Origin of the sequence: Carboxylicivirga caseinilyticus (assembly GCF_050589785.1) — a bacterium.
GTDB classification, from domain to species: Bacteria; Bacteroidota; Bacteroidia; order Bacteroidales; family Marinilabiliaceae; genus Carboxylicivirga; species Carboxylicivirga caseinilyticus.
The window spans coordinates 1-115,343 of record NZ_JBNGOX010000003.1; the positions used below are offsets into that span (position 1 = coordinate 1).

At 35.9% G+C, this 115,343-nt stretch carries 71 protein-coding genes and 1 tRNA gene (1 of these 72 running past the window's edge); 39 read left to right on the plus strand and 33 right to left on the minus strand.

Annotation, left to right across the window (positions count from 1 at the left end):
• The 3 genes from ACRD62_RS02035 to ACRD62_RS02045 all read left to right on the plus strand — a co-directional run.
• Positions 1-598 (plus strand): hypothetical protein (locus tag ACRD62_RS02035; RefSeq protein WP_430818451.1); only part of this gene is annotated, 598 nt, incomplete at its 5' end.
• Between the two features lie 127 nt (positions 599-725).
• Positions 726-1,844, plus strand: coding sequence for a glycoside hydrolase family 26 protein (locus ACRD62_RS02040; protein WP_430818452.1), 1,119 nt, complete (start codon positions 726-728; stop codon positions 1,842-1,844).
• 466 nt (positions 1,845-2,310) lie between these two features.
• On the plus strand, positions 2,311-4,596 hold the full coding sequence (locus ACRD62_RS02045) for an NADP-dependent malic enzyme (protein WP_430818453.1): 2,286 nt from the start codon (positions 2,311-2,313) through the stop codon (positions 4,594-4,596).
• Positions 4,597-4,665: 69 nt separating this feature from the next.
• Here the strand turns inward: ACRD62_RS02045 and ACRD62_RS02050 are convergent, their stop codons facing one another.
• Both ACRD62_RS02050 and ACRD62_RS02055 read right to left on the minus strand, forming a co-directional pair.
• Complete coding sequence (locus ACRD62_RS02050; RefSeq protein WP_430818454.1) at positions 4,666-6,621, minus strand: CotH kinase family protein; 1,956 nt, start codon at positions 6,619-6,621, stop codon at positions 4,666-4,668.
• A 263-nt stretch (positions 6,622-6,884) separates the two neighbouring features.
• Positions 6,885-10,955 carry a hybrid sensor histidine kinase/response regulator transcription factor gene (locus ACRD62_RS02055; RefSeq protein WP_430818455.1) on the minus strand — a complete coding sequence of 1,357 codons (4,071 nt, stop codon included), beginning with the start codon at positions 10,953-10,955 and terminating at the stop codon, positions 6,885-6,887.
• A gap of 236 nt (positions 10,956-11,191) precedes the next feature.
• On the opposite strand from ACRD62_RS02055, the gene ACRD62_RS02060 reads away from it, so the two are divergent.
• The 12 genes from ACRD62_RS02060 (at position 11,192) to ACRD62_RS02115 (ending at position 32,821) form a co-directional block, all read left to right on the plus strand.
• Positions 11,192-13,837, plus strand: coding sequence for a glycoside hydrolase family 3 C-terminal domain-containing protein (locus ACRD62_RS02060; protein WP_430818456.1), 2,646 nt, complete (start codon positions 11,192-11,194; stop codon positions 13,835-13,837).
• Between the two features lie 4 nt (positions 13,838-13,841).
• Complete coding sequence (locus ACRD62_RS02065) at positions 13,842-15,974, plus strand: alpha-glucuronidase family glycosyl hydrolase (protein WP_430818457.1); 2,133 nt, start codon at positions 13,842-13,844, stop codon at positions 15,972-15,974.
• 106 nt (positions 15,975-16,080) lie between these two features.
• Positions 16,081-17,550, plus strand: a complete 1,470-nt coding sequence (locus ACRD62_RS02070) for an MFS transporter (protein WP_430818458.1) — start codon at positions 16,081-16,083, stop codon at positions 17,548-17,550.
• 14 nt (positions 17,551-17,564) lie between these two features.
• Positions 17,565-18,698, plus strand: coding sequence for an endo-1,4-beta-xylanase (locus tag ACRD62_RS02075; protein ID WP_430818459.1), 1,134 nt, complete (start codon positions 17,565-17,567; stop codon positions 18,696-18,698).
• A 10-nt stretch (positions 18,699-18,708) separates the two neighbouring features.
• Positions 18,709-19,680 (plus strand): glycoside hydrolase family 43 protein, encoded by a 972-nt coding sequence (locus tag ACRD62_RS02080; protein WP_430818460.1) that lies wholly within the window; start codon positions 18,709-18,711, stop codon positions 19,678-19,680.
• 274 nt (positions 19,681-19,954) lie between these two features.
• Complete coding sequence (locus ACRD62_RS02085) at positions 19,955-21,118, plus strand: iron-containing alcohol dehydrogenase (RefSeq protein WP_430818461.1); 1,164 nt, start codon at positions 19,955-19,957, stop codon at positions 21,116-21,118.
• 294 nt (positions 21,119-21,412) lie between these two features.
• Complete coding sequence (locus ACRD62_RS02090; RefSeq protein ID WP_430818462.1) at positions 21,413-22,423, plus strand: T9SS type A sorting domain-containing protein; 1,011 nt, start codon at positions 21,413-21,415, stop codon at positions 22,421-22,423.
• A gap of 157 nt (positions 22,424-22,580) precedes the next feature.
• On the plus strand, positions 22,581-25,739 hold the full coding sequence (locus ACRD62_RS02095; protein ID WP_430818463.1) for a SusC/RagA family TonB-linked outer membrane protein: 3,159 nt from the start codon (positions 22,581-22,583) through the stop codon (positions 25,737-25,739).
• A gap of 19 nt (positions 25,740-25,758) precedes the next feature.
• Entirely contained in the window at positions 25,759-27,390 is a 1,632-nt protein-coding gene (locus ACRD62_RS02100; protein ID WP_430818464.1) for a RagB/SusD family nutrient uptake outer membrane protein, read from the plus strand.
• A 28-nt stretch (positions 27,391-27,418) separates the two neighbouring features.
• A complete protein-coding gene (locus tag ACRD62_RS02105) occupies positions 27,419-28,831 on the plus strand; it encodes a glycan-binding surface protein (RefSeq protein ID WP_430818465.1) in 1,413 nt (470 codons plus the stop codon).
• Between the two features lie 50 nt (positions 28,832-28,881).
• Positions 28,882-31,065 (plus strand): endo-1,4-beta-xylanase, encoded by a 2,184-nt coding sequence (locus ACRD62_RS02110; RefSeq protein ID WP_430818466.1) that lies wholly within the window; start codon positions 28,882-28,884, stop codon positions 31,063-31,065.
• Between the two features lie 295 nt (positions 31,066-31,360).
• Positions 31,361-32,821 (plus strand): MFS transporter, encoded by a 1,461-nt coding sequence (locus ACRD62_RS02115; protein WP_430818467.1) that lies wholly within the window; start codon positions 31,361-31,363, stop codon positions 32,819-32,821.
• Between the two features lie 77 nt (positions 32,822-32,898).
• On the opposite strand, the gene ACRD62_RS02120 is transcribed toward ACRD62_RS02115, so the two are convergent.
• From ACRD62_RS02120 to ACRD62_RS02155, 8 genes are all read right to left on the minus strand, one after another.
• Positions 32,899-34,824, minus strand: coding sequence for a sialate O-acetylesterase (locus tag ACRD62_RS02120; RefSeq protein WP_430818468.1), 1,926 nt, complete (start codon positions 34,822-34,824; stop codon positions 32,899-32,901).
• A gap of 10 nt (positions 34,825-34,834) precedes the next feature.
• Positions 34,835-36,037, minus strand: a complete 1,203-nt coding sequence (gene uxuA / locus ACRD62_RS02125; protein ID WP_430818469.1) for a mannonate dehydratase — start codon at positions 36,035-36,037, stop codon at positions 34,835-34,837.
• Between the two features lie 135 nt (positions 36,038-36,172).
• A complete protein-coding gene (locus tag ACRD62_RS02130) occupies positions 36,173-36,979 on the minus strand; it encodes an SDR family oxidoreductase (protein WP_430818470.1) in 807 nt (268 codons plus the stop codon).
• 51 nt (positions 36,980-37,030) lie between these two features.
• Entirely contained in the window at positions 37,031-37,669 is a 639-nt protein-coding gene (locus ACRD62_RS02135) for an NUDIX hydrolase (protein ID WP_321411978.1), read from the minus strand.
• Positions 37,670-37,837: 168 nt separating this feature from the next.
• Positions 37,838-38,560, minus strand: coding sequence for an MBL fold metallo-hydrolase (locus ACRD62_RS02140; protein ID WP_430818471.1), 723 nt, complete (start codon positions 38,558-38,560; stop codon positions 37,838-37,840).
• A 112-nt stretch (positions 38,561-38,672) separates the two neighbouring features.
• Entirely contained in the window at positions 38,673-41,756 is a 3,084-nt protein-coding gene (locus ACRD62_RS02145; RefSeq protein ID WP_430818472.1) for a T9SS type A sorting domain-containing protein, read from the minus strand.
• Positions 41,757-41,836: 80 nt separating this feature from the next.
• Positions 41,837-47,224, minus strand: coding sequence for a choice-of-anchor J domain-containing protein (locus ACRD62_RS02150; RefSeq protein ID WP_430818473.1), 5,388 nt, complete (start codon positions 47,222-47,224; stop codon positions 41,837-41,839).
• A 167-nt stretch (positions 47,225-47,391) separates the two neighbouring features.
• Positions 47,392-49,011 carry a helix-turn-helix domain-containing protein gene (locus ACRD62_RS02155; protein WP_430818474.1) on the minus strand — a complete coding sequence of 540 codons (1,620 nt, stop codon included), beginning with the start codon at positions 49,009-49,011 and terminating at the stop codon, positions 47,392-47,394.
• Between the two features lie 331 nt (positions 49,012-49,342).
• Between ACRD62_RS02155 and ACRD62_RS02160 the strand changes: the two genes are divergently transcribed.
• The 4 genes from ACRD62_RS02160 (at position 49,343) to ACRD62_RS02175 (ending at position 58,876) form a co-directional block, all read left to right on the plus strand.
• Positions 49,343-50,368: a pectinesterase family protein gene (locus ACRD62_RS02160; RefSeq protein ID WP_430818475.1), complete on the plus strand. Its 1,026-nt coding sequence runs from the start codon at positions 49,343-49,345 to the stop codon at positions 50,366-50,368.
• Positions 50,369-50,399: 31 nt separating this feature from the next.
• Positions 50,400-52,118, plus strand: coding sequence for a glycoside hydrolase family 28 protein (locus tag ACRD62_RS02165; RefSeq protein WP_430818476.1), 1,719 nt, complete (start codon positions 50,400-50,402; stop codon positions 52,116-52,118).
• A gap of 393 nt (positions 52,119-52,511) precedes the next feature.
• Positions 52,512-57,680 (plus strand): PAS domain S-box protein, encoded by a 5,169-nt coding sequence (locus tag ACRD62_RS02170; RefSeq protein WP_430818477.1) that lies wholly within the window; start codon positions 52,512-52,514, stop codon positions 57,678-57,680.
• A 20-nt stretch (positions 57,681-57,700) separates the two neighbouring features.
• Positions 57,701-58,876 (plus strand): ATP-binding response regulator, encoded by a 1,176-nt coding sequence (locus ACRD62_RS02175; protein ID WP_430818478.1) that lies wholly within the window; start codon positions 57,701-57,703, stop codon positions 58,874-58,876.
• Between the two features lie 67 nt (positions 58,877-58,943).
• Here the strand turns inward: ACRD62_RS02175 and ACRD62_RS02180 are convergent, their stop codons facing one another.
• The 3 genes from ACRD62_RS02180 to ACRD62_RS02190 are packed head-to-tail and all read right to left on the minus strand — an operon-like array spanning position 58,944 to position 64,603.
• Positions 58,944-59,375, minus strand: coding sequence for a hypothetical protein (locus ACRD62_RS02180; RefSeq protein WP_430818479.1), 432 nt, complete (start codon positions 59,373-59,375; stop codon positions 58,944-58,946).
• A 4-nt stretch (positions 59,376-59,379) separates the two neighbouring features.
• Positions 59,380-60,249 (minus strand): hypothetical protein, encoded by an 870-nt coding sequence (locus tag ACRD62_RS02185; protein ID WP_430818480.1) that lies wholly within the window; start codon positions 60,247-60,249, stop codon positions 59,380-59,382.
• A gap of 22 nt (positions 60,250-60,271) precedes the next feature.
• Entirely contained in the window at positions 60,272-64,603 is a 4,332-nt protein-coding gene (locus ACRD62_RS02190) for a PKD domain-containing protein (RefSeq protein ID WP_430818481.1), read from the minus strand.
• A 96-nt stretch (positions 64,604-64,699) separates the two neighbouring features.
• Between ACRD62_RS02190 and ACRD62_RS02195 the strand changes: the two genes are divergently transcribed.
• Positions 64,700-65,731: a PorP/SprF family type IX secretion system membrane protein gene (locus ACRD62_RS02195; protein ID WP_430818482.1), complete on the plus strand. Its 1,032-nt coding sequence runs from the start codon at positions 64,700-64,702 to the stop codon at positions 65,729-65,731.
• Positions 65,732-65,733: 2 nt separating this feature from the next.
• Positions 65,734-67,788 carry an OmpA family protein gene (locus ACRD62_RS02200; protein WP_430818483.1) on the plus strand — a complete coding sequence of 685 codons (2,055 nt, stop codon included), beginning with the start codon at positions 65,734-65,736 and terminating at the stop codon, positions 67,786-67,788.
• A 95-nt stretch (positions 67,789-67,883) separates the two neighbouring features.
• On the opposite strand, the gene ACRD62_RS02205 is transcribed toward ACRD62_RS02200, so the two are convergent.
• The 4 genes from ACRD62_RS02205 to ACRD62_RS02220 all read right to left on the minus strand — a co-directional run bounded on the left by ACRD62_RS02205 (position 67,884) and on the right by ACRD62_RS02220 (position 73,451).
• On the minus strand, positions 67,884-68,774 hold the full coding sequence (locus tag ACRD62_RS02205; RefSeq protein WP_430818484.1) for a hypothetical protein: 891 nt from the start codon (positions 68,772-68,774) through the stop codon (positions 67,884-67,886).
• A gap of 10 nt (positions 68,775-68,784) precedes the next feature.
• Positions 68,785-69,900 carry an ATP-binding response regulator gene (locus tag ACRD62_RS02210; protein WP_430818485.1) on the minus strand — a complete coding sequence of 372 codons (1,116 nt, stop codon included), beginning with the start codon at positions 69,898-69,900 and terminating at the stop codon, positions 68,785-68,787.
• A gap of 85 nt (positions 69,901-69,985) precedes the next feature.
• Entirely contained in the window at positions 69,986-70,468 is a 483-nt protein-coding gene (locus ACRD62_RS02215) for a hypothetical protein (protein ID WP_430818486.1), read from the minus strand.
• Positions 70,469-70,493: 25 nt separating this feature from the next.
• Entirely contained in the window at positions 70,494-73,451 is a 2,958-nt protein-coding gene (locus ACRD62_RS02220) for an ATP-binding cassette domain-containing protein (RefSeq protein ID WP_430818487.1), read from the minus strand.
• 653 nt (positions 73,452-74,104) lie between these two features.
• Here ACRD62_RS02220 and ACRD62_RS02225 point away from each other — a divergent pair.
• From ACRD62_RS02225 to ACRD62_RS02240, 4 genes are read left to right on the plus strand one after another with little or no spacing between them, the layout of a single operon-like run.
• Positions 74,105-75,781: a PocR ligand-binding domain-containing protein gene (locus ACRD62_RS02225; protein ID WP_430818488.1), complete on the plus strand. Its 1,677-nt coding sequence runs from the start codon at positions 74,105-74,107 to the stop codon at positions 75,779-75,781.
• A 7-nt stretch (positions 75,782-75,788) separates the two neighbouring features.
• Entirely contained in the window at positions 75,789-76,223 is a 435-nt protein-coding gene (locus ACRD62_RS02230; protein ID WP_430818489.1) for a response regulator, read from the plus strand.
• 24 nt (positions 76,224-76,247) lie between these two features.
• Positions 76,248-79,316, plus strand: a complete 3,069-nt coding sequence (locus tag ACRD62_RS02235) for a response regulator (protein ID WP_430818490.1) — start codon at positions 76,248-76,250, stop codon at positions 79,314-79,316.
• A gap of 7 nt (positions 79,317-79,323) precedes the next feature.
• Positions 79,324-80,505 carry a hybrid sensor histidine kinase/response regulator gene (locus tag ACRD62_RS02240; protein WP_430818491.1) on the plus strand — a complete coding sequence of 394 codons (1,182 nt, stop codon included), beginning with the start codon at positions 79,324-79,326 and terminating at the stop codon, positions 80,503-80,505.
• A gap of 56 nt (positions 80,506-80,561) precedes the next feature.
• Here ACRD62_RS02240 and ACRD62_RS02245 read toward each other — a convergent pair.
• Positions 80,562-80,635: transfer RNA gene (locus ACRD62_RS02245), tRNA-Arg, on the minus strand.
• A 309-nt stretch (positions 80,636-80,944) separates the two neighbouring features.
• Positions 80,945-81,700: a NigD1/NigD2 family lipoprotein gene (locus tag ACRD62_RS02250; protein WP_430818492.1), complete on the minus strand. Its 756-nt coding sequence runs from the start codon at positions 81,698-81,700 to the stop codon at positions 80,945-80,947.
• A 245-nt stretch (positions 81,701-81,945) separates the two neighbouring features.
• On the opposite strand from ACRD62_RS02250, the gene ACRD62_RS02255 reads away from it, so the two are divergent.
• From ACRD62_RS02255 to ACRD62_RS02265, 3 genes are all read left to right on the plus strand, one after another.
• Positions 81,946-83,658 (plus strand): M23 family metallopeptidase, encoded by a 1,713-nt coding sequence (locus ACRD62_RS02255; RefSeq protein WP_430818493.1) that lies wholly within the window; start codon positions 81,946-81,948, stop codon positions 83,656-83,658.
• Positions 83,659-83,775: 117 nt separating this feature from the next.
• Positions 83,776-85,917 (plus strand): tetratricopeptide repeat protein, encoded by a 2,142-nt coding sequence (locus ACRD62_RS02260; protein WP_430818494.1) that lies wholly within the window; start codon positions 83,776-83,778, stop codon positions 85,915-85,917.
• Between the two features lie 3 nt (positions 85,918-85,920).
• Positions 85,921-87,927 carry an AAA family ATPase gene (locus ACRD62_RS02265; RefSeq protein ID WP_430818495.1) on the plus strand — a complete coding sequence of 669 codons (2,007 nt, stop codon included), beginning with the start codon at positions 85,921-85,923 and terminating at the stop codon, positions 87,925-87,927.
• On the opposite strand, the gene ACRD62_RS02270 is transcribed toward ACRD62_RS02265, so the two are convergent.
• Positions 87,903-88,538: a trimeric intracellular cation channel family protein gene (locus tag ACRD62_RS02270; RefSeq protein ID WP_321411894.1), complete on the minus strand. Its 636-nt coding sequence runs from the start codon at positions 88,536-88,538 to the stop codon at positions 87,903-87,905. The genes ACRD62_RS02265 and ACRD62_RS02270 overlap by 25 nt on opposite strands.
• Positions 88,539-88,557: 19 nt before the next feature.
• Positions 88,558-89,169: an HAD family hydrolase gene (locus ACRD62_RS02275; protein ID WP_430818496.1), complete on the minus strand. Its 612-nt coding sequence runs from the start codon at positions 89,167-89,169 to the stop codon at positions 88,558-88,560.
• Positions 89,170-89,306: 137 nt separating this feature from the next.
• Here ACRD62_RS02275 and ACRD62_RS02280 point away from each other — a divergent pair, with 137 nt between their 5' ends.
• Positions 89,307-90,128 carry a mechanosensitive ion channel family protein gene (locus ACRD62_RS02280; RefSeq protein WP_430818497.1) on the plus strand — a complete coding sequence of 274 codons (822 nt, stop codon included), beginning with the start codon at positions 89,307-89,309 and terminating at the stop codon, positions 90,126-90,128.
• 88 nt (positions 90,129-90,216) lie between these two features.
• The gene (locus ACRD62_RS02285) at positions 90,217-91,101 is read left to right on the plus strand and encodes a DUF3078 domain-containing protein (protein WP_430818498.1); all 885 of its coding nucleotides are present in this window, start codon (positions 90,217-90,219) and stop codon (positions 91,099-91,101) included.
• 58 nt (positions 91,102-91,159) lie between these two features.
• Here the strand turns inward: ACRD62_RS02285 and ACRD62_RS02290 are convergent, their stop codons facing one another.
• The 4 genes from ACRD62_RS02290 to ACRD62_RS02305 form a co-directional block, all read right to left on the minus strand.
• Entirely contained in the window at positions 91,160-91,867 is a 708-nt protein-coding gene (locus tag ACRD62_RS02290) for a pirin family protein (protein WP_430818499.1), read from the minus strand.
• Positions 91,848-92,246, minus strand: a complete 399-nt coding sequence (locus ACRD62_RS02295; RefSeq protein WP_321411884.1) for a hypothetical protein — start codon at positions 92,244-92,246, stop codon at positions 91,848-91,850. The genes ACRD62_RS02290 and ACRD62_RS02295 overlap by 20 nt, the downstream gene beginning before the upstream one ends.
• Positions 92,247-92,330: 84 nt before the next feature.
• Positions 92,331-93,218 (minus strand): AraC family transcriptional regulator, encoded by an 888-nt coding sequence (locus ACRD62_RS02300; protein ID WP_430818500.1) that lies wholly within the window; start codon positions 93,216-93,218, stop codon positions 92,331-92,333.
• A 35-nt stretch (positions 93,219-93,253) separates the two neighbouring features.
• Entirely contained in the window at positions 93,254-93,460 is a 207-nt protein-coding gene (locus ACRD62_RS02305) for a DUF3820 family protein (protein WP_212216734.1), read from the minus strand.
• A gap of 280 nt (positions 93,461-93,740) precedes the next feature.
• Here ACRD62_RS02305 and ACRD62_RS02310 point away from each other — a divergent pair, with 280 nt between their 5' ends.
• From ACRD62_RS02310 to ACRD62_RS02350, 9 genes are all read left to right on the plus strand, one after another.
• The gene (locus ACRD62_RS02310; RefSeq protein WP_430818501.1) at positions 93,741-94,946 is read left to right on the plus strand and encodes an aldolase/citrate lyase family protein; all 1,206 of its coding nucleotides are present in this window, start codon (positions 93,741-93,743) and stop codon (positions 94,944-94,946) included.
• Positions 94,936-96,495: a citrate lyase subunit alpha gene (citF, locus tag ACRD62_RS02315; RefSeq protein WP_430818502.1), complete on the plus strand. Its 1,560-nt coding sequence runs from the start codon at positions 94,936-94,938 to the stop codon at positions 96,493-96,495. Before ACRD62_RS02310 ends, citF begins: the two co-directional genes overlap by 11 nt.
• Before the next feature lie 63 nt (positions 96,496-96,558).
• The gene (locus ACRD62_RS02320) at positions 96,559-97,752 is read left to right on the plus strand and encodes an isocitrate/isopropylmalate dehydrogenase family protein (protein ID WP_430818503.1); all 1,194 of its coding nucleotides are present in this window, start codon (positions 96,559-96,561) and stop codon (positions 97,750-97,752) included.
• Between the two features lie 16 nt (positions 97,753-97,768).
• Positions 97,769-98,335, plus strand: a complete 567-nt coding sequence (locus tag ACRD62_RS02325; protein WP_430818504.1) for an HDIG domain-containing metalloprotein — start codon at positions 97,769-97,771, stop codon at positions 98,333-98,335.
• 72 nt (positions 98,336-98,407) lie between these two features.
• Positions 98,408-100,219, plus strand: a complete 1,812-nt coding sequence (locus ACRD62_RS02330) for an aconitase/3-isopropylmalate dehydratase large subunit family protein (protein WP_430818505.1) — start codon at positions 98,408-98,410, stop codon at positions 100,217-100,219.
• Positions 100,220-100,275: 56 nt separating this feature from the next.
• Positions 100,276-102,060 (plus strand): aconitase/3-isopropylmalate dehydratase large subunit family protein, encoded by a 1,785-nt coding sequence (locus ACRD62_RS02335; RefSeq protein WP_430818506.1) that lies wholly within the window; start codon positions 100,276-100,278, stop codon positions 102,058-102,060.
• Between the two features lie 20 nt (positions 102,061-102,080).
• Positions 102,081-103,619 carry an L-piperidine-6-carboxylate dehydrogenase gene (gene amaB / locus ACRD62_RS02340; RefSeq protein WP_430818507.1) on the plus strand — a complete coding sequence of 513 codons (1,539 nt, stop codon included), beginning with the start codon at positions 102,081-102,083 and terminating at the stop codon, positions 103,617-103,619.
• 107 nt (positions 103,620-103,726) lie between these two features.
• On the plus strand, positions 103,727-104,947 hold the full coding sequence (locus ACRD62_RS02345; protein ID WP_430818508.1) for an NAD(P)-dependent oxidoreductase: 1,221 nt from the start codon (positions 103,727-103,729) through the stop codon (positions 104,945-104,947).
• 11 nt (positions 104,948-104,958) lie between these two features.
• A complete protein-coding gene (locus ACRD62_RS02350; RefSeq protein WP_430818509.1) occupies positions 104,959-106,302 on the plus strand; it encodes a saccharopine dehydrogenase family protein in 1,344 nt (447 codons plus the stop codon).
• Positions 106,303-106,331: 29 nt separating this feature from the next.
• On the opposite strand, the gene ACRD62_RS02355 is transcribed toward ACRD62_RS02350, so the two are convergent.
• The 8 genes from ACRD62_RS02355 to ACRD62_RS02390 form a co-directional block, all read right to left on the minus strand.
• On the minus strand, positions 106,332-106,823 hold the full coding sequence (locus ACRD62_RS02355; RefSeq protein WP_430818510.1) for a hypothetical protein: 492 nt from the start codon (positions 106,821-106,823) through the stop codon (positions 106,332-106,334).
• Between the two features lie 175 nt (positions 106,824-106,998).
• Complete coding sequence (locus tag ACRD62_RS02360) at positions 106,999-108,270, minus strand: FAD-dependent oxidoreductase (protein ID WP_430818511.1); 1,272 nt, start codon at positions 108,268-108,270, stop codon at positions 106,999-107,001.
• Positions 108,271-108,274: 4 nt separating this feature from the next.
• Positions 108,275-109,585 carry a radical SAM protein gene (locus ACRD62_RS02365; protein WP_430818512.1) on the minus strand — a complete coding sequence of 437 codons (1,311 nt, stop codon included), beginning with the start codon at positions 109,583-109,585 and terminating at the stop codon, positions 108,275-108,277.
• Between the two features lie 178 nt (positions 109,586-109,763).
• Positions 109,764-110,399, minus strand: coding sequence for a methyltransferase domain-containing protein (locus tag ACRD62_RS02370; RefSeq protein WP_430818513.1), 636 nt, complete (start codon positions 110,397-110,399; stop codon positions 109,764-109,766).
• A 143-nt stretch (positions 110,400-110,542) separates the two neighbouring features.
• Positions 110,543-110,971, minus strand: a complete 429-nt coding sequence (gene trxA, locus ACRD62_RS02375; RefSeq protein WP_430818514.1) for a thioredoxin — start codon at positions 110,969-110,971, stop codon at positions 110,543-110,545.
• The gene (locus tag ACRD62_RS02380; protein WP_430818515.1) at positions 110,968-111,444 is read right to left on the minus strand and encodes a DUF1847 domain-containing protein; all 477 of its coding nucleotides are present in this window, start codon (positions 111,442-111,444) and stop codon (positions 110,968-110,970) included. Before ACRD62_RS02380 ends, trxA begins: the two co-directional genes overlap by 4 nt.
• A 75-nt stretch (positions 111,445-111,519) precedes the next feature.
• On the minus strand, positions 111,520-112,704 hold the full coding sequence (locus tag ACRD62_RS02385) for an NAD(P)/FAD-dependent oxidoreductase (RefSeq protein ID WP_430818516.1): 1,185 nt from the start codon (positions 112,702-112,704) through the stop codon (positions 111,520-111,522).
• A gap of 394 nt (positions 112,705-113,098) precedes the next feature.
• Positions 113,099-115,343 carry the end of a glycosyl hydrolase gene (locus tag ACRD62_RS02390; protein WP_430818517.1) on the minus strand. The gene runs 2,519 nt beyond the window's last position, so the window shows 2,245 of its 4,764 coding nt (coding positions 2,520-4,764); the start codon falls outside the window, past its right edge; the stop codon is at positions 113,099-113,101.

A 115,343-nucleotide genomic window follows, 5' to 3' on the forward strand; every position in this document is an offset into this window, starting at 1 on the left:
TTTTGAGTTTAAAACCCTCGCTGTATCGCTTTACGATACCATTATTGTTATACATAATTGCTACGTGTTGTGTAGCCTTTTTTTAGGACGACTCAAATGGGCAGATGATGCAATGACAGTTGATGGGATGAGTTACATAGTAGGATTGGACATTGAATTTAATATTGGTAGAAAAAATAATTGGGCTCTTGTGTCTCAAGCTCATTTCTTTTCTAAAGATAAATCATGGGATGTTTCTAATAGATACTGGGAGCGAGAAGGTAGATTAAATTATCATTCAATTCGTATTCCGGTAGGTATTAGATTTAAACCCAAAATAACAGATAAAATTGGGTTGTATGTAGATGCAAATTACAGTATTGATTTCGCGCTTGATTCTTATGTTGCGATGTATACAGTACTACCTCAATCTATTAAAGAAGACAAATCAAAGATAAAGCCTACTGCTTTTCCCTTTCTTGGATGCGGAGTGTCTTATAAGAGAGTTAAATTAGGCTTATTATTTGAACCAACACGAGACATTCTTCAAATGTCTGAAACAGGTAGTGAAGATACCGACTACAACGCTTTGTCAATAAGTATATCATATAAAATCTGATAAAACGTTCCGTTATGTTACGAATTGATACAATCTTATTAAAGTATAATACTATTATAGCCATCTGTAATAATACAAAGTCTAATTAGGTATATTAGGACAAATAAATCAGTATTATTTATCAGTTATGAAATTCAGACATTATACAAACATTTGTTTATCAATTCTTTTTGTTACGATGCTCTCGGCATGCAGTGTCCCATGCCAACAAACAGTAAAAGTAGTAGATCAAAATGCTGACGAAAACGTAATCAAATTGTATCAGTTTTTAATGCACAGTGATACTTTGGGTATCATGTTCGGGCATGAAGATACTTTTGCATATGGTATCGGTTGGAAACATGATGGTGAAGAGTATACCTCGGATGTTTATAAAATTTGCGGAGATTTTCCGGCTGTATTCGGTTGGGATCTGGGACATATCGAAACAGGATCGCCTGTAAATATTGATACAGTGAACTTTGAATCAATGAAGAAATTTATTGTGAAAGCTCATGAAATGGGTGGTATCAATACAATTAGCTGGCATCCAACGCATCCTTTAACTGGTGGGTCAACCTGGGATACCACAGTTGTTGTAAATCAGTTATTACCTGGCGGGGCTTTAAATGATAAATTCAATGGATGGATTTCGTCTGTTGGTAACTTCTTTTCTGATTTAAAAGATTCAAAAGGACAAAGTGTTCCTGTTATTTTCAGGCCTTTTCATGAGCATAATGGAAGTTGGTTCTGGTGGGGTGATGCATTGTGCTCGGTAGATGAATATACCCAGTTGTGGAAATATACAGTAAGTTATCTACGCGATACCATGAATGTGCACAATGTGCTGTATGCATATTCACCCAATATTGTAGGTTCAAAAGAAGAATATCTGGCCAAGTATCCAGGCAATGAATGGGTTGATATAATGGGGGTTGATGTTTATGATTTTCCACATTATGGCATTAATTATGCCGAAGTATTACCCCGAAATCTTGAAATTCTGAAGTCAGTAGCTTTGGAGAAAAACAAACCATATGCCTTAACCGAAACAGGTTATTTAAATGAAAAACCGGCTCAGTGGTGGACCAATTCACTTTTGGAATATACCAAAGGGTCTGGAATCAGATGGGCATTAATTTGGATTAATCTTGAAGCAGCTCAGTATTATTTTACTTTTCCGGGACAACCCAGTACTCCTGATTTTAAAGAGTTCTACAAAAGTGAAGAAACCTTATTTGTATCTGATTTACCAGAGATTTACTAAGAGATAAACATATTTAGATTGGCAAACGGTTGTTCAGTTAATTCTGAGCAACCTTTTGTTTTTTATGATAGTAAAAAGTCAATAGCATACTAAATAATATTTGAAGAAGAAAGAAAGTTACTGTGTATAAGAGGCCTCAGTTGGTGAGCAAAAAAACAAGGTTGAATTGACGATTAAAAATCGTTTTCTGTTTGAGTTGAGCGTAGTCAACGAGTTTAAACGATTTCAGTCAATTAACCGTAGTTTTTTTAGTGAGACAGGTGCAGCCTTGATTTTCTTTGCTTCGTTTCTTGCATCAAGGCAAGAAATGAAGTCGGGTTTGGGCGAAGCGCCAATTTGAAAAATAATTAGGACTGAATTGGTGAAAAGTTAGCAAAACAATGGTAATTGATATATGTTATAGATTGGTGAGTTATTAATGTATAACTTGTATGTTTATTTACCCAATAACTAAAATTCACCTGTTATGGCTTCATTTACAAAGCAGGATGCCCTTGATTACCACGAAAACGGCAAGCCTGGAAAAATCGAAGTAGTACCAACCAAACCCTACAGTACCCAACATGATTTGTCACTTGCTTATTCTCCCGGAGTAGCAGATCCGTGTCTCGAGATTGAAAAAAATCCTGATGACATTTATCGTTATACTTCTAAAGGAAATCTGGTTGCAGTGGTTTCAAATGGAACAGCAGTACTTGGTTTGGGAAATATTGGAGCTGCAGCCGGTAAGCCGGTTATGGAAGGAAAAGGATTACTTTTTAAGGTTTTTGCCGATGTTGATGTTTTCGATATAGAAGTCGACGAAACCAATGTGGATGATTTTGTAAAAGTAGTGAAAGCTATATCACCCACTTTTGGAGGCATCAATCTTGAAGATATTAAGGCTCCTGAATGTTTCGAAATAGAAAAACGCCTGCAGCAGGAATTGGATATTCCGGTTTTTCATGATGATCAGCATGGAACGGCTATTATTTCAGCAGCTGGTTTGATTAATGCCCTTGAACTGGTAGATAAGGATATTGCAACCATTAAAGTGGTTGTTAATGGAGCCGGAGCATCTGCCATCATGTGTACCAAGTTATACATTTCGTTAGGTGTTTTACCCAAAAACGTGTACATGCTTGATAGCAAAGGACTCCTGACAAAAAGCAGAGACGATTTGAATAAATACAAGGTTGAATTTGCTCAGGATAGTGATTCGGTTCACCTGGAGGATGTAATTAAAGATGCAGATGTGTTTCTAGGTCTTTCAAAAGGTAATATCCTTACAAAGGAGATGGTTCGGTCGATGAACGATAATCCTATTGTGTTTGCATTAGCCAACCCGGTCCCTGAGATCAGCTACGAAGAAGCAAAAGCCGCCCGTGAAGATGTTATTATTGCCACAGGGCGATCCGATTATCCTAACCAGATAAATAATGTTCTGGGATTTCCTTTTATTTTCAGAGGGGCTTTAGATGTACGGGCTAAAGCCATTAACGAAGAAATGAAGAAGGCAGCTGTTTATGCCCTGGCTGATTTGGCTAAACAGGATGTGCCTGAAAAGGTAAATGCAGCCTACAAAAGTCAGAATCTGATCTTTGGCCGTGATTATATAATTCCTAAACCCGTTGATCCTCGTTTGATAACTGTTGTTGCTCCTGCGGTTGCTAAATCGGCAATTGAAACTGGTGTTGCACGCAAAAAAATTGATGATTGGGAAGTTTACCGCATCGAATTAATGAAGCGTATGGGCTTATACAATAAGCTGGTGCGTGATGTAACCTATAAAGCAAAGTCTGATCCGAAGAAAATTGTTTTTGCCGATGCTGATCATTTTAAAGTGTTGAAGGCAATAGATATTGTCCGTAATGAAGGAATTGCTCAGCCGGTGCTGTTAGGTGACAGGAATACCATTCTTCAATTGGCTGAAGAAAACAAAATAAGTGTTGAAGGCTTACAGATCATTGATACTAAAGAACAGGAGCAGAAGGAGAGAAAAGAAAAATATGCGCAAATGCTCTTTGAAAAGCGGATGCGTAAAGGATTGAACAAGGAAGATGCCTGTCGTTTGATGAATGATCGTAATTACTTTGGTGTTATGATGGTGGAAGCTGGCGAAGCAGATGGTTTTCTGGGAGGTTTTGCCAGTAAATATGCCGATACCATACGTCCTGCACTTCAAATTGTAGGTTCCAATAATACCTTGAATCACATTGCGGGTATGTACATTGTGATGACCAAGAAAGGGCCTTACTTCTTTGCTGATACAACGGTTAACTATCAGCCATCATCACGAACACTGGCTGATACTACTTTGCTAACAGTAAATGAGGTGAAAAAATTTAATATTGAACCGGTTGTAGCTTTGGTTTCATACTCTAACTTCGGATCAACACGTCAGGGAAGTCCATTGAGAGTGAGAAAAGCAGTTCAATATCTTCATGAGAATTATCCGGGCTTATTGGTCGATGGAGAAATGCAGGCCAATTATGCCTTTAATGCTGAGTTAAGGATGAAGAAGTTTCCTTTTACCAAATTGGGTAGCAGAGAAGTGAATACTGTAATTTTTCCAAGCCTGAGTGCCGGTAATATTGCCTATAAAATGATGCAACAACTGGGACAGGTAGAAATCATTGGACCTGTACTTCTGGGTATACGTAAACCAATACATGTATTGCAGATGCAAAGTTCGGTTCGCGAAATTGTGGATATGGCTACTATTACAGTGGTTGATGCACAAACAAAGGATAACGAGATAATAGAATTGTAAGAATTCAATATGTAAATATATAAAAATGGGATCATCGATCCCATTTTTTATATCATAAAGGTAAAGTTGTTACTTGGCAAATTTAAATGATTGACTTCCTAGTCTGATGATATAAACACCATTTGAAAGGTTTTTAACCGAAATAGAACCTTTACCGGAAACTTTTTCAGAAATTAATAACTTACCACTTATCTGGTACACACCCAAATCTGTTAACTGATCTGGTGCTTCATACATAATGGAAGAGCTTGTTCTATCGTACCATGCTTTAATTTCAGTCATATCTGTTATATCAACAGGTGTACTTTCTCCATTAATAGCTGTGGTTTTTACAAAATACCATTGTTGATTTTGATTCGCATCTATTTGATTGTCATATTCTATTATCGGATTACCATTGGAATAAGAGCCACCACTGTTATCAATAGAATAACCGCTTTGCTTATTAATGATTCCATAAACATTGCCTGTTAAAATAGGTTCGAATTCCCATAACTGAGCATCATCATTTGTATCGGGTATAACCTGAATTAATGAATTAACCCTGCCATTTCCGCGCATGGCATAGCCTGTTTGTTTGTTTACAATCTGAAAATATTGATCATCAACCTTATTAATTTCCCAATTCTGGGTTTCTATATTATTGTCAGATTGCCATGAAACAAGCTTTCCATTAAGGCTTTCATTGTTAACATCTATAGAATTTTCTGTTCGCTTATTGTAGATGCGGTAATAATATTCTTCGGCTTCAAATGGTTGCGATGGCAGATTGTCAAAAGTAAATTGTGAATTCAAGAATTCAATTCTGTCCATAACGTAGCTTCTTAAGAAATCAATTTCCTGAGCATAAGTTGGAAACCAGAATTGATTACGGTATACTTTTTCTCCCAATATATCCCACTTAACAAAGTTCTGTTGTTGAGATGCATCCAGCAATTCTTCTGTCTGGGCAATGTAGTCCAGCAGGTATTCTTCAATTCCGCTATCAACAATGGTGTTCCAGCGTTTAATCACTTCTTCAGCAAACCAAACGTCTTTATACATTTGTTGAATCCAAAGAGTCTGACCGGAAACAAGAGTATGGGCATACTCACGCATTAATTTTTCAGTGGCGTCACCCAGCCGGTCATCGTTATTAAAGGCAATGTCAAAGTCCCATAGCGGACCGAAATAGAACTTATCCTCGTTTCTCTTTTTTGAAATATACTGGCTCCAGAATGAGTCGGAGTTACCTGTAAGCTCACATGCTATGTACCAGTTTACAAGCGAGGCTGTATCAACCATCAACCTGTAGCTTTCATTCGGATCATCAAAAGAAGAATCAAAAAGACGGTCCTCAAATGTTTTTGTAAAATTGGTAATGTAATCCTGTTGTTGTGTGTTGATATCCTCTATTTTAGGATATTTGATAGTGATTGGAGTTTTTCTGTTGGTTTCGAACCAATTATCTTCAGTATAGGCAAAGCCATCCAGTTCAAGAAGATAACCACCTGTTATCAGAGGCATTTCGGTATCGTCAATGGTTAAAGTTTCAACATCCACACGATTGGTGCGAACCTCAATTTGGTCAGCAACCATATAATTACCAATGAATTCACCATTCAAAACCACATCGATATAACGGGCCGATGAGGTAAATGGCATATCAATGAAACGGCTTATTTCAAAAGCAATTCCATTTCTTATCAACGATTTATCGCTGTAATTTGCTAATAAAACCCAACTTTTAGCTTTGGCTGGTAAGTTTAAAAAGTTGTATTTGCTCGTAAACTTCAGTCTATACGGCTTTTTCTCAAATCCCCAGGTTGAGTTACCCCTGCCTCGTATTTCTATCTCTTTATTTGTAAATTCTTCAGTGGCATCTGAACTAAGTAAAGTTGCTGTTCCCGGAACATATTCTTCTGTACTTTCAATAGGCGCAGCATTAAGTGTTTCGATATAAAGGGTTGGAATATTTGTGAGCTGCTCCTGCGAATTACCAGTAATATAAGTTAGCAATAAAAGGAAAAGTAGAAGTTTTTTCATTCAGTTGGATTTATTTCTAATGTTCAATTGGAGGGTGTTTTCGAACTATAAATGTAGTAATAATTCAAGTAAATGAATGTGTTATAATCTAAGACATTAATTCATTTAGGAGTATATATTTAATAGCTGTAATTCGTTGGAAAACTATGTAAATAGCAATCATTCAATGCAATATGATTTAGTATTGTGTCTGGAAATATTGAACACTTAATTAACAAGTTGATTTTATGGTTGAAAAAGTGTCATATTATTTAAATTATGAGCTATGAATAATTTTCTGTTGCGTTATTTCTCACATATTCCTTGGGAGATACACCATAAAATGACTTAAATGAGCTGGAGAAATGGGATAGATTGGAATATCCCACTTCGTATGCCACTTCACTAATATTCAGTTTTTTATTGGTAAGTATATAGGCAGCCTGCTTCATTCTGATATTCTTAATGAAATCCCGGGCAGATTGATTGGTGAGTTCTTTTAGTTTACGATGCATATGAACACGACTGATTCCGACGGCATCGGCTAACATTTCAACATTCAGTTCCCCATCCGAAAGATTTTCCTTTACTACAGCCATTATTTTCTGCATTAATACCTCATCATGCGATTTAAGTTTAATTTCTTCAATTGGGTGATTATTTGATTTTTGTGAAAGTTGAAGGTATATTCTTCTTCTGTTTTCTATTAGATTGGCTATTGTTTTCTTTAAGAAGTCGCTGTTAAATGGTTTAACAAGGTACATATCAGCACCTGTTTCAATACCTTCGGCCCGGTCTTCGTCTTTTGATAATGCAGTTAATAGAATTACCGGTATATGACTGGTTGCTATGTTTCTTTTTATCTTTTTACAAAATGTGATACCATCCATAACGGGCATCATTATGTCACTGATGATTAAATCAGGTTTATCCTCCTTGATAATTTCCATGGCTTGTGAACCATTTTCACATACAGTTACAACATACGATGTGCTTAATTCCTGCAAAAGATAATTTCTAATCTCATCTTCATCATCCACTACTAATATCTTGTAGTTTGTCAGATGCTTTTCGTTGTTGTTTGATTGTACTGGGATAACTGCATCTTCAACAGGAAGAACATCTGCGGGTGTTGGGATGAAATTTTCGGATTGTAAGATATCTTTCTTGGGTAGATGACTATTGCCAAGTGGTAAAACAACTATAAAGTTGGTTCCTTTGCCATTCGTTTTGTTTTCGGCATATAGTTTCCCTTTGTGCAATTCAACTAATGATCTTGAAAGATGGAGGCCAATGCCGGTGCCCGTATGATAAAGGTTTTCTTTGGATGATGCCTGATAAAATCGATTGAATATTTTTTCAAGATCGGATTTTTTTAAACCAATACCGGTATCTGATACTTTTATTTCAACATGGCTGAATGTATCCTTCTTTGAATTTTTCCTGGTAATCGGGTCAATGGCAATCTCCACAGATCCTCCGGAGGGAGTATATTTGAAAGCGTTGGAAAGAAGGTTCAGAATAACTTTCTCAAAATTTAAGGGATCAATCCATACTTCCAAATCTTTGTGATTACATTCAATACGAAAATCTATTCCTTTGTTTTCAGCCAGTAATTCATAAGAGTTAGCAACTTCTTTCACTATTTCAAACAGGTTGGTTTTCTGGTATTTGATAAGTAGTTGTCCTTTATCAATTTTTCTAACATCCAATAGCTGACTAACCAAACGATGAATGCGATTGGCATTCAGGTGCATGGTTTGATACAAACGCAATGTTTCATCGTTGGTTTTCTTCTTCAAAAGTTTATCCAACGGATCAAGAATTAGAGTAAGAGGAGTTTTAATTTCATGGGATATGTTGATAAAGAATTGCATTTTATTTTCGTTGGTTCTTTCTGCCTCAACACGCAAAACTTTTTCTTTATTGAATAAGATAATTGCGTATAAAAAGAAAAATCCCAGTGCAATCCATAACACCTTTGCCCACCATGTTTTATACCAGGGCGGATATATTATAATTGTCAGTTTACGAGGTGTGGAATATTGTTCTTTATCAACACCCCGAACATAAAAATGATAGGTTCCATGACTAAGATTGGTGTAGGTAGCTGTACGGCTTAATGAATTACTGGCATTCCAGTTGGTGTCAAATCCCTCCATTTTATATTCATAACTGATGCGGCTTTGATTGGCCAATTCAACAGAAGTAAAACTTATGGAGAATACATTGTCACGTTCAGTTAATCGGATGGTATCAGCCATTACAATGGAACGATTCAGAATGATATGTTTACCTGTTTTTTCACCAATCTCAACAGGTTTACCAAAACGATGAAACTCAGTAAGCATTACATCACGAATGTTTCTGGAATAGTTGAAATAATCTTTTTTAACTTCAGTTACACCATTTATACCACCAAAAAACAATTCATTGTTATCGGACTGATAAACTGCATTTCTCGAAAATTCATTGGACTGTAAACCATCCGATGCATAATAGGTCGTAAAGGTGGTGTCAGAAGGATTAAAACGACTTAAACCGTTATGTGTACTTATCCAAACCTGGTTTCTCTCGTCTTCAATAATGCTGCAAATTACATCACTGCCTAAACCATTTTCGATAGTAAATAACTCGGAAGTGAAATTATGAGTGTTTATTCGAACCAAACCACCATAAGTGCCTGCCCAAACATTTCCATTTGAATCTGATACAAGACTGTAAACAACATTGTGCGGAAGGAAGTTATTTTCTGTAGTAAAAATTTTTATTTCATTCTTTTCGGGTTGAGCATAAACTAATCCATCATAAGTTCCAATCCAGAAATTATTTTCTTTGTCTATGTGAATATCATTAACCCATTTGGGAATTAATTGGTTAAGTGAGTCGGACCAGTTTAATCCTACTTTAAATGTTCCATCATCGGCATTAAAACGGCATATTCCACCTCCTAAAGTAGCCAGCCAAAGATCATTATTCTTACCTGGTTTGATGGCTGTAACTTTATCGTTTATTAACGAGAGCTTGTTTTCAGGATCGTTTGTGTAAGATTTTAGCTGTTTAGTTCTTGTGTTATAACGAAGTAATCCGTTAAAATAGGTTCCAATCCATAAATTATCATCTTCTGAATCATATAAACTCAATACGTTGTTTCCTTCTCTTTCGCCTTTTTTATTTCTAAGTTCAATGGGTTCAATACTGTTTTTTGTGCGGTCTAATTTATAAATGCCATCGCCGTCTGTTCCGATCCATAAAGTATGATCCGATCCTTCCAGTGCAGTGATGCAGTTAGACCCAATACTGTTTGCACTAAATGCACGATATCCATAATGATTAAACATCTCAGGGGATTCAGGAAACAGGAACAATCCTTTTTGAAATATTCCTAACCAAATATTACCAACATTATCTTCAATAATTGAGTGAATTTTACTTCTTGAGAAATCAAATGAAGAACTACCCGGATTCATTTGCTCCAGTTCATCAGTTTGATTATTTAATCGTAATAATCCTTTCCCATCGGTCCCCACCCAAAGTCTTTTTTTTGAATCGAATAAAAGTGATTTAACCGGTAAGTTTTGTTTGTTGGCAGTTGTTATTTTCTTGAATTTACCTGTTTGCTTGTTATATCTGGTTAAACCTGCCTTCAAACTGGCAATATAAATATTACCTCGGTTATCTTCGCTAATGTCCGTTATGTCATTTCCCGGAATGTGATTGGGTTCTTTCTCTGTCTCTGAAAATTTTAAAATTTCTCCCGTCTCAGGGTTATATGAGTTTACTCCATTGTTGTCAGAACCAATCCAGATTAAACCTTCACGATCGATATGAATACATTCAAGATAAAAACTACAAAGCCGTTGATTCAATCGTGTTGAATACCTGGGGCGCTTTGATTCATTTTCTATTTTTAACAGACCATAGCGGGATGTTGTTACCCAAATATCTCCATTTGAGGCCTCTTCAATACCACTAACATAGGGGTGAATTTGCTGATCATTGATATAAACTTCAATTTCTTCGAATGTTTCAGTTATTGGATTGTATACCTGTAATCCATTAATCTGACCTACCCAGAGTTTTCCGGTTTTATCCTCATAAATGGCTGTGACGAAATTAGCTTTTAAGCTTTTTTGTTTTTGACTTCCATTAAACGATTTAAATTTAATACCATCAAACCGGTTTAATCCATCTTCTGTAGCCACCCATATGAATCCAAAATGATCTTGATACACTTCATTTATCAGACTATTGGATAAACCTTCGTTGAAATCGAAAAGTCTTTTTTTCTGACCTAAAGAGGATGTTGAAATTGAAATAAAAATAATTAACAGAAAGATAAAAGCTGATCGCATAATCCATTTTTGGAAAAACTGAATTCTAAAGTAACAAAAATTAACAATAGGAAAAGAAGGCCGTTTTTGTTTTTACAGCTATTTATAACTAATGTAACGTACACTAAAATTTATGTAACGAGAGTATAAATGGCTTAACTAAATGTAAACTTGTTGTTACGATATGGAAATAGTTAATTGGTTAATTGCTGTTAAATTTGAAGTATTCAGTTTTATCAAAATTTTAAAATCCGCTTATGTTAACTAAAAGGTATTTTCAATTCTGTTTTTTACTCTTACTTGTTTTATGGGGATGTAATAATTCAAATCAAAACTCAGATCATTCTGCAAGTTTTGAACAAAGAGTTGATGATTTGGTAGCTAAAATGACTTTGGAAGAAAAAGTAAGTCAATTGCAATACGAGTCTCCGGCGATACCTCATTTGAATATACCTGAATATAATTGGTGGAATGAATGTTTGCATGGTGTGGGGCGTTCAGGTTTAGCTACTGTTTTTCCTCAGGCAATTGGGATGGCTGCTATGTGGGACGATGAAATGATGTACGAGATAGCAAATGCCGTTTCAGATGAAGCAAGGGCTAAATACCATAAATACCAGAAAGAAGGTAAAAGAGGGATTTATCATGGCTTGACATTCTGGACGCCTAATATTAATATATTTCGTGATCCGCGATGGGGAAGAGGTATGGAGACATACGGAGAAGATCCTTATTTGTCAGGAGAGCTTGGTGTGGCCTATATTAAAGGACTTCAGGGAAATGATTCTGTTTATCTTAAACTGGTGGCAACAGCCAAGCATTTTGCGGTACACAGCGGACCTGAATCTAACAGGCATAGTTTTAATGCCATACCATCAGAATATGATTTTCTGGAGACTTATTCTCCGCAGTTTAAGAAAGCAGTTGAAGAAGCGGATGTTTATTCAGTTATGTGTGCCTATAACAGGTTGAATGGATTACCCTGTTGTGGAAATGAGCGATTGAGTAATTTGTTAAGAAATCAATGGCATTTCGATGGTTATATCGTTTCTGATTGCTGGGCTGTGGCTGATTTTTATACTCAGAATGCACATGAGGTTGTTAATACGAAAGCAGAAGCGGCAGCAATGTCGCTAAGAGCAGGAACAGATTTAAATTGTGGAAATTCATATCCTGCTTTAGTTGAGGCAGTGGAAAAAGGATATGTGAATGAATCTGACATTGATATCTCTGTGAAGCGATTGTTTTTAGCTCGTATGAAATTAGGAATGTTTGATGATGATAGTCAAGTGCCTTATGCTTCAATTTCTGAAGATATTATTGATTCGGAACAACATCGTCTGTTAGCTCTGAATGCAGCACGGAAATCAATGGTATTATTAAAAAATGATAATGATCTTCTGCCTTTATCCAAAAGTTTAAAGAAAATCGCAGTGATTGGACCCAATGCCGAACACCTGGAGGCTCTGTTAGGAAACTACAATGGTTATCCTGCTGAACCGATTACTCCGTTTAAAGGAATCAGTGAAAAAATGCCAGATGCTGATGTTATTTATGCGTTAGGTTGTAAACATGCAAATGAACTACCTTATTTGGAAGCTATTCCTGGTGAATTCTTGTATACAGATGAGTCTTTAACAGAAAAAGGTTTGAAAGCTGAGTATTTCAATAATTCGCTTTTTGAAGGAGAACCTGTAATTACACGAATTGATTCAAATCTGGATTTCCAATGGTGGGATAAAGGTCCCGGAGATTCGCTGAACGGTAACGAATTCAGTGCTGTCTGGACTGGTTTTCTGGTACCTGAGAAAACGTGTGAATATACAATTGGAGGACAAGGTTTTAATTCATTTAATGTATGGCTGGATGATGAACAGATTTGTGCGCAGGAAAGTGAACATGATCCGGCAAAAAAGTACGTTCAAATGGTTTTGGAAGCAGGAAGGAAATATAAAATCAGATGTAATTTCAGTCATAAAAACTCAGAGTACGCTTTAGCTCAGTTATTATGGGAGGCACCTAATGATAACTTACAGGCTGAAGCCTTAAAAGCTGCTGGTAATGCTGATGCTGTAATTTTATGCATGGGATTAAGCCCTCTGCTTGAAGGTGAAGAGATGAAAGTGGAAGTGGAAGGGTTTGCCGGTGGCGACAGAGTTGAAATTGGATTACCAAAGGTACAGCAAGAACTGATCAGGAAAATTGTTGCTTTGGGACGTCCTACTGTTTTAGTATTAATGAATGGCAGTGCCCTGGCTGTTAATTGGGAAAATGAAAATGTACCATCTATTCTGGAAGCATGGTATCCGGGTCAGGCTGGTGGTCAGGCTATTGCAGATATATTATTTGGTGATTACAATCCTTCAGGAAGATTACCTCTTACTTTTTATAAATCAACAGAACAGCTGCCAGATTTTGAAGATTATAATATGGAAGGAAGGACTTATCGTTATTTCAAAGGTGAGCCGCTGTATGCTTTCGGACATGGTTTAAGTTATACCACATTTGAATATTCCAATTTGTTAATGCCATCAGAGGTTTTTGCAGGCTCATCAATGACGGTTACTGTTGATGTAACCAATACAGGTAAATACGATGGTGAAGAAGTGGTACAGTTGTATGTTTCACATCCAGATATGGAATTTAAAGCAGCTATCAGAAGTCTGAAATCATTTAAAAGAATTTATTTAAAAGCAGGTGAAACTAAAAATATATCAATGGTTCTTCAGCCTGAAGATATGGCAGTTCTGAATGATAAATATCAATACATTATCGAAGGTACACCCTTTAAAATAAGTGTTGGTGGATGTCAGCCATCGGAACAATCGATTATTGAAAAGAAAACAATTGAATCTGACGTAAATATTCAGCTAATCAATAACGAAGTATTAGTTCTTAAATAACGATATGAAAAACTTTCAATTGCTACTCATAGCTCTAATATTTCAATTTTCATTGCAAGCTCAAATCGATGGAAGTGACTTATGGTTTTCAGAAAGTAGTCTGAATAGCCAGAATTATTTATTGAAACCTAAGTCTGTTGTTGTATCGGATGCGGAAGGTAGAATTACACTTGCTTCGAATGAGCTGCTTCATGGATTAAACAGACTTTTTAAAACATCAATTAAAACTAAGCATAAAGTCAGTAAGGAGAGCGTATGGCTTTCTTTATCTGTTAATTCGGATATTAGAGAGTTGATTGATCCTAAAGAATTAGATGAATTAGGCTCCGATGGCTTTATCATTAAGTATATCGATGAAAAGAAATCAGTTTTGATAACAGGAAACACTGAAATTGCTGTTTTGTATGGGGTATTTCATTATTTGCGATCGTTGCAAACAATACAGGTAAATAAGGATGACTTAAATATTATTGAAATACCAAAGTATAAAATCAGAATTCTTAATCACTGGGATAATCTGGATGGATCCGTTGAGCGAGGTTATGCTGGAAGATCGATCTGGAGATGGAATGAACTGCCTGAAAAAATCAGTCCGAGATACCATGAGTATGCGAAAGTAAATGCTTCAATTGGTATTAACGGAACGGTATTGAACAATGTAAATGCCAATCCTCAGATATTATCAACTGAATATTTGCAAAAAGTCAATGCTATTGCAAAAGTGTTGAGACCATATGGAATCAAAGTTTATCTGTCGGTGAACTTTGCATCACCTGCTGTTTTAGGCGGTTTGGAAAATGCGAGTCCAAAGAATGAGCAAGTGAAGGAATGGTGGAAGGAAAAAGTGAAGGAAATTTATGATCTGATTCCTGATTTTGGTGGTTTCCTGGTCAAGGCAAATTCAGAAGGACAGCCCGGACCGATGGATTATGGATGCACCCATGCCGATGGAGCCAATTTGCTGGCAGATGCATTGCAACCTTACGGTGGAATTGTTATGTGGCGTGCATTTGTTTATAATCCCAAAGGAAATGACAGAGCCAGACAAGCCTATGAGGAATTTTATCCTTTAGATGGTCAGTTCAGACAAAATGTGATGATTCAGGTGAAGAACGGACCTGTTGATTTCCAGCCGAGAGAACCATTCAGTCCTTTGTTCGGGGCCATGAAAACAACTCAACTAATGCCCGAACTACAGATAACACAGGAGTATCTTGGATTTTCTGATCACCTGGTTTATCTGGGTACTTTGTATCAGGAATTTTTACAGTCAGATACCTATGCAGATGGTGAAGGAGCAACTGTAGCAAGGGTAACTGAAGGTTCAATAAGTAATGATCATTTGAGTGGCATTGCCGGGGTGGCAAACATTGGTCTGGATAATAATTGGTGCGGACATCATTTTGCTCAGGCTAACTGGTATGTATTTGGGCGTTTGGCATGGAATCCTGACTTAGATGTTGAGATGATTGCAGACGAATGGACCCGTCAGACATTAACTCAGGACGATAAGGCTGTTGATGCGATTGTTAAGGTAATGATGAATTCGCGTGAGGCAACAGTCAACTATATGACTCCTTTGGGCCTGCATCATCTTATGGGCTGGGATCATCATTACGGACCTGAACCCTGGTGCGAAATTGAAGGCGCAAGGCCTGATTGGTTACCAACTTATTATCATAAAGCTGATTCCTTGGGTATTGGTTTTAATCGTTCTTCTTCAGGGAGTAATGCTGTAGAACAGTATCAGGCTCCATTAATAAGTATGTTTGATAATGTATCTACCTGTCCCGAAAAATATCTTTTATGGTTTCATCATGTACCCTGGAATTATCAGATGAAAAGCGGTCTAACTCTTTGGAATCAACTGTGTTTGAAATACCAACAGGGTGTTGATGAGGTAAGAAGATCGCAGGAGATGTGGAATACGATGGAACCATTTATTGATGAAAAACGGTTTGCAGAGGTTGAACAAAAGATAGCAATTCAGCTAAAAGAAGCCATTTGGTGGAAAGATGCCTGTTTACTTTATTTTCAGACCTTCTCAAACCAACCATTCCCCAAAGGAGTGGAAAAACCGATTTATAAACTGGATGAATTGAAAAAACAGAAGTTTAACCTTAAACATCATAATTAATTTGGCTTATTTACATAATTACATTCTTTTCTTCGATAATTATTAATTAAATCGCAATCAGAGAAACGATATTGATTGTATAAATAATTCCTAAACAACATTAGCAATGAATCTGCATCAGGATAAAATCAGCAAGATTGAAAAAATTGGATATAGTTTGGGTGATTTAGCTGCCAACCTTATTTTCCAGACTTTAATGACATTTCTTGCCTTTTTCTATACAGATGTTTATCAAATTTCACCGTCGTGGTCGTCAATTATCATTTTTGTGGGCGGTATTACCGGAAGTTTATTCAACCCCTTAATGGGAATAATTGCGGACAGAACGCGTACTCGCTGGGGGAAATTCAGGCCTTGGTTGCTTTGGACTTCTATTCCTTTGGGAGTTGTGGGGATTCTGGCATTTAGTACTCCAGATTTTAGTGATACAGGTAAGGTTATCTATGCCATGTCGACCTATATTTTGCTAATGGCAGTGTATGCATCCAATAATGTGCCTTACACCTCATTGAGTGGAGTGATCACCGGAAATATGTCGGAACGTAACAGCATTACATCTTATCGTTTTGTGGCGGTGATGGTTGCTCAGTTTATAATTCAGGTATTACTGCTGCCTTTGGTTTTGATAATGGGTGATGGTGATAAAGCGCAAGGTTTTCACGAAATTTTTATTCTGTTTGCATGTGCTGGTAGTATCATGTTTTTAATTGCTTTTTTCACAACCAAAGAACGCATCGCTCCTTCTGCAAAACAGAAATCCAGCATAAAAACAGATGTTAAAGATGTATTTAAAAATAAACCATGGATTAGCATGTTGATTGCCATTGTTCTACTGTTTGTAGCAATGGGAATTCGTAATGGATCAAATGTTTATTACTTTTCTTATTATCTTGATGAGGGGCAGTTAAGTATATTTCTTAACGGATTGGGTTTCTATGGTTTTATTGAATGGCTGGATCGTGTGTCAAAAGCTATGGGATTTATTGGTTTTAACTGGCCGGAAGATACATCTACTACAGCATTTAGCTTGTATAGTGCAGTCAGTATTTTATTTAAGTTAACCGGGATTGTTATTTCCAAACGCCTGGCAGATAAGTATGGGAAAAGGAATATTTTCGGTATAAGTCTGTTCTTTTCTGCTCTGTTTTTATCAGCCTATTATTTTTATTCGCCGAAGGCAATTGTATTGGTTTTTGTTACACAAGCTTTTTATGGTTTGAGTATTGGATTACTGATGCCTCTATTATGGGCTATGGTTGCCGATGTTGTTGATTATTCGGAATGGAAGACAAGAAGAAGAGCAACGGCGACTGTTTTTTCAATAACATCGTTAGGGTTTAAAGTTGGTTTGAGCATTGGTGGAAGCTTGGTAGCCGGTATTTTATTTTTATATGGTTATGATGTAGATATGGATCATTCAATGAAGGTGCAGAATGGTGTAAAAATGTTGATAAGTATATATCCGGCTTTAGCCTCCTTTATTGGTGTTATAAGTCTTTACTTTTATGAGATAAACAAAAAAATGGAGCAACAAATAGAAAACGATTTAAGATTAAGAAGACTCAATGATGAATAATAAAATCCAATAATATGAAAATGAATAAAATCCATTCCGGCTTAATTTTGATACTTACTTTGTTTTCTGCATGTACGCAGCCACAAAAGCAAGAGCCTGGGTTGAAAGATGCATTAAAAGATAAGTTCTTTATAGGTACAGCTTTAAATACCAATCAGATATTTGGTAAAGATACCTTGGGATTAGAATTGATAAAAAAGAATTTTAATTCTGTTGTGGCTGAGAATTGCATGAAAAGTGAAGTGATTCACCCTAAAGAGGATGAATACAATTTTACAAAGGCCGATAAATTTGTGGAACTGGGTGAAGCCAATAATATGTTTATTATTGGTCATACTTTGATATGGCACTCGCAGGCTCCGGCCTGGTTCTTTATCGATGACGAAGGGAATGATGTATCCCGTGAGGTTCTGATTGAACGAATGAAGAATCATATTTACACCGTTGTTGGGCGATACAAAGGAAGAGTCCAAGGTTGGGATGTTGTGAATGAAGCCATTAATGACGATGGCTCGTGGCGCGAGAGTATGTTTTATACCATTATTGGTGAAGACTATATCAAACTGGCTTTTCAGTTTGCTCATGAAGCAGATCCGGAAGCGGAGTTGTATTACAACGATTATTCGATGTTTCATAAAGGACGCCAGCAAGGTGTTGAGCGATTGGTAAAATCACTTCAAAACGAGGGAATAAGAATAGATGCTGTTGGTATGCAGGCTCACTATGGGTTGAATTATCCGTCAATTACTGAATTTGAGGATGCAGTTACCTTTTTCGCAGGATTAGGTGTAAAGGTAATGATAACAGAACTTGACCTATCGGTACTGCCATCACCTTATGAAACAATGGGAGCCAATGTTGCTGATCGTTTTGCTTATCGCGAAAGTATGGATCCATTTAAAAATGGCATGACGGATTCAATTGAAGCGCAATTTAAGCAACGATATCTTGATTTCTTCAAATTGTTTATCAAGCATCAGGATAAGATATCTCGCGTGACTCTTTGGGGTGTGACAGATAATGACACATGGAAAAACGACTGGCCTATAAAAGGACGAACTGATTACCCATTGTTGTTCGATCGAAATTATCAACCCAAAACAATTGTAAATGAAATAATCAAAGAAGTAGCAAGTCAAAATAATTAATTCATAAAAAATGAAGAATCCTAGATATCTGGTTGATCATATGCACACTGCAGATCCTGCAGTTCATGTTTTTAATGGAAAAATTTATATTTATCCCTCACACGATATTGAATCGGGCATCCCCGAAAATGATAATGGCGATCATTTTGATATGCGCGATTATCATGTTTTTTCGATGGATGATATTGATGGTCCGGTTACCGATCATGGTAAAGTACTTGATGTTAAAGACGTGCCCTGGGCTGGTCGTCAGATGTGGGATACTGATGTGGCCTGTAAAAATGGAAAATATTATATGTATTTTCCAGTCAAAGATAAAAACGACATATTTCATATTGGTGTGGCTGTTAGTGATACACCCGAAGGTCCTTTCATTCCCAAAAGTCATCCGATGTTAGGAAGTTACAGTATCGATCCATGCGTGTTTGATAATGGAAACGGAGATTATTACATGTATTTTGGTGGGTTATGGGGCGGTCAGCTGCAACGCTATCGTGATAATAAAGCAAAGGAGTGCGGGGCAGAACCTGCTGATGAGGAGCCTGCTTTGTGTGCAAAGGTTGTGAAACTGGCTGATGATATGCTGGAATTTGCCGAAGAACCAAAAGATTTGGTTATACTGGATGAAAATGGAGAACGGCTTAAGGCTGGCGATCATGATCGAAGATTCTTTGAAGCTTCGTGGATGCATTATTATAATGGCAAATATTATTTTTCATATTCAACCGGAGATACTCATTTATTGTGTTATGCTACAGGTGATAATCCTTACGGACCTTTCACCTATCAGGGAGTTATTCTGACACCCGTGGTAGGTTGGACCACACATCATTCAATTGTTGAATTCAAAGGAAAGTGGTATTTATATCATCATGATTGCGTTCCTTCAAATGGAAAAACCTGGTTGCGCAGTTTGAAAGTGGTTGAGTTGGAATATAATGAAGATGGTAGCATAAAAACCATAGAAGGGATACATAATTAGGCAATAGTATATAATCAGTAGTCAGTAGCTAGTAGTCAGTAGTTAGTAGTTAATTATAAGGTTATTAGCTTATTTCGGAAATGTAAATATGATACAGAACAACTCGAATTATCCGGATCAACATTATCTTATTGCTATTTTCGATTGATAATCGATATGCCTGATAGATTAATTGCTTCCATCTTCGGTACTTAATCAAATATCATACATTTGAACATCTCACATCATACATCAATTTAATGTATCTTTGAGAGTAAACTAAAACAGTTAAGTCATGAATAATTTTCATTTCCATAATCCGGTGAAAATCCTTTTCGGAAAAGGTGAGTCATCCAATTTTAAAGATGAGATTCCGGTTGGTTCGAAAGTAATGATACTTTACGGCGGAGGAAGTATCAAAAAAAATGGGGTATATGAAAAAGTGCAGGAGCAATTAAAAGATTATGAAGTCATTGAATTTAGTGGAATAGAGCCCAATCCTCACTACGAAACACTCATGAAAGCAGTGGAGATTGTAAGAGAAAAGGGAATCGACTTTTTGCTGGCTGTTGGAGGTGGATCGGTTTTAGATGGAACAAAATTTGTTTCAGCGGCTGTTCATTATCCAAATGGTGATCCATGGAATATTCTTTCGAAAGGTGATATAAAAAGTATAACCAATCCACTGCCAATTGGTGCTGTATTAACACTTCCTGCCACAGGTAGCGAAATGAATGGAAACTCAGTAATAACCAGAAGTGAAACAAAAGACAAGTTAGGGTTCGGTACCCCTTTGGTAATGCCTAAATTTTCAGTGTTGGATCCCACAGTTATTTCTTCTTTACCCGAACGACAGGTTGCCAATGGTATTGTGGATGCTTTTGTTCATGTGATGGAGCAGTATCTGACTTACCCGGTCAATGCACCTATTCAGGATCGTTTTGCCGAAAGTATACTTTGTACTTTAATCGAAGAAGGTCCTAAAGTAATGAATGATAGTTCGGATTACGAAGCAGCGGCTAATTTTATGTGGGCAGCCACCATGGCTCTGAATGGATTAATTTCTACAGGAGTACCTCAGGACTGGAGTACGCATATGATTGGTCATGAGTTGACAGCTCTTCATGGTATTGATCATGCACGAACCTTAGCTATTGTATTACCCGGGGTAATGCAGGTGATGCTGCAAAATAAAAAAGATAAGCTTTTGCAATATGGGGCGAACGTGTGGAATGTTACCAACGGAACAGAAGAAGTGAAAGTTAACACAACTATTCAAAAGACTGTTGACTTTTTCGAATCTTTAGGAATCAAAACCCGTGGATCTGAATATGGCATAACAGAAGCAACAGTTGATGAAATTTGCAATAGATTTGAACAAAGAGGTGTTAATGCGCTTGGTGAAAAGGGTGATTTAACCATCGATAATGTAAGGCAAATATTAAAAATGCGATTGTAGCGACTTATTAAAATCATTAATACATCGGCGATAGGTTTTTATTTAAATCTATCGCCTTTTTTTATGTCTGATTTCGATACTTTCAATCCCATTTTTTAGTTTGTGTTACCTTGGTTTTGCTGTTGGTATCAAAATGATAATAGAATATGTACATTTTGTTAATTGTTACCTGCATTAAAAATTTTGTAACGAACAGAAAAGTGTAAAACTCATTCTGATAGTAATTTAGGTGAGTTGGTTTGTTTGAGTGAAAACTTATTGATCAACATTATTAAATCCTAAAAATCTATCTTTATGAAAAAACTTTTACTAATTGTTGCTTTGGCAGTAATTTCTACTGCACAATTAATGGCAGATAACTATTTAAACGTTACCAATATTCCAAATGGTACTGCCGGAGAAAGTCTTACGGTTTCTATTAAGTATACATCTGATGTAGATCGTAGTCTTATTTATTCCATTTATTCTTCTACAAGTGATGGTACAAGTGTAGATTGGGGCACCCAATGGGCGTGGGTTAATAATGAAGTTTCCATTACTGCCGGTACTGATGTTGAAACGGATATATCAATTAACCTGCCTCAACGATTAAATTCAAATGATCTGGATGATGGTATTAATTATTTGTTTGTGTTGGAATTTGGTGATTATTCAGTGGGTTCTTATAACGGAAATGTTATGACAATAGCCGAAACAACCAATCCTTATACATGGGCTGAATTAACAGCTGATCCGCCAAGTACTATTGAACAAGGAGAAACAATAACATTAAATTACAGATACAGAGCAGAAACTGATTCAAAATATTGTCTGAAAGTAGCATTGTCAATTTATAACGGTTATACCTATGTAGCTGATAAGATTGGACATTGGGTTGAGAATTTTGACGGTCAACCTGCTACGGGTTACATTAATGAGCAGTTTGATCTTCAGGTACCAGGTGATTTTCCTTTATCAACAGATTTGGCTTCCGGGGAAAGATATGTGATTGAAGTGGGTGTATCTGGCGAGAACTGGGCCTGGATAGGAATCAGTACAAAATATGATGTAACCATTTCCGCTGCTACAAACATAAAAAGCAAGGATGCTAAAGGAATTAATCTTTACCCAAATCCTGTAAAAGATATGTTAACCATTGATGGGGTTGCACCCGGTAAAACCCTGATGATATACAGCGTAACAGGTGCATTGGTAAAAAGCGAAATCTTAAGTGACAGTAAATCTCAAACGGATGTTTCTGATTTAGCAAAAGGTATTTATTTCATAAAAACTGACAATAGGACGATTAAGTTTATTAAAAACTAACCATTTAAGTTTCATAGTGCAAAAGGCTGCTGATAATAAATCAGATCGGCAGCCTTTTGATCTGTTATTCCCTTGCAGCAAGCAACTAAAGCAAACGGTTTGCATGATGTGTTGCTATTGACATTTTAGACAAATCTGTTTTTAAATCTAAATATTTATGAAAATAATCTATGGACGAAGGAGAAGATTTCTATTGATGCTTTTCCTGATCATTTCTGTGCCGTTATGGGCACAAAATATTACAGTTAAGGGTAAGGTGACTGATTCCGGGGGAGGACCGTTACCTGGCGTGAATATTGTAATATTAGGCACATCACAAGGAACAATAACAGATATGGATGGTAATTATGGTTTAACTGTTCCGGTTGGAAGTCAGCTTACATTTAATTTTATTGGGTTTATTTCTCAGACAATAACAGTAACAGATCAGACTAAAATTGATGTTATTTTGCGAGACGACATGGCCAAGATTGGTGAGGTGGTGGTAGTAGGATATGGCCAGATGAAAAGAACAGACCTAACCGGTTCGGTTGTATCGGTGGCAAGTGATGCTATTGAAAAAACAGTAACTACTTCTCCTGAACAAGTACTGCAAGGACGTGCTGCTGGTGTGCAGGTTCAACAAAATAGTGGTGCGCCTGGAGGAGGTTCTTCCATCAGAATTCGGGGAATCAGTTCTTTAAACGGTTCAAACGAACCTATCATTGTAATTGACGGGGTAATAATCGATGGTAATACAGGATCGAGTGCTTCCAATGCATTGTCTTCAATCAATCCGGCAGATATCGTATCGATGGATATCTTAAAAGATGCTTCAGCAACAGCAATTTATGGTTCCAGAGCTGCCAATGGAGTAATAATTATTACAACCAGAAAAGGTGAAAAAGGAGATGCCCGAATAAGCTACGATGGATATATGGGTTGGCAGGAAATGCCAAAGAAACTCTCATTATTAAATCTGCAGCAATACGCAATTCACAAAAATACCCGTGCTGAAATGGGTATTGTGCAATGGGATAATAATTTTGTTCGTCCTGATTTACTGGGTGCCGGTACCGACTGGCAGGAAGAATTATTTACACTGGCAATGATGCAAAGTCATAACTTGTCTGTATCAGGTGGTACAGAAAAAAGTACTTATGCCTTGGGTGCCGGTTATCTCGATCAGGATGGTATTGCCATTGGCTCAGGCTTTGAACGGTTAAACCTAAGAGGAACATTTGATTCGCAAGTGAAAGACTACCTGAAGGTAGGAATCAATTTCGCTTTTAGTAACTCAAAACAAAATACTACCGTTTCGGATGATAACCTGATTATGACAGCCTTAAAACAGACTCCTAATGTGGCAGTTCGTAATGCTGATGGTTCGTTTGACGGTCCTGATACGGATGAATACGTACAAAACAACCCTGTTGGTTTGGCAATGATTAAGGATAACCGTAATGAAAGTATGAATATTCGTGGAAACACATATGCTGAGGCTGAAATCATTGAAGGGTTGAAAATTAAAACTGAATATGCCTTTGATTACGGAGTGGGTAATACTTACACATTCAATCCATCCTATACTTTTGGTGCTATTACAAATGAAGTAAGAGAAGGCTCACGATCGAAGTCATACAGTAAATTCTGGACCTGGAGAAACATTGCAACTTATAATAAGGAATTCGGAATTCATAATTTGAATGTGATGTTGGGTCAGGAAATGCAGGAATCTCATTGGGAGTATTTATATGGCTATCGCTCTGGCTATCTGACTAACAGTTCAACGGATTTGAATATGGGAGATGCTACAACAGCCAGAAACGGCAATAGTAGTAATACTTCTTCTATCTTTTCTTACTTCGGGCGATTGTTCTATTCGTTCAATGATAAATATCTGCTTACATCTACTCTCCGTTATGATGGATCGTCTAAATTTCATGAAGATAATCGATGGGGATTGTTTCCATCAGCAGCATTTGCCTGGAAAGTATCAAACGAAAGCTTTTTACAGGATAACAATGTCATCAATAATCTGAAGCTTCGCTTAGGCTGGGGTACTGTAGGTAACGAAAATATTCCAGGAACAGCTTATGCTTATACTTCAACATACACTTCAGGAGCCACTGCCAACTGGGGAACTTCCCTTAGAGCATTAAATACAGCCAACCCTGAACTGGAATGGGAAACGACTTATTCGAGCAATGTTGGTTTTGATATCAATCTGTTTCAGAACCGAATTGAGTTTATTGCTGATGCTTATTATAAGAAAACAGAAAACCTGTTGCTGGAACTAACTTTACCTGCTTATGTTGGTACCTCAGGACAAGGATCAACATCACCACCCTGGGTTAATATCGGATCACTTGAAAATAAAGGTATTGAACTAACCTTAAATACAGTAAACGTTGATACCCGTGGTTTTATGTGGAGATCCAACTTTGTTTATTCAATGAACCGAAATAAAGTGTTGTCGTTGAATACCGAAACCAGTATTCTGGATGAAACAATCAGTCAGGGATCTGAAACTACCATTGTTACCCGAACAGCTGTTGGTCAGCCAATCGGACAATATTACGGTTATAAAGTGATTGGACGTTTTGAGAGCGCGACAGATTTCTATTATAAAGATGCTTCGGGTAACATTGTGCCTACCGCTTTGCCTGAAGATATGGAGATTGGAGAAAACAGTGTGTGGATTGGCGATTATATTTTTGAGGATGTTAACGATGACGGAGTGATTAATGAAGAAGACCGCACTTATATTGGAAATCCTGAGCCTAAGTTTATTTTTGGTGTTGGTAATACATTCAGCTATAAAGGATTTGATTTAAATATCTTTTTAACCGGATCGTACGGTAACGATGTGGTAAATTATCAGCGTCGTTGGTTAGAGAATCCAAGAGAGAATACTAACCTGTCAACGGATGCCCTGGGATATGCTCAACTGGCTTTAATTGATCCGGCCGGACCCAATGATTACCGAAATGTTCAGATTGTAGGCGGCGATCCTTATATGCCACGTATCGGAGCATCATCTGCATCTTCTACATCTAACTATCGTTACAGCGATAAGTTTGTTGAAGACGGATCCTACCTGCGTATTCAGAATATTTCATTAGCCTACAACCTGCCAGCTAGTCTGCTTTCTAAAATTGGTATCGAGAGTATGAAAGTTTATACCAACCTTCAGAATGTGTACACTTTCACAAAATATTCAGGCTACGATCCGGAAATTGGCTCGATGAATCAAAACGCATTATTAACAGGTATTGATAATGCACGATATCCGTCTCCGCGTATTTATACTTTCGGGGTTAATGTAACATTCTAACAGAAAATAAGATAAGACTATGAAAAGCAAAAATATCATATATTCAATACTGCTGGTAGTGTTTTCGTTGTTGGGAACAAGCTGTGAGGATTTTCTGGAAGTGCAACCCAATGATTTAATTACACAAGAGAATTTTTACCAGTCGGAAGAGGACTTTAAAGCTGCTACAGCTGCATTATACAATGTTGTATGGTTCGATTTTAACGATAAGTTCTATTACGGACTGGGGGATGGAAGATCGTATAATCTTTATGCTCCTTATTCCGATTATATCTATCCTTTTTCTGATTTAACAGAGACTGGATTAACTGGACCACTGGTTTCGGCCTGGCAATCGTTTTATAATGTTATTCAACAATCAAATAAGGTAATCATTGGTATTACATCCAGCACTGTAGAAGAAGAAGTTAAATCGAAATACATTGCTGAAGCCCGCTTTATGAGAGGTACAGCATACTGGTATCTGGCTTCGTTATGGGGTGATGTAATCCTTTGCGAAAATCCTGATGATCTGGTTGCCAATCCCATTGTCAACACCAATCCACTGGATGATGTTTATGAATTTGTAATGCGTGATCTGGAATATGCCGCTAAATATTTACCGGCAGCAGTGGGACAGGCAGGACGTTTGACTTCTTATAGTGCATACGGAATGTTGTCACGCATTTATTTATCGTATGCCGGATATAGCGATAATCCGAATAGCGGAACCCGTGATGCTGATTATCTGGAGCTAGCTAAAATGGCAGCTGCAAAAGTTCTTGCTGACGGACCTTATGAATTGATGGAGGATTACGCAGAATTATTTAAGATTGAGAATAATAATAATTCAGAATCGATGTTTGCCTTGCAATGGGTTCCAAATGGCGATTACGGTTATACCAATACGCAGCAGGCTTATTTTGCTGCCGGATCGGAAATAACCGGTGATGATGCAGCCTGGGGTTACTGGACAAGAGCATCGTATGATATTCTGTTGGAGTACGAAACATCTGATGTTCGTCGTAAAGCAACCTGGATGGGTTATGGTGATTACTATCCTGAAATAAGTGTTGCCAATGGAGGATATACTTACGAGAAAACCGAGCAAGCTTTAAATGTTAAGAAAGGGGTTGTGGGTTCAACCAAGGATAATTCAAATATATCACGAATGAACTCAGCCTTAAATACCTATATGTTGCGTTTGGGAGAAGTATATCTTAATTATGCCGAAGCGGTTTTGGGAAATAATGAAAGTACAGACGATGAAGTTGCTTTGTTTTATTTCAATCAGCTTCGAATTCGCGCCGGAGTTGATACTAAGAGCTTAATTAGTTACGATGATATCATTCATGAAAGAAGGGTTGAACTCTGTATGGAAGGTCAGTACTGGTATGATTTGGTTCGTCGTTCGTATTATCAGCAACAAGAGGTTATCAATTATATTATAGGTCAGGATCGCGGTACCATTGTGCCAATTCTGTATAATACAGCAACCAATACAGTAACGGAAGATTCCGAACGCGACAGAGGTTCTCGATCCATTGGCACCATAGATGCTTCTGTATTCTTATTGCCTTATCCCGAATCGGAAGTGGTGCAGAATCCATTGTTAAAAGCTGATCCGGTACCGTATGTGTTTACCGAAGAAAGAATTACTGACTTATTCTAAACTGCTAGAATTGAAAACATCATTTGATATGAAGAATAAAAAACTAAATATAAATCGTTGGATCGCTTTAGCATTCGTTGGTGTGGCAGCACTCATGCTGTTATTCACCTCATGCGAAGAAGAGTCAACTTACAGTGGTCCGATCTCCATCAGTAAAATATATTTACAGGATGCCTCATCATCAGTGCCCGACAGGGAAGTGGAGTTTGCCCGATTAGGCCAGCTGATACGTATCGAAGGATCTGGTTTTACGGATGTAAAAAAAGTATACATTAACGGGATATCAACCTATTTTAATCCGGTAATGGTATCAGATAATTCTATGTTGGTAAGTGTTTCACGCAGTACTCCAATAATAGAAGCTGATCCCGAGGAAAGAAATACCATTCGTTTGATGAATGATGGAAGTGAGACCTCTATTGATTTTGAAATCAGGGCAGCGGCTCCAACTATTATTTATATCTCAAATACACTTCCATTGGCAGGAGAACCAATTACAGTTTACGGAACCGGATTATTGGAAGTGTCACGGGTAGTTTTTCCGGGAGGAGTGGAAGTTACATCGGGTATTTACTCTGATGATGAAGGAGAGTTCTTCACGGTTATAGTTCCTGAAGGAGTATCCGATGAAGGCGGTTCTTTGATGATTGAATGTGCCAATGGAGGAGCTTATTCACCGGCCTTTTTTAATTTCAAACCTGGTGTTATCCTTGATTTTGATGGTAACGGATCACAGGGATTCTGGAGTTGGAGCGAAACCGGCAGTATGATTAATGCGGATGATTTGGAATCAACTTCTGTTGGGAATTATAATATTTCACAGGGCACCTATGTGCCTCATCGACCATCGAGACTGTTAGGATTTGAAGCGGGTAAAAATCGCTGTACAGAAGTATGGACCGCAGGGAATGATGTGGACGACTGGCGTGGACAGCTAACATCATACATTCCGGCAGAAACTCCGTTGGATGCAGTAGGATTTCAGTTCGACATTTTTGTGCCGGAAGAATGGGGTGGATCAGGATATCTGAAAATTTGCCTGGTAAATGGATTTAACGGTGGCGAATGGTCAGGGTATTGCTATAATTATGTTCCATGGGTAATTGAAGGTGAAGCTGTTAGTGTAAAATCGGATGGATGGTTAACGGTAACAATTCCTTTTACAAAATTCTATGGTTTTGATAATGATCGATTAGAGGAAGCAAATCAGAAAGACTGGACTTTCGAAGATCTACTGGCTGTCAGAGAAAGTGCCAGTTGGAAGAACTTTGGATTCTATTTCGAAAACTCTGATTTCAACTTAGGACAGCTTTCAGGAGATGAAGCAGATAGTGAGATAGAATTTCCTTCTTCAGCTACATCGGTTAATGTGTATACTGACAATTGGAGAGTGGTTTCCTTACTAACTCCAACGTACAGTGATTTTCCGGATGAGGAATAGAAGAACAACAGAAAAAGCCAGATAAAATGGTTTGTTCAAAAAATAGAAAAATGAATTATAAAAAAATACTATCCATATTCGCCCTGTCTTCACTTCTTTTTTCATCATGTGATGATCAGAAGATGGAGTGGTACGATGATCCCACTCATGGCGATGTTACGATTGATGAGCTTCCTTTAAAGTTGGCTGAAAAAATTAGCCGCTACGATGCTCTTAAGACTTATACAGATATCACTTTAGGTGTTGGTGTCGGAATGGAATTATATATGACTGATGATACCTATCGCACACTGGCAGAGGAAAACTTTGATGAACTCACAGTTGGCTATGCCATGAAACATGGTCCGATGGTGAATTCAAAGGGAGAAGTTGAGTTTGAAGCTGCCGATGCCTTTATGGCAAAAACACAGGAAGCCGGATTAAGTGTGTTTGGGCATACATTGGTTTGGCACTCAAATCAGAATGCCAGTTACCTCAATGGTTTAATTGCTCCAACTGTTATTCCAGGTTCGGGAGGTTCAAATTCGCTGGATATTTCAGGTTTGCAGGATGGAACATTTGCAGGATGGAATCTTGCAAATGTGAGTGATGGAATTACAGTAGTTGAGGGTGCTGGTTTATCATCAGAGGCAAAAGCTGTACAATTAATTGCATCAGCCACTGCTTCCAATCCTTGGAATCTTCAATTGATAACTCCTGATATACCTGTTGTTTCAGGCCATAATTATGAAATATCTTTCTTTATTAAATCAGATCAGGCAGGAAAAGGAAGATTATCATTCAGCGGTTTAGTTAATAATTATCCTTGGAAAGACTGGTATGCAACGGGTGGCAGCTGGACCGAAGCTTTCGAAACATCAACACAATGGCAACAGGTTAAAATCACTGTCAATGATTTTAATGATGTTTCTTTCAAAATAGCTTTCGATTTAGGTTATCTGCCAGGTGTTACCTATTATATTGATGTTGATAATGTTAAAGTAACAGATCTTGACGCTCCGGTTGAAGAGGTTAACTTTATTTCAAATGGAGATTTTGAATCAGCAACACTTGATCCATGGGGAGGTTGGGGAAATAGCTCCACCCGTGAAGTGTCAGCTGAAGGCGAAGGTTTTGGCGGAACAGGATATTGTATGGTTTTAACCAATCCATCGGCAGCTAATTTGTGGAGTGCACAACAGGTATACTGGTTTGATTCGGCACTGGAGCAAGATAAAGAATACACCTGTACATTTATGATAAAGGCTTCAACTGCAGCTGCAATTCAACTACAGTTGCAAAGCGATGATTACAGTGCCAATTATTATGGAGGTATAAGTGTTGGCGCTGCATGGTCGCAGGTTTCACTGAAAATGACTCCAACAACAGCTGATCGTACTAAGTTTGTAATCGACTTTGGTGAAACAGCAGCAACATATTACATCGATGATATCGTTCTAACCGATGGATCAACAGGGACTTCCGGACCCACAATCATTGAAAAAACAGATGAGGAAAAAGCTCAGATTATTGAGGATTCAATGACAAGCTGGATATCGCAAATGGTAGGTCATTATAAAGATGGAATATTTGCCTGGGATGTTGTAAACGAACCTATGCGTGAAAGTGGTGAAGTAAGGGATGGTAATGTTTCTGATCCGGCCGCTGATGAATTTTACTGGCAAAAATATATGGGTAAAGATTATGCTGTGAAGGCATTCAACCTGGCTCGTCAGTATGGTAACGCAACCGATGTATTGTTTATCAACGACTATAACCTGGAGACGAACCATACCAAGTTGGATGGTTTAATCAGCTATGTTCAGTATATCGAACAACAGGGAGCGCAGGTTGATGGAATTGGCACCCAGATGCATATCTCTGCTGATACAGATAAGGATATGATAGCAGGTATGTTTGAGAAGTTGGCGGCTTCGGGCAAGTTGATTAAGGTTTCGGAGTTGGATGTTCGTTTGGGAACCAAGAACCCAACAGCTGAACAGTTAGCTGCACAGGCTGAGATGTATCAATACGTGATTGATATGTTTATGCAATATATTCCGGAAGCACAGCGTTATGGCATCACCATCTGGGGTATCTCAGATAGCGAACAGGAACATGAATACTGGTTACCAGAGGAGTCGCCAAACCTGTGGGATGCAAATTACAATCGCAAGCATGCTTATAAAGGAGCAGCGGATGGATTGGCAGGAAAAGATGTAAGTGAAGATTTTTCAGGTGCATTAGATTATTAGTATCACTGTTATGCTGCCGGCATTATTGTCGGCAGCTTTAATGATGAGCATTTGAAAAATCAGATCAGATAGAAACAGGCAAAGGAAAGTCGCAAAAATTTTTCCATTGTAGAATAATACAAAGCTAAATCGTATTGGATACATACCCCAGGAGAATACCCCGGCGATAATCCTTTGCCTTCCTTTTGAATATAGCTGATAGATATGATTATGAATTAATTCATAATTAGAGATGAATCACTTTAACCATGTAGAGTCAAGAGCAAATTAAAAAGCACAATAAGAAGCATATAATATGAGTACCGCATCACAAAAGATTTCGTTAGGCGAGAAGATTGGGTATAGCTTAGGTGACCTGGCTGCCAATCTGGTTTTTCAAACCTTAATCACTTATCTGGCCTTTTTTTACACTGATATTTATGGACTGGAGAATAATGATGCCTCGCTGATTATGCTGATTGTTGGCTTGGTGGCTGCCTTCTCTTTTAATCCTGTAATTGGTGTCTTGGCCGACAGAACAAGATCCAGATGGGGCAAGTTTAGGCCTTGGATCTTATATTCGTCTGTGCCTCTTGGTGTAATGGCACTGTTGGCATTCAGTACCCCTGATTTTGCTTACAAAGGTAAATTGATTTATGCAGCAGTAACTTATACCTTGTTGCTCCTATTATATGCCAGCAGTAACCTTCCATATTCAGCACTAAGTGGAGTGATTACAGGTGACATGGCTGAAAGAAACAGTATCTCTTCAATTCGTTTTGTAGCGGTTATGTTCGCCCAGTTTTTTGTTCAGGTTTTTATGCTGCCCATCATTGAATATGCCGGAGGTGGTGATAAAGCTGCCGGAATTGAGCAGGTAATTACCTGGATGGCTATTGTAGGTACCATCATGTTGTTAATTACATTTTTTACTACCAAAGAAAGAATCGTTCCTTCATCAGAACAGGAATCTTCATTAAAAAATGATCTATCCGATTTGGTAAAAAACAGGCCATGGATCATTATGCTTATCCTGACTGTTTTGGTGTTTGTAACACTGGCTATGAAAGGTGGTTCGTATGTTTATTATTTCAATTACTATGTTGATGAAGTTGCCTTGGCGTCTTTCATAAGTCCTATTCTCCATTTTTTTGATAGTGTGGGAATGAATTTCTTTGGTTCTGATCCAACATCAGCAGGCTTTGGACTTTTTAATGCCGGAGGCATAATTTTTATGCTGATTGGAATAGCCTTTTCAAAGAGATTAGCCGACAGGTTTGGAAAAAGAGATGTATTTGGAATATCCTTGTTTATTTCAACTTTGTTCATCCTTGCCTTTGTTTTATTTCCACCTAAAGGAGTTGGCTGGATGTTTATTTCACAGGTTTTTCATGGATTTTTCTATGGTATTACCACTCCCTTATTATGGGCAATGATTGCTGATGTGGCTGATTACTCAGAGTGGAAGAATAACAGAAGGGCCACAGCAATTATTTTTTCAGCCATGATGATGGGCCTAAAAGCAGGATTATCGATTGGTGGGGCATTGGTAGCATGGATTTTAGGATTGTACGGATATGTAAATGCAGCATCATGCTTGGGTAATGAATTGATTCAGCCCGAAACTGTTTCCACTGGATCAAAAATGTTGATTAGTGTATTTGCTGCAATTCCATTCTTAATTGGTGTTATCCTCCTGTTCTTTTACAAGATAAATAAGTCAATGGAGGTGCAGATTGAACAGGAATTGGTTCAACGAAGAAATAATGAAAAGTAGGTTTTAAATAATGATAGTAACCACATTAGTGGTTGTGTTGGGATTAGTTGAAGGAGTCAGTTAATAGCTGGCTCCTTTTATTTGATAATAATCCTAAAAGGAACAGCTGGTAATCCTGCTGAATTATAAAGATTAGCTTTATCCGGATTGTTGGCCCATGCATATCTTACTTCAACCGGATGAGTAACATTTTCATGCCAGATAATAACTTTATCTTCAGTAATTTCCGCATTAGCCCAAATCAGACTTCCATTTTTATCGCGAATCGAAAATCCTTCTAGCTTATCACCCTTTTTTATTGAGAGTCCGTTGGCAATATTCTTAAAGCTCAATTCAACCTTTGATCCATTAAGTTGATACCCATCTATCACCGGACCTGAAGAAATCACTTCTTTTTGATAAGCAATCTTTTCAGCAGCAAGAGCAACCCTATAACCTACATCTTTTTTATTTAATGGATGAATATCATTCCATTCACCTAAATCGATGATATTTACACTGGTACAATTGGCTTGGTTGTTTGCAACATTGAATTGAGCTTCTCTTAATTGTGCCCAATTGCTTTCATTCGGAATACTATCTGGTTCGAGGTAATTCGCAAGCTGAATGATAATAAAAGGCAGGTCTTCATGATTAAAAACTCTTCGCCAGTTTTTAACCATAGCTGTTAATCTTTCTTCGTATTGATCAGCATTATCAACATTGGATTCTCCCTGGTACCAAACAGCCCCTTTTATAGCATAATTGGTTAGTGGTGAAATCATCCCATTGAATAATCCTGCCGGTTTCCATCGAATAAAAGTAGGTCCTTCCAATGGGTTCATAGTAGCTCCAATCTTATATTTCCATTCACCTTCCAACGAAATGGTTTCTTCTTTTACTCTGATCTCATATGGTTTATCAGGAACAAATCCACCTTGACCAATTTGCGAGATTACCTTAACAACAATTGTGTTTTCACCTTCCTGAAGAATATTTGAAGGAATCTGATAACGGCGGGGTGGATATTGATATGAAGTAGTACCCACAAAACGACCATTTACAAACACCGAATCTGCATCAACAATTCTACCCATATCCAATTCAGCCGGTTGGTTTGCCGATTGAGGAGAAAGTTGGAATGTTTTTCTATACCAGACTGCACCATTTACATTCAATAGTTCTCCTTCATCCCAATAACCGGGCATATGGGTAGTTTTCCAGCTATTGTCATCCACATTCAATTCTGACCAGCCACTCTTATTACCTTCATCTTTTAATGCCAGTGATGTAAACCACTCATCTGTTCTCTGCTTATCACTTGCTTCAATATTACAGATTAAGGTAGAGTCTTTGAATCTCTGGAGTTCTTTATATGCGTCTTTAAATGGTTTTAGATCTTCTTCGCTTATCCATGCTTCAACAGGCGAACCGCCCAGACTTGAATTTATTATTCCAATCGGTACCTGCTCTGATTGTTGAATTTTATTGGCAAAGAAATAAGCAACAGCCGAAAAATCCATAATATTCTCGGGTGAAGCAGACTTCCATTGTCCACCGGTTAAGTCACATTGCTGTTTGTTGAAATCATATTTGTAAGGAACCCTGAAATGCCGAATTCCGGTGTTATTTATTTTCTTTATTTCATCACGAAACCTGGGCTCAACTCTTTTGATGGATACTTCCATGTTGGATTGTCCCGAACATAACCAAACATCACCAACCAGAATATCATTTAAAATAATTTGATTGGAACCGGTTAGCTTCATTGAAAATGGTCCACCTGGCTTTTGGGCAGGCATTATTACCTGCCATTTGCCATTTTTATCTGCATTTGTAGTGAGAATCTTATTTTTAAATTCAATTTTAATGGATTCATCCGGTGAAGCCCATCCCCAAAGGGTGATAGGAACATCACGCTGAAGCACCATACCGTCACTTATTAATTTAGGAAGCCTGATCTGAGCTGAAACAGGCAGAAATAATAGGGTATATAAAATTGCAATAAATAAGATTCTCTTCATCGTAACTAAATTAAATAAAGTTGCTGATTCCAGCCATCAAACCATCCAGCTCCGCCAAACCTTTAAGTCTTCCAATCAATGGATAACCCGGATTGTATTTGTTGTTGTAATCATCCAGTATTTTAATTCCATGATCAGGACGAACCGGCATTTTAGTATCTTTTCTTCCTTCACCTTCTCTTCTCTTTTGTTCTTTTAAAAGAGCTGTCATTATTTGAACCATATTCTGACTGCCTGCCAAATGTCCTGATTCATAAAAACTACCATCAGGCAGAAGCTGAGTATTACGTAAATGTACAAAATGTATCCGCTCACTACAGTGATTTATGATCTCAACAAGATTGTTTTCTTTTCGTGCAGAAAGAGACCCGGCACAAAAAGTAACACCATTGTTAGGAGATGAGTTAGCCTTAAACAACCATTCATAATCGTCTAATTGCCCAATGATACGGGGTAAGCCTAAAACAGGAAATGGTGGATCATCTGGGTGAATTGCAAGGCGAACGCCTGCTTCTTCAGCTACAGGTATTACATCATCCAGAAAAGCTTTCAGGTTTTCACGCATTTTGTTTTTATCGTATCCCTTATAACGGTCAATAAATTCAAGAAATAATTTCTTCGGATCGGGTACGCTACCATCTATAACTCCATCAATAAATCCCTGGGTAACAACAATAATGTTATATGCCAACTCTTCAGCTTCCTCTGTGGTCATGGAGGCATAAACCTGTTTTGCTTTTTCAATTATTTCGGCAGGATAATCTTTTTCAGCTCCCGGACGTTTTAGTATAAAGGCATCAAAGGCCACAAATGTGGGAAAATCGAAATACATTGATTCGCCTCCATTTGCTATTTTATAATGTAAATCTGTTCGGGCCCAGTCTAACACAGGCATAAAGTTATAGCAAATGGTATCGATGCCACATGCTCCCAGATTTCGGACACTTTGTTGATAGTTTTTAATCAGTCGGGCACGATCGTCATTGCAAATTTTAATGCCTTCACTCACCGGCAAACTTTCAACAACACTCCATCTCAAACCATGACTTTCAATCAGGTTTTTTACTCTCATGATCTCATCAATCGACCATATCTCTCCGTTTGGAATATGATGTAAGGCTGTAATAACTCCTTCAACACCCATTTGAACAAGCATGTCAAGGGTGATAGGATCTTTCTCGCCAAACCATCTCCAGGTTTTTTCCAGTGCCATAATATTAGTTTGTTAGTTTTTAAGTTATCCCGCCACGATAGCTATCGTGGTATAGCGGGAGGCAATCGTAATTCTAAACAGAAAATGTATTAAATTTTTACTGCTTTATCCTTCAATTAAGATTGGTGAATTTTATTATACACCACTGAAAGAACTGAATCCTCCATCAACAGGTAGGATTACTCCTGTAATAAATGATGCAGCATCGGAACACAAAAACTGAACAGCTCCGTTTAATTCTTTGATATCGCCAAATCGTCTCATAGGTGTACGTGCAATCACTTTTTGACTGCGTTCGGTATAGGTCCCATCCGGATTAATCAAAACTCTGCGATTCTGATCACCAATAAAGAAACCTGGTGCAATTGCATTAACCCTTATCTTCTCATTAAATTTCAGTGCCATTTCCATGGCCATCCATTGAGTAAAAATATTGATACCTGTTTTGGCTACCGAATATCCCGGAACTCTTGTGATGGCAGAATAGGTAGCCATTGATGATATGGTTATGATACTTCCTTCTCCCTGATCGGCCATAGCTTTTCCAAATACCAGGCTGGGGTAAACTGTACCATTTAAATTTAAATCGGTTACACGCTGAAAATCTTCAATCTTCATATCAAAAACAGTCTGGTTTTCCTCCAAAGTACCACCCGGAAGATTGCCTCCTGCTGTATTAATCAGAATATCAATACGTCCCCATTGATCCAATATTTCCTTACGAGTGTTTTTAAGAATATCCATGTCAAGAACATTCGAAACAAATCCTTTAACATCGCCGCCGATCTGTTTCAATTCTTCAACCCGATTGTTAACGTTTTCTTCCCGTATATCTAATATGGCAACTTTAACACCGGCCTCGATTAAACTGCGGGCAATGCTTCCTCCCAAAACACCACCTCCACCTGTTACTACTGCTACTTTTCCTGATAGATCAAACATGATTTTATTATTATGCGTTATGTGTACGTTATATAAACAAGGTAAAATTTTTTAAACTGTGTTTCTCAGTCTGTAAAAAAAAGCCGGACGTTGCTGGCCACCTTTGGTTTTTTCTTGTAATTTCTCGACCAAACCCATATTGATAACCTTCTTTCTAAAGTTACGATTGTCAATTTCTTCCTGCAATATTGTTTGATATAATTCCTGCAGTTGGTTTAATGGAAATTTTTCTGGCAATAAGTTGTGTAAAATGGGCTTACGCCATATTTCTTCTTTTAGCCAGCTTAATGATTTGTTAATCATTTTATTATGGTCGAATGGTAGTTCGCCTATCTGATCTGTTTCAAACCAGTTTACTTCTTTGGCATGCGAACCTGCCATCAATTCAAACAGTTCGGGTTTGATTAAGGCACAATATAAGATAGAAACGATGCGACGATCAGGATAACGATCCAGTTCCCCAAAAACTTTTACCTGAGTAAGATATACCTCTTTAATACCTGTTAATTCAAATAAAATCCGTTTGGCAGCTTCGTCGATAGTTTCTTCCAGATAAACATATGATCCGGGCAGGGACCATTGATTGAGTGCGGGCTCTTTATCTCGTTTAATCAGTAATGATTTTAGTTTACCATCTTCGTAACCGAAAATGGCACAGTCTACTGACAAGTTGATAATTTTTTCACCCATGAATCTAATGTATTACGTCAAACATACGTTAAATAATAATTTCTTCCAAATTAAAGTAAATTATTTTGATTTAATATTTAAATAAAAGTATAGTAATGTTATGAAATATAGAAATTTAAATAGTTTATTCTGGAATGTTTCTAGAATGATATTTAAATAAGAACAGACTTACTTCATGTTTCTTATTCTAACTTCTGTAGAGCTATCTTTTAATAAATTTACAAGAATATCAGTATCTGTTTCGCCGTAATGATATGGATATAATATAACAGGCTTGATCATTTCAACAGCTTTTGAAACCATTTCGGGCGTCATGGTGTAAGGTAAATTCATTGGAAGGAACGCTATATCTATGTTTTTTAGCTCATTCATTTCCGGAATATTTTCAGTGTCACCTGCTACATAGACTTTTTTGCCATCAATGTTTAAAACATATCCATTACCTTCTCCTTTTGGGTGATATGGCATATTGTTATCTCTAATGTGAACTATGTTGTAGGCTGGAACAGCCATTAATTCGCCAAATGTAGTTTGAAGTTTATCGTTGTTTTTAAGAAATGCCACTTGAGTAAATTCTTCCAATCCTTCTTTACAAACCGAGGGTGCAAATATTTGGGTGTTCTCTTTAATAATTTCTCTAATGGCACCGGCATCCAAATGATCACGGTGCTGATGAGTTATCAAAATAAAATCAGCATCCGGTAATTGTGAGTAATCGCTCAATTTTGACCATGGGTCAATGTGTATGATGGTTTCATTATACTCGATATAAAGTGTTCCGTGGCCAACAAAATATATAGTAAATGAACCATTTTGAGTTTTTATTTCATCCTGAGCAGAAATCATATTCAAAGAAAGTAGTAGGATCAGGGGTGTTAAAATGTTTTTCATATCCAATTTGTATCAAGATGTTTTTAGAAAAACAAAAGATAAGGTAAAAGGTTTGAAATCTTTCAATTAAGATAAAAAAAGAGGCCATCTTTTGTGATGGCCTCTGAATGAATTATTTCTTAATTACTTTTATAATTTTACTTTCCTTCTCTAATCTGAGGTTCACACAGTATAAGCCGGGTGACCAGGAAGATGAAGGTATCGAAATGGATTGTAATCCTGCCAGAGAAGCTGTTTCATACAGCTTTCGACCAGATAAATCAATAATTTCAATGGATTTTAAATCTGCTGTCCAGCTTAATTCCAACTCATCCGAGAATGGATTTACAACTGAAACGCCTGTTATAATATTAGAAAGTTCGTCCAAGCCTGTTGTGGTATCAGTAATGGTGATATCAGTTTCAGTGGCTGTACTTTCCAGGTTGATAACATTTTCGTTTGCATTACCTGGAGCAGAAGTGTAAGTAATATAAAGTATACCACCATCTTTCTCAATTTCGCATGTTAATGCCCAGTTCTGCTTGTCTGATGAAACAGCAAAAGGTTCTGAACAAGTAACTGATATGTTTTCAGCCAATGAAGAAGCAGCAATCTCAATTTCAGCGACAGGCTGATTACCAGTTACAGTAAATTCGCTAAGGGTTAAATTATTTGAGGCAGGAGTAATGACCGGATTACCAACTCTAACATCATCCAAAACTACACCATAAGCATATCCTCCAATGGCTTTGAAGCCAATTGTTAATTCAGAACTCTTTTCTGGTAATACAAAACTTTCAACGGTCCAATCTTTAATATCCTCCGTAAAGGATGCCATTTCGGTCCATTCATCTGAAGCTGAAATTTTGTAATATACTTTTAATTCATCCTGATCGCCTAACCAATTTTCTTGTGAGTGAGCAAATGACAGAACCGGGTTTGATAACGATGTAATATCGAATACAGGTGTTACCAGATATGAGATATTTGAATTGTAATCTTCACTTCTGAATATCATATTAATGTCTCCATCATAGGCTTTGTCGGGGTGCTCGTTACCAATATTTCCGCCTGTTTGGTTACTCCAGTAATACTTGCCAGATTCTTTTACTTCCGACCAGCATGAAGGGAAACCGTACTCAAAGCTTTCGATAAAAGGAAATTCATTGATAGTAACACACTGTACATATAATTGGTAATCGATGGTAGCAAAACAGCCATTTTCATCAGTTACCAATAAGGTAATGTCAAAGTAACCAGCTTCCAGAGGTGTTCCGGCAATTTCTCCTGTTTCATTCACTATCTCAACACCTAATGGTAATTGCCCATCAACAATTTCGTAGTTTGCAAGATTGGTTGTTGTGTTGTTGACAGTTGCAAAAACAGAATATGACTGATTAAATGTTGCAACAGGTAATTCGCTGTTGTTAAAAATAAATTCAGGACAGCTGGATGCTTTTGCATTAATGTATATGTTAGAGGCCAGATTGTTAGATAAAGTTATCAAACCAGATTGATGTCCGATTGCTGTTGGAAGAAAGCGAACATATAAGGCTCCACCATCCAACGGAAGGGTGGCAGTATTAGCCCAATTTTCATTATCCGCAGAGACCTCAAACTGTTCTTCTGACGACACTGAAATTACATCATCAAGATTATGGCCTTCAATTAAAATTTTAGTTGCACTTCCTGCAACTCCAATCACATCAGATCCTTCTAGTTCAATTGTTTTATACGGACTGCTGATACGAGGACTGGTTGGGTTGTAAGCTGTACCAGCCAATGTTTCCACTCCCAGATCCAATGGGTCAAGCCATGTTTTCATTTGGGTAGTTTCATCGCTTCCAAATTGATCCCAGTGATACCATAATTTACCATAGTAGTTGCTACCTGCCAGATATGAGCAGGAAGAGTTTCCTCCAGTTAAGGTTCCTATGATCAGGTGATTACTATTGAATAATGAAGAGCCTGATGAACCTCCTTCAGTTACAGAGTGACCATTGGCTGTTTCAATAAATTGTAGGTTCCAGTGTGCATCGGTTGCACCATAAACTTCTCCCGGCCATGATCCTGAAATATAGGTTTCAAAAGTTGATATCTTTTTGATGTCACCAGCAGGGTGATGGATTCCTACACCACCTCCTTCAGTTACTATGTCTCGTCGGTCCCAACCGTTGTAATAAACATCCCATTCTGCCGGAATATCCTCTGATAATTCTACCAATAAACCATCAGAACCTGCTTCGATAGGAGTTGCTACTCGCAAATAGCAACCGGTAATGGTGTGAGTCTCCAAAGGTGTAGCATCTTCACAGTCTGGTGATTCATAACCAAAGGTAAATTGCCATTTTGTTAAGTCGTTTGCTGATGCACCTTCGTAACAGTGAAAAGCTGATATAACATATGGTGTTAAGTCCTGTGCCGTATTATTAATTAGGTCACCAGAACAAACATACCATCCTGCGCCACCAGCACCACCAGAAATGTACATGGCCATTTGGCAAATACCCTTTTTCTCTGTTTGCCAGTTATCACCTTCTGTACAATTAATATTAATCATACATGCTGATGATTCACCAATTTCTGTGTCTACATTTGATGAATTAGGAAAGCGTTTAATGATAACATTATCAAAAACGTATCCGATATTATCAATAGAAATAACCGGTATGTTATCGAATTCTTCATTTGCTATCATAGCCTTATGGCTATAAGGTGAAGTATATTCGAGAATGATATCATCACCGGCAACCATTTCGGTTGAGAAAGATCCTGCTTTCGGGTGAGTTTCTGATGTGTATGCTCCTAAAACGTGTGTTTTATCGGCACTATAAATAAAGAGTTCTCCTGCTTCAGGAATAAAAAAATCGTCATAGGATAAAATAATAGCCAATGCATCTTTTACTTTTAGTCTAAGCTGCCACATCTCACCGCCATTCTCCAAAGCAGTCCAGGTACCTGAATTTTCCATGTCGTATGACACTGGGATAGCTTTTGCAATGCATGGTGGATTATTTGACTCCTGACGACTTAACAGGTTAGCGGCCTTTAACTGATCAACATTAATATTTACATCCACATTCGTTATCTCAGGTAATGCCTTTGCTTGTTTGAAACTAAGTGGAGTTCCCCCAAAACTGATTTGTGCATGTAAATGATTCAAAAGAGAAAATTGAACCAAAACTGCCAGAATCAGCATTTTTCTTATTCTATTCATCTAGTGTAAATTATTATCGATTAATTGGGTAAGGTTATAACACCGATACTTGTTTTCAGGCAAGTATCGGTGTTGATGTTTTAGTAAACAATTATTTTAGTTGATAACTCTTTGTTTTCAATCGTAACAACATAAACACCTTTTGAAAGGTATCTGATTTCGTTGTTCGATATAGTAGCAAAGTCATCAATCAGACTGCCGTCAACTGCATGGATTTTTACATTCTTACCTTGCAGATCTTTAATGGTTACCTGACCTTTACCACCGATGATCAATCCTTTTTGCATTGCATCCGGATTAATTCCGGTTGATACAAAATCAACAACTACAATGTTTGATAAGGCTGATTCACCTTTTTCGTAACTAACATTTACAGCATATGAGTATGAAGATGATGCATCAGGAGTATCAGTATATGTTGTTTCAGATACTAAAACATCATTCACTTTTTGGTTGTTGCGGTAGATGTTGTAGCCTAAAAGATTGTACTGTAATACTTCAGCTCCGGCCGGAGTTAATGAAATGTCATCAATCATTAATGCAAAACTGGCCGAAGTATGACGGATTGCAAAGTATTTAGCATCAACTGGCAATTGAACTGAATACAGTATCCAATCGGTTGTAGTTAATTCTTTACTATCAACTAAAATAAAATCTTCCACTGCATCTGTTGTTGAAGATGCCCAGATTTCGAATGTTTCATTTCCATAATTGATACTTGGCTGTTTTGTCCAGAAGCTAAGTTGTGAACCTGGTTTGATTTCTTTTGAAATAAGCCAGTCGTTATTCTCAGGATCAACCGGTGATTCATCAGATGCCAATACACCAGCTGAAGACCAGCTTATGATACATTGATCTCCTGAATGAGGTGACACATACATACTGTATTCCGCTGCATTTGCATCAATATAATTCCAGATCTGGTATGCCATTGGTTCACCAGCATTTTCGTAATCCAGACCAGTAACTACTCCGGTATATTGTCCGTCAAGGTCGACTGTTTTCCAGTTTTCGAAATTATCAATGGATAATGAAACATGATTTTCAAAACCTTCCACTTCAGGAATTATGTAATCAAGGTTGGGTTGAGTCCAGTTTAATAGTACACCTTGCTCAGACTCCATGGCGCTTAAATCACCAACCGTTGGAAGATTTTTTGCTTCAATCAGAACATTGAGTTCATTGCTTGAATTGTTAGAGGTAACCTGATCAGCACTGTAATCGATCGTTGCATTCAGATTCCAGGTATTACCAACTTCTGTTATATCTGGTGTTACCATGAAGTTAATAGTTGCTGTTTCTTCAGCAGTTAAATCCACTCCATTTTGCGTTCCAAGAAGTTGTTCGCCGTTGTAAATAGAAATGGTGTAATTACTTCCTAATACATCGTTTGAACCAATGTTCTGTATTCCAATAGCATATTCTGTTGTCTCAGTAGCTACCATTGATTCCGGACCTGAAATACTGCTCACAGAAAGATCTTCAGGGAAGACACTGTAAATGCTGATGTTATCCAATAACATAGCCTCAGTATAACTGTTAACATATGCATAAATCCTTATTTTAATGTATTGAGAAGATTTATAGTCATCCAGGTTGAACGTATATGGAGTCCATCCTTCACCATCATTCAAAGGAATTTCTTCGGTAAACGATTCAAAATTGTTGTCATCAGCTGAAATCTGAAGATACATCACCGAACTTTGAGTCGCAAGTGAAGGGCTTTGATATAACCAGAAACGTAAACGATTGCTTGCAACATTCTTTTTGTACAATTCTACTTTTGGTATTTCGATATAACCGCTTCCATAACCATAAGGGTTGTAGAAGAATAACATACCTTCATCATTATCCTGCGAAGAAACCGTTAAGCCGCCTGCTGTGTAAATGTCGCTAGTGACTGTCCAAACGCTATTTTCACTGCCTGCAATAACCCATGGAGTTGTAGACGTTGTCATTTCAGCGAATGACTCACTAAACGGTAATTTATAAGGGGTTCCTAATACCACATGACCAACAATTGGTTGTGCTTCATAATCATTTAAAACAGGACTTACAGCGTAATACAATACCTGCATTTCGCCGCTGATATTTTCCTGCATATTATAAGTGGTTTCTGTAATACCTTCAACATTCAGTACAAATTCACCTCTGTCAAGGTCATAAGAATAAATGTTATAGGTAAGAGAGTTGTAATCGATGTACCCGTTATTCTCACCGACAGGTGCCGACCAGCTTAGAGTGGCATTTGCATTTGAGGCATCAGCTGTCAATGTTAAGCCACTTAAAGAGGTTGGAGTGTCAGGACCGACAAAAACAGAATCAATTACAGTTGCACCTTTACCATATTCATTTTCAGCGATGAATGCATATTTAACATATCCATAAGCTACATTGCTGTCTGTCCAGCTTAATTCTTCTCCTACAGCAGGTGATTCAAAACTTTGAGAGGCAATAATATCGTTTGTTTTGTAGATATTTATCTTTGTTATTGATCCTAATGTTCCTCCGTTGTATGCTTCGCTTGGTGCATTAAAAGTAATATTCACCTGTTTTAGTCCGTTAGCATCTGCTTGCAGAACAGTATTCTGAATTGGGCCGGGTGACTGGGTTGGTGCTTTTTTGATAACCATTATATTATCAATTTGTATAAAGAAGTACCAGTAAGCGTCACCAGCAGTCATATGCAATGCAGGTACATAATTACCTTCATCATCCGTTGAGAATAACAAGGCTACTTTTTTAGCAGCATATTCAGGCTCAGAAGGAATGCTGTTGATAACAGTTTGGGCTTCAGTAGTTGCAGATCTTCCCAAGGTTAAATCAAAATCTCCAATACCGTATGTTGTGTAGCTGAATGAAATTTCATAAACCATATTTCCTTCAAGCTTCAATTCAGGAAGGAATAACCATTCATCAGCAATGTTAGACCAGTTTGCACCTTCGATACATTGATAATAGTTATTATATGACCAATTGCTTGTTTCAGTAGCCAAACTAACTAATGAATAGAACTCCATTGAAGATTCATCATCAAAGGACTCGCTGTATGGAGCCGTGTAAACACCAATAAAGTCTCTGACAAATGCATGTTCTCCTTCACCACCTGAATTAGATGGAATAATAGTGTAAGAGTTATAACCTACATAAGGAACGTTTTCATCTGTCCATGTAAGGTTTGTACCAGGGACTGGATTTGAAAATGTATATACACTATTGGTTAAGTCATCATTTCTGAAGATTTCAATTTGAGTAATTTCAGACAAAGATTCCCCATTCAGATTTAATGTTGGAGCAGTAAATGAAAGGGTAGCTTTCAGGTCATCCGCTGCATCAGGTGTTAGTGTCAGGTCACTAACCTTGGCCGGAGCTTCAAAAGCGCCTATTTTTTCAATATTCAGATAATCTAAATATAAACCACTACTACTGGCATCCGGAGAGTAGGCATAGAATCCAATAAAATATTTACCATCTGTTTCAACCGAAAACTCAACAGATTGATCGGTATACTCATAAAAATCTATTGAAGTATTGTTCCAAAGTTCCTGAGTGAAAGTACTGATGTCAGTTTGCGATGTTCCCAGAGACACCTTCATACTTTCAATTCCGGGAGACCATAGTGATTTTGTTGAAAAATTAAGCTTGTATTTAATACCTGCTTTTAAAGCCATTGCCGGTGAAATCAACCAATCGTCTGCATCCTTATTTTCATAGGTATTTGGCCAGTAAGCAACCACCTGATATAATAATTGCCAGGTAGAATTATCTCCGTTGTTATTAACGATATTAAAGTATTCAAGCGCATTGTAATCTTCAAAAGGCTGGTTATATGGAGGTTCAAAACCATCACCAAACACCAACTCCTGTGTTGAGGCTTTTACACCTGGTTTTTCTGATCCATTATAGGCAACCACCTCATATGAATAGCGAGCCATAATTGTAGGCATTGTTTCTGAAAAGGATGTTGCAGTTAAATGATCAGCTACAACAACAATATCAGGTAATCGGGTAACAGTATAGTACATTTCCGAAGTATTAATATAACCTTCGTATATACCTTCTGTTGGAGCATCCCAGGTTAACTGACTTATGCCTTCATTAATACTAAAAGTAAGATTAGTAACCGCTTTTGGGTTGTCATTTCCAATGTATTTGGTTAATGTAGTCAGCGGACTTGTTCCTGTATTATTTGTGGTAATAACTGAGAAAGTGTGGTTTTCATTAGTCAAACTAACAGGAAGAGTAACTGTAGTTCCAACAGCTAAGTCTTGTTCGTTTGATACAATACCATCAATTTTGGTTATTACACTTAGGTTACCTGTTAAAGAACTTCCCGAAAAGGAAAGTTCAGGAACTGTAAAAGAGATATTACCTGTTAAGGCACCATCTGAATCCGGAGTGTAAGTTAAGTCTGCCACCGCAGCAGGAGCTTCATCTTTTGCTGATGGAGTATTGGTATATAATCCTACCAATTGTTCGTTGTTTGGAAAACTGAATAGCTTAGTAGCTTCTCCGGTTGTTAGATTAACTGTATACATATGCGAGCCTGTATAGGTCAATGCACACCAAAGTAATTCGTTGGTTCGTCCGTTGTATACGGCAGATTGAGAGTAATTGGCAGGATAAACACCTGTAGCACCAATTAATGTTGGCTTTCCGTCTGCTTTGTCAAAAGTGTATAAATTACCGTTACTGCCAATTCCATAAATGGTTCCGTCAGAACTTGTTGTAAGTGCTATCGTTGAAAATGTACCAGTCCATGTGGCAAGGTTGTTAAAGGTGAATGATGCAGTATCAACAGTTGCCCAGTTAAATCCGGTTAAGTCTGCATTGTATCTTAATGCAAAAATGGTATTGGTAGTAGGATCAAAAGTCATATTGCTGGCCATGGCATCATAACCAGCCTCATCAACAATATAATTTTTCTCATCTTCCCAGGTATCGGTGTTAACTACAAAGTAGCCAACTCCTGTCATTGCGCCGAATAACGTAATTGGGTGAATACCATAAAACTTACCATTTGCATGTACCCCCGCGTTACATGCCAGACCTATATCTTCATAATGAATAGTAAAGTCGGTAGTTTCAGAAGCAGTGAATGAATATATACCATAAGGTATTTCATAAATTGCATAATCAGTCCATGTGTCGGAGTAAACCATATTTGCATAAAGTGTTTGGTCTCCCAATTCTTCTGCAAGTTTTAATGAAACTTCCTGTTCTTCTATTCTAAATCCAATCTGTGATTTAGAAAAAGGAGAAGCAGGTACAGGTTTATAGGTTTGAAGGTAGATTTCTGAATTAAGAGGTTTGCCTTTAGCCTTTGTAGGCGAAACCGGCATCAATTGATTCCCTTTTCGAACAGATTTGATAAGTGTCGGTGACGACTCATCTGATTTTTGTCCGAAAAAATTAAATGGCAAAATACAAATGTAAAACGCCACCATCATAAGTAGACTCTTTCGCATAAATGAACGATTTAAATTGTGTAATTAATGGTATAAAGGTCGGTCTAACTTAAAAACCGAATCGTTGGCGAAAGTAGCTGTATACGGTATTTTATAAAAAAACAATAGTTACTGATTCTTGAATCAGTGAAACAATAATACAAAATAGGGGGGTATGTTAGAAGAATTTAAGATTTATTTTCTTTTTGAGCCATATTTTGATAGATTGAAGGAGTGATTCCTGTAATTTTTCTAAAAGAAAGTATAAAGTTGGATTGAGATTTAAAACCAACACTTTCGGCAATGGCTTTTATGGTGAAATGACCGTAATTTTCAGTATCTGTTAACCTTTTCCGTGATAGCTTAACTCTGTATTCATTTATAAAGGTGCGAAAATTTATGCCGTAAGTTTCATTGATAATCTGAGATACATATTTGGTGTTTGACTGAACCAGACTGGCCAACTCAGCAAGACTAAAATCAGGGTTGCAATAGTAACTCTCCGATTCCATAATCTGGTTAATCTTTTTTAGCAAATCAGATCGTTGTTCCTCTTTTAATCCACTGGATTTATGTTCTTCATCGTTAATGCTTTCCTCAACGGTAAGCTCTGATATCCTTTTTTTTGCCTGTGAGTATTTTTCTTCAATTGTAATTAGTTCCTTATTACGCTCAAAAATATCATGATAGGCAAGTTGTAGTTTTCTCTTTTGAATCAATAATAGCGTTGATAAGGTTATCAGTATAACTAAAAAGGAAATAATGATGGTTAAAATGAGCTTTTGCTCTGATATAGTTGTTGTTAACTCATTTGTATAACTATTGCTTTTATCTTTTTCATATGCCGATTGTTTGTTTCTCACACGATTAAACTCACGATTATTCATCATAGAATCGGCAAGTAGTACATATTTATCCTGGTACAAAAGAGCTTTATCACGTTCATTTGCCTTATTGTAGAGTCTTGATAAAGTTTTGTAACTATCAATAATCATGTAGGTGTAATTCTCTCTTTCTGACAGAGTCTTGTATTTTTCCAAATAAAAAAGAGCCGAGTCAATTTCATTTGTCTCTTCGTATATTTTGTAAATCTCAGAATACGAAGCAGCCAGAAATTTGGGGCTCATGCCTGGCTCTGAAGCATAATTGATAGATCTTTTATAATGAACGATGGCCTGTTGTAATTTATCTTCTGCCAGCGTTATAAAACCATTATTTAAAGAGTAATAATAGAGTTGCTTAATGGTGTCTTTTAATGGTAGTTTTTTTGCCTGGTTGTTGTATATTTTAGCTTGTTCAATGTTTTTAGTATAACAGCACATGGCAGTTAAATTATTTAAAAAGAAAGACTCAAGTTCATAATCCTTCGTTTCTCGTACATACTTTAACCCTTCATTATAATAAATATGCGCTTTTTCGTGGTCTTCAAATACCGAATAAACATTACCGGCTGTATGATATAAATTAGACAGAAGTTCAGCATCATTATCTGTATTTTCAACAATTCTAATGCCTTTGATAGAAGCATCTAACGATTTTGTGTAATTGCCAATATCAAAATAAATTTTGGACAAGCGCATCGCAGCATACCCGCATTTTTTAGCAATGCTTGTGTTTAAATTTTGGTTGTAAATGTCCAAAACGCTGGTAAAACTCGAAATAGCAGTGGTTGTATCATTTGTTGAAGCTGCCAAATCTCCTTTTTCAATCAACGATTGAATGGTTGATAAATCAGTTTTGCCACCCTCCTGGCTTGTAATATATTGGCTACCACTGAATAGGAGTAAGAAAAATAATACTTTGCGCATATTGCAAAGATAATTAATAAAGCCAATCCAAAGAAGAATAGCGTTAATACAAATTTTAGTTGCATTCAAATAAATGCAACCACCTGTTGAAAAAATTACATTGTCTTTTTATTGGGCAATGAATTTTCGTTACTGTAAAATTGAGTTATACACTCATGAAGTATGCATGCTGATGAAAAAATATAGGGGGTAAATAAACTAAAAGAGGTGGGTGATTTTAGTTTAAATCACTTAAGTTGCAGATATTCAAAGGAAAGAGTGTTTTTGCCGATTTTGGAACTAAAGGTGATTTTTATGCATATTTATATTGGAATTTCATACCGATGAAGAAATGAAAGTCATTTTAAGTAGAAAACAACTAACACTTCAGCATAAAGAAAATATTAGGAAGAGTCTCTTGCTTCTTCTATTGGCTTCGTTGTTTTATTCTGCTTCAGGAAGTGAAAACAATTATGATTTTGTGGTTGCGTCAGATGGGAGTGGTGATTTTGTAAAAGTTCAGGAAGCTTTTAATGCTGTGCCGGATTTCAGGAAGAAAGTAACCACCATTTTTATAAAGAAGGGTACTTATAAAGAAAAGTTGATTCTGGCAGCTTCAAAAGTTAATGTCACATTAATTGGTGAAAATAAAGAACAGACAATCATAACTTATGATGATTATGCGTCAAAAAAGAATCGTTTCGGTGAAGAAATGGGCACAACGGGTTCGTCAGGTTTCTTTGTTTTTGGAAATGACTTTACAGTGCGAAATCTAACCTTTGAGAATTCTGCAGGACCTGTCGGGCAGGCAGTGGCTGTTAGAGTGGAGGGAGATCGGGTTGTTTTTGATAATTGCAGATTTCTTGGTTATCAGGATACTCTATATCCTCACGGGAAAGGAAGTCGTCAGTATTATAGAAACTGTTACATCGAAGGGACGGTGGATTTTATTTTTGGCTGGTCAGTTGCAGTGTTTGATCAATGCGAGATTTTTTGCAAAGAGGAGGGATATGTTACGGCTGCTTCGACAGAAAAAGATCAGGAATTTGGTTTTGTTTTTCTGAATTGTAAAATAACAGGCGATGCAGAAGAAGGTACCTTCTATTTAGGCCGGCCATGGAGACCTTACGCAAAAACGGTGTTTATTAATTGTTATCTCGATAAACAAATTAAGCCCGAAGGTTGGCATAATTGGGGAAGTTCAGAAAAAGAGAAGACTGCTTATTATGCCGAATATAATTCGAAAGGGCCAGGTGCATCAAGAGAGAATCGGGTTGAATGGTCTTTTCAACTATCAGATAAGGAAATGCAAAAATATACTCCTGATACTATCTTAAAAGGAGATGACGAGTGGGATTATAAAGCGCGTATAGAGTAAAATACAAAAAAAGAACAATAAAAAATCAGATATGAGATCGCATAGGATACAAATTAGGATACCACTGTTAATAGTAGCTGTAGGCTTTCTATTGGCAGGTTTTAGTAGCTGTTGTACCGATAAGGAGGAGACAACTGCTGATGTTGAACCCCATATTTACCAGAATGTTGAGTTTGATATGCCAAAGGTGGCAGAGCCAACTTTTCCGGACTATTCTGTAAATATTAAGGATTTTGGTGCCATTGCTGACGGTGTAACGGATAATACAAAAGCGTTTGCTGAAGCAATTGAGAACGTGTCGGGCAAAGGAGGTGGTAAAGTAATTGTACCGCGAGGAATTTTTATTACAGGCCCTATTATCATGAAGAGTAATATAAATCTTCATGTTGAGGATGGAGCGGTTATTCGTTTTAGTACAGATTTTGACAAATATCCGATTATAGAAACCAGTTTCGAAGGACTGAATACCTATCGCTGCATTTCTCCGATATATGCAAAAGATTTAGTGAATATTGCATTTACTGGGAATGGTACATTTGATGGAAATGGCGATGCATGGCGTCCAGTGAAGAAAAGTAAGATGACTGATGCTCAGTGGAAGAAATTACTTAAGTCAGGAGGTGTATTAAGCGATGATGAAAGAATCTGGTATCCTACAGCAAAATCAAAGGCAGGTGATGCGCGCGATAATTTTAATGTTAAAAACTACGATACCATGGAGGAGTACGAAGCTGTTAAGGATTTTCTTCGTCCGGTAATGGTTAGTATTATCAGTTGTAAAAAGGTTTTACTGGATGGTCCCACCTTTCAGAATTCACCAGCGTGGAACCTTCATCCGTTAATGTGTGAAGATGTGATCCTGAGAAATCTGAGCGTACGAAATCCCTGGTACTCTCAAAATGGCGATGGATTGGATTTGGAATCTTGTAAAAATGTGTTGATCTATAACAATAGTTTTGATGTGGGTGATGATGCTATCTGTATTAAATCAGGTAAGGATCAGGATGGTCGTGATCGAGCCATGCCAACAGAAAATGTGATTATTAAAAACAACATCGTTTATCATGGACATGGAGGTTTTGTGGTTGGAAGTGAGATGTCGGGAGGTGTAAAAAATATTCATGTATCCGACTGTGTATTTATGGGAACTGATATTGGTCTTCGCTTTAAAAGCAACCGAGGTAGAGGTGGAGTAGTGGAAGATGTGTATATCTCAAATATTGATATGATTGATATTCCGGCTGAACCCATTCGCTTTAATTTGTTTTATGGAGGAATGTCGCCAATACCTGATGATGAAAACAAAAAGGTAAGTAAAGAAGATCAGCCTGAAATAGTTCCGGTTAGTGAAGAAACGCCTTCGTTCAAAAATGTGTTTATGGAGAATATCACTGCCAATGGTTTTGGAAATGCTGCTTTCTTTATGGGATTACCCGAAATGAATCTGAAGAATGTGCACCTGAAAAATGCTGTTTTAAGAGGCCGAAAAGGTATTGCCATAGTTGATGCTGACGGAATGGTGTTTGAAAATGTAAAAGTAATTGCTGATCAGGGAAATGCATTGTCTGTTTATAATGGCAAGTCAATAACTATGGAAGGATTTGATTTTAATCAGAATGGTGATGTGGCGATCAGTATAATGGGAGAATTAACTGATAAGGTTAGTATTAATGTAACCAATGGCCAAGAGGTGAAGACGGTTACAGAGATAGAAGCAGATGTTAATGCTGAAGGTGTGTTTTTGAAATAATTTTTATTTTATATTTAGCTTTCTAACAGAGGCTGTCCGATATTTTCGTGACAGCCTCTGTTTTTTTATTGTTTATAGCGGTTAATGTTTATCATTTTAATCAGATTAAAGCGAATTAATACTTTAGTTTATCTGCAACACAAACATTGCATTTGTATTAATAGAATATTCTGTTGTAGATAAGAGGCTTTTAAATGGTATTTAATAATTTCTGTTTAAGCCGTATATTCTTTTATTAGACAAAGTAATATTGTTCTCATTTTAAAATTAAATCATACAGAAAGATGTAACAAAAGGGATAAAAAATGGTATACAAAACGATTAAGTATAACTTGAGCATTGTTGATTGGTAGCATTTGCTTTGAAGGGTTTAATTGTTTGGTAATTAATGTGATGAATAGTAGATATTACCTTTTAAGTTTAATATTTTATATCGTTGTTTCTTTAAATGATGGTTTAGCACAAAATAGTTTAGAATCATATCATTTAACAGCTCCAGACAATGTCATTTTAATTTCTGCAGAAACCAATTATCCACCTTTCTCATATGTAAATGAAAACGGAGAGGCAGCCGGTTTTGCTATCGATATCTTTAAGGCTGCTGCTAATGCTGTAAATTTACAGGTAAAAGTTGAACTAGGACTTTGGTCTGATAATATGGAGAGTCTTTCCAGTGGCAGAATTGATGCTATCCCAATAATGGCAATTACCTCTGAAAGGCAAAAAAAATATGATTTTTCATTTCCATACATTACATTAAGAGGCGCAGCATTTGTACGAAGATTTGATAATACAATACTCAAGTATAGTGATCTGCGGGGCAAACAATTACTTGTTATGTCTAATGATAATGCACATGAGTATGTAAGAAGAGAAAAACTTTCGGATTATATTATCACAACTATTTCTCAACAAGAAGCTTTCCGTATTTTAGATAGTGGACGATGTGATGCCGTAATTACTCAGCAAATAACAGGACAAAGTGTATTAAAAGAACTGGAACTAACCGATATAAAACCTGTTAAATTTAGTTTGCCTAATTATACTGATGATTTTGGTTTTGCCGTCCAAAAAGGGAATCATTTTCTTTTGAGTGCATTGAACGAAGGATTGGAAAAAATTGTAAGAAATGGAGAATATGATATTATACATTCTAAATGGTTTGAAACTAAAGATAAGCCTTTAATAAACTATAATGATATTAAAAGTGCTATATTTTATTTTATTACACCCATACTTTTAATTATTGGAATTCTCGCTATTTATATTTTAAACAAACAGGTAATTAAAAAGAATGGACTTCTTAAAAAAGAAATAGATCAACATAAAAAGACACTTCATAATCTTCAATACAAAAATAGTTTACTTGAAATCACAGAAAACGTTACTCAAATCGGAGGATGGTATTATAATCCAAACAATGAAAAATTTTCAATAACAAATGGGATTTATCAAATATTTGGACTTGATTTTAAAACAGATATTCTTAACAGTTATGATTTGTTTCTCTCTTTATTTATGAGCGAAGATCAAAATTGTTTAAAAGAAGAATTGCATAATCTTTTTGAATTTGGTGGTATTTATACCACAGAATTGGAAATAGTTGATAGATCCAACAATCGTAAATGGCTAAAATTGGTTGCTAAAGCAGATCGAAACCAAGATTATACCCGTAGTATTTACGGAAATTTAATGGATTTATCTGATTTGAAAAAAGTCCGAAAGGATTTGGATATTAAGGAAAAACAGTATCAGAGCTTGTTTGAGACGATGTCAAAGGGAGTTATTTACCTGAATTCTCGAGAGGAAGTGATTGATATTAATCAGGCTGCCCTGCAAATGTTAAGTCTGTCGAAAGACAGGATCAATGATAATACTTTTTCAAAAATTAAATGGTATCCGGTAGTTGATAAAGGTCAAGTGGGAGATGAAATTCAGAATCCTGTTAATATAACCTTTAAAACGGGCTTGTCGCTTAATAATAAATTGTTTGGTGTTAAGGTTCCACATGTCGAAGGATTTACCTGGATTTTAGTGGACGTAAAACCTGAACTTCTGAATGCAGATAATAAAGTTAAGAATGTAGTAATTACTTTAGCAGATGTTACCCGTATAAAAGAAACTGAAGATAGATTGAAAAAAAGTGAGGAAATGCATCGCCTCTTATTCGAGTACAATCCTTTGCCAATGTGTTTGTATGATCCATTTAAGATGAAATTGATTAATGTAAATGAAACTGCATGTATAAAGTTTGGTTATTCAAAAGAAGAGTTTTTAACTATACCTTTAAACTCCTTATTTCCTGAGGACGAGTTTGGTAACGTTGAAGATGATATAACAAAAGCACAAAACAAGGTTTATAATTACGTAGAAAATAGAAGGTATCAATTAAAAAATGGTGATATTGTTTATATTGATTCCTACTCACAAAATTTTAATATCGGAAATCAGCAAGCAAGAATTGTTGCCTTTAACGATGTCACAGCAAAGGAAAGAGCTAACCAACAAATTAAAATTAGCGAAGAAAAACTAAGCTTTGCCCAGGTTACTGCAAAAATGGGTAGTTGGAGTAAAGATTTGGTGACCGGAAAATTTAATCTGTCTGATAATTGTATTAAATTATTAGGAATTGATAATTCTCAGATACCACAATCATTGGATGAGATCTTTATTCATGTTCATGAAGAGGATAAAGTACTCTTTAAAAACTTTAGTTGGAAAAACATCAATTATTTTGATTACTCCATACAATTCAGATATATCTTACCAGATAATTCACAAATTTGGCTTCAGTCTGATATTGCTATCAGATATCAGGGTAAAAACATGGTTGAAGTTTCAGGTGTTTTCATTAATATTTCAGAGAAGAAAGATGTTGAATCAAAATTAATACAGCAAAATGAAAAGTTATCTGCTATTATAAGTTCAATACCTGATAAACTTTTCGTACATGATGAAGAAGGTAATTTCTTAGAAGCATATACAACCAAGTCAAATGATTTCATAAAGCCGATGTCTGAATTTATTGGCACAAATCTTATTGATGTTTTTGGTCAAGAACTTGGAGAAGTAAATATCAAAAAAATAAGGGAAGCAATTAGTAAACAGGAATTAGTTACTCATGTTTTTTCTCCGGTTATTAATAATAAAATAGTGAACCTTGAAGTTCGTACTGTTCCTTTTATTAAAAACAAAGTAATCAGGTTCGTACGAGATATAACAGATCAAATTAATAATGAAAATGAAATTCGTAAATTAAATCATGCAGTACAGCAAAGTCCGGTTTCTGTTGTTATTACTGATCTGGATTCAAAAATTACCTATGTTAATAAAGCTTTTTCTATTATTACTGGTTATGATGATAAGGAAATTATAGGAATTAAACCAAACGTCTTGAAGTCAGGTAAACAAAGTGATGAGTTTTATAAAAATCTTTGGAAAACGATAAATTCCGGACACTCATGGGAAGGTGATTTAATAAATAAAAAGAAGAATGGAACATTATTCTGGGAGCATATGATAATAACTCCTGTAAAAAATGAGAATGATATTATCACAAATTTTATTGCCATAAAACAGGATATTACCGAACGAAAAAAGACGGAACAAAAAATTCTAGAATTAAATGAAAAACTGGAGCAAAAAGTGGAGGAACGAACTTTAACTCTGAAATCATTAAATATTAAACTAAAGGATGAAATAAATGAACGTTTGCAAATTGAAGAGGCACTGAGAGACAAATCTGAAGAATTGGAAAACTTTTTTAGTATTTCATTGGATTTTTTATGTATTGGATCAATTGAAGGTGAGTTTATTAAAGTGAATAATTCATGGGAGAACATATTAGGGTATGAAAAAAATGAGATTTTACATACGAATGTGTTAAACTATATTCATCCCGATGATAAGTTAACTACAAAAAATGCTTTGTTTCAGTTACAACAGGGTCAATTACTTGGTGGATTTATAAATCGTTTCAGAGCTAAAAACGGAGAGTATCTTTACCTCGATTGGCATGTTGTGCCATTTAATAATTTATTATATGCAGCAGCTCGTGATATAACCGCACAGAAAAACTATGAATCAATATTAGTAAATGCCCAGGAAGAAGCATTTAGGGCTAATAATGCTAAAAGTGAATTTTTAGCCAACATGAGCCATGAGATTAGAACACCAATGAATGCCATTTTAGGCTATTCAAATCTGTTAAATAATTATATCAAAAATGAAAGAGAGAAAGAGTTTTTGAATTCCATCATTACCAGTGGTAATTCACTTCTGAACCTAATAAACGATATTCTGGATCTTTCTAAAGTAGAAGCAGGTAAAATTGATTTAAAACCTGAGTTCATAGAAGTATTTTCATTTTTTAAAGAATTTGATAAAATATTTTATTTAGCGGCTTCTGAAAAGGGCTTAAAATTCGAGATAAAGATTAAAGCTCAAAAAGGCATTTCTATCCATATTGATGCTTCCCGATTACGTCAAGTGATCATTAATCTGATCGGTAATGCAATTAAATTTACCGAAACAGGATCTGTTAGATTAGTAGCCAGTGTTATTAACAGAAAGAATCAAAATACATCAAATAAAGGTATCGTTGATGTAATTATTGAAGTAATCGATACAGGAATTGGAATACCTGATGATTTTAAGAATAATATTTTTAAATCGTTTGTTCAACTCAGAGAGTTTCACACAAAGGGAGGAACCGGATTGGGACTTGCCATCAGCAAGCAATTAATTAATCTGATGAATGGTGATATCCAGGTTGCTTCAGAATTAGGTAAGGGTAGTAAGTTTTGTGTTACAATTAAAAATGTACAGTTTAAAATGCATCATCAATATGAAGATGAAGTACTACCCATTAATCCATCCAATATTGAATTTGATAGAGCCAGGATAATGGTTGTTGATGATATCAGGGAGAATCGACAATTTATAAAGGATATACTATATGATACAAAAATTGAAATTGTAGAAGCAGATAGTGCAATTACAGCGTTTGCTAAATTAGAAGATTATACTCCAGATTTATTTATCATTGATATAATGATGCCGGAAGTTAGCGGACATGAATTGATTATTCAATTAAAAAATAACGATAAATTTAAACACATTCCTGTTTATGCCTACTCCGCATCGGTGATGTTAGAACAAGAAAAAAAGATAAAGAATAATGGTTTTGCAGGTGTTTTGATGAAGCCACTTCAAATTCAGGATCTATATTTCGTGCTTATGAAACACTTGCCAAATAAAATTATAGCAATAGAAGAATCTAAAAATAAGGTACTTTCCTCAACTCTTGATATTAAGAATAAAGAAGTTTTAGTCACAACCTTAAACAATGATTTTGCCAAACGATATGAAGCTTTCAGTTTAAGACAGCCAATTGATAAAATTAGAGATTTTGGAAATGATTTAGTTGAATTAGCACAGCTTCATAATTTTGAAGAATTAAAAATTCTTGGTAATGAGCTGGTTATAGCTGCAGAATGTTTTAACATTGAAAAAATACTTCTTCATCTAAAAAATTACAAATCTATAATAGACCAACTTTAGACCATGGAGGACGAAATCAGATGAGTATAACATTAGCTAAGCCAATAAAGAATGGTCGTATTCTAATTGTTGATGATAATCCACGAAATATTCAGGTATTGGGTAATATTCTTAAAGAGAACCAATATCTTGTAGAATTTGCAACCTCCGGGGCAGGAGCTTTGGAATGGATTGGAGTACAGTGTTTTGATCTTATATTGTTAGATATTGTTTTGCCTGATATGAATGGTTTTCAAGTCTGCGAAAAAATAAGAGCAAAATATGATTTGGATAGTCTGCCGGTTATTTTTCTTTCAGCGCATAACGATACCAATAACGTTCACTATGGTTTTAAAATAGGCGCTCAGGATTTTATAACCAAACCATTTAACCGAGGCGATTTACTAATGAGAGTAAGAACTCATATATTGCTGAAGAAAAACATTGATAAATTAAAGTATCTTAATGAAACCCTTGAACAAAAAGTTGAAGAACGAACCAGGGCGCTCAATCTGGCAAAAGAAGCAGCTGAAAGAAATGATCGGCTAAAAACAATCTTCCTTCAAAATTTATCTCATGAAATAAGAACTCCTCTCAATGGCATTTTTGGGTTTACACAACTGTTGAAACTTAATTTAGAAGAAAAGGAAAACTATATTCATTATATAGAAATGATTGAGCATTCAGGTGAGCATATGTTATCGATGATTAATGATCTTGTTATTCTTTCTAAGATAGAATCAGGGCAAAATATCGACATATGTATTGAAGAGGTAGATCTTAATGAAATGCTGGATGAAATCATTTTAACATTTCAACCTAGGATTAAAGATAAAGGATTAAAGCTTTTCAAAAGAGTTAAAATACCTGACGGGTTTATGTTCGAAACCGATAAAGAAAAAATATTTCAGGTGTTTATGAATTTAATTAATAATGCCATCAAGTATACACCATCCGGTTATATTGAAATTAAGATATGTTATTTTGATTCTAAAATTGAGTTTTCTGTAAAAGACACAGGGGTTGGAATACCAAAGAATATGCATAAAGTTATTTTTGAACGATTTGTGCAAGGCAAAACATATCATAACCGTCCATTTGAAGGATCGGGTGTAGGCTTGTCGATTTCAAAAGCTTTGATTGAGGCTCTTGGTGGTGAAATATGGGTTGAAAGTGAACCAGAAAAAGGAGCCATATTTAAATTTTCATTATCTTAATTGAGATACAGGAATGAGGGTTTGAATTGTTCGCCAAATAAAGAGAACGATATACGCTTAAAGATATTTACATTTCTTTATAAGCAACAAGTAAACCACTGCATTCTCTAACCCGATCATTAAAGTACGAAGGAGCAGAGACTTCAATAACCAAGTTAATTGTGGATTGAACACTTATTGATTTTGTTTTCTGAAAATTATTAATCGCATTGTCATAAAGAATTTTTCTTTCTTCGTCGTTTTCAAATATTCGTAAGTGTATATTTCCTAGAGCCTTTTTACCATCTACCGAAAGAAAATAGATTCTATCAGCATATAGTGTTAATTTTACATAGATTGTTTGTTTTTTACGTAACGAAAAGGACTTTGAAAGTGAACTTATCTTATATTCTTTGGGAGGAGATGGGCATTTCTTTTCAAATTCACGACAGTTTTGGGCTGTAGTGTTGCAACTAATCAGTATTATAATCAGTAACTGTATGTATTTAAATGTTTTCATGTTGCTATGGATTAAGCCAATTGTTTCTAATGATATCAATCTTTCTTTTTAAGTTGTATAATAATTCCACATCAACGTCTTCTTTTTGATCAGTTCCAATGATAAGAATATTATTTTCATCAGATATTGTTGTTTGACTCTTTTTTAATACCATTTCTTTGTATGCATTTATTATGGGTGAAACCTGCTTCTTTATTTCTGTTATCTCACTATCAGTTAAATAAGAATTCAACATATCCTCAAGATTGAAGATGAGATTTTGCTGTTCAACAATACGTTGCCGTATTGTTGCAGAGGCTGAATTAAGATTGCTGGAATTAAAAATTAAATAAAGACTTTCAATAATGCTTCCCATGGTTACTAATGCATAGGTCTGGTAGCGTTCTGTTTCTAACAAATAATCTTTTGTGAGTTTGTAAATATCATTTGATATGTATTTTAAAGAATCGATATTGCCACTATTGCCAATTAATCTGTCTTTTACATTATATGAAATGTAAGGAAATAGTGATTGACTCTTGGAAATATCATCTATGGTATCGAAATAGAGGATACTCTTAGCCGGTTGATCTAACCAGATACAATATGCAAGATCAGCCAGGAAAATACCAACAAGTATGTTTTGCCTGTCATCGGTAAGATATTGGTCTGATTCTTTAGGATTACTTAAGATTGATTCGTTAAAATCAAATTTATTATCTATTATATATGTCATTATTTCGTCCGGATTAGGGAAAGAATATATCTCTGTTTTTGTAGAATCCTGTTCATTATTGATGTATGATGAATTAATTTCTATTGGTTTGCTTTCGATATGTAAGCTAAACAGGATTAAAACAAGAAATAAAGCATGAGGTTTAATTAATATATTCATATATAGATAATTAAGTTCTGGTTTAATGTATGATCTTAATATTTCCTGATTTTGAAATTATCTCATTGTTATATGTGACTGCTTTTACAATGTACTGGTAGGTTTCGTTGGGTAATATCTTACCTTTATAAGTGCCATCCCATCCTTGATCAATATTAACAGATTGGTATACTAACTCTCCAAAGCGATTAAAAATTTTAAATTCAATTAATTTCTCTAAGCCCCAGCCACGCACAAATAAAAGATCGTTAATCCCGTCGCCATTAGGTGTAAATGCTGAAGGCAGATCGATGGAATATTTTTTCTCTACATTAATTAAATATGAATAATCTACAGTAAAACAACTGCTTGTATCTGTTATCCAGACTTTATATTCTGTGGTCTCAAGGGGTTTAAACTCATTGTTAAAACAATTCGTACAGTTAATTCCGTCCATTAGTTCCCACTCTGCCGATAACAAACCGTCATGAGAAATTTGAATAAATACAGTTTCACCTATTATAATTGTTGTATCTGGTATCGATAGAGTTGGAATCTGTTGTACTGTAATAAAAAGTGAATCAATGGCTGAACACTGATGGATATCGGTTACCAGTACTTTGTAAAGAGTTGAACTGTCAGGTTGAGCTAATGGATTATTTATTGTTTCATCATCCAACGATGAAGAAGGCTCCCATAGATATTTTATTCCACCGTAAGCATTAATAATTATCTGATCACCAACACAAATAAGTGTGTCGTTACTGGTTGTAATGGTTGGTGGAGGATAGGCTACAATAGTTTTTATATCACTGGTGTCAATGCAGCCATATTTTGTGTTCTGTGCAATAAGTTGAATAGTGTTTAATCCTGATTCATCAATAGTAAAAGAGTAAGTTGAATTTTCTGTTTGTAAAGTATCATTAATAAGCCAGATAATATTACCGGCATTAATTGATTGATTATTAAGATTTATCTCAAGAGGTATACAACCTGATTCAGGCAGTAAATCTGTTAAGAAATCTGCTTTAAAATCAATAGCTCTAATTGTATCTCTGATTATTACATTGCATGTTCCAATACTATCAGATTGAATGATGAGAGAGGGATAGAGTTCTCCTGCAGTTTTATAAGTATGAATGGCGTTCAAATTATTAATGATATTGCCATCTCCAAGATCCCATGCAATTTTATAAATGTCGGAAGTGTCTATTGCCGACAATGTTACCGGGCTGTTAATACAAATTGTATCATTAACAACCGGTTTAGCATATGGACCTTTTACTTCAATATAATTCTTTCTTACAAGAGTGTCAGAGCATCCATAAGTTGTAGAACTAATCAGGGTAACATCATATTTTCCTGGTTTAGAATAGATAAACGATGGGTTTTGTACAATTGATTTATTTGATTCCTGATTAAATAACCAATACCATGATCCCGGATAGTCAGTTACCGATTTATCCTGAAATTTGACTAAAAATGGATAGCAATCAGAATAAGTACTGGATGATTCAAAATAGGTTTGAGGAGGCTCTTGAATATGAATATAGTTTTCTTTTGTTTTGCTTGCCTCGCAACCATGTTCATCAATAATATCAAGTCTGATTGTATAGTAACCAGAGTCATTAAAGTTGAGCGTTGGTTGAGCAATTTCAGATAAGATTTCTTCATTCAGAAACCATTTGTAGGAAGAGATGATACTTGTAGTATTTTCGGATAAGGTAATATCCTGACTGACACAACCCGTTGTGTCATCAGCAATAAAAGATGCATCAGGAAAGATAGCCTGGATATCTTCATTTTTTTTCAATGTAGAAATACATCCTTCTGCATCTTGAACTGTAAGGCTTACATTGTAATTACCAAAACTATCATATTCATGATCAGGCGATGGTTCTTCTGATGTTTGACCATCACCAAAATTCCATTGCCAACTGGTTAAAAGCGTATCTGAGACAGATTGGTCATTAAAACTAAAGGTTACAGGCATGCAACCTAATTTATAATTGCTTTCAAAGTTAACTTCAGGCTTAAAAATTTGAACTGTTTTGGTTAAGGTGTCAATACATTGATTGATGTCGTGTACAATCAGACTAACCGTATGTGCCCCTTTGTTATTAAAACTGTAGGTAAGTGTAGTGTCTGTAATTAATTCCTTATTATCAATTAAATAGAGATAGTTTGTGGTTATGTTGTTTTGTTTAAACGGAAAATTATCTTTTGTAATTCTTCCGTCAAATACTATTGGATTTTTGGGACATCTTTTATCAGTAGTTATATTAAAATCAGCTCTTAGGTCACGTGCTTTAATTGATCTTCTTGTAAGAAAAGTACATCCATTAGTGTTGTTTGATGCATTGATTTCAACAATATAATCTCCAGAAACACTATAACTGTGGCTAGGGGAATTTGTGTTTTCAAGCACGCCACTACCATCACCGAAGTCCCATGTGAAGTGATCTGCACCTTTTATTTCGCCCAAAAATTTATAATCCAAAGGCAGATTACAATCATTCACTAAACTTAAATCAATATAGGGTCCGTTAATATAAATAGCATTTGTTTTAGTAATGGAACTCTTGCATCCAAAGTTTATAACTTCAAATGTTATATCCATATAACCGGTGTCTTCGAATTGATGAGGAATAATGTCAGCTGGTAAAATTACACTACCATCTCCCAAGTCCCATGAAACGTTATACTTTTTATCTGGCTCTTCAACCTTTCCGGATAACATTACAACTTCTGACGCGCAAACCGGACCTTCTGGTTGTATGGTAAAATATGGTGTTAATTGCTCACCTGCACTTACTGTTAATTCAGATGTATGCAAACATCCCAAATTTGTTTCGACCTGATAAATAATTTTTTGGTTGCCAATATCAGATTGATAATGTGTATAATTCTCATTATCTGATACAACTATGTTGTTAACTAACCATTGTACTGATTTGATATGATCGTTAGGTGTATCGTAATGAACATTTGCATGGAGGTTTGTTTCAAAAGGTACACAACCAGTTAAGTTAGAATTGTCTAAAATAATTTCTGGAATTCTTATCTTAATGTTGTTATTTGCAATCTTCTTACTTTTACAATTGTGTTTGCTTTTAACTTCAAGAGTATCGGAGTAGGTTATAAAATAATTTTCTTCCAGTATTTTTGAGCTTTCTATATAAATCTGGGGATTTGGGCTATTCGAAGTTACTCCATTGCCAAATTTCCAATTCCATTCAACTGCATTTACAGATCTGTCAAAATATCGCAAATTTTGATTCGCCTCGCATAAAAAGGTATCTATGGGTATAAAATCTGCTTCTACATATTCAATGTTGATGATGGTTGATGTGTCTGATTTACAATTGTTGTTTTCGGCAGTTAAAGTTACTGTTACATTACCATAGTTATTAAAAGCTTTGGTTACATCTTTATTGTTTAGTTGAGTGCCGTCACTAAATGTCCATTTATACTGATTTGCATCGGAGCTTGTGTTTATAAAAGCAAGTGGCTCATTTATACATATTGTATCTTTATTGGTTGAAAATGAAGCTTTAACCTTTTCAATTCGAATCAATTCGCTTACATCAATTGAATCAGAGCATCCCAATTCATCGGTTATTTTTAAGGCAACATCATATAAACCCTTATTGTTGTATTTATGAAAGGGAGAATTTAGATCAGATTGCTCATTATCGCCGAACGACCAAATGCTTGAGAAATTTAAAATGCTTTCAGAAAGATTGTTGAAATTTACTTCTATTTCACCGTTACAGCTATAAGTTTTATCGGCACCAAATTTTGCAACCGGTTTAAATGATTGAATAAAGTTTTCTTTGGTAACTGATCCGGTACATCCGTTATCGTCTTCGACCAATAGAGTAATGGAGAAATCTCCTTGTATAGCATAGGTATGTTCTGTTATTTCATCTGCGCTGATATTGCCATCCCCAAAACTCCATGTATATTGATTAATGTTTGCTCCATTTATATTGTTGGGTTGCATATTAACTTTTAAAGGAACACATCCTCTATTATTACCAATTACTTCAATGTCTACTTCGGGCTGCGCATAAACAAGTAAATAATTATTCTTAACAATGGTTTCTGTAATATCGTTGTAGGTTGCACTTAATGATATTGTATAAGTGCCAAAGATAGAATAGGTTGTTTGAGGATTTATTTCTGTTGAAGTGTTCCCATTTCCAAAATCCCAAAAATAAGTTGTGCCTTCAGGGTACGTTGATAGGTTATTGAAACTAATAATGATGGGCGAACACCCTTTTTGGATATCAGATGAGAAATCAATAATATTCTGGGCATTTGATGTTTTAATAAGTATTGTACTAATAGCTAGTAATAGTATATATCTCATAATGTGTTAAACTTTGTTTGCCGGATATCGAAAATAACAAAAAAATTGCTATTTTCAATTGGTTCCTCTATTTTAACCTTCAATTAATAAGACTGGATGAAGAAAAGAGTAGATGTTTTGTTGATATATGCTTGTATTATAATACTGTATGTTTGGTTTTTTCCGGCGGTAAAAAGTCAGAATATTCATTTCTCAAATTTATATCTGACACATTTAACACTTAATCCGGCTAACATTGGTAGTTTTGATGGAGATCTTCGTGCTGTTGCAATGTATCGGGCTCAAGGTTATAATTTAGGTGTGCCATACCAAACATTTTATACAAGCTTTGAAAAACCGTTTTTCCCTTTTGATGAACAAATAGATGTTGGTATTTATTATAGCCATGATGATGCAGGTGAGTATAATTTTCCGGCACATTACCTGTTCGCAAATATTGCAAAAAGAGTTTCTGTTACAAGAACAGTTGCTATAACTGCAGGATTGCAAATTGGTTATGTATCAAAGTCATTCAATAGCTTAAATGAAACCTACCCGGATCAATATAGTAGAGAAACAGGATCATTCGACAGAAATTTGCCTACAGCTGAGCAATTTGATATAAATACTTCAAGTAATGTATCGGCTGGTATGGGTTTTTTGGTTACCAAAACCTTTAGTGAATCTGTTTTAAATGTGGGTTATTCTGCTCAAAACCTTAACAAACCAAGTGAAACATTTTTTGGGGAAGAAAATCAAACAGATGTACGAAACGTATTTCATACGAAGTTTGAATATTCTATATCCGAATTTATTTTTACAACGCCCGCATTTGTTCTTGTTGCTCAAGGAAAATCAAGGCAAACATTAATCGGTTCAAATGTTGGTTATAGAATAAATGCAAATAAGAGCATAAGAAATATTCAAGGAGGGCTTTTTTTAAGAAACGGAATATTGAATAATTTTGAGAGCATAATTTTCGGTTTTGGAATTGACTTTTCAAAATGGAAGTTTTTTTCGAGTTATGATTTTGATATTTCAGGGTTAAAGTCAAATTATTCTGCCAATACAGGTATTGAATTTGGATTGGTATATATTCTACCCAATTCCTCCTTGCGAGAAATTATTCACCCTACTGAAAGATTCTAAGAATGATAAAGAGGATTATTTTAATATTCGCTATTTCTTTCATAGCAATTACATTAAAAGCTCAAATTTCATTAGATTATAAGAGTTATAAGAATTGGCAATTGATACGGATGTATAAAGAATCTGTATTACTAAAGGATTACTTGACATCAATAGATATTGCGGCAGAATTACTTAAGAGAAAGAAAGATGAACCAAAGTTTAAGTTGTATTATGGTAAAGCGTTGTATTTAAGTAAGCAATGGAATATCTCATACGATTTTTTGCGTTCTGATTTCGATTTACACCCATTTGAAAATGGAGAAATTGCTTTTTATTTAGCGGAATTGGAAAAAGTAAAGGGTAATTATACCGAAGCAATAGATATCTTAAAAAAACTAAGGTCAAAGACAAAAAGACTAAAGATGGGGGATGTTTCCCGTGATAGGATTGATAATTCTATTTTTGGTTGTGAATTGGCATTGAGATTATCTGATACAGTTGTATACACCAAAATTGATCCTCTGAGAATTGATTTTAATGAGCAAATGATTGAATTTGCACCTTATCTGATAAGTAACACTGAATTAATTTACGGTGGCGTAACTTCTGATGATTTAATAGAAAAATTGAATAGTCCATATGAATCAAAAAGAGGCTTCTGCTATGTCGTAAAAAATGAAACAGATGTCTGGAACAAAAAAACAGATTTGCCTCAGCCTTATTTCAATTTTGATGACTTTGATACAGGTGATGGAGCATTGTCTGTTGATGGATTAAGGTTTTATTTCACGAAATGTAATCGTGATAAAAACAATAAATACATTTGTCATTTATACATGTCAGAAAACCGTAATGGTATATGGAGTTCACCTGAATTATTAAATAAGAATATTAATAAACAAGGCTATTCTGCCACTCAACCTACAGTTGGTACTTGTTATGATCCTTCACTTGAAGTAGTATATTTTGTTTCTGACCGAAAAGGAGGAGCAGGAGGTAGCGATATATGGTATGCCATATACGATAAAAAATTAAAAAAACATACTGGTGTTTATAATGCGGGTGCATTTATCAATACAAGTGGAAATGAAATAACTCCATTTTACGAACTTGAATCGCATGGCTTGTTTTTTAGTTCGGATTTTCACCCAACTATTGGCGGTTATGACATTTTTTATGCCAAGGGAGAATTAGTAAATTGGCAAGATCCATTGAATGTCGGTTACCCTATCAATTCACCTTATGATGATATGGATTATTACCGCAATGAGTCCGGAAGTGAAGGTGTTTTTTGCTCTAACAGATTAACTTACCTGCAAGCAAATAAAGAAGTTTATTTAAATAGAATATTTGGTTTTACCGAGACTGAAGTTGCAAGGGTTTTTGTAAGTGGTAAAATTAAAACGCAAAAACTTCTAACAAGTGAAGGTATCCCAATAATGGCAGAAGAAAATTCAACCAATGGGGTTTTGTCTAATCAGGTCATTTCTATTTCACAGGTGGCTGATACCACTGCCTCATTTTTAATAAAAGAAACTTTTACCAATGAAAATGGTGAATTTGGAGTTTGGCTTGATAAGGGTAACGATTATAGAATTGAAGTGAAAGATACCCTGGTGGTAGGCGGAGGATTTACTTTCAATACAAAAGATGAAAATGTAAAGGATGTTTTGTCTCTTGATTTAAAGCCGGTTTTAACTATTCCCACTCAACCAATAGAAATTAAAAATATTAATTATGAGTTTGATAAAATAGCATTAACCAGCGAGGCTAAGGCGGCTTTGGATTCTACTCTGTTAACATTGATTGAAAAATATGCAGAGATTAGAATAAGAATTATTTCTCATACTGATAATGTAGGGAGTGAACGTTATAATTTGCGATTATCAGAAAAGAGGGCTGAGAATGTTGTTAAATATTTAGTTGAAAAAGGTATTAACCCAGAAAGATTAGAAGCTGTTGGAAAAGGAGAGTCGGATCCTATTGCCCCAAATGAAAAGGCTGATGGTGCGGATAATCCCGAAGGAAGAAAGAAAAATAGAAGGACAGAATTTGAAGTTGTTGGTTTGCGTTAAGCATCTATTAATGATATTTTACAAAAATCTCCCTATCATTCAATTTTATTCTTTTGTAATGATAGGAAGATTAATATTATGAAATGTTCTAAAAATCAATTCAATAAATCTGATCGGAGTTGATTGACTGCTTTTGTAAAATCAGTATACTTCTCTTTAGATAATTCAGATGTTGTTAAACTATTAATGATTAGAGTACTGTCTTCGGATGTTTCAGAGCTAATGATTTCAGAATCAAAATTCATTGAAGCAAAGTGATTATTTAAGACACTTAATTTTTCATAAAATTCTTGAAGCTCTTTATCCTTAAATGAATTTGTCATGGATAAGAGATCGTCATAAATTAATTTTTGCTCTGTTATTTTTGTTGCTGATTCTGCAAATAAATCATAGTCATTATGCAGATTTACAGAAACATATATTATTTCGCAAAATGTTCCAATTGATATAAGAGTCAGTGTTTTTCCATCATCAACATCATATAAATAATTGATAACAGAGTCGTGAAGCTGATTAACAATTTGATAAATATCTTGTGGATTTAAATCTGAATCAATTAGCTTGGATCTTAGTTCTTTTGATACAATTGGAGTTAATTCTAAATCCTTAAGAAGTTCATCTATTAAATGCATATATTCAGACAGATATTCTGATTTTGAAAACGAAGACAGATATGCAAGGTCTGCTAAATACATGCCAAGGGTTATTTTCTTTTGTGTATTATTCAATGCTTTTTGCGTAATTTCATTTTTGCTGAGTAATGTATTATCGAACGAAACGTTATTACTTTTTATATATTCCAGTATCTCTTCAGGTGAAGGTAAAGCCATTATCACAGCATCAAGGGTATCAATAATATTGATATCCTCAAAATTTACTTTATCACCTAACGTATTTTTATTTTGTTTACATCCAGAACATCCTGCAAGAAGTTGTGTCAATATCACAATTGCAAAAAACACTATAAAGTTTAGACTTGATTTCATAATCATTAATTTAAAGTTTTCTATTTTCATTTAAGAAGGTCCATTCAAACGTAACGGTTCGTTGGTCTTCATTGAGTAACCGGAAAGCTCCGGCATCAAGCTGCATAATGGTTTGACTATAAGAATTAAGCAATGAGATTTCCTCCGATAATGAATCATTATCGTTCCATGAGTTAATAAATGCTTCAATTACTAATTGGTTAGTTTCTTTATTTTTTATACTTGATATTTTTATCAACTGGTTATCTTCTATTTCTTCAAATACTGTTGATAAAATAGATTGTAATGAACTTTTAAAAAGTAAATTATTTCCATACGCAACTATTTTGTCATCAATATCAATATCCAATTCAAGATTTTTCTGTTCCAGTATTGAATTCATTTTAACTAATATATACTCAACAGCTGATAACAATGAGAATGGTTTTCTGTCATTTATTTCGGCAGAAGTACTAATCTGCGTAATATATGAGGCCATCAGTGTAACTTTTCTTAGTTTTTCAACTGATTGGTCTAATTGCGAAATTGTACCTGCCATCCGGTTCGACTCAGAAGAATGCTTTATGATTTCAATAACCTTTGTTATTGATACCAAAGGTTTACTTATTTCATTGCCAATAAATTTAAGAAATCTGTCTTTAGTTTTACTAAGATCAAGAAGTTTCTTGTTGGCTATATTTAGTTCATAGGTACGTTCATTTACTAATTGTTCAAGATCGGTGTTTAATCTTTTAAGACTTTCTTTACTTTTCCTTAATTCAATATGTGTTTTAACCCTGGCAAGTAATTCAGCCTGATCAAATGGTTTGGAAATATAATCCTGCCCACCAGAATCAAATCCTTCTACCATACTCTGAGAATCTGTTTTTGCAGAAATAAAAATAATAGGCATTAAATCGTATTGATTATTTTTTCTTATTCGTCTGCAAACTTCAAAACCATCAATTTCAGGCATCATAATATCTAATAATAATAAATCAAAAATTTCATGTTCCAACCAATTGAAAACATCAAACCCACTAATGCCGATTTCAACATCGTAATGATTGCTGCTTAAGATATTAGCTAAAACCTGAAGATTTTTAGTGTTATCATCAATAATTAGTATTCGCCCCTTTTTCTTCATTTTATAGTAAAATTTAAATCATGTGGTTTATTTATCTCACGATGAGGTTTAATTAAATTGAATAATGTATGAGTAGCTTTGATAATTATTGCCAATCAGGATCAGGAGGACTATTGGGTGTCGATTGATTATCTGTTTCTATAGGCGTGTGATTTTTAAACGAGCGAATAGTTAAAGCAATACAGTCTGTTTGTTGTTCATTTTCAGCAAGTGAAGTTATTTCAATCGCAACTCTGCAAGAATTATCCAATGAAATATTGATTTCTTCAGATAAATCTTTATTGATATTGTCCCATAAGACCTCAAGATTTTTAGTGTCGATAAGTTTTAATCCGATTTTTAGATTAGGATTATCTTTGGTTATTATAATGTTGTAATTGCTGTTACCGTATAAAAAACGAATTACTTTAATTGCATTACCTTTGGTGATCTCAAATAATCTATCTGATTTAGTAATATACTTTTCACCCAACGGAGGGGTTGAATCAAATAAATGTTTACAGTCTTGCGCATTAGTGTTTACTGTAAATAGATACATGATACAAATGAAGAATGATAATCTTATCATAGTTAAATATTTTAAATATTATACCTTAAAATCTTTTTTTAATTAATTGCTTCAGTGTAAGAAGATAAAATAATAATCCATAAAGTAAAAGTGCTAGTGTGTTAAATTTCCATGTTTTAATATAATATGCTCCAACTTTTTTATATGGGGCAAAGTAATGCGATCGTCCAAAACTGTTATCTGGTATGTGGTAGCATGGTTGATATTTTCGAACTAATTCATTATTTCTTTCAATATAATTCAACATATTATCATGACCAAGCGCAAATTCGGCAAGCTTCTTATTGTAATAATCTTTTTTTTCAACTTTTAAATTAGCACGATAAATATCAATACTCTTGTTTGTTTCGCGCAAATTTAATTTTAACCATTTCTCAATTTTCTTGATCAAAACATTTAGTTTTTCCTGATCTGAAAAATCAATTTCATCAATTTTTATGCTTTTATTTAAAGCAGGAAACTGTAATAGCAATTCTTCAAATATAGACTTAACCATTTCATTGACACTTGTTCCATCTTTGTAATTAGCTGAATTAATTTCTTCCTTTAAAAATGGAATGGTGAAATAAATGTAATATTGAAAGGTACTTTTGTTAATTAACTCATTATAGATCTCGTTATCATATTTATTTAAGGAGAATTGGATGTCTACAATGCTTTCATAAGCCCATCGTGAAATGGTAAAATCGGCATATACTGGTACATATTTGGGCGATGATAGTGTGTGATGAATTTTATCATAATCCAATATTGCTCCTGCCAATAGTATTTTAGGAATTAAAATAAAAGGAATGGTGATGTATATCGATAGCATTGATTTGAACCTGGTCGAAATAAATAAACCAATAAGGCTAGAGCTTGATGCAGTCACCCATAAAACGATAAAGTAATACCAAAACAGCGCTTTGATCTCCAATATTGCATTTCCAATTAGTACATAAGTGCCTATGTGATATGCATTAATAATGAGTACATAAACAAGTTTGGAGTTAAGGTAAGCCAATGGATTTAGGTTAAGAAAGGACTCTCTTTTTAAGATTTTTAGGTCTCTGAATATTTCAGCAGAACTAATAATCAAACCTTGGAAAATTGAAATTATTACACTTATAAACAAATATACCGGTATATTATCATTGTTTATGAAGCTGTATTGATGGGTATCAAAATCAGTTGACTTTAAAAAATATGACATCATAAATGCTAAAACCGGAGAGCTTAATAATAGTAACAGTATATAAGGCAAATCAGCACCTCTGGTCATGAAATTTCGCAGAGTAAAGATTGCAAATTGCTTTGTGGAATTTGGCTTTTTAGTAAGTGATGAAGGTAATTGTTGTTTTGATTTGACTTTGTCTGTTGCTATATGTGATTTTAGATAGTGTTTATTCCATTCTTTTCCATCATATATTCGTTTGTTTGTTGCATTACCATCTTTATCTTTAGATTTGGAATACATTAAATGAAAAATTCTTTCAGGACTAAAGTTTCCAAGTTTAATGTTATCTTCTAATGCAGAGTCTTCAAACTCCAATAATTTTTTAAAGTGTTTGACTGCCCAAATTGGATTACCAAAATAAGTTGCATATCCTAATTGGTCAAGAACAAGTAACTTATCAAACAAGTAAAAGATATCAGATGTTGGCTGATGAATGTTTATGATTACAATTTTTCCTGTAAGAGCTATATTTTTTAAAAGATTAATAACCGAATAAGCATCCGAGGACGATAGGCCAGAGGTTGGTTCATCGAGAAAAAGTATAGTGGGTTGACGTATGATTTCAAAAGCAATATTTAATCTTTTTCGCTGCCCTCCGCTAATAATTTTATTTAATGGATTACCTACCCTTAAATCTTTTACCTCATATAAGTCGAGATCATATAATGTTTGTGTTACTAATTCAATCCTTTCTTTATGAGATAGATTATCACGACATAAATTGGCATTAATTAAAAGATTTTGAAAAACAGTTAGTTCTTCGATTAACAAGTCATCTTGAGGTACATACCCTAAATGTTTACGTATTACTTCATAGTCAGAGTTCAGATTGTAGCCGTTTATTAAAATAGAGCCTTGATCTGTTTTTAAGTTGCCATTAAGTAAATTTAAAAGTGTTGTTTTACCGCTACCACTTGTACCGATAATGGCCATTAAATTACCGGCTGTAACCTCAAAACTTAATGGTTTAATACCTTGATTTGTGTTTTTAAAGGTTTTAGAAATCTCTCTTACTTCAAGATCGACAGATTCAAATTTGACTGATTTCTTATTAATTAAAAGTTCGCTGTAAAATATTGGATCTATGTTATCTCCCTCAATAATTCCTCCTAATGATAGATAGTAAATACGATTCTTAAAAATTGATTGGTTGTTTAATATTAATGTATCTGTTCCGGTGTATTGAAATAAAAATGCTTTCAAAGGCTCTATGAAAAAAAACCAAATGTTGCCATTTAAATAATTAGATTGAAAAATGTTGTAGGTTTTTGGTTTAATACGTTTAAAATCTCCAGCAACAATTATATTCTCTTTATTTTTTATAAGATCAGTATCTTTTTTACAAAAGCATTTAATATCATGTACTATATCGTGATTCAGATTGAATGTTGTAAAGATCAGATCTAATAAAGTCTCAATTTCACTTGTATTGTTTTCATTAATAATAAATAAGCTATATTCTAAGCATGCAATGTAAAGTTCAAATTTCTGGTTTGTATCTAATTCTGATTTAAGCTTGATTAATAAATCATTGCATTTGGTGAATAGTTGATTTTTATCAATATCCTTTTTCGAATTAGATTGGGTTGTTTGAAATTTGTAATAGTCAAGAAATTCAAGTCGGCTTTGTTTTGATAGTATGGGGGTTAAATAAGCTTCGAGATAGGATATGTCAATGGAAGTAAAATCCTTGGTATTGTATCTATTAAAAACAGTATACAGCTCAATTATATTTACTATAGTCTCACTTTTAAAGAAAACTTCCATAATGTTACGATACTGAGAAATTGATTAATTAATTGGTTAGTGTAATTGAATATGGGCAATTAATTGTTTATGCAGTTTTATCTATTTATTCTCATTAGTCTTACCTTCACTTTTTGTTAAATATGTGATTAAGAAATAATCTATGTTCAAGGTATTATGTTTTTTGTTTATATTAAAAACAAAAAAAAGTACTTAATCACAATGACTTAATATATAAGTCTTTAATAGAAATTACATTTAAATAATCTTTAATCTAAAATAAATTTATTATCTCTTAATTAATTAATATTAAAATCAATAATGATGTGTTTTATTTAGTATTATAAGTGTTTAAATACGTTAAGATGATACAAAAGTTTCGTTGTTTACAGTAAAGTTTAAATAAAAACATGTCATCCATTGTAATAATATTAAAAGGATTACATATATATTTTTTTAACATAGGATGTTCTTATTCTGTTTAAATAAAGATGATTTTAGTTTGGAAAATTTACAAAATATATTTAATTAAGTTTTATGTTGAAAAAGAATTAACTAGATTTAAAATAACATATTATGAATCTCAAATTTAATTTATAGGTACTTTTTTATTGAGTAAAGTAAATGTTATTTAAGTTGTATTAGAAATATGTCTTACCTATTGATTTATTGTGATGCAATATGATCTAAAAAAAATAATAGATGTTGAAAAAGTTGAGAAGCTATTGGAAACCTACACAAAGGCTACTGGACTTGTTTCTGCCTTATTGGATTTGGAGGGAAATATATTATCAAAATCAGGTTGGCAAAGCATATGTGTAAATTTTCATCGAATCAATTCTGATACTGCAAAAAATTGTAAAATTAGTGATACTTTATTGGCCAATCAGATTAGAGAGGGAGGAGAATATAATGTATATAAGTGTTTGAATGGGTTAATTGATGTAGCAGTGCCTATATTAGTTGATGGACAGCATGTTGGGAATTTATTTACAGGACAGTTCTTTTTTGAATCTCCGGATATTACTTTTTTTAATAAGCAATCAAAAAAATATGGATTTAATGAAGAATCCTATCTAAATGCTTTATCAAAAGTACCGGTTTTATCAGAAGAAGATGTGAAGATTAAATTGGAGTTTCTGTCTGAGATGACCATTGTAATTGCTGAACTAGGCTTGTCAAAGTTACATGAAGAAGAAACGAAAAAGCAGCTGCAGGTAAGTGAGGAAAAGTATCGGAAATTATTTGAGAATATAAATGAAGGTTTTGCCTTGTGTGAAATTATTACAAATGAAAAAGGTAGGGCATACGATTATAGGTATTTAGAAGTTAATTTGGCCTTTGAGATGATCACTGGCTTTAAGGCAAGCGAATTAATTAACAGAAAATATACTGATTTATTTTTTGGTAAGGAACAATCAGAATGGATGATGAAATTTGGTGAGTCTTTACTGATAGGTAAAGATGTTAGTTTTGAAGAGTATTCGAGTGATCTTAATTGTTGGATTCAGGTTAATGCATTCTCACCAAAAAAAGGACAATTTGCTGTTACATTGCAAGATATTACGGATAGAAAAGAGGCCGAAAAGAAGCTAGAAGAATCAGAAAAAAAGATTAAACAATTAAATATTGATTTAGAGGCTAGAATAAAAGAAAGAACTAAGCAATTGGAGGATTTGAATAATGAGCTTAAATCGTTTACTTATTCAGTCTCACATGATTTAAAGGCTCCCTTGCGGGGTATTAATGGATATGGTAAACTGCTTCAGACGGTTTATAGTTCATCATTAAATGAAGAGGCCCAAATATTTATTAAGAACATTTGTCAGGGTGCCGAGCAGATGAATGAGTTAATTGACGATTTGCTTAACTATTCCAGATTAGAAAGGATTCCAATAAATATTTCACATATCAACATTGTTGAATTGATAAACAATGAGATCAGCCTTTATAAGGATGTCATTGCAAATAAGAAAATTATAGTTGAAATAAATGTGTTAAAATCTTATATTAACACAGATGCTCACTCACTTACCATAGCGATTAGAAATTTAATAGGGAATGCAATAAAGTTTACAAAAGACAGAAGCAACCCGATGATAAGAATAGAGCTCAATGAAAATGAAATGTCAGATATTTTATCAATAAAAGATAATGGGATTGGAATTGATATGAAGTTTAAAAATAAAATCTTCGAGATATTTCAAAGACTGCATCGAGCTGAGGATTATGAAGGTAATGGTGTGGGGCTAGCTCTGGTTAAAAAAGCAATGCAAAGGATAGGTGGAGAGGTGACATTTAAGAGTGTGCTTGGTGAAGGAACAACGTTTTATATGAAAATACCAAAATAATATTCGTATGCCTGACGATAATAATGTGAATTCTATCATCTTAATAGAAGACAATCCTGTTGATGTTGATTTGACACTCAGGGCTTTTAAAATGCGTAATTTATCAAATCCAATAATTGTATTGAGAGATGGAGAAGAAGCTATCCGTTGGATGGAGAAATTAAAAGATGGAGCTCCTTTACCAGTTGTGATTTTACTGGATTTAAAATTACCAAAATATTCAGGATTGGAAGTTTTAAAGTATATAAAGTCAAGTGAAACACTAAATGGTGTTCCGGTAGTTGTTCTTACCACCTCTTCAGAAGATGATGATGTGAAGCAGGCATATAAACTGGGTGTTAATTCGTATGTGTTAAAACCGGTAGATTTTGAAAAATTTATTGATGTTGCTGTGCAGATAGAACTCTATTGGAGTGTTTTAAATAAACCAGGTATACGGTAATTGTTACAATTGAATCGATAATTCATGAAAATTCTATTATTAGAAGACTCAAAGTTAGATGCAGATCTAACAATAAGGAAATTGAAAGCAGAAATTAATGATTGTAAGATTGATGTTGCAGTTTCGGTTTCTGATGCATTAAAATTATTGGTTAATAATTATGAAGTAGCCCTTATTGATTACATGCTACCGGATGGGTACGGTACTGAGCTATTACAAGAATTTGTTGTAAATAAGAAACAAACAGTATTAATAATGTTGACTGGAACTGAAGATGACGAGGTTGCAATGAGTGCACTGAAACTTGGAGCCAGAGACTATATAATTAAAGAAGGAGAGTATTTAGATAAGTTAATTGGGGTTATTTCTTTTCATATTAAAAAAAAAGTTGAACGAGACATCTATTTTAATGAAATCATAAATGTATTATATCTGGATTATCAGCAGGAAGCGGTTGAATTAACAAAGGAGCATTTTAAGCGTTATGCGTTAAATTTTAGATTTAAATTCGTAAAAAGTGCATCTGAAATGCTTGATATATTGCCGAATAGTCCGAGTAATAAATCTGATTATCAAATTATTCTTATAGATTATAATATACCTGGATTATCAGCAATAGGTTTAAGTAAAATTATCAGACAGGAGCGGAAGTTAGAAATTCCAATCATTATAACTACAGGTCAGGGGTGTGAGGAAGTTGCCATAAAAGCATTAAATCTTGGGGTTAATGATTACATAGTAAAAAGAGATCATTATCTAAACCAGCTTCCTTATTTAATGATGAGTTCATTTCATAAGTATAAGCTTGAGGTGCAAAATAGAAAACTTCTTGAGAGTGAACAAAGGTTTCGTCACATATTTGATTATGCAAATATTGGTAAAGCCATTGTTGGTTTTGATGGTAAGTTGCTTAAGGTTAATCCAATGCTTTGTTCCATGTTGGAAGAGGATGAGAGTGAACTCGAAAATAAATTTTTGTTTGATTATATGTTTAGTAAGGATGTTTTAACTGTTAAAAATGATTATTTTTTTAATAGATACAAAGAGCCTTTGCATAAAGATATTGAAATTAAACTAATAAAGAATAATAAAAAACTAATTTGGACTTCATTAACCATTTCGTTAGTTAAAAGTATAGATAAAGTACCATTATATTTCATTTTACATATTCGTGATATTACGGTTCGAAAGGAAGCGATTGAAAAGAATCGACAATTATCAATCTCTGTTGAACAAAGTCCAGCCATTGTAATGATTACTGATTTAAATGGACAGATTGAATATGTTAACAGAGCATTTACAGAAGTTACGGGATATTCTAAAAATGAAGTTATTGGGAAAAATCCAAGAATATTAAAGTCTGGAGAAATGAAGCTCGCCGACTATGAAATATTATGGAAAACTATAAAAAGCGGTAAGGTTTGGAAAGGTGAATTCTTAAACCGTAAAAAGGATGGTACTCTTTATTGGGAATCAACGTCTATATCACCATTACAGGATGAGAAAGGGATTGTTACCCATTTTGTTGCGGTTAAACTGGATGTTACTGACAAAAAAAGATCTCTTGAACGAATCCGGAAATTAAACGAAAAATTGGAAGAGCGGGTGAAAGAGAGAACCAAGAAACTACATGAAGCTAATCAGAAATTAGAAGTGGCAATTAGAAATGCTGAGTCAGCTAACAAAGCAAAAAGTGAATTTTTAGCTAACATGAGTCATGAAATCAGAACTCCTATGAATGCTGTGTTAGGCTTTGCTGATTTATTGGATCGTCAAATTAGTAATCCCCTCCAGAAAGGTTATATACAATCAATTAAATCAAGTGGCAGAACATTATTGGGTATTATTAATGATATACTCGATCTGGCAAAGATAGAATCAGGGAGAGTTCAACTTCATCCTTCTCCAATAAATTTTATTGTATTGATGCAGGAGATTGAGGATATGTTTCGGCTTAAGGCAATTGAAAAAGGCTTACAGTTTTCAATTGGAATTGATAATAAGTTGCCACACCAAATTATGATTGATGAGTTGCGTCTTAAGCAAGTCTTGATGAACTTAATAAGTAATGCAATCAAATTTACCCAAAAAGGATTTGTTAAGGTAAATGTAGGCATACTTTCGATGACAAATGATTCGGCAGATATAAGATTTTGTGTTCAAGACTCCGGAATTGGAATAACACATGAGGGATTATTAAGGATTTTGAAGCCGTTTGAACAACAAGAGGGACAGGATGATAAGTTCTATGGGGGAACAGGTTTGGGATTGGCAATTTCTGATAAGATTTTAATGCTTCATGATAGTAAGATTCAGATTAAAAGTAAAGTAGGTGAGGGAAGTAGCTTTTCATTTGTACTTAAGGATGTTAAATTTTATAAAAACGAAATTCTTAAACCAGTTCAGAGAATTGTTGATACAGAATCAGTTGATTTTATAGGACAAAAAGTATTTGTTGTAGATGATGATAAAGAAAATAGAGACTTAATAACTGGATTCTTGCATCAGTATAATTTGAAAGTTGAACAGATTGAAAATGGAGAAATTGCAGTCAAAAGAATTGTCAACGAAATGCCGGATTTTGTTTTTATGGATTTGCGCATGCCTAAGTTGGATGGTATTGAGGCTGTTAAAATAATTAGAAGGAAGCTTAAAGATTATAAAATACCGATTGCATTATTAACTGCCTCTGTGTTTCATCAGAAGGATGAGATATTAAAAATTTTTAATGGTTATCTAACAAAACCATTAATGTTTGATCAGGTTATTGAACTATTATGTCAGTTTTTAGAACATAAGAAGATTTCTTCACATCATGTTATTGAAAAATATGAGAATAACATCAGTAATGTTTTTAAAAACTCCGACTTGCGTAAATTATTTATTGAAGAATTTAAATTGGTTTTAACTTCAATAAATACCAGAAGAGCCAATAAAGAAATTAAACAACTGGCAATTGATCTTCAATCTTTTGGAAGGTTAAATGATTTAAGTGTTCTTGTTGAATTAGGGAAAGAACTTGAAATGGCTACTATATCTTATAATATAGAAAAAATATTGAAGATCCTTAATATATTGAACAGTTACATATAATCAGCATATGACATCAAGGCAAGAAACGAATGGGAGAATTCTAATTGTTGATGATAATTTACTAAATATTCAGATTTTAGGGAACTTATTAGAAGCAGAAGGATATAGCACCGAGTTTGCATTTAATGGACTAGATGCCCTGAATTGGATTGACCATGATGATTTTGATCTGCTTTTATTAGATGTTATGATGCCTGGTATGGATGGATTTGAAGTTTGTTCGCGAATCAGAGATAATACTAAATTTGACAACCTTCCAATTATTTTTTTAACAGCTAAAACTGATAATGAAAGCACAGCCAAAGGTTTTGTCTTAAAAGCACAGGATTATGTATATAAGCCTTTTGAAGTTAATGAGTTATTGGCAAGGATTGCAACTCATATAGAACTAAAAAAAAGAAGAGATCAACTGATAAATATGAATCTCATGTTGGAAGAAAGAGTTGAACAGAGAACCATGGAACTCATCAAAACTCAAAAGCAACTCGAAAATGCCAATAAAGAACTTTTACAGCTGGATGATGCAAAAAATAAGTTTTTGAGCATTATTGGTCATGAGATTCGGACGCCATTGAATGGAATTGTAGGTTCAATGGAAATTCTGAAAACTTTGGTTCATGATAAAGATCTTATTCAATCAGTAACGATTTTGGAAACATCGGTGGAAAGGTTGCAGAAATTCTCATTTGATGCTTTGCTGATTTCATCCATTAAAACGGGTAGGTTAAGAACAAAATTTGAATCGATTGATATTGTTCATGTTCTAAATAATATGTGTGAAAAGATGGGAAACAAATTTCCTCTAAAACACATTATTTGGGAGGTAAATAAAACAATCGATAAAAAAGAAGTTACTACAGATTTAAGTTTAATAAATGAAGTGCTCGAAAGAATTATTGAGAATGCCATTGTATACTCTGGTGATGAGCCAATTATTAATATCGACTTAAAATTGAATGAAAATGTTTTAAGACTTAAAATTAGTGATCATGGAGAGGGGTTCTCTAGTGAAATGTTAAATCATGATATTTCTTTACTAAATCCAAGTAAAAAGCATGTCGACCAAAATATTGGTTTGGATCTTTATTTGTCTAAATTGATTATGAATTTTTTAAACGGAAAGTTGGAATATGGAAATACTGAAGATGGAGCTTTTGTTCTTCTTGAATTCAAAATGAGTACAGATTAAACACGATGAATTTTAAATAACAAACCCAGTAAATCATTGATTTACTGGGTTTAATGTGATCCCGAAGGGACTCGAACCCCTAACCTCCTGGGCCGTAACCAGGTGCTCTATCCAATTAAGCTACGGAACCAATATGTCTTAATTTTTCTTTAATTCCATTAATGTGATCGATAACTTGAACAATCAAATGCTCTATCCTCCCGATAGTTATCGGGATAAGCTACGGAACCAATCTTTTGCATTTAATCAGGCCCTTGCCGTAAATGCGGTGCAAATATAGATAAATTGATTGTTTGCAACAAAATTATTATCATTAAAAAATGCAAAAAAATCAGGTAGGTATTGCAATTGGTTAATTAATAGGTGCTTTGTTTAAAAGCAAAGAGCCGGACTAAAATAGCTGTCGGCTCTTCGTAAGATGATTTGCAACTGATACAGGTTATTTAATCGATACATTTGTGTCATTAATAACCATATTTTGCATCGAGATTGTTTCTTCTTCAAGATAAGTGTAAGTGAATTGTTTTTCGAAGTTTTCACTTTCGCTTCGACCTGTTGATTTTACTATAAAAGTAATTTCTGTTTGCTCCGGGTATTGCAATTCCGTCAAATCAAATGACACAAAAGCATTTAAAGGAGGCTGCGAATAGGGGTCGTCGTTGGCATTGTGTCTGATTTCAAATACCGGAATACCGTCTTCATTAGTTGGGTTATTACTATCAATAACCAAATTGATATAATGTGTAACCCATGGAGATCCTTCATAGATAAAACCTACGTTAAGGTAATTATTCGAAATCCATACATCCTCTTCGGTATCGCCAAACCAAATCGGATCATTTCCTATCGAATCAGCATTTTCTTCTGTTAGTTCAATAAGGCCTTTAGTTAATATTCTCCTGTAGCTGTTTAACTTTATATAGTGGTCAATGCCCGATTCTTCAGATCCATCGCCCAAAATGGTAAAATTAATAAACAATCGGTCTCCATCATCAAATCCATAATCAGGCATAGCAGTGGCTGATGGAAATAATCTGGTTCCTCCATCTGTTACAATGATGTAACTATCATCCTCAACTTCAATATTTCCAATGGTTACCCAAATGTCATTCAAAGAATATCCATCAGAATCGTTACAGCTATGAGTTAAAAGTCCCAATAAGATCACTAAAAAACCAAATCCAAATATTTTCATTTTTGTAAAAGTTTTAAAAGTCAGACAATGATTTTCCAAAATAGTTCTTCATTTTACACACAAAAGTACTAAGTGTTGTAAGAGAGCTATATGAAAAAATATGCCATTGTTTTAGTTTATTACAGTTTAACTTTATGATGAAATTTTATTCATGAGGTTGCGTCAGTTAGGCAATAACAACTTCCTTTATCAGTTGTTATTTAAAAGGTCAATTTTTATTTTTGCCTGAAGTGAAAAAGAGAGATATGCGAAAGATACTTTTGTTGGTTATAGTTTGTTGTTCCTATGTTATTGGTGTAATTGCTCAGAATAATTCTAACCCTGATTTTGTTTTACCATTAAAAATTAAAGCAGTCGTTAGCGGTAGTTTTGGCGAATTGCGATCTAATCATTTTCATTCTGGATTGGATTTAACCACCAATGGAAAAACAGGTTATAAGGTTTATGCAAGTGATAAGGGCAGTGTTTCGCGAATTAAAGTTTCATCAGGTGGTTATGGAAAGGCTTTATATATCGATCATCCATCCGGACATACTACGGTATATGCTCATATGGAGCGATATAGTGATAGAATAGATTCGATTGTAAGAGCGAAGCAGTATGCAGAAAAATCATTTGAGGTAGAACTGTTTTTTAAGAATGGTGAAGTGCCCGTAGAACGTGGAGAGGTTATTGGTTATAGTGGTAATTCGGGAAGTTCAGGAGGACCTCATTTACATTATGAGATCAGGAATAAAGCATCACAACGTCCAATGGATCCGATGTTGTTTAGAAGTGATGTTGAAGATGACGTTAAACCGCAAATTCAGGGTGTTAAGCTTTATGCTTTGGAAAAAGAATCCAGTATTAAAGGCAAGGCTGACGATTATTATTCACCTACAGTCCATTATGACGGTAAATTTCATCCGAAAGGTTGGAAACAGGTAAAAGCTTATGGTAAAATTGGCGTTGGAGTGCAAGTTTTGGATTATCTAAGTAATAGCTGGCGTAAATGTGGAGTCTCATCTATTCAGTTATTTGCAAATGATACATTGGTCTTTCATTCATTGATCAACGAATTTAGTTTTGCTGAAACAAGGTATCTGAATGCGCAAATTGACTATGCTGAAAAGTTAAGGACAGGTAAAGTGATTCAACGAAGTTACCTGTTGCCCAATAATAAACTAAGTATTAATAAACACGCCGGAAGTTACTCTGTGGATGTAAAACCCGGACAGACTTATAATATGAAGTATGTTATTACTGATGTTATGGGTAATACTTCAGAGTTAGCTTTTACTATTATTGGTGACGAACCTTCATCATTTGTTGAAAAGGTTAAAGATCATAGGGTGGTTAAATATAATCAGTCGGTTAATATTGATAGTCTGGATCTTAATGTGACAATCCCTTCCTATGCATTGTACGAGGATGCCGAACTCTTAATTAATAAGCAGGATACAGTGGTTGAAGGATTGTTATCTTCAGTATATACAATTGGCGACTTTCATGTTCCTGTGCATAAATTTATGTCGTTTGGTATACAGATAAGCGACTCATTATTGTCCTTAAAAGAAAAACTATGCATGGCAGGTGTAACTGCTACAAATAAGATATATTACCGGGGTGGTAAATTTGAAGATGGTTATATCAAAGCTTCAACACGTAATTTTGGAAGAGTTGGTCTGGCCATTGACACCGTACCACCAAAGATTCGTCTGACAAAAGTACCATCGGCAAAAAATTATAGTGGAAGTTCATCCATCAATGTTTTAATCTCAGATGATTTTAGTGGTGTGAATACATATGAATGTATGATTGACGGAGAATGGGCTTTGTTTGAATATGATGCCAAACAAAATTTATTAACTGGTAATTTTAAGGATATTGCCATTAGCTCAGGTAAACATGAATTGCATGTAAAAGTTGCTGATGGCAAAAATAATCAGTCAGAATTTAAAGTTGAGTTTACCAGATAGGCAAAGAGTTGCTGCTCTAATGAAGCGAAGCTTCTCAACTTTAATTTTAATTAAGAAGGTGTGATTTGATAAATAACTATATTTGTCAATACTATAAATGAATAGATTGGACCATTAATGATTCAACGATATATACTTTTCCTATTAGTGATATTGAGTTTTGGAGCACCAAAGGCCAAAGCTCAGATTAATACAGACAGAATGCTGGCTGTTGGTAAGAATGCCTTGTATTTTGAGGATTATGTTCTTGCTATACAGTATTTTAATAAAGTTATTAGAGTAAAGCCTTATTTATCAGAACCGTATTTTTTCAGAGGACTGGCTAAATACTATCTGGAAGATTATAATGGTGCTGAAATTGATTTGAATACGGCTTTAGGTAAAAATCCATTCCTGGTTGATGCCTACAACGTGAGAGGAATCATCAAGAGCAAAAGAAAAGAATACGAAGGTGCCATTGAAGACTATAGCGAAGGTCTTAAAGTAGAACCTAATAATATCAACCTCCTCATTAACCGAGGGCAAAGTAAATCAGCATTGGATGATTTTGAATCGGCCATCGAAGATTATAATACGGTTTTAGAAAAGAATCCTTCTATGTTGAGTGCCTATCTTACGAGGGGTATGGCTAAGATTCATGCAAAAGACAGCATTGGAGCACTGGAAGATTTTACAACGGTGGTTGAGCGTAATCCTTATATGGCTGATGGTTTTGCAACCAGAGGTTACCTGTACTACCAGATGGGAAGATACGAAGAGGCATTACAGGATTATGATAAGGTGCTTGGATTAAAAAATGATGAAGCACAGTATTATATGATTCGGGGTAGTATTCGCTACCAGTTAGACGATCTAAGGGGTACAATGAGTGACTTTGAAAAGGTTATTGAATTGGAACCACAAAATGCAATGGCCTATAATAACAGAGGAATTCTTAGGGCTCAAGTGGGAGATTTAAATCGTGCGGTTGAAGATTTTTCACGTGTGTTAGCGATTAATCCTGATGACTATATCGTTCTTTTCCAAAGAGCACAATTGTTAGTTGAACTGGGGCAGTATCGTCAGGCTTTAAATGATTTGAATATTGTTATTGATAAATATCCAAACTTTGGTGCAGGCTATCAGGTACGATCTGTTGCCAAACAGCATCTTAATGATTTAGAAGGAGCCAGGCTTGATTATATGACTGCTGCTAAAATAGAGATGGATCGTCGTGATAAATCAGATATAGCTGAGGTAAGTGGCTCTAAACAGGATGATGATAAAGACTCGGACGGTAAAACTGCAAAAGCAACACGTAAGAAGTCGGATAAGGACATTAGAAATGCTAATAAACTGGCGGTTCTTGATGACTTTAATGAGGAAGAAAATGATGAGCAGGAATTTGCCAACATAAGAGGTAAGGTACAGAACCGGAACATATTTATTGATTTGGAACCTGTTTTTGGTTTGTCCTATTTCTCAGCAGACACTATCATTAGCCGACCAAAGTACTATGAAAAAGAAGTCGCTGATTTCAACAAGAAAAAGCTGTATACAGAAGAGCTGAAAATTACCAACCGCGAAATCGAAGCCCAGGGAGTTCGTAGTATGAGCATATTCAATTCAATTAATGAAATTGCTGAGGAACTGGATGAGAAGGATGCAGATCAGGAACTTTTACTTGTGCGTGGTGTTTTGTATGGTTCTGTTGCTAATTATACTAACTCTATTTCGCACTATGATAGGCTGTTGACTGAACAACCTGATAATGTGTTAGCTTTATTCAACAGGGCTTATATCAGACACAAAATGGTTGAAGAGATCAGAGCCATGGAAGAAGAAAAGGCTCAGATGTCGGAGTTAAAATTGCAGGGACCGTTGAGGGTTAAGGATAATAATTCTGATGCCAATGCATCTGATAAAGATAAAGGATTGGAATATGTGATTGATTATGATTTAATTCTGGCAGACCTGAATCGTGTTATCGAATTGTCGCCTGAATTTGAGTTTGCATATTACAATCGTGCCATTCTGCACTGTTTAAAAAGAGATTTTCTTCAGGGTGTGGAGGATTTTACCAAAGCCATTGAACTCAATCCTGAATTTTCAGAGGCCTTTTTTAACCGAGGGTTGACTTTAATTTATCTGGAGAAAGAAGAGGAAGGAACCGCTGATTTGAGTAAGTCTGGTGAGTTGGGTATTTACAAAGCGTATAATGTAATCAAGCGCTATGGTACGGAGAAGGTAGCTACTGATTCAACCGAAGTAAAAGAGTAGTAGATGAATCCCCTTCCGGAGGTAATAGATACCGATAATGATGAGTTTCAGGATGCATTTAAGCTGATTCAATATACCAGCTCATCTGTTTATCTGACGGGTAAAGCTGGCACGGGTAAATCAACTTTTTTAAGATACATCTGTCAACATACTCATAAAAAGTTTGTGGTGGTAGCTCCTACGGGTATAGCCGCCATCAATGCTGGTGGAGTAACCATACATTCCTTTTTTAAGGTGCCTTTTCGGCCAATACTGCCCGATGATCCGGATTTATCAACTGCCAAAGGTCGAATCTTTGATTTTCTTAAATATCGGAAAGCACATAAACAATTAATCGAAGAGTTAGACCTGCTTATTATTGATGAAGTATCGATGGTAAGAGGTGATATCTTAGATTTTATTGATCGTGTACTACGCGTTTATACTAAAAATATGAACCTGCCTTTTGGAGGCAAGCAATTACTTATGGTGGGGGATGTTTTTCAGTTGGAGCCTGTTGTTAAGCGAGATGAATGGCAGATTCTTCGACGTTTCTATCAAACACCATATTTCTTTTCAGCCCGTGTTTTTCAGAAGATACCATTAATACAAATTGAACTCAAAAAAGTATATCGCCAGAAAGACGATAGTTTTGTAAATCTTTTGGATAGGGTACGTTTAAAACAAGCCGGCCGTAAGGATATTGAAGCTATCAATGCAAGATGTCTGCCTGGGTTTTCAACCCCAATTGACGAGTTTTTTATCACTCTGGCAACCCGTCGTGATACAGTTGATTATATCAATGATTCGAAATTGGAGGAGCTGGAAGGCAAGGAAAAAGAATTTGTCGGAAAAATTTCCGGTGAGTTTCCCGAATCTGCTTTGCCAACCTTAAAGAACCTGGTTATGAAAGAAAATGCCCAGGTGATGTTTGTGAAAAACGATATGGAGAAACGTTGGTATAATGGTAGTCTGGGTCGTATTGAGGAGATGAATGAAGATGGAATTCAAGTGAGGCTGGAGAATGACGAAATTTGCTTTGTTGAGAAAGAGGTCTGGCGCAATATCCGATATAAATACGATGAAGAAAACAATCGGATCATCGAAGAAGAGCTTGGATCATTTACGCAGTACCCATTAAAATTAGCCTGGGCAATAACGGTACATAAAAGTCAGGGTTTGACATTCGACAAAGTAATGCTCGATTTTTCGGGAGGCGCTTTTGCCGGAGGTCAGCTGTATGTGGCTCTCAGTCGTTGCCGATCGTTGAATGGAATCATCCTTAAAACCAATGTAAGTGAGCGTGATGTAATTGTAAAGCCTGAAGTGGTTCAATTCTCCAGGACCGCCAATGATAAGGTGCTTATTGAGAAAGAGATGAATAAGGCTGAGGCGCGTGACTTATTTGTTAATGCGATGTGTAAGTTCGATCAGGATAAATTTACGGAGGCTGTTCAAAGTTTCGCATTGGGTAACGAGAAACAGGAGGCATTGTCTGTTGAGTCAGTTCAAAGATTGATTGGTATCAAGCTTTCTAAAATAAGTGAGTTAAAGTCAAAAATAAATGATCTTGAACAGGAAATTAAGACACGACAGGAGAATGTTGAGGATTTTGCTCACGAGTATTATTTAATGGCCAATGAGTGTGTAGTTAAATACAAAGACAGAAGAGCAGCTTTGGGTAATCTGGATAAAGCCATTAAGCTGAATCCTGTCTATCTGGATGCTTTAATCCGACGCGGACAGCTACGTAGTGAAATTGGTGATCTGGAGGGAGCTGAGCAGGATTATTGTAAAGCCCAGAGTCTCAAAAAAAGATCCTATAAAGTTTTGTTCAACAGGGGAGTTAATCGTTTATTGTTGAAAAGATACGAAGCTGCATACAATGATCTTCTGCAATGTATCAACATTAAAAAGAAAAGTGCTGAAGCGTATTATTATTTGAGTGAGGCCTGTTATAAAATGGGTGATGATGATAAAGCTTCTGAATATAGAGGTATTGCAGATTATTTGGGATTTGAAGAAGACTGATCATCACTAATAGTTAGCAGAGGTATGGCCAGCTTGTAACGTACCGCAATCAAACGTATGGTGATGATTGTTCCAACTGTAATCCATGTGTATGCTAAAGGAGGAAATCCAATATTTCGTAAAGCCAAATAAACAATGGCACCGGCAATGCAGGCTGTAGCATATATCTCACGATGAAAAATCAAAGGAACCTCGTTGCAAAGTGTATCCCTGATAATACCTCCCACTACCGCTGAAATCAATCCCATTACTACAGCTATGGGTTGTGAAATACCTAATTCAAGTGTTTTTTCCATTCCTAATACGGTGAATACGCCTATACCAATGGTATCGAACAGAAACAAGGTATTCTTTAGTTTTATTACAATCTTTTTGAAGACAACGGTTAGTACAATTCCCAATAAAATAAGGAGGAAATATTCATAAGTTTTGATCCAGGTAACGGGTAAATTTCCGAGCATAATGTCTCTTACGGTTCCACCACCAATTGCGGTAACAAAACCAATAAACATAGCACCAAATAAATCCAGCCGTTTTTGAGCTGCCGTTAGCGTACCACTAATGGCAAACACCATGGTTCCGATATAATCGAAGATAATAATTGGATCCATCCTTATTTTTAATTCAATATTACGAATAAAATGGTTTCACATCAATAACCATCATCCCGGCTTCTTTGGCTGCGTCAATACCTAGCTGTCCATCTTCAAAAACAAGACATTTGGATGGATCAACACCGAAGAAATCAGCGGACTTTAAAAAGGTTTCAGGATGAGGTTTGTAATTCTGAACATCATCAGAGGTTACTATGTAATCGAAATAATGATCTATTTTGGTTAGTTCCAGAATGTCTGTTGCCATAGCTTTGGTAGCGCCAGTGCCAACAGCCATCGGTACTTTTTTATGAAAATGTGAGATCACCTCTGCAATGGCAGGAAATACTTCCATCCTATTGAACTGTCCTTTTACCAGAGCTTCTTTCTTTTCCCAGAGTTCCATTGGTTCCATCGGAACGTTAAAGTCACGAATAATATCTTTACTTAGTTCCAATGCTGGTCTCCCGGTTAGCTTAATGAAATATTCCATTGAGAAATGAACATTGTGTTCGCTGCATGCCTTTAGCCATGCAGCATAATGAACCGGCAAGGTATCCACCAATGTACCATCCATATCAAATATCAGTGCTTCAATCTCAGTTTTATCTAAAACAGTACCAAGTAAGGAACTATTGTTTAATTTCATAAGCTAAATTTTGGGTTGCGAAGGTAATTATTCTATATGAATATCTTATATTTTTTGAGCATGACTTGAACTTGTTAAAACAATAGTAGAATTTTGTTGTTTATAAACATTATCATTTATTAACTTAACTTAATCGTATGGAACTATTTGGTTATACAATTGAAATGGAGAAAATCCAGGAAATGGTTATTACTTATGGTAGTAAGCTGATTATTGGATTATTGATTCTTATTATTGGTCTTTGGGTTATAGGACTAATTGTAAAAGGTTTTAAAAAGGTACTTACTGCACGTAGTATTGACGCCACGCTTGTACCTTTTCTGGTTAGCATAGTTAGTGTTACTCTTAAAGTAATGTTGGTTATCAGTGTTATAACCTATCTGGGTGTAAATATGACATCCTTTGTTGCTATACTGGGTGCTGCTGGTTTGGCAGTAGGTATGGCATTATCAGGAACCTTACAAAATTTTGCCGGTGGGGTCATTTTATTAATTCTTCGTCCTTTTAAAGTGGGTGATTATATCGAAGCTCAGGGTTATTCAGGTAGTGTACAGGAGATTCAGATATTTAATACCATCCTTTTAACACCGGATAACAAGAAGATAATTATTCCTAACGGAGGTCTTTCAACAGGTGCGATGATCAACTATTCAGCACAGGAAACCCGTCGTGTTGATTTTAAATTTGGTATTGGTTATGGTGATGATATTGACAAGGCAAAACAAGTGATTGCTGAAGTTATTTCACGTAACGATAAAGTATTAAATGATCCGGAACCATTCATTGCGGTTATCGAACATGGTGATAACTCTGTGAATATAGTAACACGTGTATGGGCTAATGCGTCTGATTACTGGGGAGTATATTTCTATATGATGGAATATGTGAAGAAGGAATTTGATGCTCAAGGTATTTCTATTCCGTTCCCACAACGTGATGTGCATATTATTAAAGAATAATTAATAAAAAATGAATTTTAAGATAAGTAATGGTTCGTAGAGTCTTATCTTTATGAACTGTTACTTATTTTTATAAACACCCTGACTCATGAGGAAATTAATTTTTGGACTGATTTGCATGCTTAGTACGTCGTTGTCGGCACAGGATGCAATGAAGGATACGACTTATTGGACTATTGGAGGTACCTCTTCTTTTACTTTTAATCAGGTAACTTTAACCAACTGGTCTGCCGGAGGAAAGAACTCACTTGCCGGAACCGCTTTATTTAATACACATTTTAACTATAAGAAAGACAAGGTCAATTGGGATAATTTAATTGATCTTGGTTATGGATTGACAAAACAAGGAACAGATAACGCTTTCAAATCGGAAGATAAAATCTATGTAGTTTCCAAGTATGGATATTCTGCTGGTAAGCATTGGTTCTATTCAGGATTACTTGATTTTAAAACGCAGTTTGATAATGGTTTTAGCGATCCACCGGCAAATACGAAGAAAGTATCGGAGTTTATGGCGCCTGGATACCTGAATCTTTCACTCGGTATGGATTATAAACCTTCAGATAATTTTTCGTTATACATCTCGCCATTAACTTCAAAAATGACCATTGTGTTGGATGATTCACTTTCAAGTGTTGGGGCTTATGGGGTTGAAGATGACAAAAATCTTAGAGCAGAATATGGTGCATCAGTTAAATTAACTGCTAAAAAAGCGAACGTTATAAAAAATGTAGATGTGGCTACCCGTCTGGATTTGTTCTCTAATTTAGCTAATAAGCCACAAAATGTTGATGTCAACTGGGAAGTGGTTTTCAATGCCAAGGTAAATGATTATTTAAGCGCAATAGCTTCGTTTAACCTTATTTATGATGATGATATCAGTTATACTGATAGTGACGGAGTAGATCAGGGGCCGCAGGTGCAGTTTAAACAATTATTCGGTTTTGGTTTGAGTTATAAGTTTGGAAAATAACAGATAGAATCAAATATAGAAAGGCAGTGAAAACAATAATCACTGCCTTTTTTTGTTGTTATTTCGGTATTTCGAGAAATAGTATGTGTGCATCTTTTGAAATGTTCAGTTTAATGGTTTCAGTTTCCCAAATTCCGATGGCATCCCTACGGCTTAGTTTTTTGTCATCGATTTCAACTTCTCCTTCAATTAGATAAGTATACAATCCATTTGTTTCATCACTAAAGGTATATTCAACTGTTTGACCAGCATCAAATTTACCCATGCTTATAACAGTATTCTGATGAATCTTTAAGGGAGCATCTACCTTTCGACCTCCTACCACAGGCTTAATTTGATTATGAAACTCGGATTCAGAATACCTGTATTGAGAGTAACCTGGTTGAAGGTTCTTTTCATCAGGAAATATCCAGATCTGAAGTAGTTTTAGCGTTTCTGATTGTGACGCATTAAACTCAGAGTGTTGAATACCTGAACCCGCAGTCATTACCTGAACCTCATTTACTCCGATTACTTCTTCATGACCTGCACTATCGGCATGTTTAACAGCACCTTCCAATGGAATGGTGATAATCTCCATGTTATCATGAGGATGTGTTCCGAATCCCATCCCAGGAGCAATGGTGTCGTCATTGATTACACGTAAGGCTCCAAAATGTATTTTGGAAGGATTATAATACCCGGCAAAGCTAAAGCTATGCCAGGTATCGAGCCAGCCATGATTGGCATGGCCACGATCTTCTGCTTTATGAATTATATGTTGCATGTGTTTTTGGTTTTAATAAAGGCATATAATATGCTTTGTGAGCAATTAATTGTATTAAGGCAAATACAAATACTACATAAGCAATCAGGCCTGAAGCTGGTTCAAGAACTGCGTGGTAAAGTAAAATATTAATAGCGATAGGCATAAAAACTATCGATGCCAATGCAGTAAAACGATTGGTTAAGAAGGCAACTCCGGTTGCAATTTCGATTAGTTTAATAACAGGAAAAACATAACCCGATTTAAATAATCCCATCATAAATTCTCCTGCTACACCTGTTGGGGCATCCATTGGGATGAAATTAAAAAATCCATTCAAACCAAAAATTACCAATAATACTCCTAAAATGTAACGTGTAATAAGTGCTACTTTGCTCATTTCTTAAATTTTTATTGTTATTAATTATTTTATGAAGCAAAAGTAGAGGATGGAAGAGTGTCAGAAAATGGACAAATCCCAGCTTTATTTGGACAAATTCTGAATGTGTTGTCTAAACTCCTTCATTGTCTGTCCAGTATGCTTTTTAAAGTACCTGCTGAAATAGGCCGTATCCTCAAAACCCAGTTGTAATGCAATTTCTTTAAAACTCAGATTGGTAGTAAATAATAACTTGCGCGTTTCGTTAAGTATTTTGTTGCGTATTAATTCACTTGCCGTTATTCCTGCCAGGTCTTTTGTAACCTCGTTCAGACATTCGGGTTGAATATTCAATTGCTGTGCATAATCTGCTACCTGGCGGGTTTGATTAAATTGTTCGCCTAATAACTTCTTAAACTGTAATAATGTTGAATGGTGCGAAGATGGAATAGAAGCACCGGAATGCAAAGGAGATTCATGAAGCTGGTGTTGTGCCTTAAGTAGTAACACATTTAAAAAGTTCTTCAATAATAAACCGTTTCCATTTAATTCGCCATGATATTCATTTTTCATCATCTGAATCAAATTCTCATATTCATCTGCCGATTTGGAAGTTAATGGCAAAAGAGAATAAATCTGATCATCACTAAAGAAAGGAAGGTCTTTAAAAAAAGTGCTTTGTTCAAGATTGATAAAGGCATGGTTAAATATCACAGTGCTTCCCATAGAAGTTGGGGCAATCTCCATTCGGTGTAAAATGCCGGGACCAATAAACAGTAGGCCGGGAGTTGGAATTTTTTCGCTTAAATGAGCCGTACTATAATTCACATCTCCTTCTTTCAATAAATAGATGGTATAAAAATCATGAGAATGTTCAGTATTATTAGCATCTCGTGCAGCAGAACACAATTGCTGTAATTCACTAACCAGCAAAAATGGTTGTTCTGTGTTTTTTACAGGATTTAAATATTTATTGATAATGTCTTGGTTCATAATAGAAAAACAGAATTGACATTGAAAGGTTTGAACTAACGTAATGGTTTTAGCAGGTACTCCAATCCATTAAGTTTAATTTCATATAAGGTATGAAGTAACATTCCCAATTGCCCTTCCGGAAATCCTTTTTGATGATACCAAACCAGATAAGGTTCAGGTAGATCGCATAGGATTCGCCCCTGGTATTTACCATAGGGCATTCTCATTTTAGTAAGCTTAACTAATATTTCAGGATTCATTCCTTTTTCTTTTTACCAGCAAAGGTAATCAACTCAATTAATAATGAATCACACTAACAAAGTTTAAAATATAACTAAAAACAAGTATAAGTTAAAAATAAAACAAAAAGTATTGTTAGAGTTTTAAAATAAACATATATTGCAATGTGTTCAGATGAAATTGAATTTTGAATAAGTTGGGTCATTCTATCATTTAAAGCTGAATTTGGGGAAAGGAAGTTTTGTGAGTTAATGACCGAAAATTCGGTCCTGTGAATGGCAAATTAATAATCATAACAATATGATTGCACAAGCAGGAAATATAGGTGATGCAGTACGTTCTGATTGTTTTGTACGGCTTGAACTTAAAGAGCAGGGAGGTATTTGTGTTAATGTAAGAAGCAAAGTTAGTAAGCTATATGGCAATCAAATTAACAAACTATGTCGCGAGGTTTTAAAGTTTTTTGATGTAAGGCATGCTGTTCTCAGTATTGAGGACAAAGGAGCATTGCCTTTTGTGATTGCTGCACGTATTGAAGCAGCTATACATCAACTTATTATTACTGATCAAACGTATCTCACCAGTTTGGAAGATGGCAATAGTATCGCTACCCCACAAGATCACATTCGCCGCTCACGTTTATACCTTCCGGGAAACAACCCCAAGTTGATGCTAAATGCCGGCATTTATGGGGCTGATGGAGTAATTCTTGATTTAGAAGACAGTGTGGCTCCGGATAAAAAAGAAGAGGCACGTATCCTTGTGAGAAATGCTTTGCGATCAGTTAATTTTTACGGAGCTGAGCGTATGGTTCGCATTAATCAACTTGCTGCGGGCTTGGATGATATAGACTGGATTGCAAATGAAGGAGTCAATCTGATATTAATACCCAAATGCGAAAGTGCTGATGATATTCATCTTACAGAGGAAAGAATTCAACAAGTTAAAAAGGATAAGACCTTTCCTGTACATCTGATGCCAATAATTGAAAGCGCATTAGGAGTTCAAAATGCTTATGCAATTGCATCAGCATCAGAAAATGTAGTAGCTCTTGCCATTGGATTGGAAGATTACACCGCTGATATTGGAGCTCAGCGAACCAACGAAGCCAGAGAATCATTTTATGCCCGTTCAGCTGTTGTTAATGCGGCTAAAGCGGCAGGTAAACAGGCAATCGACTCTGTATTTTCTGATATTGAAGATATGGATGCCTTGACCAAAAACATAGCAGAATCCAAAGCTCTTGGATTTACCGGAATGGGATGTATCCATCCTCGACAGATTAGTTATATCAATCAGGGATATGCTCCCAATGATGCTGAAATTGAGAAAGCAAAGAAGATTGTTAATGCTTTTCAAATTGCTTTGGAGAATGGAAGTGGCGTGGTTGCTTTGGGTTCAAAGATGATTGATCCTCCGGTAGTAAAACGGGCACAGAAATTAATTGATATGGCTGTTCTAACCGGAAAGCTATCAAAAGACTGGAGGGAAGCTTATGTCGGATAAATTAGTAAAGAATGCTGCCGGACGTTGGATTCCTGAAATGGTAAATGGGGAGAAAGTCATTCCGTTTAAGGGAGTTGGGAAATATAAGCCTGAAGGAAATAAAATGGCACCCAGAATATCGTCATGTGCAGATTATCCTTTGGATGGAAATAAACAGGTTAAAAACCTGGAGGAAGCTTTGATAAGAGCCGGTTTAAAGGATGGTATGACTATTTCGACTCATCATCATTTCCGAAACGGTGATTTGGTTGCCAATATGGTGTTTGATGTAGCAAAGAAGATGGGAGTGAAGAACCTGCGTTGGTTTCCATCAGCCTCTTTTCCCTGTCATGATCATCTGATTCCCTATCTCGAAGATGGAACCATAAGTCATATAGAGGGAAGCATGAACGGGCCACTCGGCAAATTTTGCAGTGAAGGTAAAATGTCGAAGACAGCTGTTTTACGTTCTCATGGTGGTCGTTATCAGGCTGTTCAGGATGGAGAAGTGAAGATAGATATAGCTGTGATTGCAGCTTCGTGCGCTGATGCATTTGGTAATGCCAATGGTATTAATGGTGAATCAAACAGCGGATTGCTGGGTTTTGCATTAGCCGATTCGCAATATGCCGAAAAGGTGATTGTGGTAACAGATACCTTGGTACCATTTCCATGTGTTCCCTGGCAGATTCAAGGCAATTATGTTGATTTTACTGTTTTAGTTGATAAGGTAGGCATACCTGAAAAAATAGTGTCGGGAACAACACAGGTAACAAAAAGCCCTGATCGACTTCTTATAGCTGAGATGACTGCTAAATTCTGTGAGGTAACAGGCATCATTCATAATGGATTCTCATTTCAGGCAGGTGCTGGCGGAACAGCTCTATCCATAGGTATTTACTTTGGCGATATCATGCGTCGTAAAAACATTAAAGCACGTTTTGCCCGTGGCGGAAGTAATCAATACCTGGTAAATTTAATGGAAGAAGGATTGGTGGAATACATTATGGATGGTCAGACTTTTGATTTGGAAGGAGTTCGATCCATGCGCGAGAATCCGAATCATGTCTGGACAAGTCCTTTTACCAGCTATAACTATCATGGCAAGGGTAATTTTGCCGGACTGGTTGATGTAGTGATTTTGGGCGCTACCGAGGTTGATGTCAATTTCAATGCCAATGTGGTTACACACTCCGATGGTTACCTGATGCATGGTATCGGTGGATGGCAGAATTGTTTGTTCTCAAAAACGGTTATTCTACCGTTACCCTTGTTCCGCGATCGCATTCCTGTTATAGTTGATGAGGTAACTACACTTTGCGGACCCGGAGAATTGATAGATGTGATTGTAACAGAACGAGGTATTGCTATCAATCCATTACGAACTGATTTGATTGATAAGGTGAAAGGATCAGGTTTACCTGTTAAAACCATTCAACAACTAAAAGAAGAAGCAGAGCATATTTGTGGTAAACCCCAGCGGCCAAAGCCAAATGATAAAATTGTAGCGGCCATTAAATGGGTTGATGGAACCGTCATTGATGTGGTACATCAGGTGGCTGATCAATAATATTAAAGCAACAATTGAAAACAATTCTATTATCTAATTTATAAAAGTCTAACAGTCAATATTATGAATAAACGAACCATAGTTACAATGCCAGGCGACGGAATCGGACGCATTGTTTTGGATCAGGCAATAAGAGTTTTAAGTGCAGCAGGCTTTGATGCCAATTATGTTGAAGGTGATATTGGTTGGGAATTTTGGTGTAATGAGGGCAATCCGCTGCCGGAAAGAACTATTAAGTTACTCGAAGAACATAAAATAGGGTTGTTTGGTGCCATTACATCTAAGCCAAAAGACGAAGCCAGTGCTGAATTAAATGCTGATTTACAGGGTAGAGGGTTGGTTTATAAAAGCCCCATAGTGGCACTTCGTCAGCATTTTAAAATGGATATTTGCTTACGACCTTGTAAAACATATAAAGGTAATCCGTTGAATTTTATCCGAAGAGGTGCTAACGGTGAGGTGGAAGAACCAATGGTTGACGTACCTATTTTTCGTCAGAATACAGAAGGGTTGTATGGAGGAGTAGAATGGAGTGCTCCCAATGGAATTGTTTATGAGGCTTTGATGACACACCCTCAGTTTGTTAAGAATTTTGGAAGTACGCCTAAAGAAGAATTATCGGTTTCAACCCGCATTTTTACCAAACATGCTACGGAACGCATTCTTCGGGCTGCTTTTGAGCATGCCCGGAAGTATGGATATAAATCGGTTACGGTTTGCGAAAAACCCAACGTGATTCGCGAAACATCAGGAATGATGTATAAAATGGCACAACAACTTCAAAAGAATGATTACCCGGAAATAGAACTGTGGAATACAAATATTGATGCCCAAATGATGTGGTTGACCAAGAATCCTGAAACTTATGGAGTGATGGTGGCTGGCAACATGTTTGGCGATATTCTTTCCGATGGTTTTGCTGGATTGATTGGTGGTTTAGGATTTGCCTGCAGTGCTCAAATGGGAGAGAGTGGAGTGGCTGTTTTTGAACCAACACATGGCTCTGCCCCAAAATATGCCGATTACCAAAGATCAATTGTGAATCCTGTTGCAATGATTGAATCAGCTTGTATGATGCTCGATTATATTGATGAAGGGGCAATGGCAGAGAAAATCCGTAAAGCTATTGCTGCAGTGATTGAAGAAGGAAAAGTTCGCACTTATGATATGCTTAAGATGCCAGGAAAGCCTGATGTTATTGATAAAGGTGCGGCTACAACTGAACAAATGGCAGATGCTATAATAGCTAAATTATAATTGAAAAACAGAAGTAATGGATACTCATAATGAGGTGCTAAAACTCTGGCCTGAGTTAGACTGGATAAAAAATGAGGAACTGCGCTCGAAGGTTACCAAAACCTGGGAATTGGCATTGGAGCGAAGTGTGCTATCTGCAGATGATTTGAATATCATTCCTTTTACTCTTTTGTGTGGTCCGGATTTGAAAGTAACATTTATGGATCATAAGAAGGCAGTGGTTCATATAGCCTACGAAAGTGGTTTGAAGATGAATCAATTCTTCAAAGATGAACTACCTGTTGATATGGATGTGCTGGTTTCAGGAGCTATTCTGGCTGATGTGGGTAAACTTTTGGAATACGAACTGGATGAAAAAGGAAAAGCTGTTCAGGGAATGTATGGCAAATACCTTCGTCATCCTTTTTCGGGTGTTTCGCTTGCCGAAGAATGTAAGGTGCCTGCCGAAGTTTGCCATATCATTGCAACCCATGCCGGAGAGGGTGACATGGTAAAAAGATCGACAGAAGCCTACGTTGTTCATCATGCCGACTTTATGACCTTTTTGCCATTTAAGAGCCGACTAAAAAAAGCCAATAGTTAATGATTAATAATCAATTATTAATGAAGGAACTGAATGAGTTTACGACTAACAACTATTAATTAACCATTATTCATGACTATCATAGAAAAAATATTAGCGAATCATGCCAATAAAACCTCGGTAGTACCGGGAGATATTGTTGACATTGAAATTGATGTTCGTCTGGCCCGTGATTTTGGAGGCGCTAATGTGGTGAAAAATCTTAAAGATAATGGTTTGCGATTGGCAGATCCTCAAAAGACGTTTTTCACTTTCGACTGTAATCCCACCGGGTCGGATCAGAAATATGCTGCTAATCAGCAGTTATGTCGGCAATATGCACGAGAGGAGAGAGTTGGCGTTTATGATATCAACAGTGGTATCGGAACGCATCTGGCTATTGATAAGGGGATGGCAATACCCGGTTCAACACTTGTATCCACTGATTCGCATGCCAATATACTGGGGGCTATCGGTGCCTTTGGTCAGGGTATGGGTGACAGGGATATTGCTGCAGCCTGGGCTAGGGGATCAGTTTGGTTTAAAGTGCCCGAATCTGCTAAGATTGAATTAACAGGTAAGCGACCTCCTTATATTTCAGCCAAGGATATTGCCTTGAATCTTCTTAAGAGATTCGGAGCTAATTCGTTGCTCGGTTTATCGGTTGAGATAGTCGGTAAAGTGGCTGATCAATTGACATTGGATGAAAGGATTACTATTTCTTCTATGGCTACTGAAATGGGAGCAATAGCTATATTTTTTACTCCATCAGAGAAAGTTTTAGAACATATTAAAGAAAGAAGAGGTGAGTCTGTATCTCAAGTCTCTGCTGATGAGGATGCTCAATATTCATTAGTAGAAAAAATCGACGTATCCGAGTTTTATCAGGCAATTGCATTACCGGGTAAGCCTCATGATGTGGTATCTGTAAAAGAGGTTCAAGGAACTAAAATAGATTCTGTTTTTATCGGTAGCTGCACTAATGGCAGAATGGAGGATTTGCGAGTAGTTGCCAAGATTTTGAATGGTAAGAACATAGCTCCCGGAATTGTATTGAAGATTGTGCCATCCACAGATGAGATCTGGAATACCTGCATGGAAGAAGGCCTGATAAAGATTTTTAAAGAAGCTGGTGCTTTGGTTGGGAATGCAGGTTGTGCAGGCTGTGCCAGTGGTCAGGTTGGGCAAAACGGCCCAGGAGAGAAAACTGTAAGTACAGGCAATCGTAATTTTGCCGGAAAGCAGGGTAAAGGCGAAGTGTATCTGGCATCGCCTGCCGTTGCTGCAGCTTCAGCAGTTGCAGGTCATATTACTACTCCTTCATTACTACCTGCCGAACCGAGCGTGTTTAAACCATCGTCGGAATTAAAATACCAAATCACTGTAAGGGAAGAAAAAACAGCATTAAAGCCATTGATCCTGGAAGGTAAAGTATGGTTGATTGATGAAGATAACATCGATACGGATATGATTTTTCATAATCGATACCTGGCCATTACAGATATTGATCAAATGGGGCAATACACTTTTGACAACCTGAAAGAATGGGAAGATTATGCCCAGAAATCGGAAGCCGGTGATATTGTTATTACAGGTAAGAATTTCGGAGCAGGGAGTTCGCGTCAACAGGCAGTAGATTGCTTTAAGTCGCTGGGAAACTTATGTGTTCTGGCCAAATCATTTGGGGCTATTTATGAGCGTAATGCCATCAATGCAGGGTTCCCGGTATTAAATTATAATGACTTATCAGAACTGGAACTGGAAAACAGAGATGCCATCAGAATTGATTTGGAAAAGGGACAAATTACCAATTTGAAGAATAATAAGATGATGATGATTCGGCCTTTCTCTGAAGTTCAAATGAAGATTTATCAGAAAGGAGATTTGTTAGCTATTGATATGTAGAAATAAAATTTGAATCTGCTGAAAGCTATTAGCTGTAGGCCATAAGCTTAAAATGTATGTCAGGAAGAACATTTGTTGAAAAGATATTTGATGCGCCTCAGGGATCAATCGTATTTAAGAAGCCTGATATTGTATTGTCGCATGATAATACAGCTGCCATTGAGAAGATATTCAGGAAGATGGGTGGCAATCAACTGAACGATCGAGATCAGTTGATGGTGGTTCTCGACCATAATGCACCACCAACGAATGCCAAACTGGCAAATGACTATCAGCAAATCAGAACATTTGTATATCAAAACAAGGTTCGAAAATTTCATGATGCAGGAAATGGTATCTGTCATCAGATGATGGCTGAATATGCATTGCCAGGCATGTGTATCGTGGGTAGTGATAGTCATACTTGCACAGCCGGAGCGTTTAATGCTTTTGCCACGGGTATCGATCGTACTGAGGCAGCAGGTTTGTGGAAACAGGGCGAGACGTGGTTCAGAGTGCCCGAGTCGATAAAGATTACCCTGAACGGTAAACTACCACAAGGTGTTTTTGCCAAAGATGTGGCTTTGTACATTATTGGTATGATCGGTTCTGCCGGTGCTGATTATATGTCGATTGAATATCATGGTGAGGGTATCCGTAATTTAACTATTGCTGACCGGATGACTATAGCGAATCTTGCCTCGGAGATGGGAGCCAAAAATGCTGTTTTTCCTTTCGATGAGGTATTATCAGAATTCCTTGAAGAAGATAAGGAAGGAGTCTGGGCTGATGAAGATGCTGTTTATACAAAAGAGATTACACTTCAACTGGATGAGTTATTCCCGGTAGTGGCATGCCCTCACCATGTTGATAATATTAAAAGTGTGGATGAGGTGGCAGGTACCGAGGTGCAGCAGGCATTAATAGGAACATGCACGAACGGACGAATTGAAGATCTGCGTGAAGCAGCATTGATACTTAAAGGCCAATGTGTACCCGATGGCTTTCAGCTATTGATAATACCTGCCTCAAGAGCAATTTACCGACAAGCTAACAAGGAAGGGCTCATTGATATTTTTATGGAAGCGGGTGCCAATGTTTTGTCACCATCATGTGGTCCTTGTTTAGGAACGGGTCAAGGTATTCCGGCTGATGAAGTTACTGTTATCAGTACTGCCAATCGTAACTTCTTAGGGAGAATGGGAAATAAGAATGCATCTATCTATTTGGCATCACCAGCCACAGTTGCTTTATCTGCCATTCATGGGCGCATCTTATCTCCTATGAGAAAGAAAAATCATAAGTTTTCGTATGAGAAAAAAGAAGCTTCTACCATAGCAATAAAGAAAAATGATAATCGAAGAATTAATGGAGTTTGGGCATACCAGGATGCAGATAATCTGAATACTGATCAGATGTTTACAGGTAGTTTGACCTATGAGATTAACAGTTCTGAACCTGAAAAGATAGCGCCTTATTTATTTCGCGATTTTGATGAATCGTTTGCTGCAACAGTGCAAGAAGGTGACATCATGATATGCGGGGCAAATTTTGGATGTGGCAGTTCACGCGAGCATCCATCAGTAGGCTTGAGGTATGTTGGTATTAAAGCCATCATTGTAAAATCAGTATCACGTATTTTCTTCCGCTCAGCTGTTAATCAGGGATTACCTATCATCGTTTTACCCAAAGCAGTGGAAGCATATCAAAAAGGAGATGAGGTGGAAATTGATTTTAAAGCAGGTAGAGTAGTAATAAATGGACTGAATTACACCTTTGCACCACTTCCTGATAAATTGATGGAAATACTAACCAATGGAGGTTTAGTTAATTCACTTAGTATGTCAAAAACAAGAAATTAAGAAATATAAAAACATATAACATGTACGGAATAAAAGAAGCACTTAAAGAATTAGGAATCGAGAAGATTAACAATGGTATTTGCACAGGTACCGAATGGATACAAACAAATGGAGATGTGATTACCAGTAATTCCCCGGCAGACGGAGAACAAATTGCTGGCATTAAACAGGCCACAAAAGAAGAGTATGATCATGTTATTCAGACTGCACAAAAGGCATTTAAAGACTGGAGGATGGTGCCGGCACCCGTTCGGGGTGAGTTGGTTCGACAGATTGGGCTTGAGTTGAGAAAACACAAAGAGGCTTTAGGTAAGCTGGTTTCTTATGAGATGGGAAAGATCTATCAGGAAGGTCTGGGCGAAGTTCAGGAAATGATTGATATCTGTGATTTTGCAGTGGGGCAGTCCCGACAATTATATGGTTCAACCATGCATTCCGAAAGATCGAAACACAGAATGTACGATCAATATCATCCCCTCGGAATTGTAGGTGTGGTTTCGGCATTTAACTTCCCTGTTGCTGTTTGGGCATGGAACGCTATGATTGCTTTGGTTTGTGGCGATGTGGTAGTTTGGAAACCTTCATCTAAGGTAATGCTTTGTGCCATTGCTGTTCATAAAATAGTGCAGAAGGTATTAAAGGAAAACAATATTCAGGAAGGTGTATTGAATCTGGTGGCAACCGGATCGAAATATCTGGGAGATGAATTGTTTAGCGACAGAAATATCCCATTAATCTCTTTTACTGGATCAACCCGCATAGGAAAGAGAGTTGGTCGTTTAGTGGGTGAACGACTAGGGAAATACATATTAGAACTGGGTGGAAATAATGCCATTATTGTTACCCCTGACGCTGATCAGGAGATGGCTTTACGTGCAATCGTATTTGGAGCTGTTGGAACCTGTGGTCAACGATGTACTTCTACTCGCAGAATCATTATTCATGAATCGGTTTATGAATTGATGAAGGAAAAGCTGATCAGTGTTTATAAGAGCATTCATATTGGTCATCCATTGGATTCAAAAACGCTGGTTGGACCAATGATCGATAAGGGGGCTGTTCAAACTTATCAGGATGCCATTGAAAAGGTAAAAGCTGAAGGAGGGACCATTCTTTACGGAGGAGATGTGTTGAGTGGTAAGGAATATGAATCAGGATGCTATGTAGTGCCTGCTATTGCTGAGGCTCAGAACCACTATCAGATTGTACAGGAAGAAACCTTTGCTCCGCTATTGTATTTGCTTAAATATAAGGATATGGATGAAGCCATTGCTCTTCATAATGGTGTGCCTCAAGGATTATCATCCGCCATCTTTTCAAGAAATATGCTTGAAACAGAACGTTTCCTGTCTCATGAAGGATCGGATTGTGGTATTGCCAATGTAAATATTGGAACATCGGGTGCTGAGATTGGTGGTGCTTTTGGAGGTGAAAAAGATACAGGTGGTGGTCGTGAATCGGGTTCTGATGCCTGGAAAGCTTATATGCGTCGACAAACCAATACCATCAACTATAGTACTGATTTGCCTTTGGCGCAAGGGATAGAGTTCAATATCTAGGTTTAAGTCCGATGTCCGAAGTTGAAAGGTTTAAGTGGAAAGTTAACATGCCGAATGCGGACTCTCAACTTCGAGCTATTAAAAAAAATAACATAAAATAGTATATCATGAAACTGGGAATTCTCAAGGAAGGTAAGATACCGCCTGATAAGCGGGTCCCTTTAACGCCTCAGCAATGTAAAACACTGTTGAATTTATATCCAAAACTAAGCATTGAAGTTGAATCAAGTCAGATTCGATGTTTTACTGATGATGATTATCGTCGTCAGGGAGTTACTGTAAAGGAGGATATTAGTAGCTGTGATTTCTTTATGGGTGTAAAGGAAGTGCCTGTTGAGAATCTCATAAAAGAGAAGTCATATTTATTTTTCTCTCATACAATTAAAAAGCAGGAACATAACCGGAAACTATTACAGACAGTTTTGGATAAGCATATTCGTTTGATTGATTACGAGTTGCTTACTGATAAAAAAGGGATGCGATTATTAGGCTTCGGAAAATATGCAGGTTTGGTAGGAGCATACAATGCATTATTGACTTATGGCAATCGTTATGGCTTTTACCATCTTAAACCGGCCCATCAATGCACGGATAAGGTAGAATTGTTGAAGGAACTGAAAAAGGTTCAGCTACCTCCAATCAAAATAGCCATTACAGGTAGTGGTCGAGTGGCTGGGGGCGTAATTGAGATTATGGAGGAATTGGGAGTAAGGCGCTTGTCGGTAGAGGAATATCTGAATAATCAGTACAATGAGTTATGCTACGTGCAATTATATCCCGGTGAATATAATCTTCATAAGGGAATGGCTGATTTTGACCTGTTCCATTTTTTCAGACATCCTAAAGAGTATAAAGGTAATTTTAAACGTTTTTGTAAACATACCGACATGCTCATTTCTGCAGCATACTGGGATCCACAGGCACCTGTTTTATTTACCATGAATGATATGCGTGAAGATGATTTTAAAATCAGGGTGATTGCCGATATAACATGTGATATAGGTGGTTCAATTCCTTCCACCATAAGGGCGTGCCGAATTGGAGATCCCTATTACGATTTCAATCCCTTTACCATGAATGAGGAACCTGCTTTTTCATCAGAGAGTAACGTAACCATGATGACAATCGATAACCTGCCCAATGAGTTACCCAAAGATGCATCGCGGGAATTTGGTAGTCATCTTTTGAATAGAATTATGGATTTTATTATTAAAGCAGACAGAGAAGGAGTGATAGAACGAGCAACTATTGCAGAAGACGGAGAACTGACTGAGAGATTCAAATATCTGGAGGATTTTGCCTCAAGTCGTAAACATCATCATACATAAAAACAAGGCGTATGCAGCACATACTTATAATAGGAGCGGGGCGATCTGCCATTGCGTTGATAAATTACCTGGAAAATTATGCATCTGATAATAACTGGCAAGTAACTGTTGTTGATAAGGATATCTCCAATATTCAGGGACAGGTAAGTAGTGATACAAATATTCTCAGGCTTGATCTGTTTGATGCTGAACGTTTGGTTAAAGAGGTAAGAAACAGCAGTGTGGTGGTTTCATTATTGCCAGCCCGTTTACATTCGGTAGTGGCTAAAGTATGTGTTGAGGAAGGAAAATCTCTTTTTACAGCTTCCTATGAATCGGAGGAAATAAAGAGTATGGAAGATAAGGTGAAGGAAAAAGGATTGTTGTTTTTGAATGAAGCAGGACTTGATCCGGGAATTGATCATATGTCTGCCATGCAGATACTGGACAGAATTAAGGCTGATGGATATGAGTTGAAAGCCTTTGAATCTTTTACAGGCGGATTGGTTGCTCCGGAATCGGATGATAATCCCTGGCATTATAAATTCTCATGGAATCCACGTAATGTTGTGGTGGCAGGGCAGGGTGGAACAGCTAAGTTTATTCAGGAAGGAAAATATAAATATATTCCCTACAACCGTTTGTTTCGTCGCACCGAAATAATTGAAATTGATGGGTATGGTAAGTTTGAAGGGTATGCCAATCGTGATTCGCTTAAATACATAGAAAAATATAATCTGCAGGATATTCCTACCATATATCGTGGCACCCTTCGTCGACCCGGATTTTGCAGGGCCTGGAATGTGTTTGTTCAACTGGGCATTACCGATGACTCATTCGAAATGGATTTGGCAGATGGAATGACCTACCGCGATTTTATCAATTCGTTTCTTTATTATCATCCGTCCGATTCTGTTGAAACAAAGTTATATCATTACATGCACATCGATCAGGATTCGGATATAATTGAAAGGTTAGATTGGCTGGAAATACTGAAAAACAAACCAATTGGACTAAAAAAAGCAACTCCTGCGCAGGTGTTGGAAAAGCTTTTGACAGAGAAATGGGTTCTGCATCCAAACGAGAAGGATATGGTGGTGATGTGGCATAAATTTTTATACCGTATGGATGGAGATGAAAAAGATACTTGTCTGACATCTTCACTTGTGGTTGAAGGGCAAAATAACGTGCGCACTGCCATGGCAAAAACCGTGGGACTACCCCTGGCAATTATCGTCAGGCTTTATCTTGAAGGTAAAATCAAACTCTCCGGAGTACAAATACCAACCGTTAAGGAGATATACGAACCGGTTTTGCAAGAATTAAAAGAATATGGAATTAATTTCCAGGAAAAGATTATTGATGATTGTAAATAGGATGATTAAACCTAAATGTAATCGTTATTTTATTTTTTAGGTTGAAGATCATGTTGATAAATCCAATTAATAACACAATATGAATTACAATAGTTTTTTGCGGGTTTAATTGTAAGACTTTCGTCCGGTGATTGCAGCTGGTAGTTTTTATCTATGGTCAAACAGTCACCTGATAGTTTTTTATTAGGATCATGATGGTCTATCAATTCAGAAACTAAATCTTTTAGTTCTTGCAGCTCAGTTGTATTGATTGTATAGGCTAATTTTTTTCTATCAATGGCATCTTTATAACTTACCGAATAAGTTGTATCGTTATTGACTTTACGAATAAGTAAGGTGCTTTTTCCAAGATAAGAAGCGGTATATCCTCCATGATGCTCTATGATAATTGTGATTCTATCAGAAGTGAAAATTGCATCCAGTTTTTGTTTCATACCAGACGAGGAATTTTGAATTAGGCAAAACCCCCAGCTTATCAATGCTGTCAGCGTAATAAAGTAGTTAATAGCTTTCCACTTCATAACGGATGTGTAGTTGAAATTTGTACAATAAATGTACTAATTAATTGAATAGGAATTAAATGTTTTGACGTTGATTATTAACTGATATGAAAGAAGTTGTGTTGAGATTATAATACAAAAAATCCGCTTCTGACTTTTCAAAAGCGGATTTTTCGGATAAATGTAATTATATAGTCTATACGTCCAGTTCTCTTGTAACAGCAATTGCCGCAATAGTTCCATCTGCCACAGCAGTGGTTATCTGACGGTATTTCTTACTTCGTATATCACCAATGGCGTAGACGCCATCCAGACTGGTCATCATATCTTCATTAGTGGTAATATAACCCCAATCATCAGTTGCCAGATCACCATCCAGGAAGTCGGTATTTGGTTTCATTCCAACAAAAATAAAAACACCATCGCCTTGTAAGGTATTTGTCTCACCGGTTTTGAGGTTCTCGGTTTTTACAAACATCTTGTTACCATTCTTCTCAAATCCTCGAGGTTCAGTGTCGAATACGAAGTTTATTTTAGGATTGGCAAAGGCTTTCTCCTGTGCTTCTTTATTGGCCTGAAGTTTATCAAACTGATGAATAATGGTGATCTTTTTTGCAAATTTTGAGATGAAGTCAGCTTCTTCGATAGCTGTGTTACCTCCACCTATTACAATCACATCCTTATCATTGAAATACTTGGCATCGCAGGTAGCACAATATGAAATACCGTTACCTTTCAACTCCTTTTCGCCCGGTACATTCAAATAGCGTGGTGAAGCACCAGTTGCCAGAATAATCTTTTTGGCATGAATGGTTTCATATTCGTCAACCACAACGGTTTTATTCTTCAAATCTACTTTAGCCACATCAACGGCTACCTTATATTTTGTTCCGCAAATTTTGGTTTGCTCCGACATGTAATGTGCCAGCATATAACCAGGCTGAGGATCAACAAAACCAGGGTAATTCGATATTTTGTGAGTGGTAGAAATCTGACCACCGGGTAACTGTATGTCAACCAAAGCGGCCTTAATACGAGCCTGACAAAGGTATAATCCAGCTGTTAGACCTGCAGGGCCACCACCTAAGATCAGTACTTCATATTCCGATACTTTTGGCTGAATTTTTCCTTTGATTTCTGCCACTTTCTCGTGATGAATCAAAGCATCCAGGTTTTTAACCAAATCAGAACGTTTGATACCGCCCGTTAATTTATCACCAACCAGTTTTCCATCTTCATAAAAGATAACTGTAGGAGAGCCGTTTACCTCAAGGCTTTCGGCAAGTTCTCTGTTTTCCTGGCGGAAGATCTTTACAAACTTTATTTCGTCGCCATACAGATTTGAAAGATTTTCAAATTTTGGGGCCAAGGCTTCGCATGGAGGGCATTCGGTAGAGTAAAAATCAACAGCTACTTTACCACCATTAATTACCTCCTGATCAAATTCTTTTTGGGTAATTTCCTTCATCTGTTCAAATATTTATTTCTGAGTATAATCCAATTCCTAATTCTAATAATTCCTGAACGGGTCGGCAGTCAGGCGAATTTATTTTGCCAGTTCTGTTCTTGGCAATAGCAGTACAACCACCACCACATGCCAGCCTTACAGCGCAATTGCTGCATTCAGTAATAGACAAAACATCACGTTCTTCCCATTCCTCAATTTTTTCCTCATTGAGTTGTATTTCAGGATAAAATGTTCCTAATTCATCACCTTCATTTCCAACAGTTGCAGTACAGGAATAAATTTTACCTGTGTAATCAAATGCCCATTCTGTTTTGGTTCCTGTACACGAATCAAACAATGGGTTAGGCAGTTCACCATTTTCAAAAATGAACTTTGAAATGGAGAAGGCAGGTTTGTGAAACTCCAATGTTTCAGGATTTTCTTTGATGATCTTATAGATCTCCTGGTACATTTCGATGCGTGAAAACAATCGCTTATTATTGGTCTGACAATGATGTAATTCGTAATTACGACCTAAAGCTGTTTTGAAAAGAGGACTTTTTGTCCATCCTTTTGCAATGGCATATCTTGCGAAATCAGGCAAATTATGAACGTTTTCTTTGTCGATAATCATTCGCAGGTTTACCGGTATCTGATTCTTCAGCAATGCATCAATACCATCTGAGATTCGTTCAAAACTACCTTTGCCTCCGCGTAACATACGACGTGCGTCATGAACCTCCTGAGTTCCGTCAACTGTTACCTGTATCTCCCGTATCCTTCCTTTTTTCAGTGCCTCAATGAAATCAATTAGATTGTAACCATTCGTTACAACAGCAATGTCCAATTCTCTTTTATTGGCTTCACTTATGATTCGTTCGATACTCTCTTTCTTAACAGCGTTGTTCAGTAATGGCTCACCACCAAAAATGGTAATGTATTTTCTACGATGAGCAAACTGATGGTCAACGTATTTGAAAAAAGCATCAATCACTTCGTTTTTTACTGTTTCGTTCGGATTGGTATATTCATCCTGAAAACAGTACGAACAGTTGAAGTTACATGCATACCAGGGCGTGAAAAATAATTGCACTTCATCTTCATCCCGGTCATCTATAAAATCAAGGTATTTGCTTTTAAAGAGTTGTTCTTCTTTTTGAAGATCAACAAGGTAACCTTTTTCGATAAATTCACTCAGGTTGTCGCTTGATTGTTCCTTGAAAGCTTTTGCTTCATGAGGTTCAAGAACATCAGCATTACCTGAAAGCGGATTTACGATAAAGTAATTATCGGAATCGGCAATTTTTGAAAATATATTATGTTTGGAGAATTCCATTTTTGATAATTTGGTTAAACAGGACCGACCTGCAGAACAAGCCGGCCCCGATTAAATTAGTCGTGACAACCCGCAACTATTTTCGAGTTTTTAGCACAACATTGTGCTACTTTGTTGTCACTCTTCTTAGCTTTCTTAACTAACGACTTCATTTGTTATTAAATTAAGGAATTAAAAATCAACCACAACACTTCTTACGTCCGGCAATAGTAAAGCTCACCACTTGTATGTGACCTTTGGGATAAGGTTTTGACTCTTCAATAATTTCGATATCAACAAACCCAACCTTTTTTAAGGTGTTCAAATAATCTTCTTTGGTGGTAGCTCCTGCCCAGCATTCAGCAACAGCCTGAGGATCGTTTCTGTACTCTACCGGTACCTCGGCAGTAGCATAAATATCGCTTACTACAAAACGACCACTGTTTTTAAGAATTCGTTCCACCTCGCTCCATACCTTGAATTTATCTTTAGCATGGTTGATGGTACAATTGGATATAATCAAATCAACTGTAGCCGAATCTACTTTAATATCTTCCAATTCTGATTTACGAAATTCAGCATTGCTAACACCCAGTTTTGCTGCATTCTTTTCTGCTTTTTTAAGCATGCCTTCTGATACATCAATACCAATAGCCAAACCGTATTCACCTACTTCCTGAGCCAGTCTGATAACGTCGGTACCACGACCGCTGCCCAGGTCAACACAAACTTCTCCGGGTTTTGCTTTTGAATATTCAATGGCTGATCCGCATGAAAGACAACAGTTTCCTTCAGCCAGTTCTGAATATCTGATTTCAATTTTCTGAGTATTCATATGAATATTTTTAATATTTACTGATCGTTGAGAAACGATAAAAGATGTAAGTGTTACGGATGTTGTAATTTACAATATTCTTTCTTTAATAGAATAAGAATAGAATCGTTTCTGCTTAATTAATATTGTTTTTAAATAGGTGTTTAAGCCGATTGCTGATGTTTTTCAATCTTTTTCAATAAGAATTTTTGAGTTTTGATACCAACAAAACGGTCAACCTCCTTGCCATCTTTAAATAAAATAAGAGTAGGTATATTTCTTACTTTATATTTGGCTGCAATGGGCTGATGATTATCTACATTGACCTTAGCTACTTTGGAACTAGAATCAAGTGATTCAGCAACCTCGTTTAATACAGGAGACATCATTTTACAGGGTCCGCACCAGGGTGCCCAAAAATCAACTAAAGTGACTCCTGATCTGATATGTGTCTTGAAATTTTTATTGTCTAATATTCTGATTTTTGAACTGGCTGGTGTGTCAGGCATATTTTTCATCTTTTTGTAGTTGATTGCTACATAAATGATTAAAATCAAAACAACCGCGCCAATAATTATTAAAGTTGTACTCATTCTTTTTCAGTGTTTAATGCAGTTAAGGTATGATGCTTCAGTTTACGATCTTTAACAACCAAGGGAGTTACAGGTACTTTTGATTTGGAGTTGAATATCATATCGTGTCCAACACAAAGCCCCATCATAATATTAAGTTCGGTTTTATTCTGAGACAGAAAATCGGCCTGACCAGCAGGATTACACGATATACCTTTATAACCTGGAACCAAATCATCAAACTTAACCTTGCCTAGTTTACAATTAGCCTTAGCCACTTCAATATTATTCAAGGTTAGGATTTGTTCCAATGATTCTGCCTGTTTTTCAAATGCAATACAATTAGCAATTCCAACTTTTTTAATTCCTGCTTCATGGCAATAGGCAATGATTTCGCTTACTCTGTCTATTTTAGGATTGAGTGAATCTTCAGCAATTTTCAAAATAGCTTTATCTTCCTCGTTATATAATTTTGTGTATTCCTGACTTTCCATTCTATTAATATTAGCTGCTATTCCTCGTTACCTTGAAAATGGTAGATTAATAATACATCAACCTATATTTGTAATTTACATTCCTGGTATTCGGGGAATATTTTTAAGTTTTGTATTCTTAAAGTAAAATCCCCATGCTTTTTTCAGCCAATGACCTACAATTGGCATCATTATCATGGTTTCTTTTTTGTCGGTTCTGGATACATAAGCCGCACCGTCGCCGGAGTCCATTACACAAATAATGCTTATTTTATCGGTATAGACTTTGGTTTTTCCTGTTCCTAATATTTGCTGGTGTACATTATATGCCGCTACATCAGCCATTATTTCAGCCATATGACCTTGTTTTGCAGCCCATTTGGGTCCTATCATATCAGCAGAATCACCAATGGCATATATATTTTCGTATCCTTCAACCTGACAGGTAGGATGTGTTTTTACAAAACCTGATTCAGTTAAAGGAAGATTAGAACTCTGAAGAACCGAGTGACCTGATCCGCCAGCAATAAAAATAATTAAATCGCTTTCAAGCTTTTTTTCGCCTTCAAACAGGATTTCACCTTTATTAAAGCTAAGTATTTTCTTTCCTACGTGTTGGTTGATTTTATAACGTTGAAAGAATTTTGTCAGATTACCATAGGCTTTGGCTCCCATCTTTTTACCTGGTTCAGCCATTGGAGCAAAGAAATTGAGCTCAAATGAGTCCAACAAACCTTTTTTCTTCAAATAGGTACTGATATTAAATAGTAATTCAAAGGCTGGTCCACCTCTTACAACTGTTCCTTTTTCATCTTTTGGATTACCACCGAATCCTATTGCAATTTTACCATTACCTCGTTGTACCAGTTTTTCTAATTCGTCCTTAATTTCAAGGGCTTGTTCAGGTGCTCCGCAAATAGATAAAGTATTTTCAATTCCCTGAGCTTTTACTTTGTGCATTCCTAAAGCTATAAACAAGTAATCGTAACTTATTTCACTATTCTGTAGTTGTACTTTGTTGTTTGTAGGGTCGATTTGAACAACCGGATCAATAATTAATTCAAAACCATGCTTTTTTTGAAGCTTTTTGAGTTTGACAGAACTGTTATCAAAACTAATTCCGTTAACAGGTATCCAGATTGAAATTGGATAAACAAAGAAATAATCCCGGTTGGAAACCAATGTTACTTTATATCCTTTTTCTCTAAGTTTAATTGCTGCTTCAACACCTGCAATACCTCCTCCGAGCACTACAAAATGTTTATCTGAGTTTGTTCTCATAGTTTTGTTTTTAACAAAAGGTACAAACGAATTTTAATTATTTCCACCGTCGGAGTGGATGAAATAAATGGTTTGACAAAAATATCGGATGTCTTTTTGTTAAACGAAAAATGTCAATAGTCAGATGGTGGTGGTTAGGGTATAATATGACAGGTTTTTTACTATCAAACTATATTTTTATAAAAAAATGGAGTAAGGTGTCTTTGAGGATGCGATAAAACGACATGAAAATTAATGAATTAGGTATTTTATATTGATTGTAAACAAAAAGGGTGTTCGATTAGTGAACACCCTTCCTGGAACTATTTTAATAAAACATTAAATACTTTTCATAATTTATAAGTCATTGTTTGATTGAAAGTATTTGATTTTGCTATTCCATAAGAATACTAATTTAGCTTCCTGCTTTAATTATCTTAAAATGGATTTGATTATCTATAACCAAAAAGTAAATACCTACCGGCAAATGACTCATATCATAACTGTATTGACACGTATTTGGTTCCATTTTTTCTAACTGTTTTCCTCTCGTATCAAAAATTTCAAAACAACTTTTATTGTTTGGTAAGGTAATATTCAATATTGTTTTTACGGGATTAGGAAATGGTACCTTTAAAAGCTTATTGTTTCGTTCAATGTTAGTTGATAAGCAATTATCACCAACCGTATAACTAAATGTTTTGGTAACTGACATACCTCCGGCATAGGCAAATTTACAAGCCAGTTGCAGCACTGCTCCTTCAGTCTGTCCTGACAAAGAAGTGCTAAACACTCCATTGTTATTTACCATCGGAGTTTCGACAAAGCCAGAAGTAGTATTCCACAGATAGGCTACCACACCATCTTTTTTATCCAATAGTTCAAACGATACTGTAACATCCGATCCTGAAGTTGAGAAACTGTAGTTATACCCAACTGAGAAAGTGCCTTGAGAAGCATCGGCAGACATTCCTGAACACCCATTATTTGTACTTTCCGAAGTGGTTGCATTTAATACTAAAGGGCTGTTATTAGCTTCATTACCTGCATTATCTGATGCTGTTACAGAGAAAGAATAAGCTGTACTGGCTGAAAGTCCGGTTACATCGTATGCTAATTCAACTCCGGACTCGCCGGTTACAGTTTTGGTTGTGCCATCATAACTTATTGTATAAACAACTGAACCTGAATTGTCACTTGCACTAAGGAGCAATTCAACGCTTGATTGTGTCACCTCTCCAACAACAGCATTAAAATTAGTAGGTATTTCATTATCCGGTTCACAATTATCTCCTACAATGTATGAGATGTATTTTGTAACTGCCAGACCTCCCGCAAAAGCAAATTTACAAGCCACAATAATAGTTGATCCGGGTGACTGACCTGTAAGTACGGTGGCAAATGTTTTACCTTCAACATGATTCATGCTTTTTTCTGAGAAAGGATCTTGAGTCCACAGGTATGCCACCACACCAATTTTATCATCATACAATTCACAGGTGATGGTAACATCTGTACCGACTGTTTCGAAGGTAAATTTATAACCTACTTCAAATGAGCCTTGTTGGGCTTCAGCTGAAGTTTCGGTGCAGGATCGAACTGCCAGATAGGACACATTAACGACCTGAGATTCACTAATAGCACCACCATCATCTGTTGCTATGGCGGTCAGGGCATAATCACCTACGTTACTGGTCCATTGAATAGAATATGGAGCCGTATGGTCAGTGCCAATCAACACATCATTCTGGTAAAAGTCGACCTGCTGAATAGTGCCATCTAAATCACTTGCACTGGCAGATATGGTAATTTCTTCTCCTTCTGGATAGAACGAGCCATCAGCAGGTCCAGTAATTGATATGGTTGGAACAATATTCTCAGAGCTGCTAACGATCACCAATACTTCATCGCTTGATACACGCATGTCTGGATTGCTCACTTCAAGTTTAAAACGGTAAATTCCTTCTATTAATCCACTAATGGATGGCTGAGCCAACGTGTTATCATCAAAACTTACAACTGATGGTCCATAAATCTGAGTCCATGAAAAGGTCAAAGCCTGCGAACCAGATTCGCTGCTTTCTGATCCGTCCAATATTGCAGTAGATGCCGGCCATAGCACTTTTACATCTGCTCCTGCTGAAGCAATAGGGAATGAATAAGGTATATCACCTGTACGGGTAAACGTCATTCGCCCAAAATTAAATTCACCGCCAGTAAATGCTATTTTCAGAATATGTTCACCCTCAGTTAAAGCCAAATCATTTACTGTTTTAGTGGCCCATACATCCCAATTGGTTGTGGAAGTAGACGGTACAGAAATATTACTTGCTAATTCCTGATCATCAACGAAAATAGAGAAAGGGCCACCACCGGAAGGATTGCCTGAAGCATAGCGAAAAGCCATTGAGTATAATCCAGACTCAGTTACGTTAATGGTATATTCTGTCCATTCACTGGCAGCAATCCATCCAATCACCGTACCTTCCGTATTATCTGAAGATGCATCAACATGTTCATCTATTCTGTAGTCACCGGCATTGCCCGGTGATAAATCAAGGTAGGAAATAGCCTGTCCGACTCCACCTTCAAACTTATCGTAATTTCCGGCTTCGATAACACCAGGCACGTCAAACGGTGTATCTAAAAACGGCACCTGT

Bases quoted from the DNA above. Each gene is read 5' to 3' on its own strand.
- ACRD62_RS02275 (WP_430818496.1), bottom strand. From the start codon at position 89,169: ATGAAATTAAACAATAGTTCCTTACTTGGTACTGTTTTAGATAAAACT.
- ACRD62_RS02210 (WP_430818485.1), bottom strand. From the start codon at position 69,900: ATGAAGAAAAAGGGGCGAATACTAATTATTGATGATAACACTAAAAAT.
- ACRD62_RS02085 (WP_430818461.1), top strand. From the start codon at position 19,955: ATGAATAATTTTCATTTCCATAATCCGGTGAAAATCCTTTTCGGAAAA.
- amaB (WP_430818507.1), top strand. From the start codon at position 102,081: ATGTACGGAATAAAAGAAGCACTTAAAGAATTAGGAATCGAGAAGATT.
- ACRD62_RS02170 (WP_430818477.1), top strand. From the start codon at position 52,512: ATGAATAGTAGATATTACCTTTTAAGTTTAATATTTTATATCGTTGTT.
- ACRD62_RS02230 (WP_430818489.1), top strand. From the start codon at position 75,789: ATGCCTGACGATAATAATGTGAATTCTATCATCTTAATAGAAGACAAT.
- ACRD62_RS02135 (WP_321411978.1), bottom strand. From the start codon at position 37,669: ATGGGTGAAAAAATTATCAACTTGTCAGTAGACTGTGCCATTTTCGGT.
- ACRD62_RS02045 (WP_430818453.1), top strand. From the start codon at position 2,311: ATGGCTTCATTTACAAAGCAGGATGCCCTTGATTACCACGAAAACGGC.
- ACRD62_RS02305 (WP_212216734.1), bottom strand. From the start codon at position 93,460: ATGAATCCTGAAATATTAGTTAAGCTTACTAAAATGAGAATGCCCTAT.
- ACRD62_RS02165 (WP_430818476.1), top strand. From the start codon at position 50,400: ATGAGATCGCATAGGATACAAATTAGGATACCACTGTTAATAGTAGCT.
- ACRD62_RS02175 (WP_430818478.1), top strand. From the start codon at position 57,701: ATGAGTATAACATTAGCTAAGCCAATAAAGAATGGTCGTATTCTAATT.
- ACRD62_RS02140 (WP_430818471.1), bottom strand. From the start codon at position 38,560: ATGAAAAACATTTTAACACCCCTGATCCTACTACTTTCTTTGAATATG.
- ACRD62_RS02300 (WP_430818500.1), bottom strand. From the start codon at position 93,218: ATGAACCAAGACATTATCAATAAATATTTAAATCCTGTAAAAAACACA.
- ACRD62_RS02310 (WP_430818501.1), top strand. From the start codon at position 93,741: ATGATTGCACAAGCAGGAAATATAGGTGATGCAGTACGTTCTGATTGT.
- ACRD62_RS02250 (WP_430818492.1), bottom strand. From the start codon at position 81,700: ATGAAAATATTTGGATTTGGTTTTTTAGTGATCTTATTGGGACTTTTA.
- ACRD62_RS02050 (WP_430818454.1), bottom strand. From the start codon at position 6,621: ATGAAAAAACTTCTACTTTTCCTTTTATTGCTAACTTATATTACTGGT.
- ACRD62_RS02330 (WP_430818505.1), top strand. From the start codon at position 98,408: ATGACTATCATAGAAAAAATATTAGCGAATCATGCCAATAAAACCTCG.
- ACRD62_RS02180 (WP_430818479.1), bottom strand. From the start codon at position 59,375: ATGAAAACATTTAAATACATACAGTTACTGATTATAATACTGATTAGT.
- ACRD62_RS02285 (WP_430818498.1), top strand. From the start codon at position 90,217: ATGAGGAAATTAATTTTTGGACTGATTTGCATGCTTAGTACGTCGTTG.
- ACRD62_RS02105 (WP_430818465.1), top strand. From the start codon at position 27,419: ATGAAGAATAAAAAACTAAATATAAATCGTTGGATCGCTTTAGCATTC.
- ACRD62_RS02150 (WP_430818473.1), bottom strand. From the start codon at position 47,224: ATGCGAAAGAGTCTACTTATGATGGTGGCGTTTTACATTTGTATTTTG.
- ACRD62_RS02220 (WP_430818487.1), bottom strand. From the start codon at position 73,451: ATGGAAGTTTTCTTTAAAAGTGAGACTATAGTAAATATAATTGAGCTG.
- ACRD62_RS02065 (WP_430818457.1), top strand. From the start codon at position 13,842: ATGAAAAACTTTCAATTGCTACTCATAGCTCTAATATTTCAATTTTCA.
- ACRD62_RS02215 (WP_430818486.1), bottom strand. From the start codon at position 70,468: ATGATAAGATTATCATTCTTCATTTGTATCATGTATCTATTTACAGTA.
- ACRD62_RS02115 (WP_430818467.1), top strand. From the start codon at position 31,361: ATGAGTACCGCATCACAAAAGATTTCGTTAGGCGAGAAGATTGGGTAT.
- ACRD62_RS02270 (WP_321411894.1), bottom strand. From the start codon at position 88,538: ATGGATCCAATTATTATCTTCGATTATATCGGAACCATGGTGTTTGCC.
- ACRD62_RS02195 (WP_430818482.1), top strand. From the start codon at position 64,700: ATGAAGAAAAGAGTAGATGTTTTGTTGATATATGCTTGTATTATAATA.
- ACRD62_RS02100 (WP_430818464.1), top strand. From the start codon at position 25,759: ATGAAAAGCAAAAATATCATATATTCAATACTGCTGGTAGTGTTTTCG.
- ACRD62_RS02360 (WP_430818511.1), bottom strand. From the start codon at position 108,270: ATGAAGGAAATTACCCAAAAAGAATTTGATCAGGAGGTAATTAATGGT.
- ACRD62_RS02075 (WP_430818459.1), top strand. From the start codon at position 17,565: ATGAAAATGAATAAAATCCATTCCGGCTTAATTTTGATACTTACTTTG.
- ACRD62_RS02090 (WP_430818462.1), top strand. From the start codon at position 21,413: ATGAAAAAACTTTTACTAATTGTTGCTTTGGCAGTAATTTCTACTGCA.
- ACRD62_RS02225 (WP_430818488.1), top strand. From the start codon at position 74,105: ATGCAATATGATCTAAAAAAAATAATAGATGTTGAAAAAGTTGAGAAG.
- ACRD62_RS02200 (WP_430818483.1), top strand. From the start codon at position 65,734: ATGATAAAGAGGATTATTTTAATATTCGCTATTTCTTTCATAGCAATT.
- ACRD62_RS02240 (WP_430818491.1), top strand. From the start codon at position 79,324: ATGACATCAAGGCAAGAAACGAATGGGAGAATTCTAATTGTTGATGAT.
- ACRD62_RS02060 (WP_430818456.1), top strand. From the start codon at position 11,192: ATGTTAACTAAAAGGTATTTTCAATTCTGTTTTTTACTCTTACTTGTT.
- ACRD62_RS02155 (WP_430818474.1), bottom strand. From the start codon at position 49,011: ATGCGCAAAGTATTATTTTTCTTACTCCTATTCAGTGGTAGCCAATAT.
- ACRD62_RS02350 (WP_430818509.1), top strand. From the start codon at position 104,959: ATGCAGCACATACTTATAATAGGAGCGGGGCGATCTGCCATTGCGTTG.
- ACRD62_RS02385 (WP_430818516.1), bottom strand. From the start codon at position 112,704: ATGAGAACAAACTCAGATAAACATTTTGTAGTGCTCGGAGGAGGTATT.
- ACRD62_RS02190 (WP_430818481.1), bottom strand. From the start codon at position 64,603: ATGAGATATATACTATTACTAGCTATTAGTACAATACTTATTAAAACA.
- ACRD62_RS02325 (WP_430818504.1), top strand. From the start codon at position 97,769: ATGGATACTCATAATGAGGTGCTAAAACTCTGGCCTGAGTTAGACTGG.
- ACRD62_RS02070 (WP_430818458.1), top strand. From the start codon at position 16,081: ATGAATCTGCATCAGGATAAAATCAGCAAGATTGAAAAAATTGGATAT.
- ACRD62_RS02080 (WP_430818460.1), top strand. From the start codon at position 18,709: ATGAAGAATCCTAGATATCTGGTTGATCATATGCACACTGCAGATCCT.
- ACRD62_RS02345 (WP_430818508.1), top strand. From the start codon at position 103,727: ATGAAACTGGGAATTCTCAAGGAAGGTAAGATACCGCCTGATAAGCGG.
- ACRD62_RS02110 (WP_430818466.1), top strand. From the start codon at position 28,882: ATGAATTATAAAAAAATACTATCCATATTCGCCCTGTCTTCACTTCTT.
- ACRD62_RS02205 (WP_430818484.1), bottom strand. From the start codon at position 68,774: ATGAAATCAAGTCTAAACTTTATAGTGTTTTTTGCAATTGTGATATTG.
- ACRD62_RS02335 (WP_430818506.1), top strand. From the start codon at position 100,276: ATGTCAGGAAGAACATTTGTTGAAAAGATATTTGATGCGCCTCAGGGA.
- ACRD62_RS02055 (WP_430818455.1), bottom strand. From the start codon at position 10,955: ATGCGATCAGCTTTTATCTTTCTGTTAATTATTTTTATTTCAATTTCA.
- ACRD62_RS02120 (WP_430818468.1), bottom strand. From the start codon at position 34,824: ATGAAGAGAATCTTATTTATTGCAATTTTATATACCCTATTATTTCTG.
- ACRD62_RS02130 (WP_430818470.1), bottom strand. From the start codon at position 36,979: ATGTTTGATCTATCAGGAAAAGTAGCAGTAGTAACAGGTGGAGGTGGT.
- ACRD62_RS02370 (WP_430818513.1), bottom strand. From the start codon at position 110,399: ATGAATACTCAGAAAATTGAAATCAGATATTCAGAACTGGCTGAAGGA.
- ACRD62_RS02265 (WP_430818495.1), top strand. From the start codon at position 85,921: ATGAATCCCCTTCCGGAGGTAATAGATACCGATAATGATGAGTTTCAG.
- ACRD62_RS02380 (WP_430818515.1), bottom strand. From the start codon at position 111,444: ATGGAAAGTCAGGAATACACAAAATTATATAACGAGGAAGATAAAGCT.
- ACRD62_RS02040 (WP_430818452.1), top strand. From the start codon at position 726: ATGAAATTCAGACATTATACAAACATTTGTTTATCAATTCTTTTTGTT.
- trxA (WP_430818514.1), bottom strand. From the start codon at position 110,971: ATGAGTACAACTTTAATAATTATTGGCGCGGTTGTTTTGATTTTAATC.
- uxuA (WP_430818469.1), bottom strand. From the start codon at position 36,037: ATGGCACTGGAAAAAACCTGGAGATGGTTTGGCGAGAAAGATCCTATC.
- ACRD62_RS02160 (WP_430818475.1), top strand. From the start codon at position 49,343: ATGAAAGTCATTTTAAGTAGAAAACAACTAACACTTCAGCATAAAGAA.
- ACRD62_RS02255 (WP_430818493.1), top strand. From the start codon at position 81,946: ATGCGAAAGATACTTTTGTTGGTTATAGTTTGTTGTTCCTATGTTATT.
- ACRD62_RS02290 (WP_430818499.1), bottom strand. From the start codon at position 91,867: ATGCAACATATAATTCATAAAGCAGAAGATCGTGGCCATGCCAATCAT.
- ACRD62_RS02260 (WP_430818494.1), top strand. From the start codon at position 83,776: ATGATTCAACGATATATACTTTTCCTATTAGTGATATTGAGTTTTGGA.
- ACRD62_RS02185 (WP_430818480.1), bottom strand. From the start codon at position 60,249: ATGAATATATTAATTAAACCTCATGCTTTATTTCTTGTTTTAATCCTG.
- ACRD62_RS02365 (WP_430818512.1), bottom strand. From the start codon at position 109,585: ATGGAATTCTCCAAACATAATATATTTTCAAAAATTGCCGATTCCGAT.
- citF (WP_430818502.1), top strand. From the start codon at position 94,936: ATGTCGGATAAATTAGTAAAGAATGCTGCCGGACGTTGGATTCCTGAA.
- ACRD62_RS02295 (WP_321411884.1), bottom strand. From the start codon at position 92,246: ATGAGCAAAGTAGCACTTATTACACGTTACATTTTAGGAGTATTATTG.
- ACRD62_RS02280 (WP_430818497.1), top strand. From the start codon at position 89,307: ATGGAACTATTTGGTTATACAATTGAAATGGAGAAAATCCAGGAAATG.
- ACRD62_RS02145 (WP_430818472.1), bottom strand. From the start codon at position 41,756: ATGAATAGAATAAGAAAAATGCTGATTCTGGCAGTTTTGGTTCAATTT.
- ACRD62_RS02235 (WP_430818490.1), top strand. From the start codon at position 76,248: ATGAAAATTCTATTATTAGAAGACTCAAAGTTAGATGCAGATCTAACA.
- ACRD62_RS02355 (WP_430818510.1), bottom strand. From the start codon at position 106,823: ATGAAGTGGAAAGCTATTAACTACTTTATTACGCTGACAGCATTGATA.
- ACRD62_RS02320 (WP_430818503.1), top strand. From the start codon at position 96,559: ATGAATAAACGAACCATAGTTACAATGCCAGGCGACGGAATCGGACGC.
- ACRD62_RS02095 (WP_430818463.1), top strand. From the start codon at position 22,581: ATGAAAATAATCTATGGACGAAGGAGAAGATTTCTATTGATGCTTTTC.